The organism is Leptolyngbya sp. DQ-M1 (assembly GCF_039962505.1).
Taxonomy (GTDB): domain Bacteria; phylum Cyanobacteriota; class Cyanobacteriia; order Leptolyngbyales; family Leptolyngbyaceae; genus Leptolyngbya.
The window spans coordinates 461,373-576,715 of the sequence record NZ_JAMPLJ010000003.1 but is presented as its reverse complement, the minus strand read 5'-3'; the positions used below and the strand labels follow the sequence as shown (position 1 = coordinate 576,715).

The following is a 115,343-nucleotide window of genomic DNA, read 5'->3' as shown; positions in this document are numbered from 1 at the left end:
AGTGGCGGAAGCTGTTAGATTCATCAGACGATCGCTGGATGGGCAAGGAAGCGCTGCCTTCGGCACACACAAGCGTGACCGCGCCAGAAAAAGGGCAGCACGGCGAAAGTGGGCAAGTGAGCGCACAAAGTTTTGTGGTTTATGAACGCTATTAATTGAGGACTTATGCGAATTCCACTAGCAACTTATCGAGTTCAATTACGTCAAGAGTTTCCGTTTGAAGCGGCTGCCAAAATTGTGGGCTATCTGGCAAAGTTAGGCATTTCTGACTTCTATGCGTCTCCTATTTTTAAGGCGAAAGCGGGTAGTAGTCATGGATATGATGTAGTTGATCCGACACAACTCAATCCAGAATTAGGGACACCAGAAGTGTTTGATCAACTCGTCGAAAAATTACAGCATCACAATATGGGATGGCTGCAAGACATTGTGCCAAATCATATGTCTTACGACAGCAATAATCGCTATCTAATGGACGTTTTAGAAAACGGCTTTGATTCAGAATATTTGCAGTTCTTTGATCTGGCTTGGAATTCGCCCTTTAGAAGCAGTCAAGAACCGATTCTCGCGCCGTTACTGGGGGACTTTTATGGCTCCTGCTTAGAGAATGGAGATATCAAACTTCAGTACGGTCAAGAGGGATTATCAGTTAATTATTATGCACTTCGAGTTCCTTTAAGGCTTGAATCTTATTCGATCTTTCTAACTCGCGATTTAGGAAAATTAGCTAAAACTTTAGGAAGAAGAAATCCTGATTTTGTTAAGCTTCTTGCTGTTCTCTATATGTTAAAAAGCTTACCTGCTGAGTCGGGTGGTAAACAGAGACAAGACCAAGCTGAATTCGTTAAAGGATTGCTTTGGGAGCTGTATGAAGGAAATCCTGAAGTTAAAACTTTTATTGATGAAAATATTCAATTTTTCAACGGTGAAGCAGGCAATTCGCACAGCGTGGATTGGTTAGACAAGCTATTGTCAGAGCAGTTTTTCCGTTTATCTTATTGGAAGGTTGGAGCCGAGGAAATCAACTATCGCAGATTTTTTACAGTCAATGAGCTAATTTCGGTGAGAATTGAAGAGCAAAAAGTGTTTAACTACACGCATAATTTCATTGCTCAGCTCATCCAAGAGGGTAAAGTTACCGGACTTAGAATTGATCATATTGATGGTCTCTCCAATCCAAAACAATATCTACATCGGCTACAGGAGAAAGTAGGCGATACGTACATTGTCGCAGAAAAGATTCTACAGCCTGGAGAAGATCTGCCAAAAGATTGGAGTATTCAAGGAACATCAGGATACGACTACTTGAATTACCTCAATAGCGTGTTTTGTGATGTGCAAAACGAGCCGCGCTTTGATGAAATTTATCAACGGATTCAGGGTCGATCGATTCCTTTTGAAGAAGTTGTGCTTGATAAGAAGCGCTTGATTCTTGATAAGAATTTGGCAGGCGATTTAGATAATTTAGCCACCTTGCTAAAAGACATTTCGCTTAAAGATCGCTACGGAAATGACTTCACGATTAATGGCTTGAAACGCGCGATCGCTGAAGTCCTAATTCAATTTTCGATCTATCGCACTTACACCACTGAAGAGGGAGTTGCAGAAGACGATCGTAATTACGTCAAAAATGCGATCGAGATTGCTCGCGAAAATCAGCCTTTTTCACAAAAGGAATTAGATTTTGTCGAGAAAGTGCTGCTGCTTGAATACGATGATTCGCTCACGGCAAAGGATAAAGAACAATGGCTTTATTTTGCAATGCGGATTCAGCAGTACACCGGGCCGCTGATGGCAAAAGGCGTTGAAGATACTGCATTCTTTGTGTACAACCGCTTGATTTCTCTAAATGAAGTCGGTGGTGATCCGGGTCGATTTGGTATTAGTACAACCGAGTTTCACCAGTTTAATCAGTATCGACAACAGCATTGGAACGTTGCAATGAATGCAACTTCTACACATGATACAAAACGGGGCGAAGACCTTCGTGCCAGAATTAATGTACTTTCGGAAATTCCTGATGAATGGCAAGCGCAAGTACAAAAATGGCGTGAAATGAATCATCAATACAAGATTCAACACAAGAAAGCGTCGATGCCCAGCGCGAATGACGAGTATGCGTTCTATCAAACGTTAGTGGGGGCATATCCGTTCCAGGAAAGTGAAATGGATGGGTTTGTCGATCGGGTCGAGCAGTACGCGATCAAATCAATTCGAGAAGCGAAAGTCTCTACGGCTTGGTTACGTCCAAATAGTGCCTATGAAGAAGCCTGCACTAACTTTGTGAAAGCAATTCTAGCGGACGATCAGTTTCTCAAAGAATTCCTGCCCTTCCAGCAGAAGATTTCGCACTATGGGATTTTCAATTCTTTATCCCAAGCTTTGATCAAAATTACTTCTCCGGGTATTCCTGATTTTTATCAAGGCACTGAACTTTGGGATCTCAGTTTGGTTGATCCAGATAATCGCCGTCCGGTTGATTTTACAATCCGTGAAGCGTTTCTAGATGCGATGCAAGCCGCAGCACCCTTAGCGTTAATGCCAAAACTTTTAGAAAAGCCAGAAGACGGACAAGTGAAGCTGTTCCTGACACTGCAAGCTCTAAAAGTGCGGAATCAATTCAAGTCGGTCTTTCTCAGTGGCGAGTATATTCCGCTAGAAGCAACCGGAAAGTTCAAAGATCACATCATTGCGTTTGCGCGTAAAGATGCAGGTCAAATGGTGGTGACGATCGCACCCAGATTTTTCACCCGATTGATTCAACCGAATCAACTGCCAATTGGCGAAATTTGGGCAGATACAGCAATTGAGCTTCCCGCTTCAGGTTGGAAGAACGCAATTTCCGAGACTGAATGTGCTGGAAGCACGATCGCGCTCAAAGATGCCCTGAAAGATTTTCCGGTGGCACTGCTGACACACTAATTTGGAACAGCACATCGTAGGATAAGGCTTAATGTCAGTGAGACAGAAGTAACTTGCTTTGATGATGGATTCGGATCGCCGCACTCAACGAAGCAGAAAGACTCGTCGAACTGTCGTTAGCTTACGTTGTTGCTGTTTTCTTTTATGTTGCTTCCTTGGGTTTGGCGATCGATTCCATTGCATCAGCGCACAGGTTCAGAAGTGTTTGCTGCTTTGTTTTTGCAGGATAAGATTGCAGCTTTATTAGAAAGTCCTTCTCCAGCATCGCCGGACTATCCGCAGTTGGGGCGCTTTTCTATCTGCGCGGGACAGCCTAGAGCGGCTAGAGTTTGGACACCTGCGATCGGAGAAATTCTGCCGTTTCTCAATCAGTTGATCGAGCAGGAAATCCCGTCTCAAGCGCCAGAGCATTTACCGTTTACGGGCGGTTGGTTGGGTTGGTTGGGCTATGATCTTGCTTGGGAAATTGAGCGGCTTCCGTATCTCAAACCAGAGACTTTACCGTTTCCGGTGGCGTTTTGGTATGAGCCAGAATGCTTTGCGGTGTTAGATCATGAGCAGCAAGTTTTATGGTTGGCGGCAAGTAATCAACCTCAATTGGATCAGCTTGAGAAACGGCTATCAAATTTAGTTCAAACCTCCTTCAAAAGTTCAGCATTTGAGACTCAGTTCTGCATGAAGCAAACGGACTATGAAGCGATCGTTCTCAAGGCTAAACAACACATCCGAGCGGGTGATATTTTTCAAGCTAATTTATCTCTGAGATTTGAAGCGAGAACCGAAGCTGAAAGCTGGACAATTTATCGATCGCTGCAATCCATTAATCCCTCACCGTTTGCCAGCTATTGGAAAACGCCTTGGGGGGATGTGATTAGCTGTTCTCCAGAACGATTGGTCAAACTAAAAGATGGAATCGCAGAAACCCGCCCGATCGCTGGAACTCGTCCGCGTGGAACCACAATCGAACACGATCGCGATCTAGCTCAAGAATTACTCGGCAACACTAAAGAGCAAGCTGAACACATTATGCTAGTGGATCTAGAGCGTAATGATTTGGGACGAGTGTGTGAATGGGGCAGTGTACAGGTTGATGAATTACTCGCGATCGAACGCTATAGCCATGTGATGCACTTAGTCAGCAATGTGATCGGCAAAGTACAGCCACAGTTTAATTCGATCGATGTGATTCGCGCTCTGTTTCCGGGTGGAACCATTACCGGATGCCCGAAAGTCCGGTGCATGGAGATTATTGAAGCGTTAGAACCTGTGCGGCGCAGTTTGTTTTATGGCTCTTGTGGTTATCTCGATCGACGTGGAAATCTTGATCTCAACATTCTGATTCGCACGTTGTTGTATGCACGTCAGGAAGAGAGCGCGATCGTTTGGGGGCAGGTTGGCGCGGGAATTGTAGCAGATAGTGATCCCGAACGAGAGTGGTTTGAATCTTTGCAAAAAGCACGAGCGCAACTTGCCGCACTCGGACAGGAAGTTTAATCTTCCCGTTTGCGCTCATACCATTGGCGATAAATTAACTCCAACTCGCTGCCCATATCCGCAAAATAATCAACCTGATTCGCCTGCAACGCCACACACAGCCGAAAAATGCCCAGTGCCACGATCGCCACGATCATGCCGCCTGCGGTGGTGATTAAGGCTTCGGCGATTCCAGCCGCAGCTTTATTCGTGTCAACCGTTGTTCCACCTCCAACTCGGAGATTAAAGAACGTGATAATTAATCCGGTGACTGTTCCCAACAACCCCAACAATGGAGCCATTGCAATCACCGTTTCAAGCAGCTTATCGCCCTTTCGCATCTGCACAAATTCCCGATCGCCCGCTGCTTCGAGCGCCAATCGCATCGTTTCGGGAGAAGGCTGATCAAGTTTCAGCCCTGCTAACATGAACCGTGCAATCGGCAAATTCGTTGCGGCTTCTGCAATCGATCGCGCTTCAAGCAAATCAAATCGAGCTGCATCCAAGATTCGGTGAGCGATGCGGTCTTCGCCCCGTAATACTTTTGACCAAAACAACGATCGCTCCAAACCACAAGCGATCGTCAAGATCGACAGTCCCGCAATTGGAATCATTACGGGACCGCCTTTCGCAATCAAATCAAACAGCGTTGACATTGAAATTTCTGCTATTTCCAGCCTGCGCGATCCATGATTTTTAGCGCTTCTGCATTGTTTTTACCAAACACCGAAGCATTCAGCGGATCTTCTTTGAAGTTCCTACCATAGCTCAATAAGACCGGATCGATCGTCGAACCTCTTACCGCTGGATACTCGTTGTTGCTTCCCGCAAAGATGGCCTGAGCTTCCGGGCTGGCGAGATATTCCAAAAATTGTACCGCTGCTTCACGATTAGGAGCCGTTTTGACTACGCCACCACCGCTGATATTGACGTGAGTGCCTCGCTCTTTCTGATTCGGGAAAAAGACTCCGATTTTAGAAGCGATCTCTTTGTCTTCCGGTTTGTTGGACTTAGCTAGACGCACTACGTAATAGGTATTAACCAGGGTGAGATCGCCTTGTCCGGCGGCGACTGCTTTAATCTGAGCGGTGTCATTGCCCTCAGGCGATCTCGCAAAGTTTGCGACCAGTCCCCGCGCCCATTCTTCGGTCTTTTGAGGACCATGTTTTGCCAGCATCGACCCTGTGAGCGATTGGTTATACACATGGCTCGACGATCGCACGACAATACGTCCTTTCCATTTCCGATTGGCTAAATCTTCGTAGGTCGAGAGATCAGACGGCTTCACGCGGTCTTTGTTGTACACGATCACCCGCGCCCGCCGAGTAAAGCCAAACCAGTGTCCACTGGGTTCGCGCAGGTTTTTAGGAATTGCACTGGTGAGCCTCGAAGACCGCACAGGCTGGAGTAAGTTCTCCTGTTGGGCACGCCACAACCGTCCTGCATCCACGGTGAGTAGAACATCTGCGGGACTGTTTGCGCCTTCGCTTTTAATCCGCTCGATCAGCTTGTCGGCATCCGCTTCCACCAAGTTGACTTTGATGCCTGTTTTTTGAGTAAAGCCTTGGTAGACAGCGTTATCGCTGTCGTAGTGACGAGCAGAGTAGAGATTGAGAACGCGGGGTGCGGCGATCGATTGTTCGGTGTTGAATCCCCAAATTTGATGGGCAGTCACAGCGGCGATCGCTGCACCAGAAGCCAAAAAAAGCCGTCTTTTCATAGTCATATTGAAGTGTTCCACCAGGACTCGAGATGCCCAAACTAGCTAGAACTCGCAGTAATCTGCCCGCAAATTCTATCTTAATTGACATAAGTTACTAATAAGGAACTTAAAGGAGTTTGGAATCACTGTCAAGCAAATGGATCAAAAAAGGACGATCGGCTCGCCTGCTTCTCTTGATTTTTCTTCCTGATAAGCCTTTCAGGCTTCATTCGTTGGGCTCTATCGCCAGATTTGAGGCACTCTTTTGCAAAAATCTCTCAAGCTTTTGGAATCTTAGGATGTGATAGTTTGTCAAGAGCCTGAGCGCCTCGCCAAGACCCAACCCTCAAAAATTTCTTCAGGCTCGTAATTCACGATCGACGTTTTGGCAAGATTGGGATCAATCCAGGCGTACTTTGTATTCGGTGAAATTTTCGGATCTTTGATGTATTGCCCAATTTGGGGCGTATAAAAATTCAGCAGCAATTGCCGCTTGCGATCGTCGCGACTAATCAACGCTTCATTCACCACAAAACTCACAGGCTGCGATCGCAAAATTGACTGAACATTCGGCTGTGACAAAAACTGTTTGAGTCGGGGATCATAATCTCCCCATAATCCAGTCAGGTGCAGCATTGCCATCGCTAACCAGGATGTGAGTAGCCAAACTGCGATCCAATAATTTGCAGATTGATGCCTCGAAACACGGTTCCGCAGCAGCCAAATTACAGGTAAGCTGAGCCACCCTAATCCCACAGCCAGCACAACCAGCGCAATCGATTCGATCGTGCCACTCCGCAGTGTGTTTGAAAATACCTGAGCAATCATCATGCGCCGATTCACAATGACGAGCAAAATTATTGCGATCGCGCCTATGAATAGATTTAGCCCGATGAATAACCCCGTTTGTTTGCGCTGCCTGTAAAGATATGCAAGATGAGACAGTGCGATCGCCGCGAATAATCCAATAAACGGCATTAACTGGATTGGATAATAGTGTGTTCGCGTTCCAAAGATACTTAATTCAATAAATAATACAACCGGATAGCCAATCAGTAAAAAACGACTCTGCTTCGATTTTAACAATGCTCGAATATCAGAATGAAAGCACGAAAGCCACAAACCAGCTAACGCGAAAAAGACCCAAGGAAAACCATTTGCAGGAATATTCCAGAGATAATAGAACTGATTTGCACCCTGATAGGTTTGCCCCTTTAGATGAATTAGTTTACCAAACAGTTCTTGAATCGGGGCGGTTCCATATTTTTCAACTGCTGCCCATAGCCAAAAAATCGGTAGCAATAACCCAATCGCACATCCCAAGTACAGTAGGGGATCAAACAAATGACGATGGCGGCGATGCTGAAAAATTAGATAAGGAAATAGCGCGATCGTCGCGGGAATAATCATGAATCCTTTGATCATGAATCCCACACCAAACATCAAGCCTGTCAGAAACCTCCAGGGACGCTCTGAAGATTCTGCCATGAGTAGCGTCCAAATTGCGATCAGTTCCACGCAGACGAGAACCATATCTTGCGTAGCTAATCGTCCGTATTGCACTACTAACGGAATCACACTAAAAATCGCCGCCCCAAGCCAAGCAATTCGAGGCGTAGTCAACCGTACCCCGATCGCATACGTCAGCAACACACTCAGCACAAACGCGATCGCACTTGGGAGTCGTGCGACTCCCTCATTCGTTCCAAATAACAAATACGATCCGGCAATCAGCCATTGAATTCCGACCGTGCGATCGAAGCTATATCCCCCGCCCCACTGTGGCGTGATCCAGTCTCCGGTTCTCAGAATGGTTCGTGCCTGCGTTGCATAAATCCCTTCATCGTGTGCCATCAGGCTTTGCTGAGAACTGCGAATTAGAACGATCGGCAAAACCCAAAGTAACAGAGTGAGATAAGGCAGAATTCGCTTCCAGTTCACAACACTTCCTTCTATCCAGTGCAGGGGAATTCTACCGCAGTTTTTCTCCTACAACTTTCCCTGAAACTACAGGTTGCTTAGAACACGAGAAGCACGATCGCGCTTGACATTGATATTAAATCTTTGCATGAAGCGTGAATGCTTTGCCGAATCAAAGGTAGACGGACTTCGTTTGGATAGCCGCAGATTTGATTCGGTAAAGCATTCACGCAACAGTTCTATTCCACAATCATGCACCTAGCCAACGGGCTGCATCTTTCGCGTGATAAGTCAGAATCAAATCTGCTCCCGCCCGCTTAAAGCTGAGCAAGGTCTCCATGACGACTCGTTCTTCATCGATCCAGCCGTTCAGGGCTGCGGCTTTCACCATCGCATACTCACCCGACACATTGTAAGCCGCGACGGGAAGGTTAGACGCTTGCTTGACCTGGTGAATGATGTCCATGTAAGCCAAAGCAGGCTTCACCATCAGCATATCTGCGCCTTCTGCAATGTCGAGTTGAATTTCTTTGATCGCTTCTCGTGAATTGCCAGGATCCATTTGATAAGTGCGACGATCGCCAAATTGCGGAGTCGATTCCGCAGCATCCCGGAATGGCCCGTAATAAGCAGACGCATACTTCGCGGCATAAGACAGAATCGGAATGTCTTGAAATCCAGCCTCATCCAATCCTGCTCGAATTGCGGCGACAAAGCCATCCATCATGCCAGAGGGCGCAATAATATCGGCTCCAGCTTTTGCTTGCGAAACTGCGGTTTTCTTCAGCAGTTCTAGGGTTGGATCGTTGAGAACGCGCCCAGTCAAATCGCCCACTTCGAGATAGCCACAATGCCCATGCGAGGTGTATTCACACAAGCACGTATCCGCAATCACGATTAACTCTGGAACGGCTTCTTTGACGGCTGTTGCTGCTTTTTGGACAATACCGCAATCGTGCCAAGCTCCGGTTGCATCGGTATCTTTATCGTCAGGAATGCCAAACAAAATGATCGAAGGAATGCCGAGATCGTAAACTTGCTTTGCTTCTTCGACAATTTTATCGATCGACAACTGATACACTCCCGGCATTGATCGCACTTCATTGGCAATCCCTTGTCCGGGCACAGCAAACAACGGGTAAATCAAATCGCTGGTGGTTAAAGCGTTTTCCCGCACCATGCGGCGCAGTTGGGGATGGGTGCGGAGCCGACGCGGGCGATGGGTTGGAAACATAGCGTTAAATACGGGGGGTCGATCAAGGATGCTTTACAAGTCTAAAACGTTGATGGTGAGGAACCAGACAAGGTAACAAACTGTAAAAAACTAAACCGCAACATAACTTCTCAGTTGCACTTCACACTGTTGAAACTCGTAGTTCAATGCGCCAAACAGAACATCGAGTTCCTGAATCGTGAAGAAGGTTGTGTTACGGGTAAAGACCTCGGCTTCGAGCTTGCCAAATTGCCAGCGATCGCCATTCGACACAATTCCGTAAATGATAATTTCCGGTTCTCCATTGAGTTTCTGAGCCGCAATCATTTCTGCAAGGCATTGCGCCCAACCTGTTTCAAAGTTGTCTTGTTTTGCTTCGACTAGAAGTAAATAGGGCTTGTCAAACACGACTTTACCGAGTGGAGAGCGACGTGCCAGAATGTACTCTGGAAAGCCACGCAGCCTTTCATCGTAGTTCAGGGATTGATGGCTCCAGATGATGCAGCGATCGCGGTAGTGTTTCCAAACTTCCTTCAGAACGGGATAGATTAAATTCTCACAAATCGCAAACTCAGAATTATCAATCACTGCCTCGCGCATCATTAACTGCAAATCTTCTCGAAAATACTCAGAAATCTGAAATGCGAGTTGCTGAATAAATTCTGCTTCGGTATATCGCACCTGGAATTCTTTGACGACTTCACCGAACGGGCTGAATGACATAGGCTTTCCTCGCGCTTTCTCTATTCTATTGAAAACAACAGAACTCCGATCGCCTATCGCCTAATGCAACCGGAGTTCTCACACTACTCGAAATCTAAAAGTTAGGGTTTTGTAAACAATCGGAAGTAAAGCGACTGCAACACCTCTTTTACCGGGAACAGCGCATAGGTAAGCGGGTTGATCGTCACAATAATGTCGCGAAAATCTCGTTTTGCTAAAGCAACGATCGCCCAAGCGACACCCGATGCTGGCATCACCCCATAAGGATTCAATTGACTCTTAAACGGGCCTAGAATCAGCTTCCGAATAATACAAGGTGCATCTAATCGCCGCAAAGTAATCAAATCACCTAATGTTCGCTTCGATAGTTCATAAAGCGGACTAAAAGCAGGGTTTACTTCTGCTTCTGAAGTGTTGATCCAAAGCTCTTTGAGCGCTTTATGCGAAGACACAGTAACAGTTTCTAAGAACAATTCTGCGAGCTTCCAAGTCGAAAAAGTATTGACCTCGTATGAAGTCTGAATTGCTTCAGGAGAACGATCGTCATACACATTCACCCCATGATTGAGAATGAAGATATCCACTTTTTGCAGGCGCGATCGAAGGTCTTCTTCCGCTCCGATCTGCCATTGCAGCACCTCAACTTTGGGATCAAAGCTTGCATTTTCACGGGTTGTCAGTGCGATCACTCTTGCACCTTGCCGAGTTAATTCTGCAACTAACGCCTGTCCCAGCGTGCCAGACGCTCCTGTAACCGCCACAACTTTATCTTTGAGCGACAAGCTTGTTCCCAGCATTTTGTCTACGATCGTAAAGTGACCACAGAAATAAGCATTTGGCTGATCAAAATGGTGTCGCCAGTGGTAAGTGCGATTCACAATCCAAGGCTTTGGTAAATCAATTAAATCCCCAGGCTTGTGGGTGACATCGGTTTGTAAAAGTAACCCTTGCGATCGTGCCAAAGCTGGAATTAGAAACACCAGCGAGTAGAGTGATCCTAACCAGAATCCCGGCATTTGGGTCAAACCTGCCAGTAGGGTTGTGGCGCTGAACATTGCCATTGATTCTGGCACATCATTGTAGAGTTGCGCCCGTTGGTAAAGTTCTAAACTGGCGATCGTCAAATCCGGACGATAAGCTTTGTGATGGAGGTTATGAAAACGTTTTAGGGGTTGCCAGTAGTGTCCGGCAAGGTGATAAGCGTCCCGTATCAGTTCTGCAAGAACAATTGCAGAAACTCCAAGGAGGCATTGAACGAGTAGCTGACTGTACAGAAATCGCAGATCCATGAACCCGATGTAATGCTTCTTAATAAAACTTTCCCTACTTTACCTTGAGCGCGGCATTTCAACTGACCGAATTTGAGTCCAGTCAGATTTGCGATCGTGCGCTCTAATCCATAGTAAGCAGTTTGCTCAAGGATGCAATTAATCCTTTACTTCTCCTGTTAACAGCGCCACCACGACTAATTCTTCAGCCTGGAGCGCGTGGCAGTCTTCGATGACGATCGTGCTGTGTTTTTCAACTAAATCATGCAGCGATTCATCTAAATACGCCTCTAATACACCCGGATGAATATAATATTTCCGGCAAGTTGCAGGGCGATTTCCCAAATAAGAAGACACAGATTTAACCGCTTGTGTAATATTCTTTTTTGCGGCTGTTTGTGAGGTAAATTTGCCAATTTCAGCTAAATGAGTAGCGGCTAAAACTGTTCCTGCCCAAGTGCGAAAATCTTTTGCTGTAAAATCTTGACCTGTGATTTCTCTCAGATAATCATTCACATCACTCGATTTAATATCTTGCGGTTGTTTATTCTCATCTAAATATTGAAAAAGCTCTTGACCGGGGAGATCTTGACAACGTTTGACAATCTTTGCAAGTTGTTTGTCGTTGATGTCGATCGCATGATCAACTCCGCTTTTTCCCCGGAATGTAAAGCGAACTTTTGAGCCAATCACATTCACATGATCATCGTGCAATGTTGTTAAACCGTAAGACTCATTTGTTTTCGCATATTCTTCATTGCCGACTCGAATTCGCGTTAGTTCCATGAGCTTGAGAACAGTCGCTAATACTTTTTGTTTCGGCAATCCGGAAAGCGCTAAATCCTGCTCTAATCGCCGCCGAATCTCTGGTAAGGCTTGGCTAAAAGCAATCATGCGGGAGAACTTTGTCTGGTCGCGAATCGATCGCCACAGTGGATGATACCGATACTGCTTTCGTCCTTTCGCGTCGCGTCCAGTTGCCTGCAAATGCCCATTTTCAAGCGAACAAATCCACACGTCCCGATAAGCAGGCGGAATTGCGAGAGAATTAATGCGCTGAATGGTTTTCTCGTCTTTGATACGATCGCCATTCGGATCAAAATAAATGAAGCTTTTTCCCGATCGCTTGCGTCGAATTCCTGGCATCTCGTCGCTGACGTAGTGTAATCCAACCGCTTCGGCAGACTCGATCGGATCCGTGGGAATTTCGGTAGGAAGCTCGGCGACGGCTAAATTCATGATTTCAAACATCATTTCGGGATAGTTTGACCGTATCAAACTGAACGATGTTTGAAATCTGCAAGGAAGTATAGTCTTAAAGGTTGAGGAGCAAATTGCGATGGAAATTAACCTTCCTGATGTGTTGGCGGAAGTGACTGCCGTTTTTGAACAATATGAAAAGGCTTTAATTAGTAATGATGTTGCGGTGTTAGATCAGCTTTTTTGGCAAAGTCCGCATACGATTCGCTATGGTGCAACTGAGAATTTATATGGCTATGAAGCGATCGCGCAATTTCGGGCAGGGCGATCGGCGGTGGGACTCGATCGAACCCTACAAAATACAGTGATCACCACTTACGGACAGGATTTTGCTACAGCAAATACGGAGTTTGTCCGCTCTGGTAAAACTGGACGACAAAGCCAAACCTGGATGCGAACGGCTGACGGTTGGAAAGTTATCGCTGCGCACGTTTCGCTAATGTAAATGTAAGTGCTTCAGGTTTGGGAAAATGGTTGAATTGCAGGATTGGATCAGCCAACAAACTTTGTGGACAATTATTCATTCAGAATTGCCACCCTTGCTAATCCAGCTAGAGATTTTATTGCCGCCAATCCCTGAATAAACATCGAAAAACTCCAACCTTTCACAATAAGAAAAGTTGGAGCTTTAAGCGATTTGAATTCCGATCGCTATGCACTCACTGCCGATCGCTCAACCGTAGGCACACTTAATACTTGCTGATACAGCTTCCCCAACTGAGAGGCTACTCCATCCCAGCTAAACATCGCTTCTACCCGATCGCGTCCCGCCCGTCCCAACTGATAGCGGTAAGCTGAATCAGATAAGATCCGATCGATCGCTTGTGCAAATGCCGCATCATCTTTCGGGGGCGCTAACAGTCCAGTCTCTTCAGGAATCACCGTAAACTGCAGTCCACCCACATCTGAAGCCACCACCGGAGTACCGCTTGCCATTGCTTCGATCGCCACCAATCCGAACGGCTCATAATGACTCGGCACCACCGAAACATCTGCCGCAGCATAGTACAAGTGCAAATTCTCCAGCCCCAAACGACCGGGAAACAGCGTGATATCTTGCAAGCCTAATTCATTTACAATCCCTTCAATGCGATCGCGCTCCATCCCATCGCTTTGTCCCGGACGACTGCCACCGCCGATAATCAATTTCAGATTCTCGTGCTGTAATCGCCCGACAGCGCGGACTGCGGTTTCAATGCCTTTACGTCGATCGAACCGTCCCACATACAGCACAATCTTGTCATCTTGATTCAATCCCAGAACCTCACGAGCTTCAGCGCGAGAAATTTGACCAAACCGCTTGATATCAGTTCCACAAGGAATGATATCAATGTTGCCGTGCTGCGAAACGAGCGATCGCATATGTTCCTGCTCTTGAGGGCTGGTGGCAACAATCCGCTCTGCGGTTTCGAGACATTGTTTTTCCGTTGCAAGCCGCGTCTTTGCAATCATCGGAATCGCTGAAACCGATTGATACTTAACGGCTCCTAATGAATGATAAGTGTGAATCTGCTTCGAGCCTTGGAGCTTTTTCAGCGTCATGCCAACCCAAGACGATAGCCAATAATTGGTGTGCACTAACGGGTATTCAACGCCCAAATCAGTTTGGAACTGCTGAAAATTCTGCACAAATTCCGGCAAATAACCAAACAGATCATCACGCGGAATAAATTCTTTCGGGCCTGCGGTGAGCCGAATCGTGCGGCAATGTGGATTATGCTGCACAATCTCAAGCTGATCAGCAGTCGATCGACGAGTAAACATATCGACCTGCCACCCCTGCCGCGAGAGCGCTTCGCCCACTTGCCGCACGTAGACATTCTGCCCGCCCGCTTCTTCTTTGCCAATTTCGATCGCGGGATCGCCATGCACGGAAATCAATGCGATCCGGGGACGCTCACCTGAGATAGCCATAATTTCTCTTACCAAAACACGATGAATGAAAACAAATGTGAAATTTCATAACCATTGCGTTTAAGCGTAGTAATAAATGGCGCAATCCCCATCCTTCAGGAGTCAGAAATCGTAGGATAAGTTTATATAGCTAGATAGCGATAGAAGCGAATCTCTTCTATCGCTGGTTAGATTTTGCAATAAAAAAAGGCAGGGTTACCTGCCTAGATTCAGTGAAGTCCAACTTTAAGCTTTAATACGATCGGTTCAATACATAGTCCGTCAGCTTAATCAAAGCTTGGCGCGAGTCAGAAGGCGGCAAATCTGATAGATGTTCGATCGCAGCCTTGGCATGATAGGTTGCTAATTCCTTCGCTCTTTGAATGCCTTGACTATCTCTTACCAGCGCTAAGGCTTGTTCTAGATCATCTTCCTGAGCAAATTCTCGATCGATCAACTCTTCTAAATAAGGCTTTTCTTCTAAGGCATACAGCACCGGAGCCGTCAAATTTCCACTCTTTAAATCCGATCCCGAAGGTTTTCCAAGCCCCTCAGCTGAACTGGTAAAGTCGAAAATATCATCAACAATCTGAAACGCTAAGCCTAAGTGCCGTCCGTACTGATACAGCTTGTGTGCCTCTGCATCGGAAGCATCACTCAACAATGCTGCCGCTTTCGAGCTATTTGCGATCAAAGATGCCGTCTTGTAATAGCTTTTTTCTAGATAAGAGTCGATCGTTAAACCTGTATCAAAACGAAGCAATCCTTGCTGAATTTCACCTTCGGCAAAATCCTTAATCACCTCAGACAACAGCTTAATCACTTCGATATTTTCTAGATTTGCCAAGTACCACGACGACTGAGCAAACAGAAAATCCCCGGCTAATACGGCAACCTGTGTACTAAATCGGCTATGAACTGCGGGAAGTCCTCGCCGCATCTCCGACTCGTCGATCACATCATCATGCACCAAGCTAGCGGTATGAATCATCTCAGTGATTTCCGCAAGACGGCGATGACGCTGAGTAATCTCCTGTCCGCGCATCGTAGCACGAGCAACGAGCAGGACGATCGCGGGACGAATACGTTTTCCTCCGGCGCTAAACAGGTGTTCTGCGGCAGCGTAAAGAATAGGATGACGCGCACCGATCAGATTTTTAAGGTTCTCGGCAAGTAAACGTAAATCCGCTTCTACCGGAGAAAAGAGGGATGTGGCTGAGGTCATGTAGTTGCCGACTCAGAAGCTATAGGTTAAGTTTTTTTACGGCTTGTGACCTTATTTTACTCATAAATCCGCAAATCTAGGGGATTAAAAATTTGCGGTTCTCAGTTTAGCCGGTTTCAAGCGGCACGATCGCGCCGCTTAACTTCAACACGCTTGAGGAATTGAAGCAGTGGCGACAAGCGCAAACCTAGCTCCTTCACCAAGCTCCAAATAGTCTTAACCAATGGTCTTAACCCACGGCGACCGATTCCGAGAGTGTCACTTGCTGTACTGTCGGAGTGTAACCGAGCCAGCGTTGCGCTACTTCCACAAATGGCTCTGGAGTGCCGCTGACATAAAACTGCGTCGGTAAAGGAGGCTGTGCAGATCGCAAGCCCAGCAATTCCAACTCCTGCGCGGCTGCTTTCGCAACGGAGACGGCCGGATCAATCAGCTGTACCGAACTGGGGACGATCGATCTCACAACCGGAGCGAGGTGCGGATAGTGTGTACAGCCATAAATTAGCGTGTCAATGCTTTGATCTAATAGCGGCTTGAGATAACGTTGAGCGACTTTATAAGTATAAGAATCCTCAATTCGCCCTTGCTCAATCAATGGCACAAACTCAGGACAGCCAATTTGCCAAACTTCAGCGGTCGGCTCAACTTCAAGAATGGCTTGGCGATAGGCATCACTGGCAGCAGTGGCAGGAGTCGAAATTACTCCAATACGTCGTCCTTGTTTGACGGCTGCTCTTGCACCTGGCAGAATCACACCCAGAATCGGTAGACTTGGAAACTCTTGGCGGATGGTTTCGATCGCCAATGCCGAGCTGGTATTACACGCCATAATCACCATTTTGGCGCGACGTTCTACCATCCAATTCAAAATTTCGCGGACAAACTGAATAATTTCGGCCTGCGATCGAGTGCCATACGGGACACGGGCAGTATCACCAAAATACAACAGCGATTCGTTCGGCAGCTGGCGATACATCTCGCGCAGCACCGTTAAGCCACCGACCCCGCTATCAAATAGCCCGATCGGATTTGAGCCATTCGGTGACTCAGCTAAGCAGCCGAACTCTTCTCCCAGGTTGATCATGTCTTACTTCCTCACACCACTCAGAACATTCAGATCAGAACATCAAAAGCCAGAAGGCTGAAGCAATCGTACTCTGATTTTTTGCTTCAGGCTTCTTACTTTCATCTCAGTCTAAGCGCTCTTGTCAAGTGGCTCAACACCGTAGGGGTAGGATTTAACGCGAACTGCGGCTCCCTAGATATTCGAGAACGCCGCGAGCGATCGAATCCGCCATGCGCTGACGATAGGATGACTCTGCCAAGCGAGCCGCATCAGTCCGACCTGTGACAAACCCAACTTCCACTAGAACAGAAGGCATCGAGGTGCGGCGCAAAACAAAGAAGCGGGCACTGCGAACTCCTCGATCTTGAACTCCAGTTCCTTGCAGGACATTGCGATGAATTGTGCGGGCCAGTTCCAAGCCACTTTGGAAATAGTATGTTTCTAGCCCATTCACATCGGGACGACTCATACTGATGGCGTTGGCATGGATGCTGACAAATGCGGTTGCATTTGCTCGCTGTGCAATATCGACGCGGGGCTGGAGATCAAGGTCAGTATCAGCGTTGCGGGTCATCACGACCTGAACCCCTCCTCGCTCTAGATTTGCCTGGACACGGCGGCTGATATCGAGCACGATTTCTTTTTCTTGAATTCCTCTGATGCCAACGGCTCCGGGGTCAGGCCCGCCATGTCCCGGATCGATTACCACGACTAGGCGACCATTGGGAACACGCGGCGGAACGGGGCGCGGATTAGTCGTAGGCGGGACTGGGAGCGGAGAAGGCGTGATTGGGGGTGTCGTCGGCGGAGTAACCGGGAACAATCCGCGACGCACAGGTAAGATCAACTGCTGCGGAGATGTCTGCACAATGTCGCCAAACTGCACATTTGCAGCAGGCACGAACAAGAGTGCGAGATCGTTGCCGTCTTGCCGGACTCGCGCTTGCAGAATTGAGCTACCTGCAGGCAGTTGAGGCCCTCTAAAGCTCTGGTCGGTGCGTGCCGATCGAATCAACACTCGATATGCTCCAGTCGCTCGATCCCAGCCTGTGGTGTAGCTAAGCGGCTGATTGCCACGGATAATCAGTTGGCGATTCGCATCAAGCTCGACAGATTGAACGATCGCGGTTTGACTGGCAGGAGGCTGCGTGACTGGAGGCTGTGTGACCGGAGTTGAACCTACAGCTTGAGGTAAGACAATTAACCCGCCAGAAGGACTCGCGCTAGCTCGCCAATCGGCACTCTGGGGGGACAGCGTTAAGGTCAAGCGAACGCTATCTGGCGTGAATTGTGAGATTTGAGCGCGAGAGACACCGCTTACATTCACTGGAAGGTCACGCGGAAACAGATTCGGAGAAAGGGTTGCGCCAAAGATGTCGATGATCATCTGGCGACGATCGTTCGATCTCAGCGATCGAACTTGTGGAGTAGCGCCCGTTGTTCTTAGAAATAAGCCATCTCCGGTTGCTTGAAGGCTCTGAACAAAGGTGCGACCTGTCGAAGTTGGCGGCAGTTGGCTAATGGGGGGTTGAGCAATGGGAGGCTGGGTAATGGGAGGTTGGGTTACAGGAGGGGTTGCAACGCCTGAAAAGGTTGGCGTAGGAAGCTGTACCGACCATTGATTTGCGGTTCTGCCTTGAAATTGAATGCGGCTCGGATCAACTGTATATCCGGGTGCATATTCAACGACAATTCGAGTGGTTTGGCGATCGAACTGTCCCACCCGAATCGATCGCACGCCACCGTTATAAGATTCTGTGACCTGTGGTCGCCCGAATGTGACACCTGGCAGATCGATTACCAATCGAGTTGGATCGTTCAGCAGTTGTGCCTTGGGCTGAACGCCATCATCGGTCGAAAATTCCAATTGATTCTGGGCTGGACTCAAGCGCCAGGACTGTAATCTTGCTGCTTGAGCCGGAAAGGTGAATAGCAAAAAATAGAATGAGCAGAGCAAAAAGTAAGTCCGGAAATGAAATCTTCTTTGAGACTTTTTTGCACTGGTAGACTGAAGACCGCGTTCCAACTTTTCTCTCCTTTTGTGCGTTGCGCCGCTATTTTTCGGCAATCGTTTCTATGCTTTGATAATCAAAATTGAGCAACGAAATTAAGACTTTTCGCTGACAGCTTCGATCGCCAAAATTAAATTTGCATCCTCTCTCACCCACGATCGATGAATATTTGCTCAGCTAAACATCAAGACTGAAGCTGATATTCACCGCAGAAATTCAACGATTATTACTCAAAAAATTCAGAGCAAAATCAAATCACTGGATCGACTGACTTAATATTCCCAAGCTCGTTCCTGAGATCTGGAAATTTGCGCTTCGTTTTGTTTGGAAAATAGAGTTGTCTAGACTCGATGTGGGCGACGCAAAGAACCCCGATCGAGTTTCTTAAAGGCGAGATCAAATTTTTTAGAAATAGCGGCTGCATACACCCCAAAGCGTGACACAAGGACATCCCAAACCTAAAAAATCTCATTTCTCAGGTTTGGGCTAGAGCATTTTAGTATGGATGCCTCAAGTTCAGCCTAATTTTTTTGCTCAGAGGTCATCAATGCCACTGAGATTCGGAACAGCTACAGAGTCAGTTTGAGGAAAGACGACGCGCAATAGCGGCGGTGCAAGAAAGGTGGTTAGAATCACCATGACAATAATCGCTGCCTGTAACGCATCTGAGAGGATGCCCGTGCTGGCACCAAACGACGCAAACACCAGCCCCACTTCGCCGCGTGGAATCATTCCGACTCCGATCGCCAGTCGATTTAATTCGGGTTGCCCAAACAGCGTAAAGCCCGTGACCACTTTCCCCACGATCGCGACCACGATCAAGAAGGCAGACATAATCAAGCCCTCGCGATTCGCCGGATCAAACGGATTCAACACACTGACATCAGTTCTCGCACCGACAACGACGAAAAAGACAGGCACAAGCATATCTGCGATCGGCTTGATTTGCTCCTCAAGCTCCGCCCGCTTCTCGGTTTCAGCCAGGATTAATCCCGCAGCAAACGCGCCTAAAATTGCCTCTAGCTGAATGACGGCGGCGATATCTGCGAGCACAAACGCCACGATCAAAGCGCTTACCAGTAGCTGTCCGCGAGTTTTCAGCTCATTCACCAGGGTGACAAACAAGGGACTGAGCAATCGTCCGAGCCAGAGGCTACCGATCAAAAAGACAGCAGCACTGATAATCAGATAAATAACGCTGGTGACTTGTACTTCTCCAGTTTTTGCCAGTCCTGCAACCACTGCCAGCACGATAATTCCAAGCACATCATCTAGAACTGCCGCTCCAATGATGATTTGTCCTTCTTTAGAGCTAAGCTGTTGCAGTTCCGACAGTACCCGTGCGGTGATGCCGATACTGGTTGCAGTCAGGGCGGCTCCTGCAAAAATTGCCGGAATTGCAGGGACATTAAAAAGGGTCATCAGTCCGGCTGTGCCAAGCGCGAAGGGAACGGCGACCCCGACACAAGCGACGATCGCGGCTTGCCAACCGACCCGAATCAGTTCTTTGAGATCGGATTCTAACCCAATCTCAAACAGCAGAATCACGACTCCGATCTCTGCAAGCACTGAAATCACTTCGCTCTGCGTTTCAAATACGAGATTGAGCGATTCGGGGCTAAGATGTGCAGTCATTTGGAGCGCTTGCATCACCAGCGATCGGCTTGCATCGAACTCCGCACTTGGAAACACCAGCAAATGCAGCGCGGACACACCGACAATCACACCCGCAACAAGCTCACCAAGAACCGAGGGCAAGTCGAGTCGAGCGCAAATCTCACCGCCAATTTTGCTGGCAAAATACACGACGACTAAACTGAGCAGAACGCCTGCCAATACGAGAGAACTGCTTTCTGCTTCGGCAGCAGCGAGCAGTGAGGGTGAAGAAACAAACGAGTTGAACCAGGACAGGGAGTTGATCATATTGGAGTGGGCGATGCCTATAGCACACGCGAATGTGACCGAAAATCCTTCCTATCGTACAGATTTCTTACGGTTTATTACAAAGACAGACAATTTACTGCATTCAATGTGCTGCATTCTCGATCTTTTATTCAGTGCTCGAACGCCACTGTCAAACTACGGTTTACTAATCGTCTCTAAACCTAGTGAGCAACTTATCCAACAACAAACTATTGCTTTGTGAAAGCTTGCGCCAAAATCGGTGAAAACTGAGATTACGGTTGTAGTTCGATATCTGAATTAATTTCGGCAAAATCGTGTTTTTAGATACAACATCCTCCGGAAGACTAGGTTAACCTTTGGTTAAGACAAGGTAAATTAGAACATTGGTCAGATTTCCTCTCATACAGGAGCAACCCGCGATCGTGCAACCCAGCGAATAATGTCGCTGAAGCGCAAACACCAAAACCCTTTTTATCAGGAGATTAAGAGATGGCAGATCAACACAATTTCTTATACCCGCGCAGCCGCTACCGGGGGCAAGTCAAACCAGAGAATTTGGTGTTTAATGCGAATTTGCAGGAGTTTTCTCAGCGAGTGTCGTATATTTGCTGTCTGGAGACAGGCGGTAAGATGACACCTGAAGAATCGTTTCAAGAAATTCGATCGTTGTGGAAACAACTCAAAAAAAGCCGCAAACAGCTAGGAATTGCCGCTGGAAACAACTCCGATCCGGGCAATATGGCGGTTTAATTCTGATCGCTAACGGGATTGAAGGCGCATCAGTTCAAGCAGGCTGGTGCGTTTTGTTGTGAAAAAGCTTAAGCATTTTGTCCATTGTCGGGTTGAATCTAGCGCGTAGAATGAACACCGGCATTTTCGGGCTAACTGATGGAAATGAGACCTCCTGTACCGCCGTTTACGCTTGAAACGGCAAAAGCTAAGGTTCAAGCGGCTGAAGATGCGTGGAATACTCGCGATCCAGATCGCGTAGCGTTGGCATACACTGAGGACTCGCAATGGCGCAATCGATCGGAGTTCCTCAACGGGCGCGAGGAGATTCGGGCATTTCTCAGGCGCAAATGGAATAAAGAGCTAGATTATCGGCTGAGAAAAGAACTCTGGAGCTTTACCGACAATCGGATTTCGGTTAAGTTTGAGTATGAATGGCACGACGATTCTGGCTACTGGTACCGTTCCTATGGCAATGAACAGTGGGAGTTTGCCGAGAATGGTTTGATGCGACGACGTGAAGCCAGCATCAACGATTTGCCGATTCAGGAATCAGACCGGAAGTTTCGCTGGGCGCGGAGCTAATGCAGGGAAAATTTTTCAACGATCGCAACTCATGCGGCTTTCATCTAAATAAAGAGACCATTCTCCTACTTCAGAGTTTTGAATTCAACGCTAAACTCTGGAATGACTGTGAACCTGTTGAATTAATCTGACTTTATGTTCGTTTCCGTTCGTCGGCTTCGGAGCCGAATCGCTTTTGCGATCGTTACAACCAGTTTAGTTGCCCAAGGTCTATGTCAGAGCGTTGCTAAGGCGGAATTTCTGCCTTATTGCCAGCAAACTACAGACGCAATCCGGCAGAAAGATGGGGCTCGCCGGGCAGCGCTGAATGGCACCCCTGAAGCCCAGCAATCTTATCAAACTTTAATTCGGCAGCAAGCGGAGCAACTGCGGCAGTGTCGCAATCAGAACTGGCTGAAAACTCAGGGGATTTGGTTGCGACTGTATGCCTGTGATACCCGACCGGGTGCGATCGACGAGGTATTAGATCGGATTGTCGATCGCGGCTACAACGAGATTTATGTGGAAACATTCTTCAACGGACAAGTGTTGCTGCCTGCTGCGAACAATCCAACCGCCTGGCAATCGATGGTGCAATCTCCGAATAATGCTGATTTGTTAGCTCAGGTGATTCAGAAAGGGCGCGATCGTGGCTTAAAAGTGTATGCCTGGATGTTTAGCATGAACTTTGGCTACACCTATGCGATCAAGCCTGAAAAGCAAGTGACCTTGTTGCGTAATGGTCGTGGGCAGACTAGCTTTCGTGCCAATACGGTTGCGGGGCTGAGTACCGATTTAGGCACATTGAACCCGGATGAAGCCTTTATTGACCCGTACAGTCTGCTGGCAAAACAGGATTATTACCGCATGATGCAAGAAGTCCTCAAGCGTAAGCCTGATGGTGTGCTGTTTGATTACATTCGCTATCCGCGCAGTCGAGGTAAACAATCAATTACAACCAGCGTGCAGGATTTGTGGATTTTTGGAGAGGCATCGAGGCAAGCGCTGATCGATCGAGGTTTGAATAACAAAGGGCGGGAATTGATCAAACGCTATATCAATCGTGGCTTTATCAGTGCCAGCGATGTTGCGACAGTCGATAAGCTGTTTCCGCGTGAGAAGGTTCCGATGTGGCAGGGACGCGTTCCCAGCACGATCGAAGCCCGTGGCTCTTCGGCTCAGCGAGCCGGAGTTTTGCAAGCAGAGTTGTGGCGGTTGAGTGTGGCTCATGCTATGCAGGGCGTGGTTGATTTTCTCAATCTGGCAGTCTATCCGGTGCGACAAGCAGGACTGCCAGCAGGAGCGGTGTTTTTTCCAGAGGGCAATCAAACGATCGGGCAGGGGTATGATTCTCGCTTGCAGCCGTGGGATCGTTTTCCGCATAATATCGCATGGCATCCGATGTCTTATGCGACTTGTGGGAATGCAAAGTGCGTTGTGCAGCAGGTTCAGCGCGTGTTAGCGCAGGCAGCACCGGGAACCGAGGTAAAACCTGTTTTAGCTGGAGTTTGGCAGGAATCGATTAGCAATCGTCCGCCGTTAGAGGTGCAAATGGAGGCATTGCGATCGCTGTCACCGCGTATTTCGGCGATTAGTCATTTTGCTTATTCTTGGCAGGAGCCGCAATCGGATCAAGACCGTAAATATTGCGCTGCCCGGCGGCTTTAATCTAAAAGGCTTTAATCTAAAAGGCTTTAATCTAAAAGGCTTTAATCTAAAAGGCTTTAATCTAAAAGATAGTGATTCAACTGTTGCGCTAAGGTTTGCACATGGGGCTGTTTGAGTAAAGAGAGGTGATTACCTGGGACTTGATGTACCCGAAGGTGATCGACCAAACTATCCCAACCTAAAGTTGGATTGCGATCGATTGAATTGTGATCGGACTGTTCAGCCGCTTTAAACAGAACCATAGGATGTGGATAAGCTTGAGGCACATATTGATAGGTCGCTTGAGCATTGGCATAGACAATCCGCAGCAGTGAGGGAATGGCAGATTCTTCTAGGAATCGGAGCCGAGTTTCTTCGGGAATTAAGCGCAAAATCGTAGACCATTGCCAGCGCGAAAACCAAGAATTTCGAGCTTGTAGTCGATCGAGCGCAAGGGTACTATAGTCGAGCAAAAATGGCAGGGTTGACCAAAGTGCAGTGCCTAAAAGAAACTTCAGGCTTTGATAGAAGGAAGGTTTATAGCAAGGAGCGGGGGTGTCTAACATTGCTAAGAGTTTCACTTCATATCCTGCACGGGTGAGTTGTTGCGCCATTTCAAAGGCGACAATGCCACCAAAAGACCAGCCTCCTAGAAGATAAGCTCCATCAGGTTGAACCGTTTGGATTGCTTTGATATAGTAAGCTGCGATCGCTTCAATTCGATTGAGCGGTGGTGTTTTTCCATCCAGCCCCAACGGTTGTAGTCCATAAAAGCTGCGATCGCAATCTAGAGCATTTGCAAGTTCTAGATAGGGCAGCACAACGCCAAACATCGGATGAATGCAAAAGAAAGGTTGTTTGCTGGTTCCGAGTGTGAGCGGGACTAAGGGCGACCAGGATACAGAGGGTTTGTCGGGAATGTTCGAGGCCGGAGTCGATCGTTGACGGCGGAAAGCTGTTCGATCAAGTCGAACTAAGGGCGGAATCTTTGAGGCGGGCTGCTGTAAAGTATCGAGAACGGGGGCGAGTTGAGCAATCGTGGGTGCTTCAAACACGCTCTTTAAGGGTAGCTCTAGCCCAAACGCATCACGAACACGAGAAGTCATTTGGGTTGCGAGCAAGGAATGCCCGCCTAACTCAAAGAAGTTATCGTGAATTGTGATCTGCTTCAGTCGTAGAAGATTTTGCCAAATTTCTAATAGGGTTGTTTCTGTGGCAGTTGTAGGATGAGTTGAACTTTTAGCGATCGCGCTGTGGGTGATGTCTTCGCTGAAGGCGGGTAGAGCTTGACGATCGACTTTACCATTTACTGTGATTGGAAGTGCTTCTAGCGGTAAAAAGATAGACGGAATCATATATTCCGGCAGGGTTTCTTTGAGAAATTGGCGCAATTGAGGAACCAATTGCCGCGCAAATTCAGCTTGAAGCGGATTATTTGTGTATTGTTGCCATGAGTTGATTCTTTCCGAACGAGAGCTAGTTTTAGCATCAATATCTTGTCGGATCAGAGAGACATCATAATCACCTGTCTCTGTTTCAGTTGTCCAGGTAAGCTCGACGGTGTAGGGCAGTAATGCTTCTAAGCGGTACCAATCCTGAGGATCGATCGCAAATTCAGGCGATTCCTGTAACTGTTCTCGCATTTGCCCGACTGTTTTTGGTGTTTTTCCACGACTTAACCAAGTTGCAGTTCTAACAGCAGCATTCACTCGACTGTTTTTAACATTCTGGATGATGAGGATTTCTGGCTGCGTCTGAATTAAAACTTCCTGAATCTTCTCGACATTCACTGGGTTTATTTTCCAGTTTAGGGATTGAATTGCAGGAGATTTCAGTTGAGCCTCATCTATCAAGCTGCCTTTAATGTGCAGTAAAACGTTATAGCGAAACTGAGTCATTTCATTGTGGTGCTGCCCGCGTGATAATCGAATCTGCACAGAGCGAATCTGAGGAAACCTATCTTGTAATGCGTAAAAGAGCATTGGATCGATCGCAAGTTCTGGTTCTTCAAAGCGCGATCGATTCATCAACTTTTGCAGGGTCGATCGCTCCATTCCTGCGTCTGCTTTACAAAATTGCATCCAAGCATGAAAAGCAGTGAGCAATGATAGATTTCGCACATCACCAATCCATAAAACTCCGCCTGGTGCTACAGCTTGAATCGCTCCTTCTAGCACCTGCATTAAGTAATCCACGCTGGGGAAGTATTGCACGATCGAATTCAAAATCACTGCATCAAATGATTCAACCTCAATCCCTGTAAAATCAGTCGCAATTCGGTGCAATAGTTCTACTTGAGGAAGTGTTGCTAGTTGGTTCTGAACTCCTTCTAAAGCAATTTTTGAAAAATCTGTGCCTACATATTTCTGGCAATGCGGCGCAAGCTGAAACAGTAACAATCCAGTACCACAGCCGATTTCTAGCACTCGTTTTGGTTTAAGCGCGAGAATTTGCTGGACTCGATCGCTGATCCACTCTTGCATTTGCTCTGGGGGAATTGGCTCCCCGGTGTAGCTGCTGTTCCAGCCTGTGATGTTGAATCGAGAGGCTGGAGATTGATAGGTTTGGTTGTAGAGCGTTTGCCATTGTTCGACCTGTTGCTCGACTTGTTGAGTTTGAAGCGATGTTTGCTGTAACTGTTGAAGATCTAAACTAAAATAAGCAGCTAACCGCATCTCATTCGAGGTTGCTCCAGAGGCGAGAACGGCTGCATCTTGGATGGCAGGATGGCGCTGTAGCGTGGCTTCAATTTCACCAAGTTCAACCCGGAACCCTCGAATTTTGATTTGATCATCGACTCGACCAAGAAACTCAATCGAACCATCCGGGCGGTAACAAGCACGATCGCCTGTCTTATAGAGTCTCAGGTCTTTTCTGTGTATGAATTGATCTGTGGTTAATTCCGAGCGATTGAGATAACCCCGAGAAAGCCCTACACCGCCAATATACAATTCGCCTGGAATGCCAACAGGAACCGGATTGAGGTGGGTATCTAAGAGATAAACTTGCGTGTTAACAATCGGACGACCGATCGACAGGGGAGGATCGCCGGGGTGAAGTTCGGCAACAGTTGACCAGATTGTGGTTTCGGTGGGGCCATACGCATTAAAGAACAAGCGATCGACTGCCCAACGATCGATAACCTGCTGAGAGCAAGCTTCTCCCCCTGTAATCAGCACCCGAAGCGCAGGCAAATCCGCCGACGGCAACACAGCTAAGACGGCTGGCGTTAATAAAGCATGAGTAATCGCATTGTCTTGTAGATAGCGTATCAAAGCGATTCCGGGTAGCTGAGCAGACTTAGACGGGATGTAGAGTGTGCTGCCAGAACCCAGTGCTAAAGCAATCTCAAAAATGGAGGCATCAAAGCTCAAGGAACTAAATTGCAAAACTCGACTGTTGCGAGATAGATGAAACACTCGTTGCTGTGCTTCAACCACATTGCACAATCCTCGATGCGATAAAAGCACTCCCTTAGGTGTGCCTGTAGAGCCAGAGGTATAAATCACATAAGCAAGCTGATCGGGCGTTGGGGGAGAAGCGATCGCGCACTCTTCATCAAGTGGAAGCGGTTGATCTAAACACACAATCTTTGCGGATGATTCAGGGAGAACATCAATCAGCCAAGACTGTGTAAGCAAAACTGAAACCTGAGTATCCATCAGCATGAAGCGGAGTCGATCGTGGGGATAGTTTGGATCGAGCGGCACATAGGCTCCTCCCGCTTTGAGAATTCCGAGAATCCCAATCAGCAGATTGGCAGAACGATCGACACACAATCCCACTAAACAATCGGCTTGCACTCCCAAGTGTCTGAGAGTTTGTGCGAGGCGATCGGCTCGCTGGTTGAGCTGTTGATAAGTGAGTGTTTCTTGCTCTGAAACAAGTGCGATTGCGTTGGGTTCGCGCTGTACCTGTGCTTCAAAGATTTGATGAAAACATTGATCGTTCTGAAGTTGGCTCTCAGTCTGGTTCCACTGAGCTAGAAGCTGGTGTTCTACAGGGGTGAGTAAAGGGAGATCAGATAGGCGATCGTCAGGATTCGCCACAATTCCTTCGAGCAAGGTTTGAAAATGACCGACTAAACGACTGATGCGATCGCGATCAAACAAATCTGTGCTGTAGGAAATAAACCCGCTTAAGCCTGCTTGCGATCGCCATAAGCTGCGTAATCCGTGTGCAGGTTCCCACAAGTGAACCTCTAAATCAAATCGCGTACTAGCTGACTCTAAGGGTGCAGGTTCTAAGGTCAATCCAGGTAATTCTAAAGATTGCATCGGAGCATTCTGGAGTGCAAAAGCAACCTGAAACAAAGGATTACGGCTCAGATCCCGCTCTGGATCTAATTCCTCGACTAACTTCTCAAACGGTAAGTCCTGATGTTCATAAGCTTCTAATGCGACCTTGCGAACCTGCTCCAATAGTTCACGAAATGTTGGATTGCCAGACAGATCCGATCGCATCACTAAACTATTCACAAAAAAGCCAATTAATCCTTCTACTTCGCTGCGATGACGATTTGCAATTGGAACACCGATCGCAATGTCCTCTTGCGCTGTATACCGATGTAGCAATGTCTGAAATGCTGCAAGCAGAATCATAAACAAAGTGGCTCCAGTCTGCTGACTCAGAGCTTCTAATTGCTCGGTCAGCTCTAGAGAAAATTGCAGAGGATAAGTTGCGCCACGATAGGTTTGAACTGTAGGACGAGGGCGATCGCTCGGTAAATTCAGTACGGGTAAATCTTGTAGCTGCTTCAGCCAGTATGATCGTTGTTTTTCTAAAATTTCTCCCTGCAACCAGTTGCGCTGCCAGCAAGCAAAATCGGCGTACTGCATCGGTAGGGGTGGTAATTCTGGCGATCGTTCCTCAACAAATGCGGTGTAACAGTGCGCTAATTCTTGAACCAGCACACCCAGCGACCAGCCATCTGCAACAATATGATGCAGGGTGAGCAACAGCATTGCTTCTGTTGAGCTAAACTCCAGCAGTGTGATTCGTAAAAGTGAATCCGTTGCGAGATTAAACGATCGCTGTGCCTCAGTCGTCGCTAATTGTTGGCTTATCTGTTCAGGCGCTGTGACGTTGGATAGCTGCACCACTGATAAATCAACTTTGATATCCGGTTCGATCACTTGAACGGGTTGACCGTCAACCACAGCAAATCGAGTACGAAGGGCAGCATGGCGGCGCACAATCTCATTAAACGATCGCTCCAAAGCCGCTCGATTCACAGTTCCTTTCAGGCGAATGGCAGCAGGCACATTGTAGAACGGATTATTAGGCGCAAGTTGGTACAAAAACCACAATCGTTCCTGAGCAAACGATAAAGGAAATACTTGAGTTTTGAGTTGAGCGGATTGAGTAGATTGCAAGTACGTAATGATTTCAGCTTTACGCCCAGCTAATTCCTGGCGTAACTCTTTTGTTAAAGTTCCTTCTGGAGCATTACAGCGCAATCGAACTTCAGCATGATCATGCCTAATCGATAGTTGAACATCTAAACCCTGAAGATAAGACACCAATTCAGCGATCGTTCGGTTCGTCATAGTTCAATTTCCTCACGATGGCGCGAATTGGTTTGTCCTAAAGCTTCGACTCTTTGGGCTAATTGCGCGATCGTTGGCGCTTCAAATACCGATCGCAAGGGGAGTTCAACCTGAAATCGATCGCGAATGCGTGAAACAAGCTGAGTCGCTAACAATGAGTGCCCCCCTAACTCAAAAAAACTATCTTGAGTTCCGATCTGTTCGCGCCCAAGCAGTTGAATCCAGAGTTCAATCAGTGATGCTTCTAATGAGGTTGCGGGAAGCACCAGACTATTTTCTTTTATGCTGCTGAAGTTCGGAAGAGGTAATGCTCTGGGATTAACTTTGCCATTCACAGTCAAAGGCAACGTATCTAACATTACAAACCCAGCAGGCAACATATAAGCAGGTACTTTAGCTTTGAGAAATGCTCTTAGCTCTTTCTCCGTTACCTCTTCAGAGCTTTGAGGAACAACGTAAGCAATTAACTGGCGATCGTGATCTATTTCCCGCACCGTGACTATGCTGGTCTGTACCTTCGGATGCTGTATGAGAATTGCCTCGATCTCACCTAACTCAACTCGAAATCCTCGGATTTTAACTTGGTCATCCATTCGCCCCAAAAACTCAAGATTGCCATCAGGATGATATAGCGCTCGATCGCCCGTCCGATAAAGTCTCAGGTCTCCAACCTGAACAAATCTTTCTGCGGTCAATTCCTGGCGGTTGAGATATCCCTGCGCTAAACCATCACCCCCTAAGTAAATCTCACCGCTCACCCCTACGGGAACTGGATTTAGCTTTGCATCTAATAGATAGACCTGAGTATTGGCGATCGCTTGACCGATTGGAATGGTAGTTGCATTCTCTGACACGCTTTGCACTTCATACCAGGTTGAAAACGTGGTGTTTTCTGTTGGACCGTAAACATGAATGAGGTGTTGAGGCTTTCCTTGATGCAGCAGCGATCGTACGCACTCCACATTCGCCATCTCGCCCCCAAATAATAGGAATTTGAGCGATCGGAAAGCATCGGGAATCTGACGAATCGTTTGATTGAACAATGCCGTTGTCAGAAACAGAATGCTAATTTGATGCTGCTGCAATTGAGCAACAAAATCAGTCGGCAAAAGGGTACTCTCTCGCTCTAGCCCAACTACTCGCGCTCCATTCAGTAATGCTCCCCAAACCTCAAAAGTTGCTGCATCAAAGGACAAACTTGCTACCTGTGCAATTCGATCGTTCGGTTCTATCTCTATATAGTTCGTATCACACACCAATCGATTAACGCTGCGATGGGACACCATTACTCCCTTGGGTGTTCCAGTTGAACCAGAAGTATAAATCACATAAGCAAGCTCATTTCCTGTGCAAGCATTGGATAAATTTTCATCCGATTCTTCAGCGATCGCGCTCCACTCCTGCTCTAAACACATCACTCTAGTTCGATCAAATCGCTCTGCCCAACTTGCTTGGGTTAAAATGATCGCAATTCCCGCATCTTCGATCATGAGCTGCAATCGCTCTGATGGATAGCTTGGATCAAGCGGCACATAAGCACCCCCCGCTTTTAGCACAGCTAACATTGCCGCGATCGCTTCAATCCCCCGCTCTAAACAGATTCCAACAGGCATTCCCGCCCGCACACCGTAGCGCTGCAAGTACCGCGCTAGCTGGTTACTTCCTTGATTTAAAGCTGAATAGGTGAATGATTGATCACCAAATTGAACCGCGATCGCAGTTGGTCTTTGTTTAACCTGTGCTTCAAACAATTGATGGATTCCGACACTTGCAGGATAATGCGATCGATGACTGCTCCAATGCTTGAGTAATGCGTCTTGCTCTTGACCACTTAACAAGGATAGTTCAGACAAACAAGCCTCTGGATTCGCAACAATGCTTTCTAATAGCGTTTGAAAATGCTGGCGCAGAGCTGCGATCGTGCTGCCATCAAATAAATCAGTGTTGTAAACAAGGATGCCGCGTAATCCGTCTGTCTGTTGCCAGTCTTTACCCCATAGATTCCGAAAGTTATCGCCGCACTTCCAAAGATAAACTTCCAGATTAAAGCGCGAAGTCTTTGTTTCTAAATCTACTGGACTTAACACTAAACCCGGTAACACTAATTGTTCCATCGGCGTATTTTGTAGCGCAAATACAACCTGAAACAGTGGATTCTGCCCCAAGTTCCGAATCGGCTGGAGTTCTTCAACTAGCTTTTCAAACGGCAAATCTTGATGAGCATACGCAGCTAATGTCACCTTCCGCACCCGATCTAAGAGTTCTCGGAACGTTGGATCGCCTGTTAAATCCGCTCTTAGCACCAAGCTATTCACAAAAAAGCCAATCAAGCCCTCTAACTCGCTTTGGTGACGATTCGCAACCGGAGAACCGATCGCAAGATCTGTCTGTCCCGTGTAGTGATAAATCAAAGTTTGGAACGCTGCCAATAAGGTCATAAATAGCGTGACACCCGCTTCCTGACTTAATTCCTCCAGCGCGTCTAATAGTTGCTGTGGTAGCTCGATTAATTGACTCGCCCCCCGGTAACGTGGCTCATCCTCGCGAGAAATAGAACTTGGCAAATTGAGTGCAGGTAAATCCTTTAGCTGCTGCTTCCAATAGTGCAACTGGGTTGTCAGTACCTCGCCTTGCAAATACTGTCGTTGCCAGTGAGCAAAATCTGCATATTGCACAGGCAGTTCTGGCAGAACCGCAGGCTTACCGTGAACGATCGCCGCATAAAACTCCCCCAACTCTCGAATTAAAACGCCGCTCGACCATTCATCGAAAATAATGTGATGCAGCAAAATTAAAAACAAATGCTCTTGATCGTGTAACTGCCAAAGCCGCGATCGCAATAGTGACCCCGCATTCAAATCAAACGGTCGCTCAATCTCCTGCCAAATCTCCTCTACTGCAATGTTCTCGCGAACACTCGCAGGCATTGTTCGTAAATCAGTAGATTTCAGTGGGATTTGCGCGGCTTGAGCTACGACCTGAAGCAACTGCCCATCAATCTGCTCGAATGTTGTTCTGAGAATTTCATGCCGCCGAACGATCGCATCGATGCTTTGCTGAAGCTGCGCTCGCCTTAAATCACCCGTCAGCCGAAAGACCAGGGGGATACTATAGAGAGAGGCTCCCGGCAAAAGTTGTTCAATAAACCATAAGCGCTGTTGAGCAAATGAGGCTGGAAAAATAAAACTCTCTTCAACATCTTTTTGGATCGGCTGATCTGAAATCATTCCCACCTGCATCTGGTCAACTTCAACAGTTGTAAGGGAAGCCATGGTTCAAAAATTACGCTTTAGGATAGATTTTGCCCCAGAAATCTGTATTGTTTTATTGCCGTTTGATGCACAGCTTTGCATTCTAAAAATTTCTCTTAACCTTCTAAATTTCTCTTAACCTTCTAAGTGATGCGAAACCAATTCCACCAGCATCAGAAATTAGCGCATCAATTTTTAGCACCTGAGGAAAAGCAATCGACGCCTAACTGATCGCTCTAAATCTCACTCTCGATCGCGTACAACGTTGCTCATCAAGGACTGAAATAAGATCGCTCTTGTGTCTCTCTTTTAAAGCTGAAACGAGATTCTTACGGGGTAAGATGAAAAAATGCTCAAAACCGTATTGTCAAGCTCAAATTGTTGGGTGCGCAGCAGCCAGCAATCTTTGCCACGACAGAACAACGGAGGAGTGGATTTTTCGTTTAGTCAGATTTGTTGCTGCTGCAACCCAAGAGGAATCATGAGTCAAGAATTGTTTGATAAGCTCAAAGCGATCGTCGCAGAACAGTTGAGCATCGACGATCCCAGCACCATCCGTCCGGAATCAAACTTCCAGAACGATCTCGGTGCCGATTCGCTCGATGTCGTTGAGCTTGTAATGGCGATCGAAGAAGAATTTGAAATCGAAATCCCCGACGAAGCGGCAGAAAAGATGACCACTGTCCAAGAGGCAGTCGATTACATCAGCAGCAGAGTTGCAGAAACCGCATAATGAGCGGGAGTCGGGAGTCGGGAGACGCAATGTGCCACCCCCCGCTCCCTATTCCCAACTCCCTACTCCCTTTCTTTATTGGACATCATGACAAATTCGGTAAATAAGCGCGTTGTGGTCACAGGGCTTGGTGCAGTTACGCCGATCGGCAATACGCTTTCTGAGTTCTGGGACGGTTTGATGAGCGGGCGCAATGGCGTTGCCCCGATTACCCTGTTTGATGCGTCCCGGCACGATTGCCGTTTTGCGGCTGAGGTGAAGGGATTTGACCCGCATCAATATATGGATCGCAAAGAAGCCAAGCGGATGGATCGCTTCTGTCAACTCGCGATCGCAGCCAGTAAGCAAGCTTTGGCAGATGCTGAGTTCACGATCAACGACCTCAACGCCGAGCAGGTCGGCGTGTTGATCGGAACGGGCATTGGTGGTTTGAAAGTGCTGGAAGATCAGCAAGAAGTTAATCTAACCAAAGGCCCCGATCGCTGTAGCCCGTTCATGATTCCGATGATGATCGCGAACATGGCGGCGGGATTAACCGCGATTCAAATCGGTGCGAAAGGCCCGAACTCTTGTTCAGTGACAGCCTGCGCTGCCGGATCAAACGCGATCGGTGATGCCTTTCAATGGGTTCGACGCGGCTATGCTCAGGCGATGATCTGCGGCGGAACCGAGGCTGCCGTGACCTCGCTTGCGGTTGCTGGCTTTGCCGCTTGTAAAGCGCTCTCCCTCCGCAACGGCGATCCGGCTCACGCTAGCCGTCCGTTTGACAAAGACCGCGATGGCTTCGTACTCGGTGAAGGGGCAGGCATTCTTCTGCTCGAAGAAATGGAACACGCTCTAGCCCGTGGAGCCAAAATCTACGCGGAAATCGTCGGCTACGGCGTGACTTGCGATGCTTACCATATCACCAGCCAAACTCCCGGCGGAAAAGATGCCGCCAGAGCAATGCAGCTCTGCCTCAAAGATGGCGGATTAACCCCGGATCAAGTTGATTACGTCAACGCTCACGGCACAAGTACACCCGTGAATGATCCGAACGAGACCATGGCGATCAAAACTGCCCTTGGCGATCGCGCTCATCAAATTCTCGTCAGCTCAACCAAATCGATGACCGGACACTTACTCGGCGGATCTGGGGGAATCGAAGCGGTCGCAACCGTCATGGCAATCAAGCACGATCGCGTTCCTCCCACGATTAACTTAGTTGAGCCTGATCCAGAGTGTGATTTGGATTACGTGGCGAATCAAAGCCGTGATCATATTGTCAACGTGGCGCTTTCAAACTCCTTCGGTTTTGGTGGACACAACGTCACACTGGCATTCAAAAAGTTTGTGCCCTGAGCTTGAAGTGTCTACCGTTATCGAGGATTATTAGGAGGCTGTTATCGAATAGCAGGTTCCGATAGCTTTTTCTGATTAGGTAGTTTTGCCTACCATTCTTCATAATGGAAAGAGGTATTCGCGTTCTGTCCGAATTCTTCCGTTATTGCCCAATCGTCGTTCATTCTTAACAGAAATCATGGTCGTTGCAGCCCAGTCACTCGAAGAACTTTGCATTAATTCGATTCGCTTCTTAGCGATCGACGCAGTTGAAAAGGCAAAATCCGGACACCCAGGCTTGCCGATGGGTGCAGCTCCGATGTCTTTTGTGCTGTGGGATAAGTTCATGCGGTTTAACCCGAAAAATCCCAAATGGTTTAATCGCGATCGCTTCGTTTTGTCGGCGGGTCACGGTTCGATGCTGCAATACGCGCTCTTGTACCTGACAGGTTACGACAGCGTGACGATCGAAGACATCAAGCAGTTCCGTCAGCTCGGATCGCGCACTCCCGGACATCCGGAAAACTTTGAAACCCTGGGTGTAGAAGTCACGACAGGTCCGCTCGGTCAGGGGATTTGCAACGGCGTTGGATTGGCAATGGCGGAAGCGCACCTGGCAGCGAAGTTCAACAAGCCAGAGGCGACGATCGTAGACCACTACACCTACGTGATTTTGGGTGATGGCTGCAACATGGAAGGTGTTTCCGGTGAAGCTTGTTCACTCGCTGGACACTTAGGACTCGGTAAACTGATCGCACTCTACGATGACAACCACATTTCGATCGATGGTGATACCTCCGTTTCCTTTACGGAAGATGTGGGCAAGCGCTTTGAAGCTTACGGCTGGCAAGTCTTAGTCGTTCCCGACGGTGACACCAATCTGCAAGCGATCCAAGAAGCGATCGAAACGGCGAAGCAGGAAACCGGTAGACCGACTTTGATCAAAGTTCGCACGACGATCGGCTATGGTTCTCCGAACAAAGCCAACACCGCAGGCGTTCACGGTGCGGCACTGGGTGGCGATGAAGTTGCGGCAACACGGAACAATCTCGGTTGGGATCACGAACCGTTTGTTGTGCCTGAAGATGCGTTGAACCACTGGCGCAAAGCGATCGAGCGCGGTGCAAAACTCGAAGATGAATGGAATGCGACGTTTGCAAACTACAAATCGAAGTATGCCGAAGAAGCCGCAGAATTTGAGCGAATGCTGAGCGGCAAACTTCCGGACGGTTGGGAAAAGTGCCTACCGACCTACACTCCCGAAGACAAAGGCTTAGCTACTCGTCAAACCTCTGAGAAAACTCTAAACGCGATCGCGCCTGTCGTTCCTGAATTAATCGGCGGTTCTGCCGACTTAACCCACTCGAACTTGACTCTACTCAAAGGCTTCGGCGACTTCCAGAAAGGCTCTTATCAAAACCGCAACCTCCGCTTTGGAGTCCGTGAACATGGAATGGGCGCAATCTGTAACGGCATTGCGCTGCACGGTTCAGGGCTGATTCCCTACTGTGCAACCTTCCTGGTGTTTGCAGACTACATGAGAGCAGCCATTCGTCTGTCGGCACTGTCGCAGGCTCAAGTCATTTATGTCATGACGCATGACTCAGTGGCTTTGGGTGAAGATGGCCCAACGCACCAACCGATCGAAACGATCGCATCGTTACGCGCCATCCCAAACCTGCTGGTCTTCCGTCCTGCTGATGGTAACGAAACCTCTGGCGCGTACAAAATCGCAATGGAGCGCCGCGATCAGCCTTCGCTGCTGGCAATGACTCGTCAAGCCTTGCCGAACCTGGATGGCAGCTCGATCGATGCTGTATCCCGTGGCGCTTACATTCTCTCTGGTAGCGACGACCTGCCGGACATCATCTTGGTTGGAACCGGAAGCGAAGTCAGCTTGTGTGTTACAGCGGCTGAGAAGCTACGGACTGAAGGCTATAAAGTTCGCGTGGTATCAATGCCTTGCTGGGAACTGTTTGAGGAGCAGGATGAAGCTTACAAAAACACGATTTTCCCGAAAGCGGATCAAAAGCGCTTAGTTGTAGAAGCAGCTTCGAGCTTTGGCTGGCAGAAGTACATGGGATCAGAAGGCGACATGATCAGCATTGAGCGCTTCGGAATTTCGGCTCCGGGCGGTGAAGCGATGAAGAAATTCGGCTACACCGTGGAGAACGTTGTAGCGCGTGCGAAAGCGGTCATCGGCAAATAACCTCAAGCTTTGCTTTGAGTAATTAGTCGCGGTGAACCCGGACTTGCGAAAGCTCGCCCTTTTGAGCGATTTCTAGCTTTCGCAAGTCCGGGTATCGATCGTTGACAAAAGCCATGGGTTTGCATCACCCTAGCTTGCCGATGCTGCTTTTATTCCTGTAGAGAATCAGCTCTGCCTCGATGAGACAGAGCTTTCTTTATTCCTCTGTTTCATGCTCCTCTGGCTGTCGTGCCCGACTTCCTGCCAGCGCCACACTAATCGCATCTAGCACCCGCGCCACCGGAATCACTTCCATCCCTACATCCCCGTAATTTGCACCTTTAGGCACGATCGCTTTTTTGAATCCCAGTTTCGCGGCTTCTTTCAATCGCAATTCGGTCTGAGAAACCGGGCGCACCTGTCCGCCGAGTCCAACTTCCCCGATCAACACCGTGTACGGATCAACGATACGATCGCGAAAACTTGCCGCCACTGCCACCGCTACACCCAGATCTGCCGCAGGTTCAGCTACATTCAAACCGCCCGACGAGGCAACATAAGCATCCAGTTTCGATAAGGGAATGCCGACTCGCTTTTCTAGCACTGCCAGAATTTGCAGCAATCGGTTGTACTCGATTCCCGTGGTAGATCGCCGCGGTGAACTGTAACTCGTGGCACTCACTAGCGCCTGCAACTCCACGACGATCGGGCGGGTGCCCTCACAAGCGACGATCGTCGCCGTCCCCGATGCAGCATCTTCTCGGCTGCCCAAGAACAACTCTGACGGGTTGAGTACCTCTTGTAGCCCTTGATCGACCATCTCGAACACGCCGATTTCATGTGTCGCCCCGAAGCGATTTTTCACCGATCGCAGCAATCGATGGCTTGCAAAGCGATCGCCCTCAAAGTACAGCACCGTATCGACCAGGTGTTCTAGCACTTTCGGGCCTGCGATCGCGCCTTCTTTGGTGACGTGACCGACGATGAAGAGGGTAATATTCTGCCGTTTCGCTACCTGCATCAGAACCGAAGTACACTCTCGCACCTGCGATACCGATCCGGGAGCCGAAGTCAGCGCACTGTAGTACAGCGCCTGAATACTATCGATAATCGCCACTCTCGGCTTCAGTGATTCCAACTCGGTCAAAATCGTATCCAAATCAATCTCTGGCAACAGATGAAGACTGCCCTCCTCGGATGGCTCAATCAATTCCGCTGCTTCAGGAGTCGCCTTGTTCCCCACGCCCAATCGCTGCGCTCGCAACTTCACCTGTCGTCCCGATTCTTCCGCACAGACATACAGCGTTCGATATCGCGTCGCCAATCGATTTGCCGTCTGAAGCAGCAGCGTCGATTTCCCAATTCCCGGATCGCCGCCAATCAGCACCAGCGATCCGGGCACAATCCCACCGCCCAACACGCGATCGAGTTCCACATAGCCCGATGCCAGGCGATCTTGAGCCTGATCAGAAATCTCGTTTAGCTTTAGCGACGCGATCGCTTGGGCAGGAGTATTCGATCGACTCTTGCCATTCGTGCCGCGTATCCGTGTAATCTGAGCCATTGCTGCGGGCGGAGTTGCCGGACGAGCGACCTGTTCTTCAAGGGAGTTCCAGGTCGAGCAAGACGGACAGCGACCGAAATGTTGAGAAAATTCCGCTCCACAATCGTTGCAAACAAACGTCGATCGTACTTTAGGCATTTGCAAAACTTAAAAAAATAGATTACTTGTGAACTTTCGTAAAGCTTAAGAAAGCCTGAAGCTCAGCCATAATCAGGATTTGATAGCCTGAGAATTAAAAAGTGAGCTACTATCTCCATAATAAAAGTTGAAAAAATTAACGACTACAGATTTGACTTCAAGGAGCATTACAAACTGTGGAAAGTCATAAAGAAAAGATTCTGGTTGTAGACGATGAAGCCAGCATCCGTCGCATTCTAGAAACTCGCCTGTCGATGATTGGATACGATGTGGTGACAGCAGCAGACGGTGAAGAAGCCCTCGACACTTTCCGCAATGCCGATCCAGATCTGGTGGTTCTCGATGTGATGATGCCGAAGCTCGATGGCTACGGGGTTTGCCAGGAACTCCGCAAAGAGTCTGATGTGCCGATTATCATGCTGACCGCGCTTGGGGATGTCGCCGATCGCATTACTGGACTCGAACTCGGTGCCGATGATTATGTGGTGAAACCGTTCTCTCCCAAGGAACTCGAAGCCCGCATTCGCTCGGTTCTGCGTCGCGTGGATAAAACAGGTGTCACCGGAATTCCCAGTTCTGGTGTGATTCACATCAACAGCATCCGTATCGATACAAACAAGCGCCAAGTGTATAAAGGCGACGAACGCATCCGGCTAACCGGAATGGAGTTTAGTTTGCTCGAACTCTTGGTGAGTCGCTCTGGGGAACCGTTCTCGCGATCGGAAATTCTTCAGGAAGTTTGGGGCTACACACCTGAACGCCACGTCGATACCCGCGTCGTGGATGTCCACATTTCTCGCCTCCGCGCCAAGCTAGAAGACGACCCCAGCAACCCCGAACTGATTCTGACGGCACGCGGAACGGGCTACCTGTTCCAGCGCATTCTAGAACCCGGCGAAGTGGAATAGTCAAGCGTCGGCGAGGAAACTACCATCTCCCCGCCCGTTTGCTAATAATCGTAAGGATTCTTCGGCTCTGGAATCGGCTTAATTGAACTTGCTTGAACGACTAATTGGCGCTTGCCAGCTAAAGTTTCTGTAGTCATTTGACCCTCGACTTCGAGCCAAGAATCAACCTTGTAGTCCGATCGCGACCCCGTGGTCAACTTCACCGGCAATCTCACCGGATAGACATCCGCCGCGCAGCACGTAATCACAAATCGGGTCAGTAAAAAATACTGATCGGACAATTCCGGTGTGACGACGACAAATCCCTGCAATTTTGCCTTTTGTCCCGTATAAGCATCGGGTTCCGGATACACCTGAAGCGTCCGAATCCAGTCAATCAAGCTTTTATCCTCAGTCCGAGCCGAGGCACGAAACGTTTGCGGTCGAACTCGCGTCAGCGTAATCGAATCATTCACGCCGCGATCAATTGCCGTCTGACTCGTAAACGGGCGCGGTGTGATGATCAATCCGGCGATCGCGACCCCCAACAACAATGCGCTACTCAGCCCCGGCGGAAACAGCGTGATATGCGGCAAATCGCTCGGAATCGGTCGCGCATTTCGACTGGCTTTCCAGACAAAAAAACCTTTGATGCCGCTAATCACCAGCAGCGAGAATCCGGCTGCGATCGTCAAAATCTTGTAATTTGGATGGATCAGCAGAAATAATTCATTCGTTAACCAGAACTTGAGAATTGCCAAACCCCAAGCCATCAGCGCTAACAGATCCAGCCACGGGATCAAAATATGCCAAGGAATTCTAGACATCATTAACTGATATACAAGTTCACAAACAAGCAAAATAGAAACGTCAACAATCCCGCCAATCCAAAAATATAGAGAATTGCTCGCGCCTTAAACACCGACAGCATCAATCCCACACCTTTGAGATCGATCATGGGGCCAAAGACGAGAAATGCAACCAGCGATCCGCCCGTAAACGTCGATGCAAACGACAGCGCGAAAAATGAGTCAACCGTTGAGCAGATCGAAACCACCGCCGCCAAAATCAGCATTGCCAGAATCGAGGTGACATTATCCTGACCCAAGCCGAGAATAATTTCACGCGGCACAAACACCTGCGAAATCGCCGCGATCGCGCTTCCTAAAACCAAAACGCCGCCCAACTCGCGCATCTCTTGCAGCGTGTTGTCGAGCAGCAATCTCAGGCGATAGCTAGTGGGTTTTGAAATGGTGCTTTCCATGGCGGTTTGCAGCTCGATCGGGTCAGTAATCAGCGGCTTGCTCGACTGTCCCAGAAAATAAGTCCCCGCCTGCAACAGCGGTGAAGCCGAGGATTTAGGCGGATCTAGTTTGCGAGAAAGGTAGGATGCAACGCTCGATTGCAGCAGGGGGCGCACATCTTTCTGAGCGCTAAACACCCAGCCAATCATCGTGGCAATCACCAGCGAAAACCCGATGCGATAAAACACAATTTCCGGCTGATCGCGAAATGCTGTCCAAGTTGCCCAAAAGACGATCGGGTTAATCGTCGGAGCCGCCAGCAAAAAACCGATCGCCACCGATATCGGCGCACCCTGTAGCATCAACCGCCGCGCCACGGGCACATTGCCGCATTCGCACACCGGAAACAGAAATCCAATACAACTGCCTGCAAACGCGCCTAGAAACGGATTTTTTGGCAGAATCGCGACAAGCTTCTTTTCATCCACAAAAAACTGAAGCAATCCAGAGAACAATACCCCCAGCAGCAAAAAGGGCATTGCCTCAACCATCAAACTCAAAAAGAGGGTGAACGCACTATTAATCTGAGCCATTCAATCCGAATGTGAAGAGATTGAGGGGATCATAGCAAGGAACTGGAGATCCTGAAGAGATTGTAAAGGAAGAAAATTAGCAACAGATCTTCTATCACTAATCAGAAGGACGTTTCAGATGATTCTGAAGTTTTGGCGCGATCGTGCCTCAACCGAATGCAGCGATCTTTGTTACGGAAATCTTAAAAAAGCATCATCGGAAACGCAAGAATGAGCCTGAAGATTTGTAAACTGTATGATCAGGCAAAATGAGTGCCATATTTTCTGAGGAAACGGTATGAAGCAACTGGTTACTGTGGAGCGCCTGTGTTTAATGGGACATACGTTGGCGCTGGCTTTTGGATTGGCAGGATTATTACTGGTGCTGCCCAATCCAGAATTTATCGCTTCCCTCCCGGCGATCGGGCAATCTGCTTTCGGTTGGAGCATGGCAAATGGCGGTGTGGGATATATTCTGCTCGGCGCGATTACGGTAGCTCTTTATGCTTACCGAACGCTCGGAATGCGGCACTGGCTCACCTTTATGTTGCCTGCGGTGTTTCTATCTTTGGGAAGCGAACTACTCGGTACAAGTACAGGGTTTCCCTTTGGGGCATACGGCTATTTGAGCGGATTGGGCTATAAGATTGCAGGGCTTGTGCCATTCACAATTCCGCTGTCGTGGTTTTATGTCGGCTTGTGCTGCTTTGTGCTGGCAAGAGCAGGCTTAGAAAGCCTGAAGTTACCCCTGTGGGCGCAATTAACCGGAGCGATCGCACTGGGTTCAATTCTGTTAACGGCATGGGATTTCGTGCTTGATCCGGCAATGAGCCAGGCACCTTATCCGTTCTGGGAATTTGGTGAAGTCGGCGAATTCTTTGGAATGCCTTATCGCAATGTCACAGGCTGGCTCGGAACTGGTGCGCTATTTATGTTTGTGGCTTCCTTGTTCTGGAGAGCAAAGCCGCTAAACTTAACTCGCGCTCAATTGACTGTGCCGCTGGTGGTTTACCTGATTAACTTTGCATTTGGGGCGATCATTACGGTAGCAGAATTGGATTCGCGCTATTTGATTCCAACTTGCATGAGCATTGTGCTGGGAGTTGTTCCGGCGATCGGTCTTTGGTGGATGAGTAGACCCACTCAAGGACTCGAAGCTTCGCTTTCTGGAACGGTCTCGCGAGATGTGCCCACCGTTTCGGTCGGACTTTCTCAAAAATAGAGATTGAGAAGAGATGCTCGATCGAGCATCTCTTTTTTGTAATCATTCAAAGCGATAAGGGGTTAAAGGGTTGACGAATTTTATGCTGCACGCCGGAATGATTTGCCTGGGATTAGTCGATTCCCAGGCTTTTGCGTTTCAAGATGGATTTTTCTTTGGGTTGCTGCTGGTTCAAATCCCGGCGGCGGCGATTTTGCTATCACGGTTGCTTAAAGGTGCGGTGCGTCGTTCCCCCCTTCAGCCTCAGTTACCGAATCCGTCTTTTTTGGGTGCGGTGAGCGTCGTTGTGCCGACGCTGAATGAAGCCGATCGCATCGCACCCTGTCTCGAAGGGTTGACGCGCCAAACGTATGAAGTGCGAGAGATTACGATCGTCGATAGTCGCTCGATCGATAAAACGCCGGATTTGGTTAAAGCTGCTCAAGAAACTGATCCGCGATTTCGATTAATGAATGATGATCCGCTTCCTTCGGATTGGGTCGGTCGTCCGTGGGCGCTGCATAACGGATTTTTGGCGAGTTCGCCGGACAGCGAGTGGATTTTGGGAATTGATGCCGATACGATTCCGCATCCAAGTTTGGTGTGTAGCTTGCTCGAAACAGCGACAACTGAGGGCTACGATCTGATCACGTTGTCACCGAGATTTATTCTCAAATATCCGGGTGAGTTTTGGCTTCAGCCTGCGTTGTTGATGACGCTGGTGTATCGATTCGGGGCAGCGGGTGAAATTGGTAGCTCTCCAGAGCGGGTGATGGCAAACGGGCAGTGTTTCTTTTGTCGGCGATCGCTCCTTCAGAAAGTGGGCGGTTATACCAGCGCGAAAGGCTCATTCTGTGATGATGTGACTTTGGTTCGCAATATTGCGGCAACGGGTGCAAAAGTGGGCTTTCTCGATGGTGCAAACGTGCTGAAAGTCCGAATGTACGAAGGCATGGCGGAAACCTGGGATGAATGGGGTCGATCGCTCGATCTCAAAGATGCTGCAACACCCGCGCAAGTTTGGGGAGATTTAGCATTTTTGATCTTGGTTCAAGCATTGCCGATTCCGTTGTTGATTGTAAGCGCTTGGATGGTCTCTTCTGGACATACAACATTACCTGCATTGATCGCCCTTGGATTGAATGGAGCATTGGTCGCGATGCGAATTGGATTAAATGCGGCGGTCTTGCAGTCCTACGATCGTTCTTCTGCCAAAGGTGCTTGGTTATTCTGGCTCTCTCCTTTAGCCGATCCAGCCGCAGTCTTCCGAATCTTCCTGTCTTCTACTCGAAAGCCGAAAAGCTGGCGGGGTCGCACTTATGGCGGATAACGTCACACTTTTGGGGTTGGCGGGGAGTTTAGTTGCGGGATTGGGCACCGGAGTAGGCGCGCTCCCAATCTTTTTCATCAAGGAAATTACTCCGCAAACTCAGGGCGCGCTCTTGGGGTTTGGGGCGGGTGTGATGTTAGCTGCAACTTCTTTTTCTCTGGTGATTCCGGGCATTGAAGCGGCGGAGAAGTTGACGCAGAACAAACTAACCGCCGCCGCGATCGTTGTTTGTGGCATTCTGCTTGGGGGTGCGTTCCTCTGGTTGGCAAATCGCTACTTTCCGCACGAACACTTCATTAAAGGGGCAGAAGGAGCGACTGCAAGCCGATTACGTCAAGTGTGGCTGTTTGTGATTGCGATTACGCTGCACAATTTTCCCGAAGGATTAGCGGTCGGAGTTGGATTTGGTGGTGGCGATGTCGCGAATGGAATTGCGCTCACCTTGGGAATTGGCTTGCAGAATTTTCCCGAAGGATTGGTCGTAGCGATCGCGCTTCTGGCTCAGGGCTACCGCAGACGAAAGGTATTTGGTGTGGCGCTGTTAACGGGACTTGCCGAGCCGATCGGAGGTTTAATCGGGGCGGGGGTCGTTTCGATCGCCGCGATCGTGCTGCCGTGGGGAATGGCATTTGCAGCCGGGGCGATGTTATTTGTAATCAGCGATGAGATTATTCCAGAGTCGCACAGCTTAGGAATCGAGAAGCAAGCGACTCTGGGCGTAATGATTGGATTTGTGCTGATGATGTTTCTGGACGTGGCTTTGGGCTGAATTTGTATCAGAATGTTTCAACTCGTAACGGCGATCGCGCTTCGGTTCAACTCCCGTAGTAAATTGAGGAAAATTGACGCGGCATCATGTGTTTTTGCATAGATTGAGTTCGTTAATTTTCAAAACAAAAGGAAGAGAACAGTCATGGTTCAACGTGGTTCAAAAGTCCGCATTCTGCGTAAAGAGTCCTACTGGTATCGCGATGTCGGCACCGTCGCCTCGATCGACCAAAGCGGCATCAAATATCCGGTGATTGTGCGCTTTGATAAGGTCAATTACACGGGCTACAGTGGTCAAGCTGGCGGTGTCAACACCAATAACTTTGCACTGAGCGAACTCGAAGAAGTTGAGCCGCCCGCAAAGAAAGCGGCGGCAGCGGCAAAACCCGCAGCCAAGAAAGCAGAGTAATTTCTCTGCGATAATTAAGTTTGAGCCAGTACCTTTCTTCTGTTGGTGCTGGCTCAGTTTTTTAGAATGGACTTTTACGAGTGTATTCGCTGTGCCTGAACTGCCTGAAGTTGAAACGGTTCGATTGGATTTAAACCAAGTGACGCTAAATCAGCCGATCGTTGGTGGAGACGTGTTACTTGATCGCACGATCGCTCATCCGATCGCTGATCAGTTTATCGCTGGATTGCAAGGCTTATCGATCGCAGAATGGCAGCGCTACGGCAAGTATCTTTTGGCGAAATTAGCTCCGGTGGGCTGGCTCGGTGTGCATTTGCGAATGACCGGACAGCTTTTGTGGGTGAAACAATCAGACCCATTGCAGAAACATACGAGAGTAAGACTGTTTTTTGATCACGATCGAGAGCTTCGGTTTGTGGACCAGCGCACGTTCGGGCAAATGTGGCACGTGATCGACGATCGCGACCCAAAAACGATTATTACGGGACTTCAGCGATTAGGGCATGAGCCATTTTCTGATAACTTTTCAGATCTCTACTTCTACGAACAGCTAAAAAACCGGAAGCGTCCGATTAAAAATGCCCTGCTTGATCAAGCCTTAGTTGCGGGAATTGGCAATATCTATGCGGATGAAGCTTTATTTCTCAGTGGCATTCATCCGGAAACTTTGTGCAGTGAGTTATCGATCGAACAAGCCTCCAAACTCCGAGCGAATGTCATTCGAGTGCTAAAAGATAGCATTGCAGCGCGAGGAACGAGTTTTAGCGATTTTCGCGATGTGTCGGGGGTGAATGGTAACTATGGCGGGATTGCTTGGGTATATGGGCGGGATGGCGATCGCTGCCGCAACTGTGAAGCGACGATCGAGCGGGTAAAGTTGGCGGGACGATCGGCGCATTTCTGCCCGACCTGCCAACCGTGTAAACAGTAGCTTATGTCACATTTTATAGCGAACCCGTAGGAAATAATGAATTCCGACCTGACCCATTATTTCTATATGCCCAAGCGTCGAGATTTTCTAATCGGCAGTGCTGCAAGTGCTGCCGCTGTATCCATGCTCTCTAAAGCAAACGCCCAAGATAATCAACCTTCTAAGCGTCCTGAAATCAACGCGCTAAGACAAGGCTACGTCGGTCAATATCAAGGCGGCGTGTATCTCTTACCCGCGAACGATGAAACGGCGCAGTGGGGTTGGTTTAACAATGCAGAACCGCCTCGTGCTCGAATCAAATCTGGTGATACCGTCGTGATGGAAACGATGATGGCATCGTTGAATCAGATTTTGCCAGGATCGTCGATCGAACAAATCACTAAACTCCGCGTCGATTATCCGGGTCGTGGCCCTCACTCCGTCACAGGCCCAATTTTCGTGGAAGGAGCGATGCCCGGTGATGTGCTGAAGGTGCGGATCAATCGGATTGTTCCCCGCAGCTATGGCGCAAACTGGAACCTTCCTGGCAATCTGAAATTAGGACAGTTCCCGGACAAATTCACTGAAGCGCAAGTCAAGCATTTCTATCTCGATCTGGGTCGGGGTGTGACGGAATTTTTACCGGGAATTGAGATTCCCGTGCGTCCGTTCCCCGGAATTCTTGGGGTTGCAAGAGCAGAAAGCGGTCAATATAGTACGGTTCCACCAGGGGCGCATGGGGGGAATTTGGACTGTCGCGAATTGGTGCAAGGAACAACAATCTATCTACCTGTGTTTGTTGAGGGCGCATTGTTGTGGTCGGGTGATTCTCATGCGGCACAAGGAAATGGAGAAGTGAATTTAACCGCGATCGAGAGTGCGTTTAGTGAATTGAACATGACGATCGAAGTGATCAAAAAAACGCCGCTCTCATTTCCTCGGATTGAAACACCAACCCACTGGATTACTTTGGGATACGATCGCGATCTCAACAAAGCCGTTGATATGCTGAACGAACAAACGGTGAAATTTGTCTCAGACTGGAAACGCATATCGAGCAAAGAAGCACAGCAGTTCATGAACAATTACGGCGATTGCCAGGTTGCTGAGATCGTTAATCAGGTGAAGGGCACTTACTGCATGTTGCCAAAGAAAGCCGGCCCGAAACGCGCTCCTAACCCAACGCAAGACACCCGCGATAGTTATGTCACAACGGCTACAAATGCCGATGTGCAGACTGCAATGAACCTGGCTTCGATGCAAATGATCGAGCGGATTGCACGATTAAGGAAGCTATCGAGGTTGGATAGTTATGCGCTGGCAAGTTTAGCGATGGATGCGCGAATCGGACGAATTGAACCGGGCGCGAAGACGATTCATTGTCTGATGCCACGATCGCTTTGGGTAAAGAAAGCTTAGTATTTTAGGTTACATTTTACGAACCTCTCTGGCTGCCATCAAACGCAATAAAGCTACAAATTCGCAGCCAGAGCTACTTTTGCTGCCTCATCCTTTTAATCTATCCTTAGCCGTACCCTGTTGGATGGATGTGTAGGATTTCTAGTTCAGCGCACGATAAAAGTTAGGAATTCAATTTGAATACATCTCTGCAAAAAACCATTGCAATTCTTCGCTTTATTGAAACGCTGTTCTCAAGACGACTTCACTTCAAGACTGATTTAATCATGATTCTTTGTAGCAGCGCGATTTTTATGTCGTCCGCTTCAATCCCTCGCATCATTCAGGCATGAAGTTCTGAAAGACTGAGACAGGTTCGATCGTGCCAAATTTGCGCGATGGTATGCAGGTTTAGATTCAGTTGACTCTCATTCAGTTGCTTATGGGAGAGAAAAGAACGTGGATAGATTTCACAGAGCGTTATGCCGTGGTTTGGGTGCGGTGGGCGCTTTGGGGCTGATCAGCGGTGTTTTAGTTGGGTGTTCATCGACTCAGCAAACCAACCAGAACAACGCAAACTCAAAGCTGCGATCGGTGGCTGTAACTGTTGGTGATCTGAGTAATCCTTTCTTTGTGCTGATGGGCAGAGGCGCACAATCTGAAGCGCAGAAGATCGGCGGTGATGGAGTTCGGACAACTGTAGTTTCGACGGGATATGACTTAAATCAACAATTTAACCAGATCGAAAACTTTATTGCAGCCAATACCAGTTTGATCATTCTCAATGCTGCGGATAGTCAAGGAATTGCGCCTGCGGTTGAAAAAGCAAAACAAGCTGGAACGGTGGTCATTGCAGTAGATACGGGGGCTGGCGGTGGAGTTGATGCCACCATTACCTCGAACAATCTGCAAGCGGGAGAACTAAGCTGTCAGTACATTGCCGATCGCTTAAAAGGCAAAGGGAATGTGGTGATTGTGAATGGTCCACCTGTGCAATCAGTGTTCGATCGCGTTGAAGGCTGCGAAAAGGTTTTTGCAAAATATCCCGGAATTAAAGTTCTTTCTAAAGATCAAAACGCCGAAGGGAGCCGGGACGGTGGATTGCGGGTGATGAGTGATTTGTTGGTCTCGTTTCCTAAAATCGATGCGGTCTTTGCCATCAATGATCCATGTGGGGTGGGTGCGGAACTCGCGGCACGACAAGCAAAACGCAGTGATTTCTTTATTGTCGGAGTGGACGGCGCACCGGAAGCAAAATCGGCGATCGAAGACAAAAGCAGCTTGTTTGTCGCGACTGCTGCCCAAAATCCATTGGGCATGACTCAGAAAGCGGTGCAAGTCGGCAATGACATCCTCAATGGTCAAAGACCCGCCAACCCCAATATTCAAATCCCTGTGAAATTGATTACGCGAGACAACGTGAGCCAATACAAAGGGTGGCAGTAATGACAATGAATCAACAATCCGTGTCGCATCATTCGTCGATCGCGGCTCCAGTCCTCGAAATGAAGGGGATTACGAAACGGTTTAGCGGCGTTCCGGCACTGCAAAACGTCAATCTCACGCTTTATGCGGGTGAAGTTCATGCCCTGATGGGTGAAAACGGTGCCGGAAAAAGCACGCTGATGAAAATTTTGGCGGGCGCTTACATTGCCGATGAGGGTGAGATTTGGGTGAATGGTCAGCGGCTCAACATCACTGATCCAGGTATCGCCAGACGAGCAGGCATTAATTTGATTTATCAAGAATTGAATGTCGCTCCGAATCTGACGGTGGTTGAAAATATCTTTATGGGCAGCGAGATCAATCGCGGGCAACTGTTGGATCGCGAAGCCATGCATCGGGAAGCGGTCAAAGTTCTGCAAGCATTGGGCGCAAGTTTTTCACCCGATGATGTGGTCTCAAGCTTGTCGATCGCAGAGCAGCAACAAGTCGAAATCGCCCGCGCCCTCAAGGACAATAGCCGCATTTTGGTGATGGATGAACCGACTGCGGCACTGTCCGATCGAGAAACAGAACGTCTGTTTGAAGTGATTCACCGATTGCGGCGCGATGGCATTGCGATCGTCTATATCAGTCACCGCATGGAGGAAGTATATGCGCTGGCGGATCGGGTCAGTGTATTACGCGATGGTCAGTATATTGGAACGCTCGATCGCGCTGAGATCTCTCCGGAACGATTGGTGCAAATGATGGTGGGTCGATCAATGCAGGGCTTTTATCAACATGAACGCCGCTCAAATCGCGGCAATGTTGTTTTGGAAGCCCGGCACATCAGCGATGGGCGCAAGGTGCAACCCACTGATTTAGTTTTGAGGGCGGGTGAAATTGTGGGTTTAGCGGGACTGGTCGGAGCCGGACGAACGGAGCTATCGCGGCTGATTTTTGGAGCTGATCCAAAAACGAGCGGTGAGATTTTTCTAAATGGTCAGAAGCTCGATATTCGATCGCCCAAAGATGCGATCGCGGCTGGAATTGGGTATGTCCCCGAAGACCGCAAAGATCAGGGCTTATTTCTCGAAATGAGTTCTGGCAAAAACATCATCCTCAATATGCTGAGAAAGGATGCCAAAGCAGGAGTGATTAACTGGAGAACGCTCGGCAAGATTGCTAACGATGCGGTCGAAAACTTCAACATTCGACTGGCAAACCTGGAAATTCGCGCAATGGATCTGTCTGGAGGGAATCAGCAAAAACTACTCCTGGCTCGCTGGCTCGCGATTAAACCACGAGTGCTTCTGCTCGATGAACCCACACGCGGCGTGGACATCGGCGCAAAAAGCGAGATTTACCGCATCATTAGTGACTTGGCGGAAACAGGCGTTGCCGTGCTGATGGTATCGAGCGAACTGCCGGAGGTGATCGGACTCAGCGATCGAGTGTTAGTGATGCGTCAAGGAAGAATCGTCGGTGAGATTGACGGTTCGCGACAGCAGATTACCCAAGAAAACATTATGGCTTATGCTACTGGCGCATCGGAGGTCGCCGCACTATGAGTCAAACAGAACTACGTCCGTTAAGAGAACCGAGCAATCGCCCCCCTGTTCAGCGCAAACCTGCAAACAACTGGCTTCAGGTGGCTGGGATTCTGCCGATTCTAATTCTGATTTGCATTCTGTTTTCGGTGCTGACTCCCAACTTTCCCACGACGGGAAACGCTGTGAACATTCTCCGGCAAGCATCAATCAACATTGTGCTAGCAACGGGAATGACCTTTGTGATTCTGACTGGAGGGATTGACCTTTCGGTGGGATCAATTTTGGGGGTGTCTGCGGTTGTTGGAGTGCTGGTTTCGCTTTCAAGCGCATTGGGTTGGTTTGCGATTCCAGCCGCATTGTTAACTGGCTTAGCGATCGGGTTGATCAATGGTGCGCTGATTGCTTTTCTCGACTTACCTCCGTTCATTGTGACTTTGGGCGGCTTAACTGCGCTACGAGGAGCTGCTTACCTCGTTGCAAACGGTACGACTGTCTTGAACCGCAATCTAAACTTTGCCTGGGTTGGCAATAACTATCTCGGCCCCTTTCCCTGGTTAGTTGTGATTGCGCTGTTGACTGTTTTAGCAAGCTGGTTTGTGCTGCGTCGGACGGTTCTAGGCGTGCAGATTTATGCAGTGGGAGGAAACCAACGTGCAGCGCGACTTACCGGAATCAAAGTCAGTCGGATTCTCTTGTTTGTGTATGGTGTGAGTGGATTGTTAGCAGGGTTGGCAGGCATTATGAGTTCCAGCCGCCTGTATAGTGCGACTGGACTGTTGGGGAGTGGGTATGAATTGGATGCGATCGCGGCTGTGATTCTCGGCGGCACAAGCTTCACGGGTGGGATTGGAACCATGCCCGGAACCTTGCTGGGTGCGTTGATCATTGCGGTACTGAACAACGGTTTGACGCTGCTGAATATGTCTTACTTCTGGCAGTTAGTCGTTAAAGGTTTAGTGATCATCGTGGCAGTCACGATTGACCGACTCCGCCGCCGTTCCTCACGCTAGAACCAATCGGAGATTGCATCGGTCGATTTTACCAAGTGCATTCCAGCAGCAGCAAAGCGATCGTAAGCGCGATCGGCTTGCTCGGTGTAATCAACCACGCCCGGAACCACAACCGCAGAGGTGCAATCTTCGAGCAGGTAGACTTTCTTGGTTAGGCTAGGGTCATAGGCTTGGATTTCGGTGAGTAAGTCGTCGATCGTCCAAGCCACACAATGGCTCTTTGCCTGACCTGCAATGATCACCGCATCAAACTTGAGTAACTTATCAATCAACTGACTATTTTTCTGTGCCAATAGTTCACCGCCAACTGTCGTTAGAACCTCCGGACTCAGCACCGAATAGTTTTCGGTGAGCGGGTGACTGCCTTTGATTTCAAAGCTGGTCTGACTCTTACGGGTAATGCAATGAAAGAAGAAAGCTTCCTCAACTGCTGACACTAACGCATGACCGATTCCACCCAACATTGAGTGATAAGGCCACACCGTTAATGGATACTTGCCTTCGTCGGTTAGCTGTTTCGTGTAGTGGAGCGCGTGACTGTTGAGGGTGTTGTAATCGGTTTTTAAGCTGGGCGCGATCGCTGGATTGACTCTCCACACGCCTTTCTGCACATCTTCATATGAAATTAGGGTTGCTGCGGGAGTGGGATGCTCTCTGGCTTCGTTGATCCAGAAAATCGGATGAAAGATTTGCATTGCTGTATGCGTGTCCATTGTTGGAGCAATTTCGGTAATGCTACCTAAATTGCGGTAAACGAACTCACACAGTCGCACATTATCTTCAACGGCTCCAGTTCCCGATCGACCCCCAACAAACAGTTCAAAATCGGGAATACAAAACGTATTTTGCACATCGATTGCTAGCAAACAAACCCGAATTCGATCGTCACTTGCAGGCGGAATGTTGTGTTCTTTCGCCCATTGTTCCGCTTCAATTGCTCGTTGCTGATACGGAACACGCCAAACAGATCCGACTGAAGCACGATCGAAAAACTCAGGAATCATACGTTAAGCTCAACTCGTTGCCCTCGATCGTATCAAACGACTCATCGATCGACAGTACAACTGGAGCATTGAAGCTACGATCGACCACCGTTGTTGGCAATTCTTGATGATACGCTCCAGACGGCAGCACACCGCAGCCGCCATATTTTGCCATCACTCGCTGTTGCGTAAAAACATCCTCGCCACAGTGATTTTCAGGAAGCTTTGTCCAGAAATTGAATCCGCCCACATCTCGAAGCTTTTGAGCGCTGTACATCACACAGCCACCGATCCAAGCGACTTTGTACTTACGTGGATGAGCAGGAGTAATGTTATGCGATCGCTGAATATGATACAGGTTTGCTGCATTGTGTAACTTCCAACGTTCCCATTCTGGCATTCCCGGCTGGAGCTTTTCGGGCTGCACTGGACTGTCCCAAAATTCGATCGCTTGTTGGTGCGGTCGAACATCTTGAATAAAGCTGAGTCCGATCAATCCGCTGCCGACAAAACCACAGTTCTCCTCTTCGATCGCATTAACGAATTGTTCCAGGACAAATGGTTCTAGGATGATGTCATCATCAATGAACAGAACATAAGGAGCAGTTGCTTGATCCAGCAAGAACTGTCTTTGTTCTGCCATGCCGCGACGGGGTAAGTGATGGTGGATTTGAACTTTGTGATTGTGCGATCGTAGAACTCGAACTGGCGTTTGGACTATGTTGGAAGCAATTTCGTTTGGATCTTCAGTTTGATCTGAAATGATTACATTAAAATCTTGAAAGGTCTGAGCAATCAGGCTGGCCAATGTAACAGCTAATGCTGAAGCGCGATTGTAGGTTGGGATTAAGATATCAACTTTAGACATATCGATTGGAAAAGGGTGTAAATCAGTCACACCCTCAACATTGGGTTTTACAGAATTGGGTTTTACAAAGCAGTCATGACGCGAACTAGCTCATCTGACATATCGACAGATGCAATACTAGAATGCTGGAACAGAACACCTGCAAGAAAATAGATGTTGTCCGAATAGAATGCTTGCCCGTTTTCCCGTAGCTTTTCAATCCAATTTCTCACCTTCGGTTCAGAGCTATAGCAACCAAACTGCAACGGTGTCACCATAAAATCTGCAACCGTGTATCCTTGCTCGGCAGCACATTTGAAAGTTCCTAATGGGTTCGAGTAGCTTGAGATCAAGACCATCACGTTCGCATAGTCCAGGGTCAGCAATCGATTCGTTAACGTGGCTCCATCTACGCCGCCATGCAGGAGCGGCATCCGAATCTGATTGTCCGGCGCGGGAATGTAAGGCGGATTCGCGATCAAACAATCTGCATCAGTTGGTGCAGCATCAAAGAATGACTTATTGTGCAAGACATATCGATCGTGCAAATTACACTGATTGATTCTCGATTTTGCCACACCATAAGCAGATGGATTCAGTTCAAACCCATGAATCACATCATTACAGCGCGATCGCACCAAAGAATTGATTACCGGGCTACCATCCCCAGAACCAAATTCAACAATCAACCGTGAATCATCGCACTGCGAAAAAACTAACCGTTCTAAACAATGCGAATAGAAATGTGATTCTTCAGGGCAGAAAAATACTTCGGTTTCAGTAGTCTGCGAAATCGGTTTTAATAATGTCCCAGTCAAGGTAATACCCTCATCAATACAAATCACAACACAAATCACAACAAACAAATAAGGGCGGACAACCCGCCCCCTCACACCTTTAGTCGCCTACTGAGGCACGATCGCAGGCAATGATTCCGTTTCTACTCCACGTCGAATCATGGCAACAATGGCTGCACCTGCACGATCGCCCATGAGTTTCTCTTGGTCATATCCCAACAGAAGCTGCCAAGCTTGCTGCGGATACATATCAACCAAAGGCAACGTCACGTTTTCGATCATCCAGCGTCCGTGCCGCTCGTCTTCTTTGATGTGCAAGTCCCAATACCCCATTGCGCCCTCAGACAGCTCTAGTCTCTGTGCCGCTGCAAGATAGTTGCGGTATGCCGAAGGACCTGCGACCTCAAAGTAAGCGAGTCCGCCGTTATAGCGCAGAAAATGACGCTTACATTCAGTTAGCAGGAAGTTGTGATTTGTCGTTGCCAAAGCTTCCCAGGGCACCAGATCAAAGTATGCTTCTGGCTGAGTGCTGAGATGTAACTCAGTCATCATCTTGGCAAAGAAGGTCGAATGCTTCCGCGATAGGCGACCATTGCCGTATTCTTCGAGCAGCACTTTTGTTAAAGTGGCTTGTACTTCGTTTGCAGCACCACCAAGAATCCGCGATAAACGGCTCGCTTCCACCAATCCATCAAACGAGGTAATGGCTAAAAGATACCGATAGCCTTCAAACGGCATTTCTTTACGCAGGTAAATCGCATCGGCGGATAGCTCCGGATCGAGATCGGCTTGGTAACGATCGAGCAATGCCTGTTTGAGATCAATCGATTGATAGCCTTCAGTATCAATTTGCTTCAGTTCCCAAGCTTGCCAAGCGGCTTCGATTTCGTTGCGAACCTTTTGCAGATAGTGCGATCGCTCATTCGTGTAATGAGTCAGATCGTCATACCAAAATAGGTTCAAACGATTGATTCGATAGAGAACACGCTGCAGGAAAAGATGTGCTGCATCAGAACCCTGCGCTTGATCGTAAGCTTCCTTGAGTGCAAACGTTAGCGCGGTTTCAAAGTAACGAATCTGATCGGCAAGTTCACTCAGGCGCTGATCTAAGTTCTCAGCTTCGATTAGCTCACTGAACGTTTGTTCAGCCTTGTAGTAGGGATTATTTGTAACAATGGATTCTATCGCCTCTGGCATCAATCGGGTGGGCAGGGGCGCAACTAAACTACCGTGCATTTATCTTTAGTGAGGACGCGATTTTCATTTCTATGCTCGTTTATCGAAACCTAAAGTTGCATCTACCTCAGAGATAAATCGCTCAGTCTTAAGGGATAGTTTTATACTTTTGCAAACGCTGTCCTGGGAAAGCCTAGCTTCTCTAACAGTTCATTCCAAAGCTCGATGCTTAAGCTACCTCCCGATGCCTGATCATGTCCATGCCCACAACTGCCTTCGCCGACTGAAAGGTTTTGACTCCGCAGAAATTCGAGGACATTAGCACTGTTCGATCGTGCTGCAAAGTTCACTCGTCCTGGCATATAGCCTTCGTTTGCCGCAATCACAATCATTTGCGATAAACGACCACGCCAACTCTGAGCAATCAACGGATGAATCTGACACGGCGAATTCATCCGAATTAGGGCCACATTTCCAGAGAATATTGGAGCCGTTTTTCGAGCTTCATCGAGTGCTAATTTGACTTCTTCCCGCGCCGATCGCAGGTGTTGTACATCCGCACTTTCTGAATTGACTAATGCTTTCGGACTGGAATGATTTAATAATGCTCGTGCTGCAACTTCCGGATCATAGTGAGAAGCTCGTCGAGACGCATTGATTAGCGCTGTTGCTTCTTTGAGGTACTTTGCGGTGTACTTTCGTTTTGCTGTCGTTAACAGTTCAAATGGAGCGCGATCGCCTAAGTCGCTCAGTGTTCCAATCGCTGCAATCCAATCGAGATCAGAGATATCTGCGATCATTTGACACAGTTGCCAAATGATCAGTGAAGTATTCGGAATCGGTTCCCAAGTGTATGCGGTAATTAATGTATCTCCGTCAGGAACACCTTCGGGATGGTGATGATCAATAAAACAAGTCGGAATTCCAGCAATCACAGGCTCAGACCGGCTGCCCAAATCCATCACAAATAGATAAGCCGGATTTGCGGATTGAATGATCGCGCGATTGTTGGGTGTCCAAGCATTGCGCTCTCGATCGGGAATGACTCGATGCACTGAGGCGAATCCGGCTCGCTCGAATGCTCGTTGCCACACGACTCCCGCTGTCACTCCATCGGCATCTGAATCATGAATGGCAACCATTCTAGAGGAGTGAGATATTTGTGAAACAAACCGATCGAAGGCTTGGAGCGCAGCTTCTTGATTCGGAGTACCAACGGCAGGATCGAGTGTAAAAGTCATAATTAACCTCAAAAACTCAGCTTTTAACTACACCGAAACAGGTTGCTCCATTAGATCAGAAGGTTCTTCATCCTGTGTCGAGGGTGTGACCGCCTCAATTTGAATTTCCTCCGCTTTCGGCTTCTCTGTCTCAGTGATCACAGGTGGCAGCACATTCAAATCCGAATACAACCATTCATCCTGAAGCTTTTTAATCGCAAATTCTTTTTGCTTTGCCTCAATCTCAATCCAAGGGGCTTGACGATAACAGCTTGGCATCACCGTAATGTAATCATTGTGCTTTTGATCTAAGAAACTTTCCGCCCCATTAGAAATGTGAACGACCTGCCAATCTGGATTCTCCCAGGTCGATCGCGCCGCTTCAAATGCCCGAATCACGCTTTCGTCTTCGTAGCTCTCCACTTTTTCATGAATCACATGATGATGAGCATCAAACAAATGAGGCACACCCGCCGCCTGACAAACCGCCAGGATTTGCTCTGAGCCGTAAGTGTATTCGTCATTCTCGAGCGTGAGTCGTAGGCGAATGTTATCGTGTAAGCTGCGAATGGTTTCAACTAACCGATCAGCCCGATCGCCCTTTCCACCGTGAATGTTCATCAATGCCCACGGAGATTGAGGCAATCCTAATAGGTCAAAAATCCGGGCGTGCATCGTGAGAATTTTGATGCTATTTTCGATCACTTCTGGACGATCGGAGCTCAACACGACAAACTGATCCGGATGCAGCACCAATCGAACTTTTAATTGAGTAGCTTGCTCTCCAACTAGCCCCATTGCTTCTGCAAACTCTTCTAGAATTGCAGATCCTAACGGATCATCGGCAAACGGAAACATTCCTGAACCGAGTCGATAAAGCCCAATTTTATTGTCTGCACAAAACTCGATCGCAATCCCCAATCGCCGCAAATTCTCAGCATATAATTCGCGCAATAATCGCTCTTGTTCGACTAGATCAAATTGCAATAATCGCTTTCGTGTAATCGTCTTAAATCGCACCGTTTTTGATGCAGAAATACAAACTAAACCCAATTCAGGAATCATAATCATTTACCTAAACTTTTAGACTGAGCGATCGCACATACGATCACTCGAATGATTAATCTTTTAGCGGCTCATGTCCCCAGTTCTTTAACGAATAGCGCCAGCGCGTATGTTCAATATCGCCTTTTGGTTTTTCTGCTAAATGTCGATGAACATAGCTAACCACCCGCCGCATATGGTTAAAGTCAGCCTCATCGTAATCCGATTTTTTCTTATGTAAAAGTTCGATCGTATGTCTGCCCGATTGATGCCCAGTGGATTCAGCATCTTCGCTGCTTTTCATTCCAACCGAAAGAGATTCTTCTGTTTTTAACCAAGCTTCTAATTCTTTAGCCGACATATTGACCGCTTCTTGAAACTCTTTGAGAGTCTCTTGATTTTGCGTGGCAGTATGTTGCGCCATTATTTTTTCTCCTTGGTTTTCTTCAGCTGTTCACCTTTATGAATGGCATCTTTTCCACTCTTTGAACTTTCCACACGATACTCAGGATTTTCTTTTGATGCTTCAAAATGATGATTCTTAAAATCGGTCGGTTCGGTGATAATTTCTTTGATTTCACCTTCAGTTTTTTTGCCAGAAGTATTCCACTCTACATGGTCGCCCTTTTTTAATTTCTCGGTCATGATTTTCGCTTCAAAGGATTGCATTGGATTGCATTTAAACTCTAAGCAGCTTAACGTTTTGTCACCTCTATCTGCGGTTCCCCTTCACTCTGCTTAAACCTTTCTTTGGGTAGTCGAAAATCAGCGATCGCTCAATTTACGCTTTGATCAAAATTAAAGCTGTGATCATGACTTACGACTTGTTGTAATTGGAGCAGATCCCGGTGGACTCGCTGCTGCTAAAAAAGCCGCAACTTATGGTGCAAAAGTCGCGATCGCAGAATCTGCTAACTTGGGCGGAACCTGTGTCAATCTCGGCTGTATTCCCAAAAAATTGATGGTGTATGCGGCTGACTTCGCTGCAATGGCAGAAGCCGCAACCGGATACAGTTGAACCTTTGGCTCTTCCGAGCTTAGCTTCTTCAACAGACCAAAGAACGCTATTTGAACTAGAAGAAAGCCTTGGAGTAGTTTCAAGTATAGAGGCAAAACCAGTTCTGCCTCCATAACAGTTGACTTAGCTCACTGTTTTGACCAAGGGCATCTCAGTCTCAGTAAATGCTTCAAAGGATTGTTGAGCCAAGACACCGAGATTCGCATCAGAAATATCTCCTTGACGCTGCGCAATCCGATCGCGCAACACCTCTTCCGGGGCTTCACAGTAAAGAATCTCGATCTCAATTCCCTTTGCTTGTGCTTGCTCGATTACCGGAGCGCGTAAGGATTGACGATCGTATTTCGCATCCAGAATCACGGTGTACCCTTGAGATGCCAAAGTGATGCCCAAATTCAGGAGACGATCGTAAGTCTTTTGCGTCATTTCAGCACTGTAAAGCGAATCACCGCCTTTTTCATCTAACCCAATGCCACCTAAATGTTTACGCACCGCATCAGAGCGAATTTGAATGGCTCCTGATTCTCGCGCCAGTTTCGATGCGATCGTGCTTTTGCCTGATCCCGATAGTCCCGACATCAAAATGAGCTTGCCTTGTTTGGGTTTGGTATATTCCCAAGACAAGCGATAGTAGCGGCTTGCAGTCTCTTTCGACTCTGCCTTAACAGACTCCGGAACACTCGGATCGCTCAGCAAAAACGATGTCACCTTTGCCCGCACATAAGACTGACGGCTGTTGTAAAGCGGCAGAACTTGTAAGCCTTCCCAGTCGCCCGATTGCTCAAGATAAGCATTCAAAAATAGATTGCTCAGATCAGAGCGATTTCGAGCATCAAAATCCATGATGATGTAAGCAATGTCGAACATCGTATCGACATTGCGGAACGGCTCATTAAACTCAATGCAATCGAACAGTAAAATCTTGTTGTTCCAGAAGCAAATATTTCTCAAGTGAACATCACCGTGACATTCACGAATGAATCGATGTTCAACTCGACTCTTAAACAAAGCTTCATTCTCAGCAAATAGCTTATCGGTGTAAGCTTTTGTTTGATCGAATTGTTCTTGAGTTTGAGCAACACCAATGTATCCAACGGTTTGTTCATAGTTCTCGTCGATCGCTTGCCGAATCTGCGATACTTCCCCAAAGCTCAGGATGTAGTCATTCGTTGGTGCGGACTTGTGGAATGCTGCTAGAACTTTTGCCAAATCAATCAAATGCTGTTCGGTGAGTTCGCCGCGATCGTACATCTCGCTGAGCAAAGCCTCCTGCGGAAACTGCTGCATCTTCACCACATAATCAACAGCCTCACCATCTCCGCCCAGAGTGAACTTCTCGCCCGCTTGTGTCACAGGCAACACACCCAGATATAATTCCGCCGCGCCGCGCTGATTTAACCGCAACTCTTCATCACAGAAATGTTTGCGTTTCTCCAGCGTGGAATAGTCCAAGAAGCCAAAATTCACAGGCTTTTTCAGCTTATAAACATAGTCCCCGGTGAGAAAGACATAAGAAACGTGGGTCTGTACAAGCTCGATCGTATCCTTCACCGGATGGTCATAGATTGCCGGATCAAGCAGTGCTTCAACAATCGGCGGAAGAGTCGTAGTCGTCATAATTCCATTCACTAAAAAAGCCAGGGATCTCTCCCTAGCTTTATATACCTTAGATTCGTCGGCAAGCCGCAACGACAAATCTTTGACTAATCTTTTTGAGCAAAGAAGCTGATGTGATAGAGCGAACCTTTCCACGGATGGGTTTGTACTTCGCGCATCACAGTCTTACCATTCCAGGACAATTCTGGAATGCTCACTTCTACAACCGACTTATTCGGTGCAGCATCCCGGACTAAGAAGCCCGCAGCTTTCGCATCGACGACGAGCTGAATGGACTCGACTCCATTGTGACCGTACAAAGTTGCAGGAATTCTGCCATCGCGACGCAGCGCATTCGGCTTGCTTCCTTCGGGACGTTTTTGAGCTTCGATCGAGAACGGCATAATTTAACCTAAAAGTAACTAAACATTAGCAGGCTGAGGCGTTTCGTTGGTGTACAAAAGCGCCCGTTTGGGTCCGTGGATGGGATCTTCAACAATAATGGTTTGATCGCGTTTGGCTCCCAGAGAAACGATCGCGATCGGTACATCCATTAATTCTGCCAAAAACTTGAGATAATCAAGCGCTTCTTTTGGCAAGTCGTCGAGCGATCGACAGTCTTCGGTCGATCGCTTCCATCCGGGAAGGGTTTCGTAAATCGGCTTGCATTGAGCAAACAAGCGCGAATTACTGGGAAAATCTTCGCAGCGCTGCCCATCGATTTCGTAGGCAACACATACTTTGATTTCGTCCATTGCGTCTAAGACATCCAGCTTCGTAATCGCTAGACAATCTAGACCATTGATGCGAACGGCGTACCGTCCAATCACTGCATCAAACCAGCCACAGCGCCGTTGTCGTCCAGTCGTCGTGCCGAATTCAGCACCGCGATCGCACAGCAACGCGCCCATTTCTTCGTGCAGTTCGGTGGGGAATGGGCCTTCACCCACGCGAGTCGTATACGCTTTCGCCACTCCGATGACGCGATCAATCACGGTTGGGCCAATCCCCGTTCCAACACACGCACCGCCCGATACCGGATTCGAGGAGGTCACATACGGGTAAGTGCCATGATCAAGATCCAGTAACGTTCCTTGAGCGCCTTCAAATAGCACATTGCGCTTGCGGCGAATCGCATCGTAGATCTTCAGAGAACTATCGACGACATGAGGGCGCAACCGTTCTGCATAGCCCATGTACTCGGTGAAAACCTCTTCGGCATTCAACGGGGGCAGATTGTAGAGCTTTTCGAGAATGAGGTTCTTTTGTGCGATCGTCCATTCCAGTTGCTCACGGAACCCTTCCGGATTCATCAAGTCAATCACTCGAACGCCTACCCGCTCCGACTTATCGGCGTAGGTTGGACCAATTCCGCGCCCAGTCGTACCAATTTTGTGATTGCCGCGCTGCTCTTCTGCAGCTTTATCGATTAAACGGTGATACGGCATCGTCACATGCGCCGTTTCAGAAATCAGCAAATTCTTCGTCGTAATGCCGAGCGCTTCGATTTGATCGAGTTCTTCGATCAAAACCTTCGGATCAATGACGGTTCCACAACCGATAATACACTCGGTATCCGGGTACAGAATTCCAGACGGAATGAGGTGAAGCTTGAAGGTCTGATCCTTGACAACGACCGTATGCCCAGCATTAACACCGCCTTGATAGCGTACAACGACATCCGCCGATTTGCTCAACAGATCGGTAATTTTGCCTTTACCTTCATCGCCCCACTGGGCACCTATTACAACTACGTTAGCCAAGGGATTTCAGGAGTCTAAAGTTTTCAACAAACTCCCATTATCATCACTTGGGGGTACTTGTGTCAATCGATCGTTTCAGGAGAACTTTGCCAATTACAAAAAGAAAAGGCATCTAATTCAGATGCCCTCGATGAACTCTTAAGATGATGAGCTTGGACTATGCCCCTGGACGAACTCCGCGCTGTTGGCGCTGGCTGCGTCTCTGTTGCATCAGGTCGCGCTGCTCTTGCGTCAACACTTCGCGCTCCATACGCTCCTTAGCTGCCCGCATCCGGCTCCGAATCTCAGTTTTTTGCTGGTCAGAAAGATTCAGCGATCGCCAGGATACTCTTTCGTTGCGCTGCTTTGCCGCATTGTACTGATCGCGCTGGGCTTGCGTCAGCACTTCCCGAACGATGCCATCGCGGACTTGATCTCGAATCGCTTTTGCTTGCTGCTTCTGAGCATCCGTGAGATTGAGTTTGTTCGCTCGATCGCGTTTGGGTTGTTGCTGGGTTTGCTGTGATAACAAGCCAGAAGGACGAGCCTGAACCGCAAAGGGAGTTGCAACCATCAAAAGCGCGATCGCACCGGGGAGGATCAGTGAGAATTTTTTCATCATTTCTGTAGAAAAGTGAACAGTTGAAAGCCAACGAATCAGCTTCACTCCTTAGACTGAAGGGCGATCGTAAAGGTTCAACCTGATACCAATTTGATGGGTGAACGGTGTACCTGAATTGAGCGTTGCGAAATTTCTGGTCGTGGCGTGATTAGTCGTGTCGCTGCGATCGCGGTACACTGATCCCCTTCAGGACTGCTTCCATTTCTCATGTATTAATCTAGCGGGGACAACAAAAAAGGAGTTTCTATGCTATTCGTCAGCGCTCAGGCAGCAACTGCAATTAACGAAAACATTAATCAGTTATTCCTGCAACGCAATCTAATCAATTTAGCGCTTCAGGTTCTCCCGAAGCTGGCTTGGGCGATCGTGATTCTTCTATTCACGCGCTGGACAGTGAATCTAATTAGACCGATCGGATTTCGCTTGCTGAAGTATGCAGAACCGACGCTGCAAAAATTCTTGATTCAAGTGGCAGGAATTTTAGTGTGGATGGCAGGCGGTGTCGCGGCACTCAACGCAGTTGGACTGCAAACGACCACGATCGTTGCTGTGATTGGTGCGGCAGGTCTGGCGATCGGTCTAGCGCTGCAAAATAGCCTGTCTCACTTTGCCGCAGGCGTGATGCTGGTGAGTTTCCGACCGTTTGAAGTCGGAGATGCGATCGAAGGCGCAGGAGTCTCTGGAACTGTGGATAATATTGGGCTGTTTTCGACCACGATCGTGGCTGCGGACAATGTTCGCATCACCGTTCCCAACAGTAATTTATTTAGCGGAACGCTGAAAAACAATACCATCATGGGCACTCGACGAGTCGATTTGCACATTGATATTGGCAAACGCGACATCGAATCCACCATTACGCACTTACTGTCTTTGGTGCAACCGCATCCGCTCGTTTTGCGAGAACCAAGGCCCACTTGCCATGTAGAATCGATTACACCAGAAAGCACGATTCTGTATCTGCGTCCCTGGTGTGCAGCTAATCATCATGAACAAGTGAAATCGGAAATTTTGCAGCTTGCAAAAGAAGCGCTCGACTCTACTGAATCTTCACTCTACTGAATCTTCGTAATCGGCTCGCCTTTGAGCGTCCGGATTTCTTGATCTCGCACTTCGATTTCTTTGTTCATGTCTCGCACCCGATTCGAGAGAATTTTGATCAGATTCAGGGCAATTCCGGGCGTTTCATCCACTGCTTCATAAAGCTGCTGCTGAGTGAGCACCAAACATTCACACGGCTCGATCGCGGTCACTGAAGCCGATCGGGGAGCAGAATCAAACAGTGACATCTCCCCAAAAAAATCGCCGCGCTTGCAAAATGTCAAATCCCGGCTACCGTTATGCACCCGGACAACTCCTTTGGAAATCACATACATCGATCGACCTTCTTGACCTTCGATCAGAATAGTTTCCCGCACCGCATACGATCGTTCTTCCATAATCGATGCCAACCGCACCAGAAAATCGTCCCGCAGTTCCTTAAAGATGGGAACGCCTCGTACTAGCAGCAATCGCTCAAAACTGTTCAGCATCGCTCACGTTTTCTCACACAACAACTAGATCACCCTGAGATTCGGATGTCGGGGAACCACCCGCGAAATTTCTTCGGGTAGGATAATCTCCGACTCCTGCATCATCTGTTTTACCTGCTTTGCCACGATCGGATCGCGCTCATTTTGGAATCCTTGTAAAACTCGCCCTAACTGTTGCGGATATTGCTCTGCAACATAGCTCAATACCGCTTCTCGCACATATCCTCTGGGATGCCGCAAACTGGAGCGAATCGCATCTGGATTAAGATTCTTCCAGCGTGCCCGCCTAGATAAATGAAAGCAGCAGGCGAGTGCCCAATCTGAGATAAAATGCCGCAGTTCGAGCAAATGATTCAGCCGTGCATCGGGCTGCATCGGGGTGTAGGGTACAAGGCTCGATAAACTTTGCAGCTTATCCATCGGTAATTCTCGATCGAGTACCCCCAGTAGTGCTCTCTTACTAGCAATGTCGAGCGTACTATCGAGAATTTCTAAGCCTTGAGCGATCGCTGCACGAGAATCAGACTGGAAGTTGAATTCTGCCACTCGAATCGAGCCGATCGGATAAAGAAACTTCATCAGCAGAAACAATCGCTCGATGCTGTCTTTCGGCAAAATTTCCAGGGCGGCTCTGAGCAGTTTCGTCTCTTCGCAGCGCACTCGGTCTTCAATCAGATCCATTAATGCGGCATAGATTTGCCCCATAAACATTAATTCTTGTTCGATCAGTTCCTCGATTCCCGCTCTGCCTAAACGCTCTGCCACCGCTTCGATGCCGCGTTCGTTTGGTACTTTTAGGAGAATCCGCAGCAGTAAGCGGCGTGTGGTTCCCCAAGAAGTCACCAAGCGGGAAATTAGAAGATCGATCGCTTCGGGTGTGCCAATTTGACCGATCGCGCTAAAAGCTTCACTCCGAACGAGCGGCGGACGTTCTACATCATCGGCAAGTCGAATCAGCCTGGGTAATGCCTCATCACCGAGACGAACCAGCGCTGATTTTGCGGCTGGGCGCGTCGGACGACAATACAGCCCGCTGAGCAAATAGCGGTAAAACTCCTCGGATCGAGTCGCTGCGATTGCTTCGAGCGTGGCAGATTTCACTTCGATCGAGGGATCTTTTAACAGTCTTGGAATATAAGGTTTGAGCCAGAGCCGCAATCCTTGCAAATGCACTACGCCGCCTAATGCTCGACAACCGATTACCCGTTCTTGCATCTGTTTGTGTGTTAACAGCGCCTGTAACACATAGGTTGCCTCTGCTTTTTCCGACATCGTACCCTGACGTAGAATCAACGATGCAGCCGTAGCGCGAACGATCGAGGGCTGACTTGGCTTGAGATAATGCCGCAGTTCACTAAAAGCAGTCGTCTCTCCGGTCGTCCAGATATATTCTAGGGCGACTGCCATGACTTCTGGTTCAGGACGTTGAGAGCAGAGCGACTTGACTGGATTTAAGAAGGCTGGATTGGGATGATTCAGCATGACTTCGATGCTTCTGTGCTGCAATTCGGGCGTGAGCTTTAACAGCAATGGCGCAAGCACTTCCGCCGCATTCTTACCGTCGATTTGGCTCAAGAATTCAATACAGGCGCGTTTATCTTCATCGGCTCCGGGGTTTTCCAGGGTTTCGATCGTCTTTTGCCGCAGCGCTTTCATATCTACGTCTGAGGTACTCAGTTGCCCCCGTCCCGCATTCAGCACTAAGAGATTGAGATACTCTTTTTTGAGTAAAACGATCGTCGCAAGCCAGCCGAGTGCAAACAGAATCATCAACCCCAAATTCAAGTTCTGCTCTGCAACTCCGATTCCATTTGCCCCCACTCTCCCCAGTCCCAACAGAACCAGCCCGGTGATCGCGGTTGAAATGGGTTCAGCAATGCCGCGCACTTTTGCCTGTTCTCGGTTTCTCAGGTGATCCGGCACTGAGTAAAACAAAAACGGCACACTGCCACTCAGCAAAGTGTAGTGCAGCAACTCATAGAAAAACCGCATTGCTAGAACGCTCAGAAATACTGAAGACATTCCCGCGATCGACACTCCGGTAAATGCAATTACGATCATCGGCAGCAACATCAGCGATCGAAATACTCCCATGCGATCGAGAATGCGACTCGAAAATAACCACTGCATCGCCAACTCACAAATTCCCAATGAGCCATTAAAGATTCCCAAAAATCCGGCAACCTCGCCGCCGCCGAGCTGCACCGAAGCTCCAGAATGGCGACCTAGTTGAGTCAGAAACTGAAATTCAACCAGCAGCAAGAAGACTTGAGCCAGCGCAAAGAAAATCTGCAACAGCCGCATATATCGCCGCGTCTGTCCTCGCAGTCGCGTTGTAGAATGCTCCGCGATCGGCTCTTCCCGTTTGCGTCGCCCTTCTGGAAACGACTGTTGATAAGTGTGGCTCAGACCGCAGAGAATGATTACGCCAACGACCATAAATGCGAAAGCAATCAGCAACACTTGTGAAACCGCCGTGTCTCGTGCAAACAATCCCAACACAAACGGCAGCGAGAATCCGCCCACAACATCTGCGACCAAAATTCCGCTGCTAATCAGCGGATAGGTGCGCTTAATTTCCCGAATGTTGAAGAGCTGATTTGCGGTAATCGAGGCATTGAGATCATTGAGAACATGGCTGGCTTCAAGCCAAAGCTGCATGGCAAAGACGGTTACTTGCAGCGCGTAGAACTGTCCGATCGTGTTTCCAAACGCACCGCTTAAACCGAGTGAAAAGATCGGCAATGGAGACGCGAGCAGCAGGGCGATCGCCACAATCACCATTCTCAAGGGTAAGTAGCGCTGAAGCTCAGAATACAGCCATCCCAAGCCAATCTTAATCGCCGCACTCACGATATAGATTAAGGGTAAGTTCGCGGCTCCGAACTGTGCGAGAAACATCTCAACCGAACAGGCTTCGAGCCACATCAACCCCGTTGACGTGAAGGTATAAAAGGCGAACATCCAAAACGTTCGATTGCCTTCACCAGAGCGAAGATTAATCCAGCGGAGAAAGGGATGTTCTCCGACTCTCTTGGAAGCTTGATTTGTCGAAGCCATATGGGGTGTCCGGTTAAGTCATGCACAGGATTCCTCTGATCTCGGAATCCTTTCTAAGATGCCCAAGATGCGATCGAAGATATTGTGTGCAACCCCCAAAACACGCAAAAGGGACAGCGAGAAATCATCCCGTTGTCCCAGTCATTTGGCTTAAAAGTTGGGGAGGATTTCTCTACTCCCTACTTCTTCGGTGCCAGCAGCATCATCATATTCCGCCCTTCTTTCTTCGGCGCTTGTTGCACTTCAGCAATTTCCTGGAGGTCGGTCGCCATTCGTTTTAGCAGAGTCTCCGCAAGATCACTGTGCTGAATTTCTCGCCCTCGGAACATGATCGTCGCTTTGACTTTATCGCCAGCTTTGAGGAAGCGTTCGGCTTGGGTGATTCGCACGTTGTAATCGTGTTCCTCAATCTTGTACCGCATTTTGACTTCCTTCACGTCTACGGTATGCTGCTTTTTCTTCGCTTCTTTGGCTTTCTTTTCCTGCTCGAATTTGTGCTTACCGTAGTCGATAATTTTGACGACCGGGGGATCAGCCTTGTCGCTCACAAGTACGAGGTCGAGTTCCTTTTCGTCTGCCATCGTTTGTGCTTCACGCGAGGTCATAATCCCTAGCTGAGAGCCATCTGCATCGATCACACGAACTTTGGGAAATCGAATTCGCTCGTTGATTACGGGCATATCTCGATTGGGTCTTTTTTCTATCACAAGCACCTGTTGAATAATGTGAATAAGGGCGACACGATTCGATCGACAAAATTAGCTCGATCGAGGGGTCGAACTGAGAGTTTGTATTCGCCATTCTACTCAGTCTGGGGAAATTTCTCTCTAGTTTGTTACGTAAATTCTAAAGCAGGAATCAAAAATCCGGGGTTCGGGCATCCGATTAAAATAGATTAACAGAGTGATATCGGTGAAATTGTGGTAGATGCTTTACCTTGGCGGCAGCGAATTGGGAGTCAGCGCGATTGGATCTGGCGCGGATGGCAAACCCGATATACCTATCAGCGATCGCAAAAATCAGAAAGTTCGCCGCCGTTGCTGCTGATTCATGGATTCGGAGCTTCGATTGGGCATTGGCGGCATAATGTCTCGGTGTTAAGCCAGCATCATACGGTGTATGCCTTGGATTTGTTGGGGTTTGGGGCTTCGGAGAAAGCGATCGCGCCTTACAATGTGGCGCTGTGGATCGAACAAGTGCATGATTTTTGGCTAACCTTTGTGGGGGAGCCTGTGGTGTTAATTGGGAATTCGATCGGGTCTTCGGTGTGTTTGGCGGTGGCGAAGGCGTATCCCGAAATGGTGAGAGGGGTGGTGATGCTGAATCTGCCGGATTCTTCGGTGCTGGATTCGCCGGAATGGGCGGGAGCGCTGGTGAAAGTGTTTCGTCCGATCGCAGCGGTGGGTAAGAGTATTTTCACGTTTCCACTGATTTTTAATCCGTTCTTTCGCGTGTTGCGGAGTTCGCGCTTGATTCGGCTGTGGGCGCGGCAGGCGTATGCGAGTTCTGACGGAATTACCGATGAACTGGTGGAAATTTTATCAATTCCGGCGCGTGATCCCCGTGCGGTCAAGGCGTTGCGATCGATGGTGACAACCCCAAAGATTACGGACTATCGGGCGCGATCGATTTTGCCGACGATGACGATTCCGATGCTGTTGTTTTGGGGCAAGCAGGATAAGTTTGTGCCGCCGAGTTTGGCTGCGTTTTGTGTCAAACTCAATCAAAAGCTGGAACTGGTTGAGATTGAAAATGCGGGTCATTGTCCGCACGATGAACAACCGGAAATCGTAAATCGTAAGATTCTGAGTTGGATTGGTGAAATTGCATGACTTCTGAAACGTCCACAACTGAAACACCCTCAACTGATGTTTTTCGGATTTCGCCGTTGATTCGATTGACGTTGCTCAGTTTGTATATTGCATTAACAACTCCGCTTCCTGTGCTGGCTGAAACCACCGATGCTCCGGTTCCAAGTGGATGGCTATGGGCGGGAATTGCGATCGGCTTTATTGCATTATTTGGTGCATTGAGTGAGCGCGTGATCTTGGATGCAGACGGAATTCAAGTGACTTATCCTGCTTGGGTTCCGAAGGTCTTTCGCAAAGGGTGGCAGTTGCCTTGGTCAGAAGTCAAAGCGCTGAAGCCACGATCGACTGGACAAGGCGGATTGGTTTATTACTTTCTAAGTAAATCCGGTGAAGGATATCTATTGCCAATGCGTGTAGTAGGATTTACGCGATTGGTGAAGCGAGTTCAGGCGGAAACAGGCATTGATACTACTGATGTGAAACCGTTGTCGCAACCGTGGATGTATTTGATTCTGTTAGGATTCACGTTCTTGTTGTTGCTGATTGATGCTTGGACGGTTTCGACTGCGATCGCGCTAGGAAAAATCTGATGTTGATATGGTTAGATCAAGTCAGCTTCGCTCCAAGCAGAATCACGCAGAAAGGAACTCCAATTGCAGGAAGTGAGATTCTGCGAAATGTTTCGTTTACGGTGAACAAAAGCGATCGAATTGCGATCGTCGGGGCTTCGGGTTCTGGTAAAACCACATTGCTGAGATTGATCAATCGATTAGCAGAACCAAGTACAGGATTGATTCAGTTTGAAGGCAACCGTTATCAGGACATTCCGGTATTACAGTTACGGCAGCAGATCCTGTTTGTTGCACAAGAGCCGAAGCTACTCGGAATGACAGTGAGAGAAGCATTGAGCTATCCGCTAAAACTGAGAAATGTTAGAGAAATTGATCAGCGAATTGATCATGCGATCGACCGCATGAGCATTCCGCGTGAATGGCTCGATCGATCTGAGTTAGAGCTTTCAACCGGAGAGCGGCAGTGGATTGCGATCGCTCGCGCTCTCATTTGTCAGCCCAAAGTATTGTTGCTCGATGAACCGATCTCAAATCTAGATGCGAATCGGAATGAAACACTGCTAAGAATTCTGACTCAAATAGAATCTACAGTTTTAGTCGTAACGCATCAGTTGGAATGGGCGGAACAGTTTAGCGATCGAGTTCTACAGTTGCAGCAGGGACAATTAATTCGAGATCAGAAGCGTGTTGATTGGCAAGCGGTTAGAAGGGAGATCGCTCAAGCAGAAGCAGAAGAAGCGGCAGAATGGGATTAATTCTGCTTTGGAGTTTGCCGCCGTGAAAACCACGATCGACCCAGCAGCGATTGAAATACAGGCTTCCCACGGTGAACAGAAAGGCCACGTAAGCAACGGCTTGAACCAGATACAAGAGATCGGTGTATCCAAACAAAGTGCTGATACCGAATTAAACATAGAATGCGACAGATCATACTCAAAGTCCCCCATTCTGGGGGATTTAGGGGGCGAGAATCTGTCGCATCCACAAATCAATCTGGTATGAGAAATCTTATTGTTTGCGATCGCCGCTCCATATTCCGAGTTTGCCGTATGTAACAATCCATTGATCACTTGCAGCACAAATCTCGGAGATTGACGGTCAGATTCCGGTAAAGCGTTGATTGCAGCAGCGATCGACTTTAGTGAAGATTGATATCCGGTGCTGATTTTCTCTGCATTTTTAGCTCCAGCTTTGACTTCATCTTGCAGCGCAATCAATGAACTCTTGAATTCAGGTACTTTACGCTCATTCAGTTGATCTTCAACATCGGCATAGATTTCCTCTCCTGTCCCTGAAATCAGTCCTAACTGAATCAATTGCCGACGGCTAAGGGCATTAAGAAAATTTGGGGTTGACATGAGGCGCTCTAGTGACTGCGATAAGCCGAGATCCAGAATTATCAATTATTTCGCAGTTTAGAGCAAGCATATTAATAATGATTCTCAATAGAACTCTGCATTTGTGCTCAAGAGCCTTTTTGATTTTGTGAGCGAAACCGCCCTTCAAGAAAATCACGCTGCTTTAAGTGTTTTGTCTTACGACCACTGACTCGCTTGCGCCACATTCTGAAGCTCGATTCCTGCATTTCCCGACGCATCAGCGCGATCGTTTGTTTTTCGCTCAGTCCGAATTGCAGTTCGATCGCCTCAAAAGGAGTGCGATCTTCCCATGCCATTTCGAGAATTCTATCGATCGTCTCACGATCTAATTCTGGTAGTTCCATTGTCCTTACTTCTGAATTGCTTGTTGAAACGTTTTGACTGCCTCAACGTGATTGACCATATTGATACAGCGTAAAAACAGTTCAAGATCGATTCCGGGAACTGCCTCGCTGTTAGTCAGTTTTTCATACCGTCGCTGATCGCCTTCACCCCGTAGATGATAAATCTCTAAAACACCATCTTCCCAAAACCAAACTTCCGCAATCTTTAAGCGTCTGTAAGCTTCTAGTTTATTGATGCCACCGCTTGTAAAAACAACCTCGATCGCTAAATCAGGATGCGCTCTTCCTGGTGCAAGTTTGTACGATTCATCAGCTTCTCGCTTGACCAATCCAGATTCACTCTCCAGGCTCATCGAACCTGTAGGAGTAAAGTCGAATCCTCTCAACAATAGGTAAAGCTCCAATAGAGCAGCAATGCGTTTTTTAACCGTTTCATGTGGTTCACCAGGCATTTGTCGAATCTCCAACGTTCCCTCTAAAAAAGAAAGCCGATAACCAGGACGATCGAGCAATTGCTCAACGGCTTTGAATTCCCGCCAGGTAAGCGCTTCAAACAGAAGTGGAGTTTGTTTCTGAGATGGAACTAAGGTGGTTGTCATAAGGCGATTACTCCTAATTTAACCGTTGTCGTAAACTACGAATTGCAGCGCTAGTCGTTCGCTCCGAGGCAATTTGAACACATTCAGCAACAATCTCGAAGATAGGAATTTCTGGAGAAAAGCGACTTCGTTCTTGTGGTATGTAAGCGTCGTTCTCTAATCCATAAATCCAAAGCTGCTTATTCTTGAACATCCACACCTCCGGTACTTTGAAAGGGAGATAATCATTCACATTGCTATAGCTAGTGACATCTATTTCAATCACCAAATCAAAGGGCGGATCAACTTGCCAGTCAATCCGATCTTTGCCGGATGAAACTTGCCAGTTATCAATGTAAAAGCAAACGTCTGGCTCAATTCCAGACGCTTCTGGTATGGTCATCGTGACAGGGGTGTAAGCATTGTATTCCTGCTCTAGATGATCCAGAATTGCTTTTACAATGTCTCCTAATAAATTTGCGCCTAGTCCATGCATGGGGAGCGGTGACATCAATAGAATCTCTCCAGCTCGATACTTCATTCGAGGAATTGATTTATCTCCCCGTTGTTCGCTCAAAGTGATGTAGTCCTGCCAAGTTCCCGGAAGCCGCAGGACGGCTCCGGGTGGAAGTTCGATGCGATCGCAAGACACGAGTGCAAACATCGCTCTTATCGCTCCATTGCTTCAATTGATTTCGGAACGGCTGCCGTGAGAACTTCATTTCCGGTTTCTGTCACCAACACATCATCCTCAATCCGAATGCCAATGCCGCGCCAGCGATCGCTGACTTCGGGCTGTCCTTCTAAGGGTTGGAAGTCCGATCTGATATAAATTCCGGGTTCTACGGTCACGACTTGCCCTGACTGGAAGTTTAGCCAGTTTTCGCCAACCTTCCGCGCTCCGGCATCATGCACATCTAACCCCAACCAATGCCCAGTACCGTGCATGAAGAAGGCTTTGTATTTCTCTTCTTTGATAACTTCTTCGATCTCACCTTGCAGCAAGCCCAGGTCTAATAAGCCTTCGGTGATCACTCGAACGGCAGCATCATGAAATTGATTCCAAGGATTTCCGGGTTTGACTTGCTCGATCGCAGCCAGTTGCGCTTTCAATACCAACTCATACAAAACGCGCTGTTCTTCGGTGAACTTCTCTCCCACGGGGAAAGTCCGAGTGATATCTGAGTTGTAGTAGTTATACGAACATCCCGCATCAATTAGAAGCAATTCACCCTGTTGCATTTGGCGATCGTTCTCGGTGTAGTGCAGAATGCAGGAATTGTGACCTGAAGCGACGATCGACGGGTAAGCAATTCCCTGTCCTCCCCTAAGCCGGAAGAGATGCTCCATCTGCGCTTGAATTTCATACTCATACAGTCCAGGCTTGCGAAGCTCTAGCGCCAAATTATGAGCTTCCGCTGCAATTTCTACCGCCCGTCGCATTTCTGAAAGTTCGTGTTCGCTCTTGACCAACCGCATCGGATGCAGCGTGAAGCTTGGATCTTCGATCGCAGTCGGGCCAAATCCATTCCGTTCATGTAGAGCAATACAGCGCTGCCACAAACGAATGATGCGATCGTTAAAGGCGCGATCGCGTCCAAAGTGATAATAAATTCGCTCTGCTTTAGTGACATACTGCGCCAACTTCTCATCCAATTCTGTGATCGGATAAGCTTCATCGGCTCCATACTTTTCTTTTGCCGCATCTACTCCAACTCGATAGCCCGTCCAAGTTTCTTTATCGCGATCCTTGGGTTGCACAAACAGAATAAACTTATGTTCTTCATGCCAAGGTGCAAATACCGCAACCGCATCTGCTTCGTTAAATCCGGTGAGGTAGAAAAAATCGCTGTCCTGGCGAAAATTGTATTCCACATCATTGTGCATCACCGCCAGCGGCGCACTGCGGAAAATTGCGGTTCCGTTACCGATTTTGGACATAAAGCGATCGCGTCGCTGCTTGAATTCGAGATGGAGCATGAATCTAAACTATGAAGGATACAAAGAAGGAAGGATATCCCCCTTCAGCCTTCATTCTATGCCGTTACACATCCTCGATTCGGTGCATTTATCCACTTACGGGATTGCGCTTGGTTAGGCGATACATGACCGATCGCAAAACAAACTTTGGAAGCGCCATCATTCGCTTCCAGCGCCAGGGTTCCTGATACAGTCGATACGACCACTCTAAATGATTGTCGCAGAGCCATTGAGGAGCGCGATTTTTTGTGCCTGCCCAAACATCGAAACTGCCGCCGACTCCAACCCAAACGGAATTCGGGCAAAGATGACGATGCTGTGCGATCCATAACTCTTGGCGAGGCACACCCAACCCCACGTAGATCAAACGCGGTTGTAGCGTTTTGAGTCTGTGTAGAAACTCCATTTCGTCTTCGGGCTTGAGATAACCGTTTTGCACTCCGACGATCGAAATTCCTGGAATCTTTTGTCGCCAATTTTGCGCCGCAGTCTCAGCCACACCCGGCGCACCGCCGAAGAAGAAAATCGACCAAGGCTCTTTAAATTGGGTCGATCGCTCCAGTAAAGTCTGTGCCAGTTCAATTCCCGGAACTCGCTGGATGCGCTTGCCGTGAAGCCGTCCATACAGCACAATCCCTGATCCATCTGGAATCACCAGTTCAGCTTGATGAATTGTCCTTGCCAGTGCCGGAGTTTGCTCTGCCTGCATCGTCATCTCGGCGTTTAGCGTGATCACATGACAACCCAAACGTTGCTCGATCCGCTCACTCAGCCAGCGATCGTAGCTGCTTAATAGGTGCATCGGTAGCCCTAGAACTGGAAAGGACTGCACAGATTCAGAATAGGTCACTTGAGTCACAGGTTTCCTCGGCAGGGGTGATTCGGGATTGAGGGGTTATTCGGGATTGAATTGTAGCAGGGGCGATCACGAAAGGACAAGATTATCACGATGTACAACGGTTTCTTCGCCCTCATAGCCGAGAATCTTTGCAACTTCGTCAGATTGACGACCCCGGATCTTTTCGAGTTCGTCACTGTTGTAGTTGACGATGCCCCGCGCAATCTCGACACCGGAGCGATCGCAGATTTTGACAGCGTTCTGACTATCGAACTCGCCTTCGACTTGAATAATTCCGGCAGCTAAGAGCGATCGTCCGGATGTCCGAATCGCCTTCACCGCGCCTTCATCGAGATACAACTGTCCAACGGGAACAAGACCATGAGCAATCCAGCGTTGACGGGCATTAAACGGACGCGGTTGCGGTTCAAACTGAGTGCCGATTAATTCACCCGAAAGAATCTTCAGTAGGTTTTGCGGCGATCGACCCTGGGTAATCACCGTTCTCACGCCTGCTCCCGTGGCAATTCGAGCGGCTTCGATCTTCGTGACCATGCCCCCTGTGCCCCATTGCGTCCCGGAGCTTCCGGTTTGTACCTGTGCGAGTTCATCGATATGGTTGACGATCGTAATTGGTTGAGCATCAGGATTGCTGCGGGGATCGGCAGAGTATAAGCGATCGACATCCGTGAGCAAAAACAACCAATCCGCATCGACCACGCTTGCCACCAGTGCGGAGAGTGTATCGTTATCGCCAAACTTCAATTCATCGGTAGCAACCGTATCGTTTTCATTGACGATCGGAATGACCCCTAAATTGAGCAATTCTTGAAACGTGCGGAGGATATTCACGTATCGGCTGCGTTGAATCAAATCTCCACGAGTTAGCAGCACTTGCGCGATCGGTTGTTGCAGCGCTGTGAAAAAGTCATCATAAATCCGCATCAATCGCCCTTGCCCGACTGCGGCAACCGCTTGCTTAAGAGACATCGATCGCGGACGTTCGACCAAGCCTAATCGCGCACATCCGACCCCGACCGCACCGGAAGACACCAGCACCACGCGATGTCCTTGTCGGCGCAACTGACTTAAAACTTCCACCAAAGCCGCGATCGTCGCCAATGCAAGCTGTCCCGACTCTGGCTGAGTCAGGCTCGAAGTCCCGATTTTCACAACAATCGTCTGAACCATGAATCAAACTGTAAACCGCTTGATTATCGTATCAAGTCGATCGCGCTAATCTGGCATCGCAAAGCCTGTTCTTGGATCGCGAATATACAAGCCCAACACTAGCGAATTCATCACTTCATCCCAAACAGGCGTGAGCTTTTCTGCTTGATCTGCCCAGTAATCAAACGTGATCAGACATTGAATCCTTGAGCCAAGTCCGACACAAATCCGGGAATAGGCTTCGCGATTTTCGTTCGGATCGATGAACTTAATTTGTATCCAGGCAATTCGAGCAGTTTGGCGTTTTAGCGTGGTAACTTCGCTTTGCTCGATCACGTCGCGCCGGTCTTCGATCGCAATCTTTTTTACGGTATGCGCGAGTGGAAACAAGCTCCAATCGTTTTCGGGCAGGTGGTTGTAAGAAACTTCCAGCCGACAGTCGTCGTTTGGCGGTGGCGCGTCATGGAAGCAAAAAGATTTTTCATCGGGTTCAAAATGCCAATCTTGCGGCACATCAAATCGCACGGCACCCCGCCCCGCCACAAAAATTTTGTAGCCTGGTTTAGAGTTCCAGCCGTGATTGTCGCTCATTTGCAGCGTTTCTTTGATCCACTCTGGCTTGCCTTTTTTGCGTTTAGACATAAAGAAACCACGATCGCGTCAAATCACATCGTAAGACATGATTTTCACGATCGCGGTTGATCTTCTGCAATCTTCACCCAACTCTGGAGCGATAATCCTCGTAGCCAAACTGCCGCCACAGTTCAAACGATCCATCTCGCTTGAGGCAGCCGATCGCGGGGTGAGCTACTCCATTGAACATTGTGGTTTTAACCATCGTGTAGTGCATCATGTCTTCAAACACAATGCGATCGTTGATCGAGAGGGGTTGATCGAACTGATAATCTCCGAGGAAATCCCCAGCTAAACAGCTTGATCCACCCAAACGATACCCGACTTTTCCAGCTTCCAGCACCGAAGCACCGACAATTGCAGGCTGATACGGCATCTCTAGACAGTCAGGCATATGGGCGCTAAATGACACATCCAGCATGACGTGCGTCAGATCCTGAACCGGAATCAGATCTAGAACCGTACTTAATAAGAATCCGGTTTGCCAGACGATCGCAGACCCCGGCTCTAAGTACAACTGCAAATGCGGATAGCGATCGTGAAATGCAGAAAGCACTGCGATCGCATGATCCACATCATAAGTTTCATGCGTCATCAGATGCCCGCCGCCCAGATTCAACCACTGAATCTGAGGCAGCAAGTGACCATAGTGCTGCTCAATCTGAAGCAGAGTCTTTTCTAACGCAAAAGAATCGCTTTCACAGAGATTGTGCGATAGAAAGCCACTGATGCCATTGGGTAAGCGATCGCCCAATTGCTCCGGCAAAACTCCTAAACGTGATCCAGGCTGACACGGGTTATAGAGCGCAGTTTTGACCGGGGAATACAACGGATTAATCCGCAGTCCGATCGATGTAGACTCTGCCAACGATCGCGATCTTTCCCACTGGCTTAATGAATTAAACGTCAGATGAGAAGCACGATCGAACAATTCCGGCAAATCCTGATCGCGATAGGCAGGCGAGTAAACGTGCAGCGCACCGCCAAACTCTTCTGCTGCTAACCGAGCTTCCCAGAGCGAACTTGCCGAAGCACCGGCGAGAGACTTCCGAATCATCGGAAAACTATGAAACAGTGCATACCCCTTCAGCGCCAGTAGCACTTTCACGGGAGCCGATCGCTGGACTCGCTCAAACACTTGTAAATTGCGCTCAAGCCGCGCTTCATCCAGCACAAAGCAAGGCGACGGAATCGTCGCCAAAGTTGCATTGTTAATCATCGCTAGACCTCTGCAAACGGCGAAGGATGACCAATCACTTCATGCCACGGCAAACCGAGCGATCCGATTCGCTGCATAAAGGGATCAGGATCAAGCTGCTCGACGTTGAACACTCCTGGTTTTTGCCAAGCGCCGTTTACTACCATCAAGGCTCCGAGCGCTGCTGGAACTCCGGTCGTATAAGAAATCGCTTGCGCTCCGACTTCTTGGTAAGCCTTGGCGTGATCGCAGTTGTTGTAGATGTAATACTGCTGCGGTTTGCCGTTTTTGATGCCGCGCAGATGACAGCCGATCGAGGTCTGCCCCGTGTAGTTTGCTGCCAGCGAAGACGGATCAGGCAAAAGCTTTTTCAGGAGTTTCAAAGGAATCACAGGTGTTCCTTCATAATCAACGGGATCAATCCGAGTCAAACCCAGGTTTTGCAGCACATCTAGATAAGTGAGATAGCTCTGGGAAAAGGTCATCCAGAATCGCGCTCGCTTTAGGGTTGGAATATGTTTGACCAGCGATTCGAGTTCTTCGTGATAGAGCAAGTAGGACTCACGATCGCCAATCTCCGGATACTCGATCGACTGGTGCATCGACAACGGCGGTACCGTGACCCATTCGCCTTTTTCGTAGTAGCGTCCGGGTTGCGTAATCTCGCGAATATTGATTTCTGGGTTGAAGTTCGTTGCAAAGGCGCGACCGTGGCTCCCAGCATTGCAATCCACGATATCGAGTTCGTGAATCTCATCAAAATGATGTTTGAGCGCATGGGCGGTAAAGATGCCCGTCACACCGGGATCAAAACCGCAGCCGAGAATGGCGGTTAGTCCAGCCTCAAAAAAGCGCTCTTGGTACGCCCACTGCCAGCGATATTCAAATTTGGGATTGTCGGGAGGCTCGTAATTTGCCGTATCGAGATAGTGTACGCCTGCTTGCAGACACGCATCCATCAGCGCGAGATCTTGATAAGGCAATGCTACGTTAATCAGAATATCGGGGCGAAACGTCTCCAGCAGCTTTAGGGTTTCGGGCACGTCATCCGCATCGAGTTGTGCGGTCTGAATGGACTTTGTAGAAATACTCTGGGCGATCCGATTACATCGCTCTAGAGTCCGGCTGGCGAGTAGGATTTGATCAAACTCTTCCAGTGCAGCAAGTTTGTGAGTAACAACGCGGCTCACCCCACCCGCTCCAACGACCATCACTCGTGCCATTTTTTCTCCTTAAATTAAGTCGGTTTTGGGAGTGCTATCAGTTCCCCTAATTAGGTCAGACACATCATTATGCCATGTGATTTTATTTGATGTGGAATTTGTATGAGGCAAAGACGGAAAATACTGCTGTGGATTTAGTTCTCTCGACGATCGCCTCAGCGATCGAGCTTAGATTTCGGTTGCTCGACAGATTTGCTCACCTGATTTTTACCCTAGCTGCATCAAGCCGTAGCTTTACGGAGGTCATTCTTGAAGATGCGTGCATATTGGTAGGAGTTTTCCGTTTAAGCCCTGAATTCGAGAGAAACCACGATGACGATGACTCCGCTCAAGTCTGACTTTTTAGAGAAGATGCGTCAGCAGTTCGACAATGCTCCGTATCCCAGAATCCCCTTAGAAGAGTTTCCCAAAAATCCAAGAGCACTCTATATTCACAGCCTGGTCACTGCTTACTATCGTCGGAATCAAAAAGTAGTGACTCCGGCTGGAAAACTGATTTTAGATGCGGGTTGTGGAACCGGATATAAGTCCTTGGAATTGGCGATCGCGAATCCGGGCGCGAAAATTGTCGGAATTGATCTGTCTCCGGCATCGGTGGATTTAGCCCGGAAGCGATTGCAGTACCACAACATCGAGAATGTCGAGTTTCACGCGATCGCGCTTGAAGATCTGCCGAGTCTGGGAATGCAGTTCGACTACATTAATAATGATGAAGTGCTGTATTTGTTGCCTGATCCGATCGCGGGATTGAAGGCGATGAAAGAAGTGCTGAAGCCGGACGGAATTCTTCGCACAAACTTTCATAGTTCATTGCAACGAATAATTTATCATCGCGCTCAGAAATTCTTTAAGCAGCTTGGCTTTATGGCTAGACCTGAACCTGAAGCTGAAGTAAAACTTGTGCGAGAAATAGTGAAATGCCTGAAAAATGATGTGTTCGTGAAACAGTATGGTTGGAATTCAAATTTTGAAACCAGCGATGAGGCAGTTTTAGCGAACTATCTGCTTGACGGGGATAAAGGCTGGACAATCCTAGAGTTGTTTGAAGCGATCGAGAGCGTGGGACTAGAACTAATCTCAATGGTGAATTGGCGGGAATGGGATTTGCTCTCACTGTTTAATGACATTGGTGAATTGCCATTTAATGTGATGATGGGTTTTTCAGATCAGTCGATCGCGCAACAGCTTCATCTCTACGAGTTATTGAATCCTCGCCATCGATTGCTAGATGTTTGGTGTGGATTGCCTGGACAATCACAACAATATGAGTTGATCTCAGAATGGAGCGATGAAGCTTGGCAAACTGCGATTGTGCATCTACCTTTGCATCTAATTACCGATGAGTTTCGCGCAGCCTTAAAGAGCTGTGCGACTGAGGCGAAAATTTTTGAGATGAATCGCTTTTGTCCACTGACTGATGAATCGATTGTGATTGATAGTCAAGGGACAGGATGCTTGCTGCCGCTATTAGAGAAATCACGATCGGTGCGGGAATTAGTTCAATGGTGGCAGAAGTTGAGACCGATTGATCTGGTGACTTTGGAACCGACCTCAGAAGCCGAAGCGTTGGTGCGGGTGAAAGAATTGTTACAGCCTTTAGAAGAAAGCGGCTATGTCATGATCGAGAGCCGTGTTTAGTGATTCACCAAATTCGGATTCAAGATTTTCTCACTTCAGGTGATATCAAATCTGATCACGCTGGGCAGATTAGATTCAGGCGTTAGAAGTTCAAACAAACCGCACCTTAAAGGAGAAGCGTCTCTCATGAAATCTGAATTGAAGGCAAAATTCCTCAGCCACTTGGTCTCGAAAAAAAGAGAAGGTGGTTTCACCCTGATTGAATTGCTCGTTGTAATCATCATCATCGGTATTCTGTCCGCGATCGCGCTTCCTTCGTTCTTGAACCAGGCAAACAAAGGTAAGCAATCTGAAGCGAAGCAATATGTTGGTACAGTGCTTCGGACTCAGCAAGCGTTCTACATGGAGAAAAGCCGCTTCGCAAGCAACTTGGCTGATATGTCCCAGCCTGTTGCTGACTCGACTACAAACTACAACTACTCCACCACTGGCTCTGCTGCTGGTGCCGCCACCCCCGCAACTCATAGCTTGAGCTTGGGAACCTCTAAAGTGACCGCACTTCGCTCCTATGGTGGAACTGTTGTCTTGACGACGAACTCCACCACCAGTGAAACAAATACGACTGGAATTCTGTGCGAAAACAACGCTCCTGGAACTACAGCAGTCGCCGTTGGTACTGTTAGCGGTACTACCCTTGCTTGTGGTAGTGGCTCCACTCAAGCTCAGTAATTTAGCCTAAAGCTCAAATTGCTTAATCCGAAAGTGAGTAGATTCTCTCTGCTCACTTTCCTTTTTTTCGTCTACTATGTCCGAAATTGCATCAGCCTCCGTATGTCTCCTTTCACTTCCCCCTCAAGCCTATCCATCGATTGGCAACATCAAGCTGCCCTCTACACTCAGCAAGACGGTTTTGCTCAAGCCGCCGCCCTCTACGAGCAAGCAATTGAGATCGAATCGTCTAACCATTCGCACTACTGGCATTTAGGATTACTGCTGCTGCTTCAGGGACAAGAAGAAGAAGCCCAAACGACTTGGTTATTTGCGCTCTCTGAAATTGATACCGACCAGATGGATGCCGCCGTTGCTGAACTCAGTCAAATTCTGCATACTGAAGCAGAACGCCGCACCGCAAAACTAGAGCAAACAACTGCTTGGGTAATTCGTCAGCATCTTCGAGAACTATGCCCTGAGCATATCGAGAACTTACTACACATTGTCACACTCTCGATCGACCTCAATCTTCTAACTGATTCACTCCTCGAAGACATCGGACTGATTGAGCAGCTTGCACAACCGAACGCCCAAGTTTCGCTTGAATATCTCTGGCAGGTGTTCGATCGATTGTTAAAAACGGCTCCCGCTTCTAATTCGCTGCTTGCCTTTGTCGAAGTTGCAATTTTGCATTTACAGTACAGTGATGCGGCAGCAAACTCGGTCATCGCTGCACTCCTGCGCTTTGGATTCACAGCGTTTGAGGAAGAATTTGCTATCCGTATTGCCGAATGTGCGCTCAAAATTAATCCCGTTCAGTCTGACATTCTAGGATTACTAGCCGCCCTGCATCATAACCTGGGTAATCACCTAAAAGCGGTTGAAGTCGCTAAATTTCGCTATCAGCACTCTGAAGCGCTGATTGAACAAATTTACTCAAACGGCTTAATGTTGCGGGGATTGCTTGGAGCAGGCGGACTCTGGCAAGAGGCGGTCGAAGCCGCACAGCATCATCGAACTCTACTAGAACGCCTAGTTCAGCAACCTCCGTCTGATGCTCGACTGTCCCAACTCACGCGCCTATTCAATTCAGGCTATTACCTCGCCTACCTCCAAGACCAACCGCAACAATGGAGAACTCTAGAAAACCAAGTCATTAAGCTTGCCCAAACTGGATTTCAAAATCATGCCGCCACGATCGGTAAACTCTACCATCATCAAAAGCGCGATCGCACAGGTCAACGGCTCAAGGTTGGCTATCTTTCCTATTGCATGGCAACGCATTCAGTCGGCTGGTTAGCTCGCTGGCTACTTCAGCATCACGATCCAGAACAAATCGAAGTTCATGGCTATTTTCTGGGCTATCGAGAGGCTTATGATCCGCTGCAAGCGTGGTATGTGGATACGGTTGAATATGCTCACAAGTTTACAACCTATGCAGAGGCAACCTATTTAGAAATTGCAGACCAAATCTATCAAGACGAGATTGATATTTTGATTGATTTGGACAGTATTACGCTGGATGTAAGCTGTCAGATTCTCTCGCTCAAACCTGCCCCAATTCAAGCAACTTGGCTGGGTTGGGATGCATCAGGTTTACCCACAATCGATTACTTCATCGCTGATCCTTACGTGCTTCCCGACGATGCCCAGAGTTATTACCACGAAAAGATCTGGCGTTTACCGCAGTCTTACATTGCAGTGGATGGCTTTGAAATCGATCCCCCAACCTTACGCCGCGAAGATCTCAACATTCCCAAAGATGCGATCGTTTTTCTCACCGCCCAGCGAGGGTACAAACGCCATCGAGATCACGTCAGCTCTCAACTGAAAATCATTCATCAGGTTCCGAATAGTTACCTTCTGATCAAAGGACTCGCAGATGCTAAATCTATCCAAGAGTTCTTTCTTAAACTGGCTGAAGAAGAAGGCGTATCGAGCGATCGACTCCGATTTCTCAAGGGCGATCCCTCTTGTCCGATTCATCGCGCCAACTTACAAATCGCCGATGTGGTTCTCGATACTTTCCCCTACAATGGAGCCACCACCACAATGGAAACGCTCTGGATGGAAGTTCCGATCGTTACTCGTGTCGGTGAACAATTCGCGGCTCGGAACAGTTACACAATGATGATGAATGCGGGTGTAACAGAAGGGATCGCTTTTAACGATCGCGAGTATATTGAATGGGGTGTACGGCTCGGAACCGATGCAGCCCTACGGCAAAGTGTCATTTCTAAGCTACATCAATCAAAGCGATCAGCTCCTTTATGGAACGGCAGACAGTTTGCCCGTGAAATGGAACGCGCTTATCAGCAAATGTGGGCAATTTACACCCAAAGCTGAGAATTGTTCTTGAATTGTATTGATATCTGGAGGTTGCTTTGACTGCTTCAGTTATTTTCGATCGCGCGATTTCCACTCAACGCGCCAAGTCACTCAGAATTCTGATTCTGACGAATCTCTATCCCCCTCAAGTGTTAGGAGGATATGAACGCTCGATCGCAGATTTCGCCAGATTGCTCCAACATCGAGGGCATCAAGTCCTAGTCCTGACCAGCGATGCTCCAGGATTGTTTGGTATTCATGAAAGCCGCTATCCAGAACCTCCAGTCGATCGCGCCTTTTTGCTATTGGGTGAATGGTCTGCTGAGGGAGCGAGACATTTTGACCCAGAAACGGTTCGCGATCGCTTACAGCACAATATCCAAGCCTTAAAACAGCATATTGATGAGTTTCATCCAGATGTTTGCTTTGCTGGAAACCTGGATTTTTTAGAAGTTGGAACCGAATTGATTGATGCACTGTTAAACCGAAAAATTCCGATCGCTCATTATGTAATGAATGCGAATCCGGGTTATGTTGCCGAACTTGCGCCAAGACGATCAGCATACCGCTATATCACTTGCAGCAATTGGATTATTCATAGCTTAACAGTGCAAGGTTATCCGATCACCAATGCTCAAGCCATTTATCCAGGTGCAGATGTCGAAACATTCTATCGATCGGAGTTACCAAAACGCGATCGGCTTAGAATCGCTTATGCCAGCTTAGTTGCACCCTACAAGGGCGCGGATGTCCTGATCGAAGCTTTAGCCATTCTGAACGCGAGTGGAATTGAGTTTAGTGCCACGATCGCGGGTGGAACCTTTCAGCCTGACTTTGTGGAAGCGCTGAAATCGTTTGCGGTTGCTGAGGGATTGAGCGATCGAATTGACTTCCCTGGTGTGTTATCTCGCCAACAGCTTCGAGAGCTTTATCAAACTCACAATGTTCTTGTTTTTCCTTCTCGCTTCCAAGAGCCATTCGGAATCAGTCAAATCGAAGCAATGGCAGCCGGACTGACGCTGATTACCAGTGGTACAGGTGGTGCAGGCGAGATTGTCTATCCCGGAGAAGATGGACTGCTCTTTGAATCTGAAAATCCTTTATCACTGGCTGATGCTCTATCTTCTCTCGCAGCAAATCCTGAAGCCTGGAAGCAGCTCGCTCAGAACGGACAACGCAAAGCAATGACTGAATTCACGCAAACGAAAGCGATTGCAAAACTAGAAAGCATTTTGTTTGAACTTGTCACTGTCTAAATTCTGAATTGTTATGGTTAAGACTAATTTTCCCTTGCAAATTCCCGGTGTCGATGTTGAAGCTGTGGAGCTTTTTAGCGATCGTGCAACTTTATCAGAGCAGTTAGAGCAGTTCGCCAATCTCTACGATCAACGCCCTTTCGATAATACAGGTGGAATTCGATTCGACTCGGCTTTTGCCTACTGCTATTTTCTCAAACGCATCACACCTGATGTCGTAATCGAGTCTGGTTTCTGGCGTGGTTTTTCAACTTGGCTGATCGATTCAATCCTGCCGAATGCAGAACTATATTGTCTTGATCCAGTTTTGATGATGCCGCTCAATCTTTCAACGTGCTATCGGTCTCCTCGTGCTGGCTACAGTACACAAGACTTTTCCTGCGCCAATTTTGAGCTTGATCCATCTGTTCAAACTTGTGCAATCTTCGATGATCATCAAAACGTTGCTCCTCGAATTGAACAGAGTTTGAGATATGGAATTCAGCACGTCCTACTCGATGACAATCAGTATGAAGACACCTATCACACCAGCATTACTCATCTACTCAAGCGGAACGATCCGATTTTGCCTGAACTCTTTAGTTGGATTGATGAGTATTATCTTTTCCCAGCGCTGATTCCGCCTGTAATGGAAGGCTGTCCACTGGAGCCGCTGTGGGATGAAATGCCGACGCGATTAAAACATCTCGATCGCGAAGAGCATTTCGCTTACAGTTGGGTGACTTATCTCCGACTCAAACCTGAGTTTATTTGCTAAGTACGATAACTAACTCGCTGTAACGGTGATAGGAATGTCTTTTGGTTTCGCGCCTTTTTCGTCGAACCAACCCACACCCTCCTGAAACATAGAGAGTCGCAGGGTATAGTTGCCAGTACAGTTGGGTGACTTATCTCCGACTCAAACCTGAGTTTATTTGCTAAGTACGATAACTAACTCGCTGTAACGGTGATAGGAATGTCTTTTGGTTTCGCGCCTTTTTCGTCGAACCAACCCACACCCTCCTGAAACATAGAGAGTCGCAGGGTATAGTTGCCAGGACGATCGGGCGCTTTGATCATTGTATTGATACCGGCTTGATCAAAGATGCCAAACGTCCAATCTTTGCGATAAATCAGCGTCCAGGGTAGTGGAGTTTGCTCTCCTTTCGTCACCTCGCCGCTTTCATTGATCCAACGGTAAGCAAACTGAACCGGATGGTAGGAGGCATTAAAGGGATGCTTAACTTCAAACTTTTTGGTACGCGGTTCTCGATACCAAGGGAAATTGCTGCGAGTCTGAACCACCGTAAACAATTTTGCTGTGTTTCCAGCAGCAATCTGTTTTGGGACTTGCACCTGAATAAATTCTTGCTCAAAAACCTGGTACTTTGGATCAATCTTAACGCTTAGCTCATACTGTTTCTTTGAGATGCTTTCTGACGTTTGAGTATTCACTAATGACAGCTTCAATTGATAGGCCCCATAGTTCACGGGTAGCTCAACAACTCCGATCGCACGAGCATACTGAGTCGGATGAATCACTCCAGGGATGTAAAGCATACCCTGCTTTGCAACCTGATTCTCCTGGTCGTAAAATTGTGCGCTCACTGCGATCGAGCCACGCTTCAGACCTGTATCATATCCTAGCCACTTCGTAGCCCCTGTATTCTGAAGATTGACTTGCAGCAGAGCAGCATTACTGGGAGCGCCTACCACAGTTCTACCTTCCCAAGCTTGATTCAAAACTTGAACGTTTTCAATTTTTCCATTAAGTCCAGAAAAAGAAGAAGCTGGATTCTGAGGCAAACCGGTTAGCTCATGAAACAGATTTCTCGCACTCCGCTCGATCGGGCTATCGTGCCAGTCCCACAATCGACCTACTCCGGCACTGGTATTAACATCAATCTCAACTGGAATCCCATTCCAATCAAGACTGCCAAATTTTGTAGTAAATGCACCGACACATTGAACGAATGTAGAAAATAGCAGGAGAGCCAGGAAGCAAACTAACGAATAGTTAATTCTTTTACCAAGTGTCACACTCAATTCAACGATGTCTGCGATCGCATAGCCTACTAACAGACAAAAGATAGGTAAAGCATCAGCTAGAAATCGATTGCCGTAAGTCCAAGAAGCCCACCAGACCGAAAAAAAGCAGTAGTTAATAAACAACACCACTGCGGCACTAGCAAAGCAAAGCAGTAATTGTTCATCTCGCTTGGCTCTAAACCTAAAGACTTGAAATGCTCCAGGAATCATAAACAATAGAACAGGCGAAAACGTAAATAGACCACGCGCAGGACTGAACAGCAGACCTAGAGAGGCTTGAGTCACCGGCTCGATCGAAAAGTCATATAGTCGCGTTTGGCTGGCATAGCCGCCCAAAAACAGCGTTCCAAAATAATACAAATTCCAGCTAATACAGAGAAGTGCCGAAGGTAGCCCGAACAATAAAAAAACGCAGTCTCGGCGGTAAGTAAAGACAGCATAAACAACTGCTGCAACCGAAAAAATAGCATCCGTCGGGCGAATACCAGGAATCAAGCCAGATAAGACTCCTGCTGCAAATAACAGCCATTTCCGAGCTTTTCCCTGGGTTCGGTTCGCCTTCAGAAAACAAAGCAAAATCCCACAGACTGCTAAATTCGCTCCGGTATGCTGCAACATCGATTGGGAATTTGTCACCCAGTTTTGAGTTGCAAAAGCATAGGTAAACGTCAAAATTATGCAGACTGTTTGATTAAATTTAAGTCGAGCAGCTAGATAAAACAGAACCACTGCAGTTGAAGTGGTCAAAGTTCCTGCTAGCTTCTCAAAATAAAGTCGATCGGGTTCAAAAATAGCTGAATGAATGTTAAATGAGTATAAGCTGGACTGTAGAAATACATCGCTCGTTAGATGCTGTATCCAGCGAATGACTGCAAAAACGACATAGAAGGGAAATGTGATGATTGCAGTGCCGATCGGATAGGCAGCGGTTAAATGTCCGGTGGGAGACTCTGTAAAGTACCACACCACATTATTAGAGAAATAACTGTCCCTAAAATTATCAAAATTGAGTTGGTGATTAAAAAGCCAATTAAATGCAAGCAGTGTATTCGGAGTCGCGTCGTGAGTTGTAATCGTTCTATCGTTTGCTAGATAGACATAAACGCAGCTTGCAAAAATTAAACAACATTCAACCGCAAGCGAATGCTTTTTGATCCAATGGCTAATTTTCATGACTTGGGGGCTAAGTTTAACAGGTGGAACACTGAGGGGAATTAATATGCAGAGTACCCACTTCTGTTGCAGCAATTGCCCTTTACCTACTTCTTACCTACTTCTTTAGACATCGGATTTCTTACATCGATCTAAAGACAGCAGAGATCTGAAAATTCTTCCCTTATCCTGACGAAGAAGAATTGTGAAATTGCTCCGATGAATCCACAGATTGAAATTCTCGCTGATCTAAATGCGCTCGTCGATCGTGCCCTCGAACTCGTGGTCGAAAACCTCCACGCTGCGATCGCAACTCGCAACATTGCAACGATCGCGCTTTCCGGCGGTAGCACTCCCAAACCGCTCTACGAAAAACTAGCGCAGCAAAATCTCCCTTGGGATAAGCTCCACATCTTTTGGGGTGACGAACGCTATGTTCCGGCAGATCATCCCGACAGCAATCAACGCATGGCTCGTTTGGCTTGGTTGGATAAAGTGCCGATTCCCCCTGCAAATATTCATCCGATGCCAACCGATGACGCTGCTCCGGCGATCGCCGCTCAAAAACACGAAGCCGAACTGCAAACCTTTTTCAACGCCAAGCCGGGAGAATTCCCCGCTTTCGATGTGATTTTGCTTGGTATCGGCGATGATGCTCACACGGCCTCCCTGTTTCCTCATACCCCTGCTTTACAAGTGCGCGATCGTCTCATCACTGTGGGCGACAAAGATGGCAATCCCCGCATCACCTTCACTGCACCACTAATCAATGCAGCACAGACCGTCATCTTCATGGTGGCGGGCGCAAGCAAATACAACGCCCTCACTCAGATTTTTGCCGACCAAGCAGATGAAAATACTTACCCTGCAAGACTGATCAAGCCGCAAGGTGAACTCTGGTGGTTACTCGAACGATCGACGAATTTCAGTAAATAATGCTGAATTTCGGGAGTCTTGGGTTTAAAATCGGCTTCACTTAAGATCTACACTCGGATTTCTCGATCGTTCAAAGGAGTTGAACCTGCAATGAGTAACCTGGCTTCTCGCCCTAAACTTGGTCGCGCTCTGTCGCTGGCTGCCCTCACGCTCTCTGTGGGGTTACTTGCCGCCGCTTGCCAAGAATCCGCTCCACCCACCGGACAAGGCGGAACGGCATCACCCGCTGGCTCAGGCGCACCTGCTGGGGGCTTAAAAATCGGTTCGCTCCTGCCTTCAACGGGAGACCTCGCCTCAGTCGGACAGCAAATGGTCAACGCTGTTCCGATGCTGGTGGATGCCGTGAATCAGTGCGGTGGTGTCAACGGTCAACCTGTTACCCTTGTTAGCGTAGACGACCAAACCGATCCCGCCGCAGGTGCAGAAGGCATGACGCGATTGGCAGAACGGGAAAAAGTCGCGGGCGTTGTCGGTTCGTTCGCCAGTAGCGTTTCAACGGCTGCGATCCCGATCGCCGTTCGCAATAAAGTTGTCCTCATCTCTCCTGGAAGCACCAGTCCTGTATTCACTCAGCAAGCCAAAGAAGGCAAGTATCAAGGCTATTGGGCAAGAACTGCACCGCCCGACATCTATCAAGCGCAAGCGTTGGCAAAACTTGCCAGTGAGCGCAATCTGAAAACGGCTGGAACGATCGTGATCAACAACGATTACGGGGTTGGCTTTGAGCGCGAGTTTGTCAAATCGTTTGAAGCGCTGGGTGGCAAGGTGACGAACAAAGATAGACCGACTCGGTATGATCCGAAGGCGACGACCGTTGAAGCCGAAGCCGCCGCAGCTTTTGCCGGAAATCCACAAGTGGTCATGGCAGTGATGTATGCCGACACGGGCAGCTTGATTGCGAAATCTGCTTACGAACAAGGAAAAAGCCAGAATATGCAGTTTTTATTCACCGATGGCGTGTACTCGCAGGATTTCGTGGATAAAGTTGGCAAAGGACAGAACAACCGATCGATCGTCGCCGGAGCGCTTGGAACCGTTCCGGGCGCGAGTGGTGCAGGGTTAGCTGCCTTTACCAAACTGTGGGAAGAAAAGCAAAAACGTCCGCTCGTGGCTTATGCGCCTCATGCGTGGGATGCCGCTGCGATTTTGGCATTAGCCGCGCAAGCTGCAAAGTCAAATACGGGCGAGGCGATGAAAGATAAGCTACGCGAGGTGACGAATGCACCCGGAGAAGTGGTAACGGATGTGTGTAAGGGCTTAGAGTTGCTGCGTCAAGGAAAAGACATCAACTATCAAGGTGCGAGTGGGGATGTTGATATTGACGCAGCAGGCGATGTTGTCGGTAGTTACGATGTCTGGACAGTTGAACCGGATGGAAAGCTGAAGACGATCGGTAAAGTCAATCCGAGATAAAACACAACCCGTCGATCGTAGTTATTTGCGATCGACGGGCTTGCTTAATTTCAGAAAACTCTACGCTTCATCGAGCGCTGCAATTCCCGGAAGTTCTTTGCCTTCAAGCAGTTCCAGACTTGCGCCACCGCCCGTCGAAATGTGGCTCATTTGACTTGCCACTCCGACTTTCTCAACGGCTGCAACCGAATCGCCACCGCCAATAATCGTCGCTGTACCTTTCGGGGTGAGTTCAGCTAAAGTGTGCGCGATCGCCTCAGTTCCTTTGGCGAATTTATCCATTTCAAACACGCCCATCGGCCCATTCCAGATCACGCTCTTGCAGTCAGCCAGAGCCGCTTGGAAGGTTTTCACAGAGTCGGGGCCAATATCTAAGCCCATCCAGCCATCGGGGATATTTTCGACGCTCACGGTTTGAGTGTTGGCATCGGGCGCAAAGTTATCGGCAACCACAACATCAGTTGGCAGCAGCAGTTCAACGCCTTTCTCTTTCGCTTTCGCTTCCAAGGATTTCGCAAGTTCCAGCTTGTCTTCTTCTACCAAGGATTTGCCGACCGACAAGCCACGCGCTTTATAGAACGTGAACACCATACCGCCGCCGATCAGCAATTTGTCTACCTTATCGAGCAGGGTTTCGATTACGCCGATTTTGCTGGAAACTTTCGAGCCACCAACGATCGCTGCCAAGGGACGCTGAGGATTTTCGATCGCGCTTTGCAGATATTGCAGCTCTTTCTCGATCAGCAATCCTGCAACAGAAGGCTTAAGGAATTTGGTTACGCCTTCGGTCGAAGCGTGGGCGCGGTGAGCGGTTCCAAATGCATCGTTGACGTATAAATCTGCAACTGAGGCTAATTTCTCAGCAAATGCCGGATCGTTCTTTTCTTCTTCCTTGTAGAACCGCACGTTCTCTAGCAGCAGAACGTCTCCAGGCTGCATCGCATCGACTTTCGACTTCACTTCATCCCCGATACAGTCATCGGTCTTGACCACGGGCTTACCGAGCAGTTCTGAAAGTCTTTTTCCGACCGGAGTTAAGCGATATTTATCTTCGGGGCCATTTTTCGGACGACCGAAGTGACTGGATAAAATTACTTTTGCTCCTTTTGAGGTGAGCGCTTCGATCGTGGGCAATGCTGCGCGAATTCTCGTGTCATCGGTAATATTCCCTTGATCATCCACAGGCACGTTGAAATCTGCCCGAACTAAAACACGCTTGCCTTGTAATTCGGCGGACGATAAATCATTGACAGTCTTTTTCGGCACGATCTTGGCTCCTAAATGAGTCTTTCTACCTATTTCTTATTTTTCCATTAATCGCGTCACCTATGATCGAAGTTTCTGTAATGCTGGAAATAAGTTGAGTCTGGATTTGAAATTATGTTTAAGACTGTATTGTTTCCGATCGATGAAAGCCGCGATTCCCGTCAAGCGGTTGAAACGGTTGCGGATGTCGTCAAAGTGCATCAAAGCCGCTTGATTCTGCTCTCGGTAGTGGAAACGATGAGCGATCATCCCGATGCGATGTCGTCTCCGACAGCCGTCGCGACACTGCTGGAAAGTGCCCGTTCGCTCTTTTCGCAGCAGGGGATCGAAGTCGATGCGATCGAGCGCGAGGGCAAGCCTGCCTTTACCATTTGTGATGTCGCTGATGAGGTAGAAGCCGATTTGATTATCATGGGATGTCGGGGTCTCGGACTCACGACCGAAGGCGCATCCGATAGCGTCACCAATCGAGTGATCAGCCTTTCTCCCTGTCCTGTCCTAGTCGTTCCTTAACCGATGACTCAAGCCAAACCCAAATTTGCCACGTTTGAAGAGTACCTGGAATTCGATGACGGGACAGATAATCGCTATGAGCTGATCGATGGAGAATTATTCGCCTTGCCACCAGAATCTGAGCCGAATGATTTTATTCCTAACCTTCTTCTACTTAAACTTGTAGAGGCAGGAGTTCCACCTCGGTTAATTCGCCCTCATACCTGCGAAATTCAAGTTCCAGTGCTGCAAAGAGAAGATGCAGCAAACCGATATCCTGACTTGGTGATTCTAGATCAAGTTCACCTAGCTCTGACTCAGAAACGCCTTACGATCCTAATTGACGCACCGCCTCCTCAGCTTGTCGTTGAGGTACTCAGTCCTGGAAAAGCCAATCGCGATCGTGATCTCATCCGCAAACGCGCTCAATACGCCAAGCGTGGCATTCCTGAGTATTGGCTAATTGATCCCGAAAATCGATCCATCACGGTTCTGGCACTTCAAGGTGAGGAATACGCTGAAATCGGAACATTCCAGGACGATCGCTCGATCCGCTCCCTCCGATTTCCCCAACTCCAACTCACGCCCGCCCAACTCTTCGAGAATTAACTTAAGATGTCTGCACCTTCCATCCAGTGGTATCCCGGTCACATTGCCAAAGCTGAAAGAGCGCTTCTAGAGCAACTCAAGCGCGTCGATGTCGTGCTGGAAGTTCGGGATGCGCGAATTCCTTTGTCCACCCATCATCCGCAGGTCGATCAATGGATCGGGGAGAAAGGGCGAATTCTGGTAATGAATCGAGTGGATATGATCCCGCAAAAAGCAAGAGAGCAGTGGACACAGTGGTTTCAAGAGCGGGGCGAGGAGCCGCTGTTTACCGATGCTCAACACGGTAAGGGGATCGAAGCGATCGCCAAAGCTACCCAAACGGCAGGAGTCAAAATGAATCAGCGCAGGCTCGATCGCGGGATGTTGGCTCGTCCTGTTCGAGCCGTTGTCATTGGCTTTCCCAATGTCGGAAAATCGGCGCTGATCAATCGACTCCTCAAACGGCGAGTGGTCGAAAGTGCCCGTCGTGCAGGCGTAACGCGGCAACTGAGATGGGTGAGAATTTCTGACCAAATCGAATTACTCGACGCGCCCGGAGTTTTGCCCAACAAGCTTACGGATCAGCAAGCCGCCATTAAACTAGCCATCTGTGACGATATTGGCGAAGCAGCTTACGACAATCAAAGAGTTGCAGCATCTTTGGTGGAATTGTTGCAGTCCTCCTCTGCGGCATTGGAATCGCGCTACGGACTCGCGATCGCCGACCTAACCGGAGAAAGCTATATCAAAACCTTGGCAGACCTGAATTACAAGGGTGACGCAGAACGCACCGCACGACAAGTTCTCACTGACTTCCGCAAAGGAAACTTAGGCACGATCTCGCTGGAATTACCTCCAAATGAGTAACCTCTGATACAAAGCGGCAAACAGTTGGGGACACAGGGAAAACTCGCACAGCCCTCCCTCCTGTTTGTATCATTTCGTTTTTTCCTCCGGATTAGCCGTCTCTTAACTGAAATCAGAATCGTAGAGCAAAATTGTTTTCAAAGTCTGGGAACATTCTCGCTTCAAATTCGTCAATCTGCGTCAAGGCTAGTTCTGGTCTGGGTTTGAACAATTTGGATAATTCAAAAAATTGTTCATTGCTATACCGCTTTTCTTAGAGAAGCTCCTCTAAGATCTCAACCATCGATTTAGCCTGAAACTTCTGTCAGTCGAAAGCGTAATTCTACGGAATTGCATAAATCCATTGGGTTGTTCGTACTGAAACTCGTTCACTTGTGGCTGTTGGGGTGTTTGCTATGTCACGAATTCGCGAAGTCGTTCAACAAGCGCTAACGACCGGACTGCTCTCGATCGAAGCCGAAAATCAACTGCGGCTTCTGCTCTCCTCGAAGTACGATCAAGAAGATTTTCGCGCCTTTATGACGCTGCAAAGTGCAGCAATGGCAGGTTCTGTTAAACAAGAATCTCGCTTATGCCGGGGATAGGCGGAAAATCCGGTTAAATGGTTCATTTCTATGGCAATCTGAAAGACAGAAGCTCTCATTGGTGAGATTCTGTCTTTTTTGCTATCGACCCATCATCCTCGCGTTATGCAAACTCTGCCTACCCCGATCGCCTCGGCTACTCCGGTGGCTCAGTATTCCACTGACACTACGATTCATCGTCGCAAAACTCGCTCTGTTCCTGTGGGTGGCATCTCGATCGGCAGCGATCATCCCGTCGCCGTTCAATCGATGATCAACGAAGACACGCTCGATATTGAAGGGTCAGTCGCGGCAATTCGTCGTCTGCATGAGATTGGCTGCGAGATCGTCCGCGTCACTGTTCCTAGCTTGGCACACGCGAAAGCGATGGAAGAAATCCGCGATCGCCTGCACAAAACTTATATGCCCGTTCCGCTCGTTGCAGATGTGCATCACAACGGCATGAAGATCGCCCTAGAAGTGGCAAATTACGTCGATAACGTGCGGATTAATCCCGGTCTGTATGTGTTTGAAAAGCCGAAAACCACCGAATACACGCAGGCTGAGTTTGACGCGATCGGCGAAAAGATTCGAGAAACGCTTGCTCCACTGGTGATCTCCCTGCGAGATCAGCACAAATCAATGCGAATCGGCGTGAACCACGGTTCGCTGGCGGAACGGATGCTGTTTACTTACGGTGATACCCCAGAAGGGATGGTAGAATCCGCGCTCGAATTCATCCGCATCTGCGAGTCGCTCGACTTCTACAACCTTGAAATCTCGCTTAAAGCCTCAAAAGTTCCGGTCATGCTGGCGGCGAATCGTTTGATGGTCAGACGCATGGACGAACTAGGGATGGCTTATCCGCTCCATCTCGGCGTGACCGAAGCGGGAGATGGCGAATATGGTCGGATTAAATCCACGGCTGGCATCGGTACCCTTTTAGCTGAGGGCATTGGTGACACTATTCGCGTTTCTCTAACCGAGGCTCCAGAAAAAGAGATTCCCGTTTGCTATGGCATTCTGCAAGCGTTGGGGCTGCGGCGCACGATGGTTGAGTATGTGGCTTGCCCGTCTTGTGGTCGCACCTTGTTCAATCTAGAAGAGGTCTTGCAAAAAGTCCGAGAAGCCACAAATCATCTAACCGGATTAAACATTGCCGTGATGGGCTGCATCGTCAATGGCCCAGGTGAAATGGCAGATGCCGACTATGGCTACGTCGGGAAGCAGGCGGGCTACATTTCCTTGTACCGAGGACGCGAAGAGATCAAGAAAGTCCCAGAAGATCAAGGCGTTGCAGAACTGATTAACCTGATCAAAGGGGACGGCAAATGGATCGAGCCGAAATAGCAGCAAGAGAAAGCGAAACAAATCTTGACGGTTTGAGTTCTTCTTTTCCCGTTTTTTGCGGCGATCGCCAAATCCCCATCCAAAAACTGGGCAATAATTACGGATCGCCCTAAATGCCTGTGTTAAATTGAGCATAACCTTTTGTCACTTCTCCAGAACTTCAGCAGGTATAGTCATGACGAAACGAGCGCTTGTCTTAGGAGCAACGGCTGCCGCCGTTACCGCAGTGACCATCACCGGAGCCGGGATTCATCTTAATAAAGGGCAAGCGTTCTTTCGGGATAGTCCTAAAGAGCTTGTGGATGAAGTCTGGCAAGTGATCGATCGCAATTACGTCGATGCGACCTTTAATCAGGTCGATTGGAAATCGGTGCGGAGCCAATATCTCAACCGCAGCTACAAAGACAAAACCGAAGCCTACAAGTCAATTCGGGAAATGCTCAAGCGATTGGGCGACCCCTACACGCGCTTTATGGACCCGGACGAGTTTCGCAATATGCAGATCGATACTTCCGGTGAGTTGACGGGCGTGGGAATCCAGCTTGCAGCCGATGAAAAAACCAAGAAACTCACGGTAATTTCGCCGATCGAGGGGAGTCCTGCTTCAGCCGCCGGAGTCCAGGCGAAAGACATCATCCAGCAGATCGACGGCAAAAGCACTGAAGGAATGGACGTGAACAAAGCCGTGACGCTGATTCGCGGGCCTGTGAACACTCAAGTCAAGCTCACGGTTCTACGCGGTACTCAGCAGCTAGAGTTCAACCTCAAACGCGCCAAAATCGAAATTCATCCCGTTCGCGCTAGCGTTCAGCAATCGCCGACGGGCAAGGTCGGCTACATTCGTCTCGTTCAGTTCAGCGCAAATGCCGCTCCGGAGATGCGTGAAGCCATTCAAAAGCTGGAAAAAGAGAACGTCACAGGCTATGTGCTTGACCTACGATCGAACCCCGGCGGATTGCTCTACGCCAGCGTGGACATCGCTCGGATGTGGGTTCCCAAAGGCGGCATCGTCTCAACCGTCGATCGCCAGGGCATTTCAGATAAAGAAGAAGCCAACGGTCGCGCCTTGACCGATAAGCCGCTCGTCGTACTGGTAGATGGCGGTTCAGCCAGCGCCAGTGAAATTCTCTCTGGCGCCATTCAAGATAACAAGCGCGGCACGATCGTCGGAACGAAAACGTTTGGTAAGGGTTTAGTCCAATCGGTTCGCAGCCTGGGTGACGGATCGGGAATGGCAGTGACGATCGCGAAATATCTCACGCCCAAGGGTCGCGACATCAACAAGCATGGAATTGACCCAGATGTGGTGGTTGAACTGAGCGAACAGCAGCGGCAAGCTTTAGTGAAAGACCGCGAGAAGATTGGCACTGCTAATGACCCGCAGTACGTCAAAGCCATGCAGGTACTCAACCAAGCCATTACTGCTAAACAAGGCAACCGCGCTAAAAACTAGCTCGGCTGGCATTTTCCTGATCGAATCAATCCGACGCGACGCGCGATCGCTTCTCCCTCTGAGGTAAATGGGCCCCAATGCTCCACGATCTCAGAGGGATTTGTCGTTTGGCTTTTTTCTAGCTCATCCTCAGTCAAAATCTGACATTGGGCAGTGGGTCGCTTCACTACGTACCAACGCTCCGACGCACTCATAGCTCCTCATCCCTCTTGATACTCCCCCGTGACATCTGGGAAAGCTTAATTCATGTTAGGGGTCTGGCATTCACCGTGCCAAGGTTCAAACCGTAAAGATTTTCCAAATCGAGCATTCATTCGCCCCTCTGCCCCCGCCACCCGATTAATCCAACCCATGTACTCAGGGATTTTATCAACGTAGGCATATGACACTAGAATCACAGCGTTCATCCGCGCCGCACACTGAGAGCACTGCCGCCATTCGCGACATTCCTCCGCCACCTGCTCCAAGAATGCCTCCTGCACCGCCGCCTTCCCTGCGGACGGTGCCCAATCTATCTGCGGAAGTGACTGAGCCAGCAGTAAGAAATGGCGCGACTCAAACCTTGGCAATGCCTGCAAGTCGTCCGCCCGCTCCGCCTGTCCCAATTCCAGCTAGTTCGCCTTCTGCACCGTTGACAACTCCGACTGGAGCAACTCCTCCCCCTGCAATGGGACATCGCCCCACAATTCCACCGTCTGTCCCAACTGCGTCTCGTCGCTCTGACTCACCGACCCTAGAACAAATCATCCGCACCGCATTTGATAAAGGATTTTCGGATGTTCATTTGGGAGTGGGTGAAGTTCCGCGCTATCGCAACCGAGGCGAAATCGAAACGACCGAATGGTCTGAAACGGATCATGCAACGTTCATGGGTTGGCTGCGGGAAGTATTGTCTGAGGAGGAGATCAGCCAGTTTGAAGAAAGTATGGACTTCGACGGTGCGACTCAGTACGACTTTGCACGGGTTCGGATTAATATCTTCGGTTCGCTACACGGCCCAGCGATGGTGCTGCGTTTGATTCCGCTGAAAATCCTGACGATGGAGCAGCTAAACCTGCCAACGGTGTTCAAGGATATCTGTCACTATCACAAGGGGTTGATTCTAATTACAGGTCCTACCGGATCAGGGAAATCGACTACGCTGGCAGCGATGATCGATTACATCAATAAGGAGATGCCGAAGAATATTATTACGATCGAAGACCCGATCGAATTTATTCACAAAAGCCGCAAAGCCTTGATCAAGCACCGCGAAGTTGGAATGCACACTCGCAAGTTTGACAACGCTCTGAAAGCCGCGCTCCGGGAAGACCCAGACATCATCCTGGTCGGTGAAATGCGGGATAAGGAAACGGTCAACACAGCCTTAAAAGCAGCGCAAACGGGTCACTTAGTCATGGGAACCCTGCACACGAATAGCGCGGTGAAAACGATCGAGCGGATTCTCAGCCTTTATCAACCGAACGAACAGGCAACGATGCGGGTTGCGCTGGCGGAATCGCTGGTGGCGGTCGTCGCACAAGGGCTGTGTCGGACGACGGACGGCAAGCGGGCAGCGTTCCATGACATCTTGATCAATACTGATGCGATTCGAGATTACATCCGCAAAGGGGAACTCGATGAGATTGAAGCAATTATTCCTCGCTGCGGATTTGACGGGATGTGTACGATGAATCAATCGTTGTACAAGCTGTACGAGCAAGGTCAAATTACGGAAGAAGTGGCGCTGGAAATGTCGCCGAAGCAAAACGAAATGGCGCAAATGCTACGCGGTCGAGTTTAAGCTTCTGTGTCGTTGTGCTTACAATAAAGCCCCGATTCTTGACGGATCGGGGCTTTTATTTGCTGTGAGTCGTTGAGCGATCGCGGCGATCGTCAGTGTTTCATGCGGTCAATCAACCAAAATCGGGATGATAGGATTTGAACCTACGACCCCCTCGTCCCGAACGAGGTGCGCTACCAAGCTGCGCTACATCCCGCAAAGCATTTTTTGCAATGCGTATTTCATCATAATGCAAGTTTGCGTCTGCGTCGAGGGATTTGCGAAAAATTCCAGGGTTGTTAAGAAGAGTCAGGACAAATTAAGATAGAACACGCAAAACGCGATCGCACACATAGGTAAAGCAGTGGTTGTTAAACCGGAATGGCTACGGGTCAAAGCTCCTCAGTGGGAGCGAGTCGGAACTGTCAAGGAAGTCTTGCGAGATTTAGCGCTGAATACGGTGTGCGAAGAGGCATCTTGCCCGAATATCGGTGAGTGCTTTAATGCGGGAACAGCGACATTTTTGATCATGGGGCCTGCTTGTACTCGTGCTTGCCCCTATTGCGACATTGATTTTGAGAAGAAGCCAAAGCCGCTTGATCCGACGGAGCCGACTCGACTCGCGGAAGCGGTGCGACGAATGCGGTTGAATCATGTCGTGGTGACTTCGGTGAATCGGGATGATTTGCCGGATGGTGGAGCATCGCAGTTTGTTCGCTGTATTCAGGAGATCCGATCGGTTTCGCCTCAAACGACGATCGAAGTTTTGATTCCGGATTTGTGCGGCGATTGGGACGCGCTGGAGGTCATTTTAAGTGCGTCTCCTGAAGTGCTGAATCACAATACTGAAACGATTTCACGGCTGTATCGTCGGGTACGTCCGCAAGGGAATTATGCACGATCGCTCGAATTGCTGAAACAGGTACGCAAGATTAATCCAAGCGTTTACACCAAGTCGGGGATCATGGTGGGATTGGGTGAAACCGATGCTGAAGTGCGCAAGACGATGCAGGACTTGAGAGCGGTGAACTGTGATATTTTGACGATCGGGCAGTATCTCCAACCGAGTCAGAAGCATTTAGGGGTGCAGAATTTTGTTAAACCAGAGCAGTTTGATGCTTGGCGGGACTATGGCGAATCGATCGGCTTTTTGCAGGTGGTTTCGACTCCATTAACTCGGAGTTCCTATCATGCCGAGCAGGTTCAGGCGCTGATGAAGCAGTATCCGCGATGAGGATTACGGTAATTGGGGCGGGGGCTTGGGGGTCAACGCTGGCAGGATTGGTACGAGACAATGGGCATGAGGTCGCAGCGTGGTCGCGGCAAAGCGATCGATCCCTGGATGAAACGATTGCCCAATCCGATCTTGTCATTTCAGCTGTATCGATGAAAGGCGTGCGATCGGTGATTCAGCAAATTTCGATTGCGATGCCGCCGATCGTTACGGCAACGAAGGGATTAGATTCTGAATCGGGGAGTGAAACGGCGTTACCGTTGCTGCCCTCGCAGGTTTGGCAGGCTGCATTTCCAGAGAGTACGATCGCAGTTCTATCAGGACCAAATTTATCTAAGGAAATCCAGCAAGGGCTACCTGCTGCCAGTGTGGTTGCGAGTCGGGATCAAGCCGTTGCCGATCGCGTTCAGCAAGCCTTTTCCTCCGCGCGATTTCGGGTATATACCAATGCTGATCCGCTTGGGGTTGAACTGGGTGGAACCTTGAAAAATGTGATTGCGATCGCCGTTGGAGCCTGTGACGGGTTGCAGTTGGGTGCGAATGCGAAATCAGCATTAGTGACACGGGGACTGGCTGAGATGATTCGACTCGGTACGTATTGGGGCGCGAAGCCGGAGACGTTTTACGGCTTGTCGGGCTTAGGTGATCTATTGGCAACTTGTAGCAGTTCCTTGAGCCGGAATTATCAAGTTGGGTATGGACTCGCACAAGGGAAAACGCTTTCCGAAGTTCTAGCAACACTGGAAGGAACCGCAGAAGGAATTAATACGACTCAGGTTTTAGTCAAATTAGCGCAAGCTCAAGGAATTTCGATGCCGATTTCCACTCAGGTCGATCGCTTACTGCGGGGAGAAATTACGCCCCAGTCCGCCGTTGGCGAACTGATGCAGCGCGATAGTAAGCCGGAAAGTGTCTGATGAGCGCGATCATAGAGAAGCTGACGTTCTAAGTCGATCTGCTTCGTCGAGTTGATTTGCGGCGACGATGAGCTTGCCGAGACTATGGGGCATTGGGAAAGTGATTGTTTTTATTATTTCGGATGAAGAATACAGCTTACTCCTCAAGCGGAAGTAAAGGTTCAATGTATTCCAAAAGCAGAGGTAAGTTCTCGTGGATGACTGTCCAAACTTCATCGAGATCCACTTCATTGTAGTCATGCGTGATCACATCTCGCATTCCAGCCATTGCTTTCCAAGGAATACTGGGATGTTGAGTTCTAAACTTCTGAGAGAGCCGTTTGGTGGCTTCGCCAATGATCGTAATGCGACGCAAAATCGCGTCTTGTTTTTCGAGGTTGGCAGCTAGAGCTTCTGGACTGACATCTGCGCTGTACTGAAAGATGAGTTTGATGGCTTCGGTGATGTCGATCGGGGCTTCTTGGTCACGCGACATAAATGACCTCGGCAGTGCTGAGAATGTTTTTGCGACGCAACCAGTTGGGGCTTTGTTCGATCGCTTTTTTACTCACCAAATCGACTTTGCGCTGAAACAAGGATTCAAGCTCGTCCTGCATTTGGAGTTTTTCAAATAAGCCTCGCTTGGCAGTGGGTTGGTAGGAAATAGCAGAAATGTCGCTTTCAGAATTGAAATCGTCTCGTAGGACTGAACCAAAGAGGGAAAGTTCAGCAACCTGCCAACGCTGACAAAACTCGGTGAGTTGGGCGGGGAGGATGTGGAGACGATCGTAAATTCTCGTGTCTACTGTTTGCATATTTGCCGTTCCTTTCTGCCTTTTTGCTCAGGTCTGCTCAATATGATACGCAACCTAGCTTTACTATTCGTGAGATACGTTTACTCGGTGCGGGAACTGCTTTGCAATGGCAGGAGCAGGGTGTCTTCAATTTCTTCGCGGACTTCGCGGCTGACGTAGCAATCGCTGTTGAGGCAGTCTACGAGAAGGCAGTTGGCATCGTGGTATTGCTTAAGGAGATCTAATTGAGAATCAGTGAGTCGCCAATTATACCCAATGTTGCGGTGTTGAATCACTGTCTCCCTAAGTTCTTCATTCCAAATACCTCCGCCATTTTCTTCCCACCATTTTTTGTAGCTACTGAGATTGTTAATAACAGGAAGTTGGTCTTTCAATTGCTGTAGTTTTTGATATAGTTGCGGATCGCAGTTGCAATAGAGTTGGAGAGCGAAGGCAGGGGCAAAGTTAAGTGCGCGGTTGAGATCAAGGTCGAGGATGAAGTCACGATTGAGAGCGAAGCTCTGGTCGAGCATCGAGGCAAATTCGAGGGCGCGCTCGTGGTCGTAATCACGACTTTCGTTGTAGCAATCAAAATAGGAATCGTCATCATCAAGCTCAGGGGTGAGGTCTAAGTTCAAATCCTCGTTAAGACCATCGAGGTCAAGGATCTGGTCTAGGGCGAAGTAGAACGCTCGAATTGCAGCAGGTTTGTAAGGAGCTTTTACTGAACCAGATTTCTGCTCAACCCAATTGAGGAATTGTTGCAGTTGCTCATCTTGGGCAAGAATACGATCGATCCCCTGCTTCATCGGTTGCAGTAGCGCATCTGCGTTTTCTAACATTCCAACCGTTAGTAGAAAAACTTCCCGCCATCGTTTGTCGGTGATGTGGCTTGTAAGCTCTAGCAGAAGTGAATCGGCATCAGCACTCGTGACGATCTTTCGGGCGGTAAAGTACTCATGGAATGTGAGATGCGAGAAGGAATAAATGCCTCGCGCCCGTTCTACAAAGAGTCCATGTTGTGCCTCAATGGATTTGAGAACGGCTTCACTGTCGAGTTGCAGTGCCTCTTCGTCTTGACTGGCGTTGGGTAAGTTTCGGATGTAGCGTGTGATGTAGCGTTCCGCGTCTTTTTGCTTAAAGAAGTAGTTTCCCTGCTTAAACGTATCTAGAGCAATTTGGCTCAGGAGATCTTCCTTGCGTTTCAAAGAAAGCTTGTGATAGACCTGATCCCGTTCGATATTGCGTTTCACATCCCATTTCTTCAGTAAGACATCTAAGCCCTCTTTGTAGAGTTCCGATCGATTCGCTGGAAAACTACCCGCTTCTTCAAAGACAAGACAGAGCAATGTCAATAAAAGCGGGCTAGTTGCCAGTTCTCGAATGCCGTCTTCTTCTTCCAGCTTTTTAATAAACTTCTCTGCCTTAACTGAATCATTCTTGGCTTGAAACCATTGACTCGTAAAAGTCGCAATTTGTTGATCATCAAAGTCGGCAACCTCAACCTCTGTAAAGCGTTCAAAGGTATATTCACGCGCTGCAATCCGACAGGTAATCACAAAAGGATTTTGCGAGAACTGAGTTGCAAACTCCCGAATCTGGTTTAAGACTCGGTTGCTATCCGTTTCTCTCACTTCATCCAATCCATCTAACAGCACCAAGATTCTGCCTTGTCTCAGCAGCAGTTCTACAGGCGTTGCATTGCCACTCATTTTCACTTTCGTTTCGGCTGCAATTCCATAGCTCTCGAAAAGCTGAATCAGATACTCTAGTAAACTAGGTCGATTCGGCGCTTCTGCAAAGTCCTTGAGCGTAATGAACAAAGGAACGAGATCCTTTTTGAACGCTCCATCAATGCACTGAATCGCCAAATACTTGAGGAACGTTGTTTTTCCTGCTCCCGGTTTGCCCAAAATCATGAGCTTGGAATACTTGCTCACCGCTTGTAGCCCCGGAACTCGCTCCTCTTGCACTCCACCGAGGCTAAAGCGATCGAAGTTCTCCAACGAGCAAGTCTGGAGCAGTTCAGCCATTTCTAAGCGTCTGCGTGCGGTAATTTTCTCCAAAATATTGACAGCCGTATAAATGGCATTCAACGTGAGCGGCTGCGACATATCCAAGACTCGCATCGAGCCGCACTTATTCTGAATCGTGTCGTGGAGATTGACGCGAACCGCCTCGACCAGTTCATCTAAACTCGGTGGCTGATTGCTTTCTGGCTCAATTTCCGCGATCGTGTCCCATTGCAGTTCGAGTTCGGTGCAGATCGCTCGAAAGATTCGCTTCTCGATCGCGTTCCCCTTAAAAAACTGATTCAAAGTCTGCCGAGAACAATCAGACGCACCAGCCAGATACTCCTGAGTCCAGCCCTTCAGTTTGAGTGCCTGCTTTGCTGTTTCGATTCCAGCGATCGATGCTCGAATGCCCCTATCCATACGCTCACCGCAACACTGACATAAGTCTGACACAACTAAATTCCTTACTCAAACCATGACTCAAGGATTTTCGAGTTTCATGAATTTAAGGCAAAAACGCGCGTCGCCCCACGTCCACCCATCCTCTGAACTCCATGAACAATCTCTTTGAAGAAATCATGCACGAACGCTTACGCCAAGCCCGTATCAGTTTTAACCTTGCCATGACTGCAACGGCTCTCTCCTTTGGCGTGAGTCTTGCTGGAGCAGGCTTGCTGTTCACGAACCAATTTCCAGAAGGCACAGTGACCACGATCGGCGGACTTGCATCGAGCGCACACTTTATTCGTCTCGCAAAAGATGCCAACGATCGATTAGACGGTCTCCTCAAAGAGTTGACCGATTAGGAGCAAAGCGCGATCGCACTTCCACAGCCTAGAACCGCGATCGCGCACCTCGATTCCTAAAACCCGCAGCTTTATTCCAAAGCGGGGAGCAAATTGCTAGCGATTTGCTCCCCGCTTTTCTATCTCTGGAAAAAGCATCCGACTTGTTGGATCTTTATTCCAACGACGAGAATCAAGCTCCGGTCATTTGCAGCTTTATTCCCGCGATCGTAAAAAAGCTTTCTTGTCATTGATCCCAGCCAAACGGGAATGTTAGGAAGAATGTCATTTAACCTATTAGCAAACTATGACACTTCCAGACACAAGCCAACGATTACGGAGTGGAATCATCGATCAAGACATCAACGCCCTGCGAGGTGCAAAAGGAATCCTTGACTACATTCCTAGCCGTCCAGAAGCCGATCTCATCAAGCTCAGCGAGATCGAACGAAAACTGCATCACTTGTACGAACTAGAAATTCAGGCAAAAGCAAAACATCGCGCTCTTCTAGACGAAGTGCGTGAAATCGAATGGGAATTTCATCAAGGCGTACAAGCGATGAAAAACTCAGTCCTAGCACAGTATGGGAAAAACAGTCACCAAGCAGAATCCATTGGCTACAAAAAGCTAGAAAACCACAAACGCCCCAAACGTAGAAATAGCAAATCCGACGAGTTGAATAAAATCGCTTGATGGAAACCGCGATCGTAGCTCCCCGATCGGTTTCCATTCCAAATAACATTTTGCCCACTGCCGATAAGCGTCTGTATGTAGACCCATCGCGCCACGATCATTAAGATAATTTCTGCTATTTTCCTGATCGGCTTGGTAAATTGGACAATAGTACAACTTCCATCGATCGAGCGGAAATTCTTTATGCTGAAAAAGAATCAATCAGTTTTTGCCTTTCTACTGGGCGGATTTCTTGTCTGTTCGGCTCCGCTCAGTTCGATTGAAGTTGTCCGAGCGCAGCAATCCCCGCAGCAGGAACTGACCCAACTGCGACAAGAGCAGCAAGTCCGATCGCAAGTGGAATCGGAAATCGATCGTGCCTTAACTCGCTCCAGTATGCTGCTGAATGTGGCGCTGATTACCTTAACCGTGTTTCCGATCGCGCTGCTTGTGGCGTTGTGGCGATTCCGACGGATTATTATTCGTGAAATTGTCGAACGGGGATTAGAGCAGCTTCAGCATCTCTCCGAGGTTGAGCATCAGCTCCAAGATGTTCAACAGGAAGCAGAACGCCGCATTCAGCAGTCCCGCGATGTGATCGCTCAACTCGAAGTCGAAGTCCAGGAGTTGCAGCGCCGAATTTCAGAAGATGCAGAAAGCTTAACGGGCTTAACGGCTCAGTTGTCACGATCGCAGTCCGAACTCTTAGCCGGACTCGAAACGCAAGTTAATTTATCAAAACGAGAGCTAGAAAATCTTGCTTCAGGTTTCGTCGCCCATCTCACAACGTTGAAGACCGATACCGACCAGCAAAGCGCGCTTGTCGTCGATCGATTCACGGAATTACAAAACCAACTAATCGCACAACTCGATGAAATTGGCGCATTTGCCACAGAGCAGCAACAACTCACGCAGGAACATTTAACGAAATCGCAAACCGCATTTACAACGCAGCTCGATCAGCTACAATCTGACGCGCAACACCAGCGCGATCAAATGTTGCAACGCTTAACGCAATTCGAGCAAGATTACATTACACAACTTAGCGATGTACAAACTGACACAGAAGATCGACGTAATCAACTCCTCGAAGATCTGCGTCATCTCAAAGCAGAATTTGCAGCCCAGCTAATCACATTTCAGGTTGATACCCAACAGCAGCGCGATCAAGTCAGCGAACGGATTGAACAGTTAGAAACGGAACTTTCAGGAACAGCGACGGAAGTTCGATCGAACCTAGAGGAACATCAAAAACAGGTACAGCGCAACCTCGACCAGAAAGAAACGGAAGTATTATCGCAGCTAGAACAGCGTCAAAAACAACTGCAAGCCGATCTCGACCAGCGAGGGGCAGAAGTTTCATCTCAGTTCTCAGAGTTAGAATCGACTGCGCTTCAAGGAAGAACCAACTTCCTCGACAAGTTGCGGCTCCTCGAATCCGATGCAGTGCAGCAAAAGCAAGCGATTTTCAACAAGCTTCAGCATTTAGAACTTGAGTTCGTTTCTCAACTTTCGGGACTGCGTGAACAAGCCCAAAATCGCCGTCCTGAGCCTGCTGAAACCTCCACGGCTGAGTCAGTAGAATCGACCGATTTCGACCAGGCTGAGGAGTTATTTAAATCCAGTCAATTTGAGGCGGCGATCGCACACTACGATCGCGCCATCAAGCAGCAATCCAACAATCCGGAACTCTGGCTGAGACGCGGTTTGGCGCTGGGACGACTGAAACAATACAAAGAGGCGATCGCGTCTTACGATCGCGCAATTCAACTCGATCCCGATTACTCAGAGGCGTGGTGTGATCGGGGCGTCGCCCTGGGCAAATTGCAGCGCCACGAAGAAGCATTTCGATCATTCAATCAAGCGGTGCAAATTCGTCCCAAAGACTCGATCGCGTGGCTGAATCGTGGATTAGCGCTGCAAATGTTGGGACGCTATTCCGAAGCATTAGCTTCATTTGATGAAGCCCTCAAACTCAATTCTGAAGCCTACAAAGTTTGGAACTATCGCGGCTATCTGCTGATTCAGCTAGAGCGCGATCGTGATGCGCTTGAAAGCTTTGACTTTGCGATCGATATTCAGCCAAGCTATGCGCCTGCGTACTACAACAAAGCCATTTGTTACGCACTTCAGGGACATACCCAGGCGGCGATCGAAAACCTCGAAGAAGCCATTCGACTCAATCCTCGCTACCGGGAAGATGCCAAAGGCGATCCTGAATTTGAGCAAATCATGAACGATCGCCGCTTCCGGCAACTGGTCGAGCGCTAAGCCAGTCTCGCTCTTGTGGTAGATCCCATTGGGGCAGTGACGATCGCAAACTGGAGATAGCTTCAATAATGCTCCGGGTAGCCCTCTAAATCCCGCATATTTAGGAACTGTGAGCGTTAAGAATCTCTCTAAGTTCGGGGAACCTCTTCGCTCAAAGTCCCCCGCTCGTGGGGGATTTAGGGGGCATCCAGCCGCTCAAACCGAAGCGGAAAATTTATCACTCACGTAACATAAAACCCTTATATTATGAACCAAGCAAAATTATGGATTGGAATTATTGGAACGCTAGTGATCTATTGGATCTTGGTGAATGTTCTGCTTTAGAATCATCAAGGCAATCAAAGCTTAGAATCGATGACTCTGCAAGTTTATGGCATTCCCACCTGCGGAACCTGTAAAAAAGCGTTCAAATGGCTAGACGATCGCGCGATCGCCTACGACTTTATCAACACAAAAGATCAACCGCCTACCCAGGCTGCGATCGCAGCCTGGGTCTCAGCCTTGGGAGCAAAACCGATGCGAAATACGTCAGGGCAGTCTTACCGGGCTTTAGGAGAAGAAAAACAAGTTTGGACGGACAATCAATGGGTGGACGCTTTTGCAAAAGATGCCATGCTGCTGAAGCGTCCTCTATTTGTGAAGGATGGAAAGGCGGTATTTGTTGGATTCAAACAAGAGGCACTCCAGCAAGCCCTGGAAAACTAGACATCAATAGGGAGAACTGATCATGGTTTCACGCGCTAGAAATGTTTTAGGAGAGGAACTTCAAAGCTGCTGCACCTCGCCGATGACGGGATATTATCGCGACGGATTTTGTAGCACCGGAGCCGGAGATACGGGTGTTCATGTCGTCTGCGCTCAGCTAACCGCCGAGTTTCTCGAATTCACCAAATCTCGCGGAAACGATCTCAGCACTCCGATGCCCCTTTATGATTTTCCCGGATTAAAACCGGGCGATCGCTGGTGTCTGTGTGCTGCTCGTTGGAAAGAAGCGCTTGATGCAGGGGTCGCGCCTCCGGTTGTGTTGGCTTCAACTCATGCCGCAGCACTCGAATATGCCAGCCTGACTGAGTTAAAGCAACACGCAGTCAGCAAGTAATATTTGTTTTTTGAGTTATGTTAAAAAAATAATCTAGGGCAGTATCCTTAATTACCTTGTGACCCAATTGTTGTGACCAGGATTTAAGGAGATGCTCGGTTATGGTTCTACCCGGAGTTTGCCAAGCCGCTGCCGCTGGAATGGCTGCGCTTCAACTGTTTTACAGCAGTTCTACAGGACTTTGGAAATCGACGGGCTGGTGGAATGCAGCAAACGCGCTCGAAACGACGATCGATTATTCGCGCACGACGAATCAGTCCACCTACCGCCACATCATCTCCAACACCTACAACAAGCAAAAATCAACAGGATTCACCGAAGCCGATGTGTATGATGACCAAGGCTGGTGGGCGTTGACGTGGATTAAGGCATACGATCTAACCGGTGAAAAGCGCTATCTCAACACCGCAAAAGCCATCTTCAGAGACATGACTAAAGGATGGGATTCAAAATGCGGCGGCGGCATGTGGTGGCGCAAAGATCGTCAGTATAAAAACGCAATCACGAATGAGTTATTCTTTACTATTGCTATCCGGTTGCATCAACGCACCGTGAATGACTACGGTAAAGGAAGTTACCTCGACTGGTCAAAGCGCGGCTGGAACTGGATCAAACGATCAGGTATGATCAACCGCCAAAATTTAGTTAATGATGGACTCGACGATCGTTGCCGCAACAACGGACAAACAACCTGGACTTATAACCAGGGCGTAGTGATTGGGGGACTGGTTGATTTGTATAAGAGTACAAAAGACCGTTCTTACCTGAATCAAGCTCACACGATCGCCAATGCAACAATTCAGCATCTTTCTAGAAATGGAGTTTTGCGCGAACCTTGTGAGCCAAACTGTGGAGAGGACGGGCCGCAGTTTAAGGGCATTTTCATTCGCAATTTAGCTTACCTGCATCAAACTTCACCGAACTCGCGTTACAGAGACTTCATGGTGAAGAATGCGAGTTCAGTTTGGGCAAAGAGCCGCAACGATCGGCATCAGTTCGGTTTAAGTTGGGCAAAGGGGTTCGATCGTGCTGATGCTGCGCGGCAAAGCGCGGCGATCGATGTGTTGAATGCTTCGATTCCGTTTGATTCGACTTGTATTGCAAAGGTGAGCGATAGCTCTGCTACAGGGGCACGTGACCGTCCAGCAACGATCCCATTATTCTTTTCGTCAGTTCCTCTACAGCAGAATCAGGTGAAGCAGTTTGATCTATCGTTTAACACCCAGGACAATCAAGTTGCACCATCAACACACTTGCTGTCTCTTATTCCGAGTCACCAGAATCAAGTACCTCATTTTGAGCCATCCTTCCGGATTGAACCCTTGATGCAAGGCTTGATTTCTTTTCTTGCGCTGGAACGATCGCTGCAATAGAATACCCACACCGAATGATGTGACTTGAGATGCGATCGCTTTATTTCTTGCTGCCTGGGACTGGAAAACGCTTTGCCTGCGGAGGCTTATGGGCAGAACTCAAAGCCTTTGAACTGGCAAAGCAGCTTTGTCCAGCAGAGATTGTCACTTATCGACAACGCGAGAAAGGCACTTTGTTTCTCGATGATGTGCTGGAGCAGAAAGACTTGAGCAACATTATCTTTGTGATGAGCTGGGGGTTTGATGTCGCAAAGTTAGCCAAGCGATTGAAAAACTATCACGCGATTTATCACGCTCATAGTGCAGGCTATGGTTTTACATTGCCTTCGAGTGTTCCGATCGTCACGGTTAGCCGCAATACACTAGGATATTGGGGACAGCTTTCACCAAATTCACTAATCTATTATTTGCCAAATCAAATCTCTGATGAATTTCGCGTTTTAGATTTGAATCGCGATATTGACGTTTTGATCCACACGCGGAAATCCTCGGAGTATTTGATTAATCAGTTAATTCCTGCACTTCAGCAGCGTTGTAAAGTTGAGATTATCAATACTTTCGTTGATAGTCTCTCAACTGTTTTCAATCGGACTAAAGTTTATTTATACGATTCTGCAGAGTATTGGGCGCAACAGCGTGTGAGCGAGGGTTTTGGACTGCAACCGATGGAAGCAATGGCGTGTGGATGTCAAGTGTTTTCAAGCGTGAACGGTGGATTGTCAGATTACTTAGATCCAGGATTTAACTGTCAGAAAATTGCGGGTTATTCGACCGAGTATGATGTCCAGCGAATTTTGAGAGCGATCGCTAACCCTACCCCCCCTTTACCTGCTAGTTTCTTTGATGAATATCGATCGCCCAATATTCTGCACCGATTGAACGTAATTTTACGTGAAGTGAATGAGTTTTTTGATCATAAACAAGCTCATCCCGCCACAATTGCACCCTTGACGAGATCGCGTTTAACTCAGCTTGCCTTCAAACGTTTGATCGCGAAAGTGCAGAAAAAGCTCAACGCTCCTTAACGCGAATCAAATTCCAAATATGATTTGAATCCGTTTGCGGATCTGAACGAGCGGCGGTTCTTCCTGAGCACCAATCTTGATTCCTAAGCGCTCCAAGCTATCCTGCCGTTTGACTAACTCTTCTGAAATACGATCGGCAAGCTCCTGCTGTTTTCGCAATAACCGTTGCAGATTGCCGCGATCGACCACAAATAAAATCGTCTCCTCTAAAGTTCGTAGCGTTGCAGTTCGAGGCGTTCCCATCAGCAAAGACATTTCTCCGATAAACTCGCCCGCCACGCGGACTGCAACTTGCTTGTCGATCGACTCCACAAACACATCTACCGAACCCGACAAGATGATATAGAACGAATCTCCGGGATCATTTTCGCGGCAGATAGTCTCACCTGCTGCAAACTTTTTCTGATATCCCTCCTCGATAATGTGTCTCAGTTCAAAATCGCTCAGAGTTGAAAAGTAGCTCACCTTGCGAAGCATCTCTTTGAGCGTGATAGCGGTCGATCGTTTCAACTTTTGATTCGTTGCTAACTCTTCGAATGGTGTAGCAGCTTGTTCGATGAACACAGGCATCTGATTCGGATGCTCTGTCCGAATCAGAACACTCTTGCTCGGATAAGTAATGCCATATTCCTGAAACTTGGCTTGGATGCGGAAGAGTAAAGCGCTTTTAATCGAACTTCTTCGCATCGGTTGAGTAATCGAGATTTCAATCTCAAACAGAAACGCGTTATTTTCGATGCCCTTGAAAAAGACGATCGGACGCGGCGAAGACAAAATATCCGGTTCTTCATACGCTGCGGCTAACATTGCTTCTGTGACTAACATCGAATCATTCGTATCTGCGACCGCAACCTGAAGCGCCACACAGCAAGTCGGATCAAGATGCGTCCAATTGATCAAACTATTGTTTGCCAGCACACTATTGGGCACAAACACCGATAAGCCCATTCCCGTCCGAATCTGGGTCGATCGCAGTGAGATGCGCTCAACCGTTCCGAGTACGGTTCCAACTTCGACAAAATCGCCCACACGAATCGGCTGTTCGAGCAATAAAATGATGCCACTAATGAAATTGTTCGCTAAATTTTGCAAGCCAATACCAACTGCCAACCCGATCGCCCCCGCAAAAACGGTGAGAGAACTTAGGTTAATTCCGGCAGAATCGAGAACAAAGAAAAAGCCTGCGATCGCAACGACATAGCTTGCCAGCGAAGAAAGGGATTCGCGTGTCCCAAGCTCTAGTCCAAAGCTGGCTAAAATTCGCTTTTTAATGAGCTGCTTAATAATGCGCGAGGCGATCGCGACACAGCCGATTTGAAGAACAAGAGCCGATAACGTCGCAAACGAAAGCCGAACATCTCCAATCTGAATTAGGGTGAAGTTGAACAAGCTAAGGAGCGTTCTAATCAGGTCATTCAGGCTTGCTTCTCCGCTGACTACAGCAAAACGAACAGCGTTAATCATGACACTCAGGGAAACTACGTTTTTCTGCCAGAATGCCCAATCTCGCGTAAAGCGAATCAATACAACGCCAATGTCAATATAATGAAGGGTATGTCGATCGTATTGACCTTATGACGCTACTTACAGTTTTGAGATCAGTTTGGATGTTTTCTGCGGTCGGAATCGTGATTCTGGTGCTGCTGCATAGTCCCAAAGGCGATGGGTTAGGCGGTCTAGGCGGTCAAGCTCAACTGTTTACTAGCACCAAGAGCGCAGAAACAACCCTGAATCGCGCCACTTGGCTGTTAACGATCCTCTTTATGGGAATCACAGTGATTCTGAGTGCGGGATGGCTGGGTCGCTAAGATTTCGCTGGTTCAGGACGCATTCGATTGCTCTTTTTGCAGTCGGATGCGTTTTGTTTTGGGCGATTTCTGGGGTGGCGTTGTCTGTTCCGAAGGTTCATCCGCTTCCGCCAATTTTGGCAGAGTGGACGGATCGATCGGGCGATTACTTCGATCGAGTGCAAAAAACAGAACCTGAATATCTCGTTTGGTCGCGCTTTCCGGTGAAGGTCTACGTTCAGCCTGCGGATCAGTGGAGTCAGACTTGGGTAACTCTGATGACGCAAGCGGTAAATGAATGGAAAGCTTATTTTCCATTGGAACTAGTCGATCGTAGGGACAGCGCAGATATTCGGATCGATCGGGCTTCGATTCCGCTCCGATTTCCTCCCGTTGAGCGCGTTCGATTTGCGGACGTTCGCTTTGAACTGTATGAACAAGATGCAATCTTGCAGCATCGCATGATTATTCGAGTTCAGCCGAACCGCCCAGATTTGTCAATGCTTGCGGCGGCGCGTCATGAACTCGGTCACGCTTTAGGCATTTGGGGACACAGCTCGCTTGAAACCGATGTGATGTACTTCTCGCAGGTTCGCACTCCTCCTCTAATTTCAGCAAGGGATGTCAACACCTTGAAACGAGTGTATGAACAACCGACCCGCTTAGGCTGGTAAACGATGCAAGTGGTTGCATAAATTCATGGCGGCATCCTTTGCTCTAGCGGGTCTGGAATAAGCCGAAGTTGTGAGGGGCAGCGAAAATTGCATCGAACTGACGTTAACGTGGCAAAGGCTGACCAAACTCAATTACTCTCGATCGCGCTGGAACTGGAGCATCTTCTAAGGGGCGCTGTGTTGATCGTGGCGGATCTGAGCGTTGCTCAAGCTGCGGAACAGTCACTTCTGGTGGAGTAGCCGGAGCAATCACGGGCGGAAACGATCGAGGAATCTCCAAGCTAGAGTTGACTTCGGGCAATTGGAGCGGATTCGATTGCGGTATCGATCGTGCAGGTGCAGTCGGAAACAATAGGCTACTTCCTGGCTTATTGCTCGATCCAGCAGTGGGTGCCGTGGGTGCGGTTGGCAACGGGCGAGCCTGAGCAGGCGGCAAGGGGGGTGCAGTCACCGAAGGCGGCGCTTCTGGTGCAACGTTGATTGCAGGTGGAGCAGGTGGTAAACCAAAATCGTTGGCAGAGGCTTGGGCGATCGCAGCTGCTGGCGCTGAAGTTTGAGGAGTCGCAGTCTGAGCCTCTGACGTTTGAACAGGTGCGACTTGAACTGGACGCGCCGCATTAAACACAGCTTTTGAATTTGCAGAAGCGGCAAGCATGGGACGGAGCGTCCAGCGGACACTTGCTGAAGCAGAGCGATTTTGCCCTTGCTCGGTACTTTTGACGGGTTGAAGTTGAGCTTGCGGATTGCTTAATTCGGTATCGGGGGCAAGTTCCAAAACGATTCTGGCAATATTCGGCTGAAATTGCGACACTCGAACTTCGCGAACGGCTCCTGAAAACGTCCCTCTTGGATTGACAGCGGCAATCTGAGTGTCAGGAAGATCAAGCACAATCCGGGTCGGCTGTGCCATGAGAGAATAGCGCGGTGTAATTCCAGCAGGCACGGTGACTTCAAGCTGGTTGGTGTTTGGATCGAAGCGCCAAGTTTCTAAGGGAGCCGCGATCGCAGAAGTGCTGATGAGAAGGGCGATCGCGGAAATGAGTTCGAGTTTGAAGAATTTCAGCATGGCGATAGAAGCAAAGAGTGCTGTCGAGCGCGGCTCGAAGAGTTGGCTGGATTATAAGCGAGTTTTGGGCGACTGCAACGATTTTTGCTAATTTTGCTCTGTTCTACTGAAAATTCCCTGTAGCGATCGCTGCTTAAGCTGGGTTGCCAGATGCAGTCGGAGTAATTTCTCTCTTTAGAGCAATGACAGCAGCCTACTGCACCTGGTAGCTAATCAGGGAGGGTTCGTAATCGTTCAGATGCAGCAAATTCTATTTATTGAGCTATTGGGTGGGATTGGAGATGTTTTAATTGCGCTGTCTGCAATTCAAGCATTGAGGCGCAGTCATAATCAAGCCAAGATGACCGTGCTGACGTTTGCGCCAGGCGGATTATTGTTGGAGCATGATCCATTCATTGAGCGAGTTGTCTATGCAGATAAACACAATGTCAGACAGGCGATCGAGCAGCTTTTATCTGAGCAGACATTCGACTTAATTGTTTCAGATACAAATTACGATCGCATTGATCAATTAATTTCTAGTCGTGCTGATCGTGTGGTATCAAATCTTTGGCGATCGCCACCTCCGAATCAGTTTGTCAGCGATCGATTTACTCAGATTCTATTGTCAGAAGGTTTGATCTTAGAATCTGCAATCCTGCCGCCTAAACTGTATCTCACGCCTGAAGAGTACCAGGCTGCCAGAGAAAAACTTGCAGGTTTAGCACCTCCTCTGGTTGTGCTTTGTCCTGATGCAGGAATGAAAATTAAACGCTGGGATGAACGGAATTTTATTCAACTGGGACAGAGATTAGAGGCTGCGATCGTGGTTTTAGTTGGCTCCGATCGCGAACAAGCAGCACTCATTTCAGACCAGATTAACAACGCAAAATTATGGGAATTAGGAACATTACGAGAACTGGCTGCGATGCTTTCTCAGGTTGATTTGATGATTGCTAGTGATACTGGAGCCGCGAGAGTTGCGGCAGCAGTGGGAACGCCAACAATCACATTATTTGGCCCATCCTGGTATGAACGGTACGGACAACCGCAACCGCACGTTAATTTACAAGGCTATTTGAACTGTCCAGAGCGCAGAATTGAAAACTTTACCGTCCAGTCCTGTTGGTACAGTGGCGAATGCTCGGTTCCGACGGAATTGCGCTCCGCGCAAAGCGCAGATTGGGCAACTTGTGTCGATGAAATTTCTGTCGATCGAGTGATGGCAGTTGCAACTCAATTGCTGGAAGCTCAAAGCATTTGATTAAGTGAAAATTCTGTGTTAGCTCAACCTTGGACATCGGTTAGAAATTTGCTAGTGATGCGGTTGGACAATATTGGTGATGTGATCATGACCAGTCCAGCCTTGCGATCGATTAAAGAAAACTTGCCCGAAGCAAAGTTGACCTTAATGGCAAGTCCCGGAGGTTCGGCTGCGGCTGCGGCGTTGCCGTGGGTCGATGAGGTATTGACATGGCGCGTATTGTGGCAGGATTTAGGGCGATTGCCGTTTGAGCCAGCGCGGGAGTGGCAGTTAGTTGAAAAGCTACGCGGATTTGATGCTGTGATCATCTTCACAAGCTTTAGTCAGTCT

At 48.5% G+C, this 115,343-nt stretch carries 101 protein-coding genes, 1 tRNA gene and 2 pseudogenes (2 of these 104 cut by a window edge); 53 read left to right on the top strand and 51 right to left on the bottom strand.

The genetic code is table 11. From position 1 onward, the window contains the following. The 3 genes from treZ to NC981_RS12455 form a co-directional block, all read left to right on the top strand. A protein-coding gene (treZ, locus tag NC981_RS12465) for a malto-oligosyltrehalose trehalohydrolase (protein ID WP_348243080.1) crosses the window boundary here: on the top strand, positions 1-155 show its 3' end. Its footprint begins 1,702 nt before the window's first position; the window shows 155 of its 1,857 coding nt (coding positions 1,703-1,857); the start codon falls outside the window, past its left edge; it ends in the stop codon at positions 153-155. Positions 156-165: 10 nt separating this feature from the next. Next, the gene (gene treY / locus NC981_RS12460) at positions 166-2,922 is read left to right on the top strand and encodes a malto-oligosyltrehalose synthase (RefSeq protein WP_348243079.1); all 2,757 of its coding nucleotides are present in this window, start codon (positions 166-168) and stop codon (positions 2,920-2,922) included. Positions 2,923-3,066: 144 nt separating this feature from the next. Further along, on the top strand, positions 3,067-4,416 hold the full coding sequence (locus NC981_RS12455; RefSeq protein ID WP_348243078.1) for an anthranilate synthase component I: 1,350 nt from the start codon (positions 3,067-3,069) through the stop codon (positions 4,414-4,416). On the opposite strand, the gene NC981_RS12450 is transcribed toward NC981_RS12455, so the two are convergent. The 7 genes from NC981_RS12450 to NC981_RS12420 form a co-directional block, all read right to left on the bottom strand. Next, a complete protein-coding gene (locus tag NC981_RS12450; protein WP_348243077.1) occupies positions 4,413-5,051 on the bottom strand; it encodes a MotA/TolQ/ExbB proton channel family protein in 639 nt (212 codons plus the stop codon). The genes NC981_RS12455 and NC981_RS12450 overlap by 4 nt on opposite strands. A gap of 11 nt (positions 5,052-5,062) precedes the next feature. Further along, positions 5,063-6,121, bottom strand: a complete 1,059-nt coding sequence (locus tag NC981_RS12445) for a Fe(3+) ABC transporter substrate-binding protein (protein WP_348243076.1) — start codon at positions 6,119-6,121, stop codon at positions 5,063-5,065. Between the two features lie 288 nt (positions 6,122-6,409). Continuing rightward, on the bottom strand, positions 6,410-8,038 hold the full coding sequence (locus NC981_RS12440) for a glycosyltransferase family 39 protein (RefSeq protein WP_348243075.1): 1,629 nt from the start codon (positions 8,036-8,038) through the stop codon (positions 6,410-6,412). A 229-nt stretch (positions 8,039-8,267) separates the two neighbouring features. Beyond that, on the bottom strand, positions 8,268-9,251 hold the full coding sequence (hemB, locus tag NC981_RS12435) for a porphobilinogen synthase (protein ID WP_348243074.1): 984 nt from the start codon (positions 9,249-9,251) through the stop codon (positions 8,268-8,270). A 90-nt stretch (positions 9,252-9,341) separates the two neighbouring features. Next, entirely contained in the window at positions 9,342-9,953 is a 612-nt protein-coding gene (locus tag NC981_RS12430; protein WP_348243073.1) for a hypothetical protein, read from the bottom strand. A gap of 101 nt (positions 9,954-10,054) precedes the next feature. Further along, positions 10,055-11,242 carry a bifunctional sterol desaturase/short chain dehydrogenase gene (locus NC981_RS12425; protein ID WP_348243072.1) on the bottom strand — a complete coding sequence of 396 codons (1,188 nt, stop codon included), beginning with the start codon at positions 11,240-11,242 and terminating at the stop codon, positions 10,055-10,057. A 138-nt stretch (positions 11,243-11,380) separates the two neighbouring features. Beyond that, positions 11,381-12,460, bottom strand: a complete 1,080-nt coding sequence (locus tag NC981_RS12420; protein ID WP_348243071.1) for a DNA topoisomerase IB — start codon at positions 12,458-12,460, stop codon at positions 11,381-11,383. Between the two features lie 100 nt (positions 12,461-12,560). Here NC981_RS12420 and hpxZ point away from each other — a divergent pair, with 100 nt between their 5' ends. Beyond that, positions 12,561-12,926: an oxalurate catabolism protein HpxZ gene (gene hpxZ, locus NC981_RS12415; protein WP_348243070.1), complete on the top strand. Its 366-nt coding sequence runs from the start codon at positions 12,561-12,563 to the stop codon at positions 12,924-12,926. 206 nt (positions 12,927-13,132) lie between these two features. Here the strand turns inward: hpxZ and NC981_RS12410 are convergent, their stop codons facing one another. From NC981_RS12410 to NC981_RS12390, 5 genes are all read right to left on the bottom strand, one after another. After that, a complete protein-coding gene (locus tag NC981_RS12410; protein WP_348243069.1) occupies positions 13,133-14,395 on the bottom strand; it encodes a glycosyltransferase family 1 protein in 1,263 nt (420 codons plus the stop codon). A 232-nt stretch (positions 14,396-14,627) separates the two neighbouring features. Next, on the bottom strand, positions 14,628-15,599 hold the full coding sequence (gene sds / locus NC981_RS12405; RefSeq protein WP_348243068.1) for a solanesyl diphosphate synthase: 972 nt from the start codon (positions 15,597-15,599) through the stop codon (positions 14,628-14,630). Between the two features lie 229 nt (positions 15,600-15,828). Next, positions 15,829-16,683, bottom strand: a complete 855-nt coding sequence (gene murI / locus NC981_RS12400; protein ID WP_190379032.1) for a glutamate racemase — start codon at positions 16,681-16,683, stop codon at positions 15,829-15,831. A gap of 154 nt (positions 16,684-16,837) precedes the next feature. Beyond that, positions 16,838-18,622 carry an N-acetylmuramoyl-L-alanine amidase gene (locus NC981_RS12395; protein WP_348243067.1) on the bottom strand — a complete coding sequence of 595 codons (1,785 nt, stop codon included), beginning with the start codon at positions 18,620-18,622 and terminating at the stop codon, positions 16,838-16,840. A 589-nt stretch (positions 18,623-19,211) separates the two neighbouring features. Then, on the bottom strand, positions 19,212-20,600 hold the full coding sequence (locus tag NC981_RS12390) for a cation:proton antiporter (protein WP_348243066.1): 1,389 nt from the start codon (positions 20,598-20,600) through the stop codon (positions 19,212-19,214). Between the two features lie 471 nt (positions 20,601-21,071). On the opposite strand from NC981_RS12390, the gene NC981_RS12385 reads away from it, so the two are divergent. From NC981_RS12385 to NC981_RS12375, 3 genes are all read left to right on the top strand, one after another. Next, on the top strand, positions 21,072-21,332 hold the full coding sequence (locus tag NC981_RS12385; RefSeq protein ID WP_348243065.1) for a hypothetical protein: 261 nt from the start codon (positions 21,072-21,074) through the stop codon (positions 21,330-21,332). Between the two features lie 138 nt (positions 21,333-21,470). After that, positions 21,471-21,896, top strand: coding sequence for a nuclear transport factor 2 family protein (locus NC981_RS12380; protein WP_190379036.1), 426 nt, complete (start codon positions 21,471-21,473; stop codon positions 21,894-21,896). A gap of 135 nt (positions 21,897-22,031) precedes the next feature. Beyond that, the gene (locus tag NC981_RS12375) at positions 22,032-23,543 is read left to right on the top strand and encodes a hypothetical protein (RefSeq protein WP_348243064.1); all 1,512 of its coding nucleotides are present in this window, start codon (positions 22,032-22,034) and stop codon (positions 23,541-23,543) included. 56 nt (positions 23,544-23,599) lie between these two features. Here the strand turns inward: NC981_RS12375 and NC981_RS12370 are convergent, their stop codons facing one another. Together NC981_RS12370 and NC981_RS12365 are read right to left on the bottom strand one after the other, a co-directional pair. Further along, the gene (locus tag NC981_RS12370) at positions 23,600-29,071 is read right to left on the bottom strand and encodes an amino acid adenylation domain-containing protein (RefSeq protein WP_348243063.1); all 5,472 of its coding nucleotides are present in this window, start codon (positions 29,069-29,071) and stop codon (positions 23,600-23,602) included. Then, positions 29,068-32,343 (bottom strand): amino acid adenylation domain-containing protein, encoded by a 3,276-nt coding sequence (locus NC981_RS12365; protein ID WP_348243062.1) that lies wholly within the window; start codon positions 32,341-32,343, stop codon positions 29,068-29,070. Before NC981_RS12365 ends, NC981_RS12370 begins: the two co-directional genes overlap by 4 nt. A gap of 460 nt (positions 32,344-32,803) precedes the next feature. Here NC981_RS12365 and acpP point away from each other — a divergent pair, with 460 nt between their 5' ends. From acpP to tkt, 3 genes are all read left to right on the top strand, one after another. Beyond that, a complete protein-coding gene (gene acpP / locus NC981_RS12360; protein WP_190379039.1) occupies positions 32,804-33,055 on the top strand; it encodes an acyl carrier protein in 252 nt (83 codons plus the stop codon). A gap of 87 nt (positions 33,056-33,142) precedes the next feature. Further along, positions 33,143-34,396, top strand: a complete 1,254-nt coding sequence (fabF, locus tag NC981_RS12355) for a beta-ketoacyl-ACP synthase II (protein ID WP_348243061.1) — start codon at positions 33,143-33,145, stop codon at positions 34,394-34,396. 178 nt (positions 34,397-34,574) lie between these two features. After that, positions 34,575-36,584, top strand: coding sequence for a transketolase (gene tkt / locus NC981_RS12350; RefSeq protein ID WP_348243060.1), 2,010 nt, complete (start codon positions 34,575-34,577; stop codon positions 36,582-36,584). Positions 36,585-36,780: 196 nt separating this feature from the next. Here the strand turns inward: tkt and radA are convergent, their stop codons facing one another. Beyond that, entirely contained in the window at positions 36,781-38,265 is a 1,485-nt protein-coding gene (gene radA / locus NC981_RS12345; RefSeq protein WP_348243059.1) for a DNA repair protein RadA, read from the bottom strand. 176 nt (positions 38,266-38,441) lie between these two features. On the opposite strand from radA, the gene rpaB reads away from it, so the two are divergent. Beyond that, positions 38,442-39,173, top strand: a complete 732-nt coding sequence (gene rpaB, locus NC981_RS12340) for a response regulator transcription factor RpaB (RefSeq protein WP_058997053.1) — start codon at positions 38,442-38,444, stop codon at positions 39,171-39,173. 41 nt (positions 39,174-39,214) lie between these two features. Here the strand turns inward: rpaB and NC981_RS12335 are convergent, their stop codons facing one another. Both NC981_RS12335 and NC981_RS12330 read right to left on the bottom strand, forming a co-directional pair. Continuing rightward, positions 39,215-39,982 carry a TIGR03943 family protein gene (locus NC981_RS12335; protein WP_348243058.1) on the bottom strand — a complete coding sequence of 256 codons (768 nt, stop codon included), beginning with the start codon at positions 39,980-39,982 and terminating at the stop codon, positions 39,215-39,217. Then, positions 39,982-40,989: a permease gene (locus tag NC981_RS12330; protein ID WP_348243057.1), complete on the bottom strand. Its 1,008-nt coding sequence runs from the start codon at positions 40,987-40,989 to the stop codon at positions 39,982-39,984. Before NC981_RS12330 ends, NC981_RS12335 begins: the two co-directional genes overlap by 1 nt. Positions 40,990-41,266: 277 nt before the next feature. Between NC981_RS12330 and cruF the strand changes: the two genes are divergently transcribed. The 9 genes from cruF to NC981_RS12285 all read left to right on the top strand — a co-directional run bounded on the left by cruF (position 41,267) and on the right by NC981_RS12285 (position 50,972). Next, the gene (cruF, locus tag NC981_RS12325) at positions 41,267-42,190 is read left to right on the top strand and encodes a gamma-carotene 1'-hydroxylase CruF (RefSeq protein ID WP_348243056.1); all 924 of its coding nucleotides are present in this window, start codon (positions 41,267-41,269) and stop codon (positions 42,188-42,190) included. 97 nt (positions 42,191-42,287) lie between these two features. Then, the gene (gene cruG / locus NC981_RS12320) at positions 42,288-43,499 is read left to right on the top strand and encodes a 2'-O-glycosyltransferase CruG (protein WP_348243241.1); all 1,212 of its coding nucleotides are present in this window, start codon (positions 42,288-42,290) and stop codon (positions 43,497-43,499) included. Then, entirely contained in the window at positions 43,489-44,268 is a 780-nt protein-coding gene (locus NC981_RS12315; RefSeq protein WP_190379046.1) for a ZIP family metal transporter, read from the top strand. The genes cruG and NC981_RS12315 overlap by 11 nt, the downstream gene beginning before the upstream one ends. Before the next feature lie 144 nt (positions 44,269-44,412). Then, a complete protein-coding gene (locus tag NC981_RS12310; protein ID WP_190379047.1) occupies positions 44,413-44,676 on the top strand; it encodes a photosystem I reaction center subunit IV in 264 nt (87 codons plus the stop codon). A 91-nt stretch (positions 44,677-44,767) separates the two neighbouring features. Further along, positions 44,768-45,607 (top strand): DNA-formamidopyrimidine glycosylase, encoded by an 840-nt coding sequence (locus NC981_RS12305; RefSeq protein WP_348243055.1) that lies wholly within the window; start codon positions 44,768-44,770, stop codon positions 45,605-45,607. A gap of 36 nt (positions 45,608-45,643) precedes the next feature. Next, positions 45,644-47,005: an acetamidase/formamidase family protein gene (locus tag NC981_RS12300; protein WP_348243054.1), complete on the top strand. Its 1,362-nt coding sequence runs from the start codon at positions 45,644-45,646 to the stop codon at positions 47,003-47,005. 438 nt (positions 47,006-47,443) lie between these two features. Further along, positions 47,444-48,430, top strand: a complete 987-nt coding sequence (locus NC981_RS12295; RefSeq protein ID WP_348243053.1) for an ABC transporter substrate-binding protein — start codon at positions 47,444-47,446, stop codon at positions 48,428-48,430. Next, a complete protein-coding gene (locus NC981_RS12290) occupies positions 48,430-49,980 on the top strand; it encodes a sugar ABC transporter ATP-binding protein (RefSeq protein WP_348243052.1) in 1,551 nt (516 codons plus the stop codon). Before NC981_RS12295 ends, NC981_RS12290 begins: the two co-directional genes overlap by 1 nt. Beyond that, positions 49,977-50,972, top strand: a complete 996-nt coding sequence (locus NC981_RS12285) for a ribose ABC transporter permease (protein ID WP_348243051.1) — start codon at positions 49,977-49,979, stop codon at positions 50,970-50,972. The genes NC981_RS12290 and NC981_RS12285 overlap by 4 nt, the downstream gene beginning before the upstream one ends. On the opposite strand, the gene NC981_RS12280 is transcribed toward NC981_RS12285, so the two are convergent. From NC981_RS12280 to NC981_RS12245, 8 genes are all read right to left on the bottom strand, one after another. Next, positions 50,969-51,976, bottom strand: coding sequence for an isochorismatase (locus NC981_RS12280; RefSeq protein WP_348243050.1), 1,008 nt, complete (start codon positions 51,974-51,976; stop codon positions 50,969-50,971). The two genes, NC981_RS12285 and NC981_RS12280, sit on opposite strands and share 4 nt — an antisense overlap. After that, the gene (locus NC981_RS12275; RefSeq protein WP_348243049.1) at positions 51,966-52,823 is read right to left on the bottom strand and encodes a glycosyltransferase family A protein; all 858 of its coding nucleotides are present in this window, start codon (positions 52,821-52,823) and stop codon (positions 51,966-51,968) included. The genes NC981_RS12280 and NC981_RS12275 overlap by 11 nt, the downstream gene beginning before the upstream one ends. Before the next feature lie 62 nt (positions 52,824-52,885). After that, positions 52,886-53,620, bottom strand: a complete 735-nt coding sequence (locus NC981_RS12270) for an SAM-dependent methyltransferase (RefSeq protein ID WP_199298735.1) — start codon at positions 53,618-53,620, stop codon at positions 52,886-52,888. A gap of 87 nt (positions 53,621-53,707) precedes the next feature. Then, positions 53,708-54,835 (bottom strand): iron-containing redox enzyme family protein, encoded by a 1,128-nt coding sequence (locus tag NC981_RS12265; protein WP_348243048.1) that lies wholly within the window; start codon positions 54,833-54,835, stop codon positions 53,708-53,710. 101 nt (positions 54,836-54,936) lie between these two features. Further along, the gene (locus NC981_RS12260) at positions 54,937-56,016 is read right to left on the bottom strand and encodes a phosphoesterase (RefSeq protein ID WP_348243047.1); all 1,080 of its coding nucleotides are present in this window, start codon (positions 56,014-56,016) and stop codon (positions 54,937-54,939) included. Between the two features lie 27 nt (positions 56,017-56,043). Continuing rightward, positions 56,044-57,060, bottom strand: coding sequence for a UV DNA damage repair endonuclease UvsE (gene uvsE, locus NC981_RS12255; RefSeq protein ID WP_348243046.1), 1,017 nt, complete (start codon positions 57,058-57,060; stop codon positions 56,044-56,046). 55 nt (positions 57,061-57,115) lie between these two features. After that, entirely contained in the window at positions 57,116-57,463 is a 348-nt protein-coding gene (locus NC981_RS12250) for a DUF3140 domain-containing protein (protein ID WP_190379057.1), read from the bottom strand. Next, positions 57,463-57,684: a DUF2945 domain-containing protein gene (locus NC981_RS12245; RefSeq protein ID WP_190379154.1), complete on the bottom strand. Its 222-nt coding sequence runs from the start codon at positions 57,682-57,684 to the stop codon at positions 57,463-57,465. The genes NC981_RS12250 and NC981_RS12245 overlap by 1 nt, the downstream gene beginning before the upstream one ends. 187 nt (positions 57,685-57,871) lie before the next feature. Between NC981_RS12245 and NC981_RS12240 the strand changes: the two are divergent. After that, positions 57,872-58,024, top strand: a pseudogene (locus NC981_RS12240) (FAD-dependent oxidoreductase); the annotation flags it as partial. Positions 58,025-58,180: 156 nt separating this feature from the next. On the opposite strand, the gene NC981_RS12235 reads toward NC981_RS12240, so the two are convergent. The 4 genes from NC981_RS12235 to NC981_RS12220 all read right to left on the bottom strand — a co-directional run bounded on the left by NC981_RS12235 (position 58,181) and on the right by NC981_RS12220 (position 62,014). Next, on the bottom strand, positions 58,181-59,674 hold the full coding sequence (locus tag NC981_RS12235) for an AAA family ATPase (protein ID WP_348243045.1): 1,494 nt from the start codon (positions 59,672-59,674) through the stop codon (positions 58,181-58,183). A gap of 86 nt (positions 59,675-59,760) precedes the next feature. Then, positions 59,761-60,057 (bottom strand): 50S ribosomal protein L25, encoded by a 297-nt coding sequence (rplY, locus tag NC981_RS12230; protein WP_190379059.1) that lies wholly within the window; start codon positions 60,055-60,057, stop codon positions 59,761-59,763. Positions 60,058-60,075: 18 nt separating this feature from the next. Next, the gene (locus tag NC981_RS12225) at positions 60,076-61,416 is read right to left on the bottom strand and encodes an adenylosuccinate synthase (RefSeq protein ID WP_190379060.1); all 1,341 of its coding nucleotides are present in this window, start codon (positions 61,414-61,416) and stop codon (positions 60,076-60,078) included. A gap of 157 nt (positions 61,417-61,573) precedes the next feature. Then, positions 61,574-62,014: a P pilus assembly/Cpx signaling pathway, periplasmic inhibitor/zinc-resistance associated protein gene (locus NC981_RS12220; protein WP_348243044.1), complete on the bottom strand. Its 441-nt coding sequence runs from the start codon at positions 62,012-62,014 to the stop codon at positions 61,574-61,576. Positions 62,015-62,263: 249 nt separating this feature from the next. On the opposite strand from NC981_RS12220, the gene NC981_RS12215 reads away from it, so the two are divergent. Beyond that, on the top strand, positions 62,264-63,079 hold the full coding sequence (locus NC981_RS12215; RefSeq protein ID WP_348243043.1) for a mechanosensitive ion channel family protein: 816 nt from the start codon (positions 62,264-62,266) through the stop codon (positions 63,077-63,079). Here the strand turns inward: NC981_RS12215 and NC981_RS12210 are convergent. The 3 genes from NC981_RS12210 to infC form a co-directional block, all read right to left on the bottom strand. Then, entirely contained in the window at positions 63,073-63,549 is a 477-nt protein-coding gene (locus NC981_RS12210) for a cyclic nucleotide-binding domain-containing protein (protein ID WP_348243042.1), read from the bottom strand. The two genes, NC981_RS12215 and NC981_RS12210, sit on opposite strands and share 7 nt — an antisense overlap. Before the next feature lie 24 nt (positions 63,550-63,573). Continuing rightward, complete coding sequence (locus NC981_RS12205) at positions 63,574-66,609, bottom strand: HEAT repeat domain-containing protein (protein ID WP_348243041.1); 3,036 nt, start codon at positions 66,607-66,609, stop codon at positions 63,574-63,576. Between the two features lie 179 nt (positions 66,610-66,788). Beyond that, entirely contained in the window at positions 66,789-67,322 is a 534-nt protein-coding gene (gene infC, locus NC981_RS12200; protein ID WP_190379065.1) for a translation initiation factor IF-3, read from the bottom strand. A 207-nt stretch (positions 67,323-67,529) separates the two neighbouring features. Here infC and NC981_RS12195 point away from each other — a divergent pair, with 207 nt between their 5' ends. Genes NC981_RS12195 through NC981_RS12185 form a run of 3 tightly spaced genes read left to right on the top strand, consistent with a single transcriptional unit; the run spans position 67,530 to position 69,747 of the window. Then, entirely contained in the window at positions 67,530-68,441 is a 912-nt protein-coding gene (locus NC981_RS12195; RefSeq protein ID WP_190379066.1) for an alpha/beta fold hydrolase, read from the top strand. Further along, positions 68,438-69,010, top strand: coding sequence for a hypothetical protein (locus tag NC981_RS12190; RefSeq protein WP_348243040.1), 573 nt, complete (start codon positions 68,438-68,440; stop codon positions 69,008-69,010). Before NC981_RS12195 ends, NC981_RS12190 begins: the two co-directional genes overlap by 4 nt. Further along, entirely contained in the window at positions 69,010-69,747 is a 738-nt protein-coding gene (locus NC981_RS12185) for an ATP-binding cassette domain-containing protein (protein ID WP_348243039.1), read from the top strand. Before NC981_RS12190 ends, NC981_RS12185 begins: the two co-directional genes overlap by 1 nt. 246 nt (positions 69,748-69,993) lie before the next feature. On the opposite strand, the pseudogene NC981_RS12180 reads toward NC981_RS12185, so the two are convergent. The 10 genes and pseudogenes from NC981_RS12180 to NC981_RS12135 all read right to left on the bottom strand — a co-directional run. Then, positions 69,994-70,275, bottom strand: a pseudogene (locus tag NC981_RS12180) (helix-hairpin-helix domain-containing protein); the annotation flags it as partial. Positions 70,276-70,457: 182 nt separating this feature from the next. Next, positions 70,458-70,715, bottom strand: a complete 258-nt coding sequence (locus tag NC981_RS12175; protein WP_190379069.1) for a TIGR03643 family protein — start codon at positions 70,713-70,715, stop codon at positions 70,458-70,460. A 5-nt stretch (positions 70,716-70,720) separates the two neighbouring features. Then, positions 70,721-71,314 carry a Uma2 family endonuclease gene (locus NC981_RS12170; RefSeq protein ID WP_348243038.1) on the bottom strand — a complete coding sequence of 198 codons (594 nt, stop codon included), beginning with the start codon at positions 71,312-71,314 and terminating at the stop codon, positions 70,721-70,723. A gap of 13 nt (positions 71,315-71,327) precedes the next feature. After that, positions 71,328-71,957 (bottom strand): Uma2 family endonuclease, encoded by a 630-nt coding sequence (locus NC981_RS12165; protein WP_348243037.1) that lies wholly within the window; start codon positions 71,955-71,957, stop codon positions 71,328-71,330. A gap of 5 nt (positions 71,958-71,962) precedes the next feature. Continuing rightward, entirely contained in the window at positions 71,963-73,273 is a 1,311-nt protein-coding gene (locus NC981_RS12160) for an aminopeptidase P N-terminal domain-containing protein (RefSeq protein ID WP_348243036.1), read from the bottom strand. Between the two features lie 88 nt (positions 73,274-73,361). Next, positions 73,362-74,075 (bottom strand): WecB/TagA/CpsF family glycosyltransferase, encoded by a 714-nt coding sequence (locus NC981_RS12155; RefSeq protein WP_348243239.1) that lies wholly within the window; start codon positions 74,073-74,075, stop codon positions 73,362-73,364. 123 nt (positions 74,076-74,198) lie between these two features. After that, positions 74,199-75,302 (bottom strand): glutamate 5-kinase, encoded by a 1,104-nt coding sequence (gene proB / locus NC981_RS12150; RefSeq protein ID WP_348243035.1) that lies wholly within the window; start codon positions 75,300-75,302, stop codon positions 74,199-74,201. 45 nt (positions 75,303-75,347) lie between these two features. Continuing rightward, complete coding sequence (locus NC981_RS12145; protein ID WP_348243034.1) at positions 75,348-75,923, bottom strand: hypothetical protein; 576 nt, start codon at positions 75,921-75,923, stop codon at positions 75,348-75,350. A gap of 73 nt (positions 75,924-75,996) precedes the next feature. After that, complete coding sequence (gene nspC, locus NC981_RS12140; protein WP_348243033.1) at positions 75,997-77,133, bottom strand: carboxynorspermidine decarboxylase; 1,137 nt, start codon at positions 77,131-77,133, stop codon at positions 75,997-75,999. Positions 77,134-77,135: 2 nt separating this feature from the next. Beyond that, positions 77,136-78,335 (bottom strand): saccharopine dehydrogenase family protein, encoded by a 1,200-nt coding sequence (locus tag NC981_RS12135; RefSeq protein WP_348243032.1) that lies wholly within the window; start codon positions 78,333-78,335, stop codon positions 77,136-77,138. Between the two features lie 86 nt (positions 78,336-78,421). Between NC981_RS12135 and NC981_RS12130 the strand changes: the two genes are divergently transcribed. The 6 genes from NC981_RS12130 (at position 78,422) to NC981_RS12105 (ending at position 84,965) form a co-directional block, all read left to right on the top strand. After that, positions 78,422-78,673, top strand: a complete 252-nt coding sequence (locus NC981_RS12130; protein WP_348243031.1) for a hypothetical protein — start codon at positions 78,422-78,424, stop codon at positions 78,671-78,673. Beyond that, a complete protein-coding gene (locus tag NC981_RS12125; protein WP_348243030.1) occupies positions 78,648-79,973 on the top strand; it encodes a methyltransferase domain-containing protein in 1,326 nt (441 codons plus the stop codon). Before NC981_RS12130 ends, NC981_RS12125 begins: the two co-directional genes overlap by 26 nt. Before the next feature lie 126 nt (positions 79,974-80,099). Next, positions 80,100-80,642: a type IV pilin-like G/H family protein gene (locus tag NC981_RS12120; RefSeq protein ID WP_348243029.1), complete on the top strand. Its 543-nt coding sequence runs from the start codon at positions 80,100-80,102 to the stop codon at positions 80,640-80,642. Positions 80,643-80,744: 102 nt separating this feature from the next. Further along, the gene (locus NC981_RS12115; protein WP_348243028.1) at positions 80,745-82,970 is read left to right on the top strand and encodes an O-linked N-acetylglucosamine transferase, SPINDLY family protein; all 2,226 of its coding nucleotides are present in this window, start codon (positions 80,745-80,747) and stop codon (positions 82,968-82,970) included. Between the two features lie 38 nt (positions 82,971-83,008). Then, complete coding sequence (locus tag NC981_RS12110; protein ID WP_348243027.1) at positions 83,009-84,208, top strand: glycosyltransferase family 4 protein; 1,200 nt, start codon at positions 83,009-83,011, stop codon at positions 84,206-84,208. Between the two features lie 13 nt (positions 84,209-84,221). Beyond that, positions 84,222-84,965 (top strand): hypothetical protein, encoded by a 744-nt coding sequence (locus NC981_RS12105; protein WP_348243026.1) that lies wholly within the window; start codon positions 84,222-84,224, stop codon positions 84,963-84,965. A gap of 173 nt (positions 84,966-85,138) precedes the next feature. On the opposite strand, the gene NC981_RS12100 is transcribed toward NC981_RS12105, so the two are convergent. Further along, positions 85,139-87,484: a hypothetical protein gene (locus tag NC981_RS12100; RefSeq protein WP_348243025.1), complete on the bottom strand. Its 2,346-nt coding sequence runs from the start codon at positions 87,482-87,484 to the stop codon at positions 85,139-85,141. 123 nt (positions 87,485-87,607) lie between these two features. On the opposite strand from NC981_RS12100, the gene pgl reads away from it, so the two are divergent. Beyond that, the gene (pgl, locus tag NC981_RS12095) at positions 87,608-88,324 is read left to right on the top strand and encodes a 6-phosphogluconolactonase (RefSeq protein ID WP_348243024.1); all 717 of its coding nucleotides are present in this window, start codon (positions 87,608-87,610) and stop codon (positions 88,322-88,324) included. Between the two features lie 90 nt (positions 88,325-88,414). Next, positions 88,415-89,737, top strand: coding sequence for an ABC transporter substrate-binding protein (locus tag NC981_RS12090; RefSeq protein ID WP_348243023.1), 1,323 nt, complete (start codon positions 88,415-88,417; stop codon positions 89,735-89,737). 60 nt (positions 89,738-89,797) lie between these two features. Here NC981_RS12090 and NC981_RS12085 read toward each other — a convergent pair whose 3' ends face one another. Next, a complete protein-coding gene (locus tag NC981_RS12085; RefSeq protein WP_348243022.1) occupies positions 89,798-91,003 on the bottom strand; it encodes a phosphoglycerate kinase in 1,206 nt (401 codons plus the stop codon). A gap of 114 nt (positions 91,004-91,117) precedes the next feature. Here NC981_RS12085 and NC981_RS12080 point away from each other — a divergent pair, with 114 nt between their 5' ends. The 6 genes from NC981_RS12080 (at position 91,118) to ctpC (ending at position 96,316) form a co-directional block, all read left to right on the top strand. Next, entirely contained in the window at positions 91,118-91,516 is a 399-nt protein-coding gene (locus NC981_RS12080; RefSeq protein ID WP_190379085.1) for a universal stress protein, read from the top strand. A 3-nt stretch (positions 91,517-91,519) separates the two neighbouring features. Next, positions 91,520-92,104, top strand: a complete 585-nt coding sequence (locus NC981_RS12075) for a Uma2 family endonuclease (RefSeq protein WP_190379086.1) — start codon at positions 91,520-91,522, stop codon at positions 92,102-92,104. A 6-nt stretch (positions 92,105-92,110) separates the two neighbouring features. After that, the gene (gene ylqF, locus NC981_RS12070) at positions 92,111-92,950 is read left to right on the top strand and encodes a ribosome biogenesis GTPase YlqF (protein WP_348243021.1); all 840 of its coding nucleotides are present in this window, start codon (positions 92,111-92,113) and stop codon (positions 92,948-92,950) included. Positions 92,951-93,345: 395 nt separating this feature from the next. After that, a complete protein-coding gene (locus NC981_RS12065) occupies positions 93,346-93,534 on the top strand; it encodes a hypothetical protein (protein WP_190379088.1) in 189 nt (62 codons plus the stop codon). Between the two features lie 105 nt (positions 93,535-93,639). After that, complete coding sequence (gene ispG / locus NC981_RS12060; RefSeq protein ID WP_348243020.1) at positions 93,640-94,863, top strand: (E)-4-hydroxy-3-methylbut-2-enyl-diphosphate synthase; 1,224 nt, start codon at positions 93,640-93,642, stop codon at positions 94,861-94,863. A gap of 169 nt (positions 94,864-95,032) precedes the next feature. Further along, the gene (ctpC, locus tag NC981_RS12055; protein ID WP_347273107.1) at positions 95,033-96,316 is read left to right on the top strand and encodes a carboxyl-terminal processing protease CtpC; all 1,284 of its coding nucleotides are present in this window, start codon (positions 95,033-95,035) and stop codon (positions 96,314-96,316) included. On the opposite strand, the gene NC981_RS12050 is transcribed toward ctpC, so the two are convergent. Next, the gene (locus NC981_RS12050; RefSeq protein ID WP_190379091.1) at positions 96,313-96,510 is read right to left on the bottom strand and encodes a hypothetical protein; all 198 of its coding nucleotides are present in this window, start codon (positions 96,508-96,510) and stop codon (positions 96,313-96,315) included. The two genes, ctpC and NC981_RS12050, sit on opposite strands and share 4 nt — an antisense overlap. 188 nt (positions 96,511-96,698) lie before the next feature. On the opposite strand from NC981_RS12050, the gene NC981_RS12045 reads away from it, so the two are divergent. Next, entirely contained in the window at positions 96,699-98,099 is a 1,401-nt protein-coding gene (locus tag NC981_RS12045) for a type IV pilus twitching motility protein PilT (RefSeq protein ID WP_348243019.1), read from the top strand. A gap of 122 nt (positions 98,100-98,221) precedes the next feature. On the opposite strand, the gene NC981_RS12040 is transcribed toward NC981_RS12045, so the two are convergent. Then, positions 98,222-98,295, bottom strand: a tRNA-Pro gene (locus NC981_RS12040). 147 nt (positions 98,296-98,442) lie between these two features. Between NC981_RS12040 and lipA the strand changes: the two genes are divergently transcribed. After that, entirely contained in the window at positions 98,443-99,312 is an 870-nt protein-coding gene (gene lipA, locus NC981_RS12035) for a lipoyl synthase (RefSeq protein WP_348243018.1), read from the top strand. Next, a complete protein-coding gene (locus NC981_RS12030; protein WP_348243017.1) occupies positions 99,309-100,229 on the top strand; it encodes an NAD(P)H-dependent glycerol-3-phosphate dehydrogenase in 921 nt (306 codons plus the stop codon). Before lipA ends, NC981_RS12030 begins: the two co-directional genes overlap by 4 nt. 136 nt (positions 100,230-100,365) lie before the next feature. Here the strand turns inward: NC981_RS12030 and NC981_RS12025 are convergent, their stop codons facing one another. The 3 genes from NC981_RS12025 to NC981_RS12015 form a co-directional block, all read right to left on the bottom strand. Beyond that, positions 100,366-100,704 (bottom strand): DUF86 domain-containing protein, encoded by a 339-nt coding sequence (locus NC981_RS12025; RefSeq protein ID WP_348243016.1) that lies wholly within the window; start codon positions 100,702-100,704, stop codon positions 100,366-100,368. Next, positions 100,694-101,023 carry a nucleotidyltransferase domain-containing protein gene (locus tag NC981_RS12020; protein ID WP_348243015.1) on the bottom strand — a complete coding sequence of 110 codons (330 nt, stop codon included), beginning with the start codon at positions 101,021-101,023 and terminating at the stop codon, positions 100,694-100,696. Before NC981_RS12020 ends, NC981_RS12025 begins: the two co-directional genes overlap by 11 nt. Before the next feature lie 80 nt (positions 101,024-101,103). Further along, complete coding sequence (locus tag NC981_RS12015) at positions 101,104-103,470, bottom strand: NACHT domain-containing NTPase (RefSeq protein WP_348243014.1); 2,367 nt, start codon at positions 103,468-103,470, stop codon at positions 101,104-101,106. 101 nt (positions 103,471-103,571) lie between these two features. Between NC981_RS12015 and NC981_RS12010 the strand changes: the two genes are divergently transcribed. The 7 genes from NC981_RS12010 (at position 103,572) to NC981_RS11980 (ending at position 110,243) form a co-directional block, all read left to right on the top strand. Then, positions 103,572-103,823: a hypothetical protein gene (locus NC981_RS12010; protein ID WP_348243013.1), complete on the top strand. Its 252-nt coding sequence runs from the start codon at positions 103,572-103,574 to the stop codon at positions 103,821-103,823. A gap of 286 nt (positions 103,824-104,109) precedes the next feature. After that, positions 104,110-104,496: a hypothetical protein gene (locus tag NC981_RS12005; protein ID WP_348243012.1), complete on the top strand. Its 387-nt coding sequence runs from the start codon at positions 104,110-104,112 to the stop codon at positions 104,494-104,496. A 183-nt stretch (positions 104,497-104,679) separates the two neighbouring features. Then, positions 104,680-106,746 carry a tetratricopeptide repeat protein gene (locus NC981_RS12000; RefSeq protein ID WP_348243011.1) on the top strand — a complete coding sequence of 689 codons (2,067 nt, stop codon included), beginning with the start codon at positions 104,680-104,682 and terminating at the stop codon, positions 106,744-106,746. Positions 106,747-107,100: 354 nt separating this feature from the next. Next, positions 107,101-107,451 carry a Spx/MgsR family RNA polymerase-binding regulatory protein gene (locus tag NC981_RS11995; protein WP_348243010.1) on the top strand — a complete coding sequence of 117 codons (351 nt, stop codon included), beginning with the start codon at positions 107,101-107,103 and terminating at the stop codon, positions 107,449-107,451. Between the two features lie 22 nt (positions 107,452-107,473). Continuing rightward, complete coding sequence (locus NC981_RS11990) at positions 107,474-107,845, top strand: DUF2237 domain-containing protein (protein ID WP_348243009.1); 372 nt, start codon at positions 107,474-107,476, stop codon at positions 107,843-107,845. A gap of 101 nt (positions 107,846-107,946) precedes the next feature. After that, positions 107,947-109,218, top strand: a complete 1,272-nt coding sequence (locus NC981_RS11985; protein WP_348243008.1) for a glycoside hydrolase family 76 protein — start codon at positions 107,947-107,949, stop codon at positions 109,216-109,218. 29 nt (positions 109,219-109,247) lie between these two features. After that, positions 109,248-110,243, top strand: coding sequence for a glycosyltransferase (locus NC981_RS11980; protein WP_348243007.1), 996 nt, complete (start codon positions 109,248-109,250; stop codon positions 110,241-110,243). Positions 110,244-110,249: 6 nt separating this feature from the next. Here the strand turns inward: NC981_RS11980 and NC981_RS11975 are convergent, their stop codons facing one another. Next, the gene (locus tag NC981_RS11975; RefSeq protein WP_348243006.1) at positions 110,250-111,707 is read right to left on the bottom strand and encodes a mechanosensitive ion channel domain-containing protein; all 1,458 of its coding nucleotides are present in this window, start codon (positions 111,705-111,707) and stop codon (positions 110,250-110,252) included. Positions 111,708-111,817: 110 nt separating this feature from the next. On the opposite strand from NC981_RS11975, the gene secG reads away from it, so the two are divergent. Both secG and NC981_RS11965 read left to right on the top strand, forming a co-directional pair. Beyond that, a complete protein-coding gene (secG, locus tag NC981_RS11970) occupies positions 111,818-112,051 on the top strand; it encodes a preprotein translocase subunit SecG (protein WP_190379100.1) in 234 nt (77 codons plus the stop codon). A 74-nt stretch (positions 112,052-112,125) separates the two neighbouring features. Further along, positions 112,126-112,704: a peptidase gene (locus NC981_RS11965; protein WP_348243005.1), complete on the top strand. Its 579-nt coding sequence runs from the start codon at positions 112,126-112,128 to the stop codon at positions 112,702-112,704. Between the two features lie 103 nt (positions 112,705-112,807). Here NC981_RS11965 and NC981_RS11960 read toward each other — a convergent pair whose 3' ends face one another. Then, positions 112,808-113,770: an AMIN domain-containing protein gene (locus NC981_RS11960; protein ID WP_190379102.1), complete on the bottom strand. Its 963-nt coding sequence runs from the start codon at positions 113,768-113,770 to the stop codon at positions 112,808-112,810. 238 nt (positions 113,771-114,008) lie between these two features. Here NC981_RS11960 and NC981_RS11955 point away from each other — a divergent pair, with 238 nt between their 5' ends. Then, complete coding sequence (locus tag NC981_RS11955; protein ID WP_348243004.1) at positions 114,009-115,013, top strand: glycosyltransferase family 9 protein; 1,005 nt, start codon at positions 114,009-114,011, stop codon at positions 115,011-115,013. Positions 115,014-115,028: 15 nt separating this feature from the next. Beyond that, a protein-coding gene (locus tag NC981_RS11950; RefSeq protein WP_199298723.1) for a glycosyltransferase family 9 protein crosses the window boundary here: on the top strand, positions 115,029-115,343 show its 5' end (the start). Its footprint extends 768 nt past the window's final position; the window shows 315 of its 1,083 coding nt (coding positions 1-315); the start codon lies at positions 115,029-115,031; the stop codon falls past the right edge of the window.

What these genes read in the sequence shown, in the direction of transcription:
- NC981_RS12275 (WP_348243049.1), bottom strand. Translation starts at nt 52,823, where the DNA reads ATGTCTAAAGTTGATATCTTAATCCCAACCTACAATCGCGCTTCAGCA.
- hemB (WP_348243074.1), bottom strand. Translation starts at nt 9,251, where the DNA reads ATGTTTCCAACCCATCGCCCGCGTCGGCTCCGCACCCATCCCCAACTG.
- NC981_RS12005 (WP_348243012.1), top strand. Translation starts at nt 104,110, where the DNA reads ATGACACTTCCAGACACAAGCCAACGATTACGGAGTGGAATCATCGAT.
- nspC (WP_348243033.1), bottom strand. Translation starts at nt 77,133, where the DNA reads ATGATTAACAATGCAACTTTGGCGACGATTCCGTCGCCTTGCTTTGTG.
- NC981_RS12420 (WP_348243071.1), bottom strand. Translation starts at nt 12,460, where the DNA reads ATGAATTTAGCCGTCGCCGAGCTTCCTACCGAAATTCCCACGGATCCG.
- NC981_RS12385 (WP_348243065.1), top strand. Translation starts at nt 21,072, where the DNA reads ATGGCAGATCAACACAATTTCTTATACCCGCGCAGCCGCTACCGGGGG.
- NC981_RS11960 (WP_190379102.1), bottom strand. Translation starts at nt 113,770, where the DNA reads ATGCTGAAATTCTTCAAACTCGAACTCATTTCCGCGATCGCCCTTCTC.
- NC981_RS12315 (WP_190379046.1), top strand. Translation starts at nt 43,489, where the DNA reads ATGGCGGATAACGTCACACTTTTGGGGTTGGCGGGGAGTTTAGTTGCG.
- NC981_RS12175 (WP_190379069.1), bottom strand. Translation starts at nt 70,715, where the DNA reads ATGGAACTACCAGAATTAGATCGTGAGACGATCGATAGAATTCTCGAA.
- rplY (WP_190379059.1), bottom strand. Translation starts at nt 60,057, where the DNA reads ATGCCGTTCTCGATCGAAGCTCAAAAACGTCCCGAAGGAAGCAAGCCG.
- NC981_RS12235 (WP_348243045.1), bottom strand. Translation starts at nt 59,674, where the DNA reads ATGACGACTACGACTCTTCCGCCGATTGTTGAAGCACTGCTTGATCCG.
- proB (WP_348243035.1), bottom strand. Translation starts at nt 75,302, where the DNA reads ATGGTTCAGACGATTGTTGTGAAAATCGGGACTTCGAGCCTGACTCAG.
- NC981_RS12050 (WP_190379091.1), bottom strand. Translation starts at nt 96,510, where the DNA reads ATGAGTGCGTCGGAGCGTTGGTACGTAGTGAAGCGACCCACTGCCCAA.
- NC981_RS12455 (WP_348243078.1), top strand. Translation starts at nt 3,067, where the DNA reads ATGTTGCTTCCTTGGGTTTGGCGATCGATTCCATTGCATCAGCGCACA.
- NC981_RS12410 (WP_348243069.1), bottom strand. Translation starts at nt 14,395, where the DNA reads ATGGCTATCTCAGGTGAGCGTCCCCGGATCGCATTGATTTCCGTGCAT.
- NC981_RS12045 (WP_348243019.1), top strand. Translation starts at nt 96,699, where the DNA reads ATGACACTAGAATCACAGCGTTCATCCGCGCCGCACACTGAGAGCACT.
- NC981_RS12165 (WP_348243037.1), bottom strand. Translation starts at nt 71,957, where the DNA reads ATGTTTGCACTCGTGTCTTGCGATCGCATCGAACTTCCACCCGGAGCC.
- NC981_RS11975 (WP_348243006.1), bottom strand. Translation starts at nt 111,707, where the DNA reads ATGATTAACGCTGTTCGTTTTGCTGTAGTCAGCGGAGAAGCAAGCCTG.
- cruG (WP_348243241.1), top strand. Translation starts at nt 42,288, where the DNA reads ATGATTTGCCTGGGATTAGTCGATTCCCAGGCTTTTGCGTTTCAAGAT.
- hpxZ (WP_348243070.1), top strand. Translation starts at nt 12,561, where the DNA reads ATGGAAATTAACCTTCCTGATGTGTTGGCGGAAGTGACTGCCGTTTTT.
- NC981_RS12170 (WP_348243038.1), bottom strand. Translation starts at nt 71,314, where the DNA reads ATGACAACCACCTTAGTTCCATCTCAGAAACAAACTCCACTTCTGTTT.
- NC981_RS12065 (WP_190379088.1), top strand. Translation starts at nt 93,346, where the DNA reads ATGTCACGAATTCGCGAAGTCGTTCAACAAGCGCTAACGACCGGACTG.
- NC981_RS12265 (WP_348243048.1), bottom strand. Translation starts at nt 54,835, where the DNA reads ATGCACGGTAGTTTAGTTGCGCCCCTGCCCACCCGATTGATGCCAGAG.
- NC981_RS12190 (WP_348243040.1), top strand. Translation starts at nt 68,438, where the DNA reads ATGACTTCTGAAACGTCCACAACTGAAACACCCTCAACTGATGTTTTT.
- NC981_RS12450 (WP_348243077.1), bottom strand. Translation starts at nt 5,051, where the DNA reads ATGTCAACGCTGTTTGATTTGATTGCGAAAGGCGGTCCCGTAATGATT.
- NC981_RS12010 (WP_348243013.1), top strand. Translation starts at nt 103,572, where the DNA reads ATGAACAATCTCTTTGAAGAAATCATGCACGAACGCTTACGCCAAGCC.
- NC981_RS12300 (WP_348243054.1), top strand. Translation starts at nt 45,644, where the DNA reads ATGAATTCCGACCTGACCCATTATTTCTATATGCCCAAGCGTCGAGAT.
- murI (WP_190379032.1), bottom strand. Translation starts at nt 16,683, where the DNA reads ATGATCAACCTGGGAGAAGAGTTCGGCTGCTTAGCTGAGTCACCGAAT.
- acpP (WP_190379039.1), top strand. Translation starts at nt 32,804, where the DNA reads ATGAGTCAAGAATTGTTTGATAAGCTCAAAGCGATCGTCGCAGAACAG.
- NC981_RS12445 (WP_348243076.1), bottom strand. Translation starts at nt 6,121, where the DNA reads ATGACTATGAAAAGACGGCTTTTTTTGGCTTCTGGTGCAGCGATCGCC.
- NC981_RS12080 (WP_190379085.1), top strand. Translation starts at nt 91,118, where the DNA reads ATGTTTAAGACTGTATTGTTTCCGATCGATGAAAGCCGCGATTCCCGT.
- NC981_RS12390 (WP_348243066.1), bottom strand. Translation starts at nt 20,600, where the DNA reads ATGATCAACTCCCTGTCCTGGTTCAACTCGTTTGTTTCTTCACCCTCA.
- NC981_RS12425 (WP_348243072.1), bottom strand. Translation starts at nt 11,242, where the DNA reads ATGGATCTGCGATTTCTGTACAGTCAGCTACTCGTTCAATGCCTCCTT.
- NC981_RS12075 (WP_190379086.1), top strand. Translation starts at nt 91,520, where the DNA reads ATGACTCAAGCCAAACCCAAATTTGCCACGTTTGAAGAGTACCTGGAA.
- fabF (WP_348243061.1), top strand. Translation starts at nt 33,143, where the DNA reads ATGACAAATTCGGTAAATAAGCGCGTTGTGGTCACAGGGCTTGGTGCA.
- NC981_RS12280 (WP_348243050.1), bottom strand. Translation starts at nt 51,976, where the DNA reads ATGATTCCTGAGTTTTTCGATCGTGCTTCAGTCGGATCTGTTTGGCGT.
- NC981_RS12250 (WP_190379057.1), bottom strand. Translation starts at nt 57,463, where the DNA reads ATGGCGCAACATACTGCCACGCAAAATCAAGAGACTCTCAAAGAGTTT.
- NC981_RS12330 (WP_348243057.1), bottom strand. Translation starts at nt 40,989, where the DNA reads ATGGCTCAGATTAATAGTGCGTTCACCCTCTTTTTGAGTTTGATGGTT.
- NC981_RS12205 (WP_348243041.1), bottom strand. Translation starts at nt 66,609, where the DNA reads ATGGCTTCGACAAATCAAGCTTCCAAGAGAGTCGGAGAACATCCCTTT.
- NC981_RS12310 (WP_190379047.1), top strand. Translation starts at nt 44,413, where the DNA reads ATGGTTCAACGTGGTTCAAAAGTCCGCATTCTGCGTAAAGAGTCCTAC.
- NC981_RS12370 (WP_348243063.1), bottom strand. Translation starts at nt 29,071, where the DNA reads ATGACGAACCGAACGATCGCTGAATTGGTGTCTTATCTTCAGGGTTTA.
- NC981_RS12000 (WP_348243011.1), top strand. Translation starts at nt 104,680, where the DNA reads ATGCTGAAAAAGAATCAATCAGTTTTTGCCTTTCTACTGGGCGGATTT.
- NC981_RS12430 (WP_348243073.1), bottom strand. Translation starts at nt 9,953, where the DNA reads ATGTCATTCAGCCCGTTCGGTGAAGTCGTCAAAGAATTCCAGGTGCGA.
- NC981_RS12105 (WP_348243026.1), top strand. Translation starts at nt 84,222, where the DNA reads ATGGTTAAGACTAATTTTCCCTTGCAAATTCCCGGTGTCGATGTTGAA.
- NC981_RS12380 (WP_190379036.1), top strand. Translation starts at nt 21,471, where the DNA reads ATGGAAATGAGACCTCCTGTACCGCCGTTTACGCTTGAAACGGCAAAA.
- NC981_RS12030 (WP_348243017.1), top strand. Translation starts at nt 99,309, where the DNA reads ATGAGGATTACGGTAATTGGGGCGGGGGCTTGGGGGTCAACGCTGGCA.
- NC981_RS12090 (WP_348243023.1), top strand. Translation starts at nt 88,415, where the DNA reads ATGAGTAACCTGGCTTCTCGCCCTAAACTTGGTCGCGCTCTGTCGCTG.
- NC981_RS12220 (WP_348243044.1), bottom strand. Translation starts at nt 62,014, where the DNA reads ATGAAAAAATTCTCACTGATCCTCCCCGGTGCGATCGCGCTTTTGATG.
- NC981_RS12145 (WP_348243034.1), bottom strand. Translation starts at nt 75,923, where the DNA reads ATGTCTAAACGCAAAAAAGGCAAGCCAGAGTGGATCAAAGAAACGCTG.
- NC981_RS11990 (WP_348243009.1), top strand. Translation starts at nt 107,474, where the DNA reads ATGGTTTCACGCGCTAGAAATGTTTTAGGAGAGGAACTTCAAAGCTGC.
- NC981_RS12375 (WP_348243064.1), top strand. Translation starts at nt 22,032, where the DNA reads ATGTTCGTTTCCGTTCGTCGGCTTCGGAGCCGAATCGCTTTTGCGATC.
- NC981_RS11980 (WP_348243007.1), top strand. Translation starts at nt 109,248, where the DNA reads ATGCGATCGCTTTATTTCTTGCTGCCTGGGACTGGAAAACGCTTTGCC.
- NC981_RS12155 (WP_348243239.1), bottom strand. Translation starts at nt 74,075, where the DNA reads ATGCACCTATTAAGCAGCTACGATCGCTGGCTGAGTGAGCGGATCGAG.
- NC981_RS12285 (WP_348243051.1), top strand. Translation starts at nt 49,977, where the DNA reads ATGAGTCAAACAGAACTACGTCCGTTAAGAGAACCGAGCAATCGCCCC.
- tkt (WP_348243060.1), top strand. Translation starts at nt 34,575, where the DNA reads ATGGTCGTTGCAGCCCAGTCACTCGAAGAACTTTGCATTAATTCGATT.
- cruF (WP_348243056.1), top strand. Translation starts at nt 41,267, where the DNA reads ATGAAGCAACTGGTTACTGTGGAGCGCCTGTGTTTAATGGGACATACG.
- radA (WP_348243059.1), bottom strand. Translation starts at nt 38,265, where the DNA reads ATGCCTAAAGTACGATCGACGTTTGTTTGCAACGATTGTGGAGCGGAA.
- ispG (WP_348243020.1), top strand. Translation starts at nt 93,640, where the DNA reads ATGCAAACTCTGCCTACCCCGATCGCCTCGGCTACTCCGGTGGCTCAG.
- NC981_RS12025 (WP_348243016.1), bottom strand. Translation starts at nt 100,704, where the DNA reads ATGTCGCGTGACCAAGAAGCCCCGATCGACATCACCGAAGCCATCAAA.
- NC981_RS12365 (WP_348243062.1), bottom strand. Translation starts at nt 32,343, where the DNA reads ATGGCTTCCCTTACAACTGTTGAAGTTGACCAGATGCAGGTGGGAATG.
- NC981_RS12215 (WP_348243043.1), top strand. Translation starts at nt 62,264, where the DNA reads ATGCTATTCGTCAGCGCTCAGGCAGCAACTGCAATTAACGAAAACATT.
- NC981_RS12290 (WP_348243052.1), top strand. Translation starts at nt 48,430, where the DNA reads ATGACAATGAATCAACAATCCGTGTCGCATCATTCGTCGATCGCGGCT.
- NC981_RS12185 (WP_348243039.1), top strand. Translation starts at nt 69,010, where the DNA reads ATGTTGATATGGTTAGATCAAGTCAGCTTCGCTCCAAGCAGAATCACG.
- treY (WP_348243079.1), top strand. Translation starts at nt 166, where the DNA reads ATGCGAATTCCACTAGCAACTTATCGAGTTCAATTACGTCAAGAGTTT.
- NC981_RS12260 (WP_348243047.1), bottom strand. Translation starts at nt 56,016, where the DNA reads ATGACTTTTACACTCGATCCTGCCGTTGGTACTCCGAATCAAGAAGCT.
- NC981_RS12135 (WP_348243032.1), bottom strand. Translation starts at nt 78,335, where the DNA reads ATGGCACGAGTGATGGTCGTTGGAGCGGGTGGGGTGAGCCGCGTTGTT.
- NC981_RS12120 (WP_348243029.1), top strand. Translation starts at nt 80,100, where the DNA reads ATGAAATCTGAATTGAAGGCAAAATTCCTCAGCCACTTGGTCTCGAAA.
- NC981_RS11955 (WP_348243004.1), top strand. Translation starts at nt 114,009, where the DNA reads ATGCAGCAAATTCTATTTATTGAGCTATTGGGTGGGATTGGAGATGTT.
- NC981_RS12245 (WP_190379154.1), bottom strand. Translation starts at nt 57,684, where the DNA reads ATGACCGAGAAATTAAAAAAGGGCGACCATGTAGAGTGGAATACTTCT.
- pgl (WP_348243024.1), top strand. Translation starts at nt 87,608, where the DNA reads ATGAATCCACAGATTGAAATTCTCGCTGATCTAAATGCGCTCGTCGAT.
- NC981_RS12125 (WP_348243030.1), top strand. Translation starts at nt 78,648, where the DNA reads ATGACGATGACTCCGCTCAAGTCTGACTTTTTAGAGAAGATGCGTCAG.
- ylqF (WP_348243021.1), top strand. Translation starts at nt 92,111, where the DNA reads ATGTCTGCACCTTCCATCCAGTGGTATCCCGGTCACATTGCCAAAGCT.
- NC981_RS12160 (WP_348243036.1), bottom strand. Translation starts at nt 73,273, where the DNA reads ATGCTCCATCTCGAATTCAAGCAGCGACGCGATCGCTTTATGTCCAAA.
- NC981_RS12020 (WP_348243015.1), bottom strand. Translation starts at nt 101,023, where the DNA reads ATGCAAACAGTAGACACGAGAATTTACGATCGTCTCCACATCCTCCCC.
- uvsE (WP_348243046.1), bottom strand. Translation starts at nt 57,060, where the DNA reads ATGATTCCTGAATTGGGTTTAGTTTGTATTTCTGCATCAAAAACGGTG.
- NC981_RS11985 (WP_348243008.1), top strand. Translation starts at nt 107,947, where the DNA reads ATGGTTCTACCCGGAGTTTGCCAAGCCGCTGCCGCTGGAATGGCTGCG.
- NC981_RS11995 (WP_348243010.1), top strand. Translation starts at nt 107,101, where the DNA reads ATGACTCTGCAAGTTTATGGCATTCCCACCTGCGGAACCTGTAAAAAA.
- NC981_RS12335 (WP_348243058.1), bottom strand. Translation starts at nt 39,982, where the DNA reads ATGATGTCTAGAATTCCTTGGCATATTTTGATCCCGTGGCTGGATCTG.
- NC981_RS12115 (WP_348243028.1), top strand. Translation starts at nt 80,745, where the DNA reads ATGTCTCCTTTCACTTCCCCCTCAAGCCTATCCATCGATTGGCAACAT.
- NC981_RS12210 (WP_348243042.1), bottom strand. Translation starts at nt 63,549, where the DNA reads ATGCTGAACAGTTTTGAGCGATTGCTGCTAGTACGAGGCGTTCCCATC.
- sds (WP_348243068.1), bottom strand. Translation starts at nt 15,599, where the DNA reads ATGACCTCAGCCACATCCCTCTTTTCTCCGGTAGAAGCGGATTTACGT.
- secG (WP_190379100.1), top strand. Translation starts at nt 111,818, where the DNA reads ATGACGCTACTTACAGTTTTGAGATCAGTTTGGATGTTTTCTGCGGTC.